Origin of the sequence: Flavonifractor sp. AGMB03687 (assembly GCF_017811815.1) — a bacterium.
Lineage (GTDB): Bacteria > Bacillota > Clostridia > Oscillospirales > Oscillospiraceae > Flavonifractor.
In genome coordinates this window covers 1-85,310 of record NZ_JADKZI010000009.1, presented here as the reverse complement: position 1 = coordinate 85,310, position 85,310 = coordinate 1, and the positions used below count along the sequence as shown (strand labels likewise).

The following is an 85,310-nucleotide window of genomic DNA, read 5'->3' as shown; positions in this document are numbered from 1 at the left end:
CTCCACCTGGTATGAGGCTGGCGCTGTGTGGGCTATCGCCGAGGGCGTGTCCGACGGCACCAACCTGGAGGCCAACCTGACCCGTGAGCAGCTGGTCACCATGCTGTGGCGTTACGCCGGCAGCCCTGTGGTGGAAGGTGATCTGGCGGACTACCCCGACAGCGCCTCTGTCAGCGACTGGGCGGTGAACGCCATGATCTGGGCCGTGGAGAACGGCGTCATCACCGGCAACGGCGCCGGCGCTCTGAATCCCCAGGGCACCGCCACCCGCGCCGAGGTTGCCACCATTCTCATGCGGTTTATCGAGAACTAAATCCCATTGTCCCAGGGGCCTGATCCAGGCCTGCCATTGCCGCGCCGGTACTGCTACCGGCGCGGCAATTTGCTTCGGACGGAAAGGTGTGCGGTTCCGTTTTCTTGACACTTTAGGCGCGGATGGGGTAATATAATACCGTATGCGCACATTTCGCGCCGACTTCTTCGGAGGTCGGCAGTTTTACGATATGAGGAGAGGCCCATGGCAAGAAGTTCTTCCCCCAAAAGTTACGGCAATGACTCCATTTCCTCCCTGAAGGGGGCGGATCGGGTCCGCAAGCGCCCGGCCGTCATCTTCGGCTCCGACGGGCTGGAGGGCTGCGAGCACGCGGTGTTTGAGATCCTGTCCAACGCCATCGACGAGGCCCGGGAGGGCCACGGCAACCTCATCACCGTCACCCGGTATGAGGACAAGTCCATCGAGGTGGAGGACTTCGGCCGGGGCTGCCCGGTGGACTGGAACGAGAAGGAGCAGAAGTACAACTGGGAGCTGGTATTCTGCGAGCTGTACGCCGGCGGCAAGTACAACAACAACTCCGGCGACAACTACGAGTACTCCCTGGGCCTCAACGGTCTGGGCTCCTGCGCCACCCAGTATGCCAGCCGCTACTTTGACGCGGTGATCCACCGGGACGGCTTTGAGTACACCCTTCACTTTGAGAAGGGCGAGAATGTGGGCGGCCTGAAGAAGGAGCCTTACACCGGCAAGAAGACCGGCTCCAAGTTCCGCTGGCTGCCCGACCTGGACGTGTTCACCGACATCGACATCCCGGTGGAGTACTACCTGGACGTGCTCAAGCGGCAGGCGGTGGTCAACGCCGGCATCACCTTCCGATTCCGCAACCAGGTGGGGGGCAAGTTTGAGACCACCGACTTCAAGTACGAAAACGGCATCGAGGACTATGTGAAGGAGCTGGCGGGGGACAATCCCCTGACCCAGCCGGTGTTCTGGCAGACCGAGCGGAAGGGCCGGGACCGGGCGGACAAGGACGAGTACAAGGTAAAGCTGTCGGTCTCCTTCTGCTTCTCCAACACGGTGCAGGTCATTGAGTACTACCACAACTCCTCCTGGCTGGAGCACGGCGGCTCCCCGGAGAAGGCGGTGAAGTCCGCCTTCGTCAACGGCATCGACGCCTATTTGAAGGCCCAGGGCAAGTACCAGAAGAACGAGAGCAAGCTGACCTGGGCCGACGTGGAGGACTGCCTGGTGCTGGTGAGCAACAACTTCTCCACCCAGACCTCCTACGAGAACCAGACCAAGAAGGCCATCACCAACAAGTTTGTCCAGGAGGCCATGACCGAGTTCCTCCGCTCCCAGCTGGAGGTCTACTTCATCGAAAACCCCTTCGACGCCGCCAAGATCGCCGAGCAGGTGCTCATCAACAAGCGTTCCCGGGAGAACGCCGAGCGCACCCGGCTGAACATCAAGAAGAAGCTGTCCGGCAACGTGGATATCTCCAACCGGGTGCAGAAGTTTGTGGACTGCCGCACCAAGGATACTACCCGCCGGGAGCTCTATATCGTGGAGGGCGACTCGGCTCTGGGCAGCGTCAAGCTGAGCCGGGACGCGGAGTTCCAGGGCATCATGCCCGTCCGGGGCAAGATTTTGAACTGTCTCAAGGCCGACTACGCCAAGATCTTCAAAAGCGAGATCATCACCGATCTTCTGAAGGTGCTGGGCTGCGGCGTGGAGGTCCACGACAAGCACGCCAAGGACCTGGCCGCCTTCGACCTCATGAACCTGCGGTGGAACAAGATCGTCATCTGTACCGATGCCGATGTGGACGGCTTCCAGATCCGTACCCTGATCCTCACCATGCTCTACCGCCTCACCCCCACCCTGATTCAGCGGGGCTATGTGTATATCGCGGAATCCCCCCTGTACGAGATCAACTATAAGGAAAAGACCTGGTTTGCCTACTCCGACGCCGAGAAGAATGAAATTGTCAACGGCGAGCTGGCGGGCAAGAAGTGCTCCATCAACCGCTCCAAAGGTCTGGGCGAGAACGAGCCCGACATGATGTGGCTCACCACCATGAACCCGGAGACCCGGCGGCTCATCAAGGTCATGCCCGAGGATGTGGAGAACACCGCCCGGGTCTTCGACCTGCTGCTGGGAGACAACCTCCAGGGCCGCAAGGACCACATTGCGGAAAATGGATATAAATATTTAGAGCTGGCGGATATCTCGTAAGAAGTGCCTGCTGGGTGGGACACCGGCCTTTCTTTGCACCACTGGGAGGTGAACCCCATACAATATTTGTCCGCTTTTACGATTTTAGAAATGCTGTGCGTCAATTTGTATATCAGCCACATCTGCTTGGAACGCAAGGCCTCTGCCAAAATCGTGGTACCCGTCATGGCGGGGTTCACTTTGCTGCTGGTGGGGATCAGTTCTGTCACCCTTGCTGCGCTGCCGGGATACGGAGAGGGCTTTTTTGTGTTTCTCGGCTTCTTCTACCTGATTCCGCTGTTTTTCCTCTACCGGTACGGCATCAAGACCACCCTGTCGGTGATGTGTCTGTCCTGGTCCTACACCATGCTGATCTACCTCTTCTCCAAATATCTGGGCCAGTTCTTTCCGGAAGCTGCGGAGATGATCGCCATGCTGATCATCCAGACGGTGGTGTATCTGCTGACTCTGCGATTTTTTCTGCGGCTGCTGCACGAAAGACTGCTCTATGTCATCGTCCATGACCAGCCCAATAAGGGCAATATGTTCTTTTGCCTCAGCGCATCCACCTGTGCGGTGACCTTTTGCGCAAACTGGGTGCTGCTGAAAGAGGATTCTCTGGCGGCAAAGCTGGCCCTGATCTGCACATTGGCGGTCAATACCACCCTGATGTACCAGGCTCTCTACGGCCTGACCCATGCCCGGCGGCACGCGGTCCAAACCAAACAGGAATCGCTCACCGATGCGCTGACCGGCCTGAACAACCGCAGGGCCTTTTTTGAACAGGCGGAGCTGCTGGTGAGCGGAGGACGCCCCTTTGCCATCGCCTTTATCGACCTGGACCGCTTCAAATCCATCAACGATACCTACGGCCATGTGGCCGGAGACGACTATCTCCGACGGTTTGCCCGGGCGTTTACCGGGCAGTTCTCCCACCAGGGCACCCTTTACCGCATCGCGGGGGATGAATTTGTCTTTTTGTGGGAAGGAGAGCCGGGCGCCGAGGCCATGCTGGAGGAGATCCGGGGCTTCTCCGTTCCTTCCGCCAATTCAGCGGTCCCCTTCCTGGGCTTCAGCTGCGGCGCTGCCGCTTTCCCTGCCGACGCCGGGGCGCTGGATGAGCTGCTTGGCGTGGCGGACAGCCGGATGTACCGGGCCAAAACAGACAGCCGGGCTGCGAAAAACACCGTTTAGACGAACAAAGGATTGATACCATGGCTAAGAAAAGAACCCCCGAGGAGGGGGCGAAAAAGGTCAATAACCCCAACGTGATGGGCCTGCGGCCCGAGGTGCTGGAGCAGCCCATCACCGAGACCCTGGAGCTCAACTACATGCCCTACGCCATGAGCGTCATCGTCTCCCGGGCCATCCCGGAGATCGACGGCTTCAAGCCCTCCCACCGCAAGCTGCTGTACACCATGTACCAGATGCATCTGCTGGGGGGCAACCGCACCAAGAGCGCCAACGTGGTGGGCCAGACCATGAAGCTCAACCCCCACGGCGACGCCGCCATCTACGACACCATGGTGCGTCTTTCCCGGGGCTACGGCGCTCTGCTCCACCCCCTGGTGGACTCCAAGGGCAACTTCGGTAAGGTGTACTCCCGGGACATGGCCTGGGCCGCCAGCCGTTACACCGAGGTGCGGCTGGACCCCATCTGCGCCGAGCTCTTCCGGGACATCGACCAGGACACGGTGGACTTTGTAGATAACTACGACGGCTCCATGAAGGAGCCCACCCTGCTGCCCACCACCTTCCCCAACGTACTGGTGAGCGCCAACCAGGGCATCGCCGTGGGCATGGCCTCCAACCTGTGCGGCTTCAACCTGGGAGAGGTGTGTGACGCCACGGCGGCCTTCCTCAAGAACCCCAACGTCAACCTGATGGAGTATCTGAAGGCCCCCGACTTCCCCACCGGCGGCGAGCTGCTGTACGACGAGGCCGCCTTAAAGCAGATTTACGACACCGGCCGCGGCTCCTTCCAGGTGCGGGCCCGGTGGCGCTACCTCAAGAGCGAGAACCTCATCGAGGTGTACGAGATCCCCTACACCACCACGGTGGAGGCCATCATGGACAAGGTGGCCGAGCTCATCAAGGCGGGCAAGATCAAAGAGATCGCCGACATGCGGGATGAGACCGACCTGAACGGCCTGAAAATCACCATCGATCTCAAGCGTGGCACCGACCCGGACAAGCTGATGGCCAAGCTGTTCAAGTCCACCACCCTCCAGGACGCCTGCTCCTGCAACTTCAACATCCTCATCGCTGGTATGCCCCGGGTCATGGGCGTGGGCGCCATTCTGGAGGAGTGGACCGCCTGGCGGATGGACGGCGTGCGCCGCCGCACCTACCACGTGATGAAGAAGAAGCAGGAGAAGCTCCACCTGCTGAAGGGCCTGAAAAAGATCCTGCTGGACATCGACCGGGCCATCAAGATCATCCGGGAGACCGAAGAGGACGCCGAGGTGGTGCCCAACCTGATGATCGGCTTCGGCATCGACAACATCCAGGCGGAATATGTAGCCGACATCAAGCTTCGCAACATCAACAAGGAATACATCCTCAAGCGCATTGAGGAGGTGGCCGGACTGGAGGAGGAGATCGCCGACCTCCAGGACATCGTCAACAACCCCGGCCGCATCAAGAAGATCATTTCCCAGGAACTCTCGGCGGTGAAGAAGAAGTTTGCCGCCCCTCGGCGCACCGAGATCATCTACGACTATCAGGCCGCCGGCGCTCTGGAGGAGGAGGACGAGACCCCCGACTACGCCGTCCACGTCTTCTGCTCCAAGGAGGGCTACTTCAAGAAGATCACCCCCCAGTCCCTCCGCATGAGCAGCGAGCAGAAGTACAAGGAGGGGGACGGCCCCTACCTGTACTGGGAGGGCAGCAACCGGGACATGCTGCTGGTGTTCACCGACAAGCAGCAGTGCTACAAGGCCCCCCTCAGCGAGTTCGACGACGCCAAGGCCAGCGTGCTGGGCGACTTTTTGCCCACCAAGCTGGGCATGGACCCCGGCGAGAGCTTCGTGTGGGCTTGCCTCACCAGCGACTACTCCGGCCATATCCTCTTCTTCTTTGAGAACGGCAAGGTGGCCCGGGTGGAGGTGGCCGCCTACCAGACCCAGACCAAGCGGAAGAAGCTCACCGGCGCCTACTCCGACAAGTCTCCCCTGGCCGCCGCCCTCCACATCAAGGAGGACCTGGAGGTGGCCGTCACCTCCACCGAGGGCCGCTGCCTGGTGTTCCACACCGCCGCCCTCACCCCCAAGACCACCCGCTCCACCCAGGGCGTCAACGTCATGACCCTCAAGCCCAAGTGGAAGGTGGAGAGCGCCCGCCCCCTGGCGGACACCACCATCGTCAACGCCGCCCGGTACCGGGCACGGTCCCTGCCGGTGGCAGGCGCCCTGCTGAAGGAGGAGGACCGGGGCGAAGAACAGATCAGCCTGCTGTGATTCTGCGAGAGAAATGAGGAATTATCCTTGAAACACACTGTAAGCTATTACGTGAAGAGCTATGCCATCATCACGCTGGGTTCCCTGCTCTATGCCTTGGCCTATAACATCTTCTACGCCCCCAACCTGGTGGCCATGGGCGGCCTCACCGGCCTGGGCCAGGTGCTCAACGCCATCATCCCCGTCCTGCCGGTGGGCACCACCGTCTTTGTGATGAACGTCCCCCTGTTCTTCCTGGGCTGGAAGTATATCGGCGGCCACCTGCTGGTGTCCTCCCTGTACGCCATGACCTTCAGCTCCTTTGCCATCGACGTGATGAACATGATCTACCAGTTCCCGCCCATGGATACCATGCTGGCCTCCATCTTCGGCGGAGCCCTGCTGGGTCTGGGCATCGGCCTGGTGTTCTCCAAGGGCGCCACCACCGGCGGTACCGACCTCATCGCCCGGCTGCTCAAGCTGAAGTTTGCCTGGCTGCCCATGGGCACCCTGGTGCTCATCCCCGACTTCATCGTCATCGCCCTGGCCGCCATGGCCTTTGGCAAGGTGGAGACCGCCCTGTACGGCATTGTGTCCCTCTATATCACCACCAAGGTGATGGACACCGTGCTCTACGGCCTGGACAGCTCCAAGGTGGCCTATATCATCAGTGACCGCTGCAAGGAGATCACCGACGCGGTGATTGCCATGGACCGGGGCGCCACCATCCTCCACGGCGAGGGCGCCTACTCCGGCGACGAGAAGAAGGTGCTGATGGTGGCCTTCAAGCAGAAGGAGATCGTGCCCCTGAAGGAGAAGGTCAACGAGATCGATCCCCGGGCCTTCCTCATCGTGTGCGACGCCCACGACGTACTGGGCGAGGGCTTCCGCACCTACAACAAGAACGACATCTGATCGCCTCCACAGAGAAAGGATGGTTTCTATGACGGATTTCACCAAGGTAAAGGCCAATCTGGAGAAGCGCGGCTATGCGGTCACCTGCTTTGCCACCGCGGCGGAGGCCGTGGACTATCTGGACGGCAAGCTGGACGGCAAGACCATCGGTGTGGGCGGCTCGGTGAGCATCCGGGAGATGGGGCTCTTTGACCCGCTCAAGACCCACAACACCGTGGTTTCCCACTGGGAGGGCAGCCGCAAGGAGGATGCCGCCTTTACCCAGGTCTACCTGTCCTCGGTGAACGGCCTGGCGGAGACCGGTGAGATCGTCAACATCGACGGGGTGGGCAACCGCATTGCCTCTACCGTCTTCGGCCATGAGGAGGTCTACTTCGTGGTGGGCCGCAACAAGCTGGCCCCCGACTATGACGGGGCGGTATGGCGGGCCCGCAACGTGGCCTCCCCCAAGAACGCCATCCGCCTCCAGCGGAAGACCCCCTGCGCCGTCAAGGGGGACAAGTGCTACGACTGCAGCAGTCCCGAGCGGCTGTGCCGGGGCATGCTGGTGCTGTGGGAGGCCTCCAGCGGCATCGGCCGCACCGAGATCGTACTGGTGGACGAGGACCTGGGCTTTTAAGAGAAAGGAGGGGCAGCCTGTGAACAAGCGGATACCGGCCCTGGCGCTGTGCCTGAGCCTGCTTTTGTCGGGCTGCGTCTCTCTGAGCGGCTCCTCCTACACCGTGGTGGAGCCCCATACCGAGCAGCCGGTGCTGGGGGAGGACTCCTCCACCGTCAAGGCCAGCACCTACTCCGAACTAGTCAACGGCGTGCTCTTTTTCGTCACCCAGGGCATGGAGGAGGGAGTCATCCAGCTCACCGACTACAACGGCGACGTGGAGGAGGACCTGAACCGGGCCTGCCTGGAAGTGGCCAAGGACGACCCCCTGGGGGCCTACGCCGTGGACTTCATCAAGAACGACTACACCACCATCCTCACCACCTATGAGGCCACCATCACCATCTCCTACAAGCGCACCCTGGACCAGATCAGCTCCCTGGTGAACATCACCGGCACCAGCGCCATCCGGGAGGAGGCGGCCCAGGCTCTGTCCTCCTTTAAGACCGAGCTGGCCCTGCGGGTTGGCTACTTCACCGGCGACGCCGACACGGTGAAGGAACAGGTGCGTCAGGCCTATTACGACACCCCTGCCGCGGCTCTGGGCATGCCCGAGTGTACCGTCACCCTCTACCCGGAGACCGGCACCCAGCGCATCGTGGAGATCCTGCTGGACTATCCCCAGGAGTCCGCCGCCCTCAAGCGCCAGAGCCAGGAGCTTCAGGAGAAGGCGGAGACCATCCTCTCCCCCATCCGCTATCAGATCGAGACCCGCCGGCTGGACCTGCTGATGGAGGCCCTGCCCGGCGCGGTGAAGGTGAGCGCCCAGGGGGGCGCCACCGCCTGGGACGCCCTGGTGGGCAAGGGGGCCAACCACGAGGGTTTGGCCCTGGCCTTCCAGCTGCTGTGCGACGGCTTGCGGCTGGAGAGCGACATCGTGGAGGGCACCTTCCAGGGGGAACCCCGGTTCTTCAACCAGGTGGTGCGCAACGGAGCCACCGTGTGGGTGGATCTGAGCCGCAGCACCAACCGGACCTATACCGCCGCTCAGATGACCGAGATGGGCTATCAGTGGGAGGGCCAGGAGGCCTGAAAAGAAAAAATAAAAAAATCGAAAATTACCCTTGACATTAGCGGCATGGATTGCTATAATGACATCCGTCGCTTGCAGGTGTAGCTCATCTGGTAGAGCGCCACCTTGCCAAGGTGGAGGTAGCGAGTTCGAGCCTCGTCACCTGCTCCAGAAAAAAGAAACAGCACTCCAAATGGAGTGCTGTTTCTTTTTTCTCTTCTGCAAGAAAAGCAGGACATCCATGGATGTCCTGCTTTTTTTCTTATCCCAGGAAAAAGCGCACCGCCACGGCGGCCACCAGGAGCAGCACGCCTACCGACGCGGCGATGTCCGCGGCCAGCACCAGGTCCAGCCGGCGGCGGGGGGCCTCCTCTTCCGCCGGGGCGGGGCGTTCCATACGGGGCGCCTCCTCCGGGGTCTCCTCCAGGGCCCGGCGGCAGGCCTCAAAGTCCAGCACCTTCCCGGTGGTGCGCACCGGCTCCTTCCGCCGGGGCAGAACGGTATAGCACACCGTCTCCTGGCCTACGCAGGCCTTCTGATCCATCTCACACCCGCTGATGGTCACCCGTCTGGCGTCCAGATTGATAAACATGGTCTCCATACCGCTGTCCCTCCTGTTGTTCCGGCGTTTGACCCCAGTATAGCGGGTCCATTGTCCCATAAAACGTACTATCCAAGGATCAGGTTGTCCTTCTGACGGAGCAGAGGGGCAAAAAGTTCCCGGTTATTGTTCTAGAACTTTCGTTCGAGTTGAGTATACAACATATGTTCGAGAAAAGCAAGCGGAATTTTTTCTTTTTCATGGAAACCTTTTGGTTTTCCCTTCGTCTAACCGAGTAGGAAGATTTGTGCAAAGGAGGAAACCCTATGAAACGGACTGCGCGCGCCCTGCTGGCGGCGGTGCTGGCGGTGGCTCTGGCCCTGCCTGCGGCGGCTGCCGATCCCACGGACCAACGGATGACCCAGGTGACCCAGGCGGTGAAGGAGCAGCTGAACATCGGAGACTCCTACACCAAATTCTACGGCGACCTCACAGAAAACGAGTTTAACACGTACTGGACCCTGAACTGGGAGAAGGAGGGGGAGACCCTCCGGGTGGAGGCCGGTGAGGACGGCACCATCTACTCCTACGACCTGCGGCGGGAGGAGAGCTACGCCTACCCCACGGACAGCGACAGCACCACCGCCTTCCCCACCCTGAGCCGGGCGGAGGCCCTGCCCTATGCCCAGGCCTTTGCCGACCAGGTGCTCCACGCCCCGGAGAGCGTCAAGCTGACGGCCCAGGAGGAGAATGGCCAGGTGGGGGCCAGAACCTACGGCTTCCAGGCTCAGCTGCTGCTCTACGGCCTGCCCTCCCCCATCGGCGTGTGGGTGGAGGTGGACACCCGGGACGGTACCGTGGTGGGCTACCAGCGGGACGACCTGTACCAGACCTATCTGAACGAGCCCATCGACCCCGCCCCCTATGGCGACATGGCGGACAAGGCCTCCTCCCTGCTGAAGGGCACCTTGAAGCTGAAGCTGGAATATGTGCCCGATGAGAGCGATCCCGGCCGGGCGGTGCTGCGCTATGTGCCGGTGTACGGCGACAACTACTATGTGGACGCCGCCACCGGGGAGCTGGTCAACCTGACCCAGCTGTATCAGGAGCTGGAGAAGGGCGAAGGGGACAACGCGGCTTCCGGCGGCGCTGAGAGCGGGGACGGCAGCAACTCCCTCACCGACGTGGAGCAGGAGGGCATTGCCCAGATGGCCGGGGTGTGGTCCAAGGAGGACCTGGACAAGAAGGCCCGCACCTTTGCCGCGCTGAAGCTGGATAGCTGGACCCTGTACAGCTGCTCCTATCAGCTGAACCGGGAGAGCGGCGAAGTAAAAGCCACCCTGCGCTACACCCGGGACCAGGAGGGAAGCTCCAGCCGCACCATCACCCTGGACGGCAAGACCGGGGCCCTGCTGAGCGCCTCGGGCTACGCCTGGACGGAGGAGGATTATACCCCCGCTGTCAGCCAGCAGACCGCCCAGAAGACGGCGGAGGATTTCCTGGCATCCCTGTGGGGGGAGCAGTGGAAGTGCTGTGCCCTGTATGAGAGCACCCCCGCCGGGGAGGGCGATCGGGTCCACGTCTTCACCTTCGCCCAGAAGGTCAACGGCTACTTCTACCCCACCAACTCCATTACCGTGGGGGTGGACAGCGCCGACGGCACCATCCTGCGGCTGTCCCGCAGCTTTGACAGCGCCCCTACCTTTGACGACCCCGCCGGGGTGATTACGGAGCAGGCCGCTCTGGACGCCTGGTTTGCCACCTATACGGTGACCCCTGGCTACACCGCCGTGCCCCGTCGACTGGACCGCTACGGCAGCCAGTATCAGGACCTCATCGCCCGGGGCTACACCTACCTGATGGGCCTGGAGCTGGGCTGCACCCTGGAGCGGGATCAGTCCCTGCTGGGTATCGACGCCAAGACCGGCCAGCCCGTGAAGCCGGTGAGCACCCATACCGACCGGCCCACCTACTCCGATCTGGCGGGCAGCTGGGGCAAGACCCAGGCCGAGACCCTGGCCTCCTACGGCATCGGCTGGCTGGGCGGCAAGCTGGAGCCGGGCAAGGAACTGACCCAGCTGGACCTGATGGCCCTGATGGTGAGTACCCGGGGCTATCTGGCCGACCTGAGCCAGGAGGACGCCGCTGACCAGGTGTATGACCAGGCGGTGTCCATGGGCCTCATCACCCGCAGCCAGCGGCAGGACGACAAGCCGGTGACCCGGGCCGAGCTGACAAAGGTGCTGCTGGACTGGGGTGGCTACGGCAATGCCGCTGTTATCCCCGGCATCTTCCAGTGTACCTTTACCGACCGGGGAGACATCCCGGAGGGGTACTACGGCTACGCCGCCATCGCCCAGGGCCTGGGCATGGTCCAGGGGGACGCCGCGGGCCGCTTCCTCCCCAACCGCACCGCCACCCGGCTGGAGGCGGTGGTCATGCTCTATCAGCTGATGGACCGATAACATGGTTGAAAACCTGCCCCCGCGCAAGCTGCGCGGGGGCAGGTTTTTCTTGCGCGGCGGGGTCCGGTCTGGTATACTGAACCAAAAAGTTTTTTCGAGAGGGGACCTGCCGCTGTGGAGAGGAAGAATATCACGCTGATCGGAATGCCGGGCTCGGGCAAGAGCACCGTGGGGGTGCTGCTGGCCAAGACTCTGGGCTATCGCTTTCTGGACGCCGATCTGCTCATCCAGCAGCGGGAGGGCGCGCTCCTCCAGGACATCCTGGACCAGAGGGGCGTGGAGGGCTTCCTGGACGTGGAGGAGGCCGTCATCCGGGACCTGGACTGCACCGGTACCGTCATTGCCCCCGGCGGCAGCGCCGTTTGCCGGGAGGAGGCCGCCCGCCATCTGAAGGACCTGGGGCTGGTGGTGTACCTCCACGTGCCCCTGGAGGAGCTGGAGCGGCGCATCCGCAACATCACTACCCGGGGTATTGCCATGGAGCCCGGACAGACACTGGCCGACGTGTACGCTGTCCGGGAGCCTCTCTACCGCAAGTACGCCGACCTGACGGTGGACGTGACCGGGGGCAACACCCTGGAGCAGACGGTGGCGGCTGTGGTGGCCCGGCTGGGCTGACCGCCCCTTGTATTTTTCTGAAATAATGATATACTATAGGATAGCGAAATATCACGGATGAAATGCCCGCCGGCTGGCCGGCGGGCTTCGTCGTGTTTTTTCTGCCTCCGCGCGGCAGGATTATTTTTGGTGCCCCCGGCGCGGAAGGGGCATGTAAGACGAAAGGAACGAACCGCATGACATTCCAGGACCTCGGCCTGAACGCGCCCATCCTGAAGGCGCTGGCCGAACAGGGGTATGAACGCCCCTCCCCCATTCAGGAAAAAGCCATTCCCCCCGCTCTGGCGGGCCGGGATGTACTGGGCTGCGCCCAGACCGGCACCGGCAAGACCTGTGCCTTTGCCGCCCCCATCCTCCAGCGGCTCAGCGGCCGCAAGGGAAAGGGTATCCGTGCCCTCATCCTCACCCCCACCCGGGAGCTGGCCCTCCAGATCCAGGAGAACATCGTGGCCTACAGCCGCCACCTGCCCATCCGCTCCGCCGTCATCTTCGGCGGCGTAGGCCAGAACCCCCAGGTGGAGCAGCTGAAGAAGGGCGTGGACATCCTGGTGGCCACCCCCGGCCGCCTGGGCGACCTGTACAACCAGAAGTTCGTGGACCTGTCCAAGCTGGAGGTCTTCGTGCTGGATGAGGCCGACCGGATGCTGGACATGGGCTTTATCCACGACGTGCGCCGTATCCTGGGCTGGCTGCCCAAGAAGAAGCAGACTCTCTTCTTCTCCGCCACCATGCCCCCGGAGGTCCAGGGGCTGGTGGACTCCCTGCTGGTGGACCCGGTGAAAGTGGCGGTAAACCCTGTCTCCTCTCCGGTGGAGGTCATTGACCAGCGGCTGTACTATGTGGACCGGGGCAACAAGACCAAGCTGCTGGCCACCCTGATCCTGGAGCCCGACGTGAAGAACGCCCTGGTGTTCACCCGCACCAAGCACGGCGCCAACAAGGTGGCCGGGGACCTGGTGAAGGCGGGTATTGCCGCCGCCGCCATCCACGGCAACAAGAGCCAGACCGCCCGGCAGCAGGCCCTGGCCGACTTCAAGAGCGGCAAGGTCACCGCCCTGGTGGCTACCGACATCGCCGCCCGTGGCCTGGACATCGAGGAGCTGAGCCACGTCTTCAACTACAACCTGCCCGACGTGCCCGAGACCTACGTCCACCGCATCGGCCGTACCGGCCGGGCGGGCCACGGCGGTACCGCCATCTCCTTCTGCGACATCAACGAGAAACAGGAGCTGAAGGACATCCAGAAGCTGCTGGGCAAGGACATCCCGGTGGTGGAGGACCATCCCTGGCCCATGGAGGTCTTTGAGCCCCTGCCCAAGGACAAGAAGGGCCGTACTGTCAACCCGGAGGATGCCGAGGCCCGGGCGGCCGCCAAGGAACGCCGCCGCCAGCGGGACGCCGCCAACAAGGCCGCTGCCGCCGAGAAGAAGGCCAAGGCTGCCCAGAAGGCAGCGGAGCAGCCCGCACCCGCCCAGCCCGAAAAGAAGAAGCCCCGCCGGGGGGTGCGCAACAGCGCCACTCTGGAGGAGGCTCTGGTAGCCACCGCTCCCGCCCATCCCTCCGCCCTCGAGCCCGCCTTTGGCGATTTCCACCGGCCCGATCCGCTGGCCAGTGATATCATCATGGACGCCACCGCCCGGCTGCTGGCCCCCCGGAAGCTGCCCCGGCAGCCCGAGAAGCCCCGCCGGAAGGACAAGGGGGAGCAGCCCCCCAAGGAGGCCAAGCAGAGCCGCAAGGGCAAGCAGGCCTCCCAGGAGAAAGCGCCTAAGAAGGAGAAGCAGCCTTCTCAGGAGAAGGCCCCCAAGAAGGAGCGCAAGCCCCAGGAGAAGCAGGCTCAGCCCGCCGCTCCTGCCCCCAAGAGCGGGCGCAAAAAGCGGGGCGGCCGGGGCCGGTCGGGCCGTCCGCCGGAGATCATTCTGCGCACCAACGGCCAGAAGGATTCCACCGAGCAGCCCAGCCTGATGAAGCCCTACTACCTCAGCGACGACTAACCTCATACAAGCAGCCCAAAGGGCGCGCCGCAGCCGCGGCGCGCCCTTTTTTGGTACACTTGCTGGTATGGTGAAAATGAACAAAATTTTTTTGTTAAAGAAATAACAAAGAGAAAGCTTTAAGAAATTTTGACGAAAAACATCGTTAAGTAAATAACATAGAGAGAATATGAAAAAATAAACGAATATTTCATCCTGAAAAAATTGCAGACAAAAAACTAAACTTATAATTTTAAACTTGCAATCACCGGGTATTTGAAGTATGATTCAGATAACATCGGGAAAATTGTCCCAAGGGACAAGAGATGCGGAAAGGCGGTGAATGTATGTCTCTGGAAGCGATCAAGCAGGTGACCGAGGCAGAGCAGCTCCACAAGCAGCGCAAGGCGGAAGCCCAGGCAGAGGCCAAGCGCACCGTGGCGGAGGCCGAGCGGGCAGGAAAGGCCCGGCTGGCGGAAGCCCGAGCGCAGGCGGAGGCCCAGGCCCGCGAGTTCATGAAGGCGGCCGAGGAAACGGCGGCCAAGCATGCGGCCGAGGTAAACGCTCAGACCCAGAAAACCTGCGATGCCTTGCGTGCCAAGGCGGAGGGCCGCCTGGCCGACGCCGCTGCCAGCATCGTGAGAAGGGTAGTGAAGAACTGATGTCCATTGTGAAAATGAAGCGGCTGCGGCTCATCGGCATGCGGGACCAGCGTGAGTCCCTGCTGCGGCTGCTTCAGCATTTGGGCTGTGTGGAGATTGACGAGCCGGGGGACCGCTCAGGGGACCCCGACTGGGCCAGTCTGACGCGGCCGGACACCGGTGCGCTGAACGAGGCCAGGGATGCCCGTACCAGCGTGGAGAACGCCCTCAAAACGCTGAAAAAGTACGGACCCAAGCAGAAGGGCGGGCTCCTCACCCCAAGACCGGTGATCACCGAGGGAGAGCTCTTCGACGACGGGGCCTACCGGACCGGCCTGGCGGATGCCGGGCAGCTGGTGGCTCTGGAGCGTAAGATCTCCACCCTCTATGCCGAGCAAAACAAGCTGAGAACCCAAAAGCTGGCGCTGGCTCCCTGGCTGGCGCTGGATATCCCCCTGGAGACGGCCTCCACCCCCGAGGTGGCGGTGCAGTTCGGTACGGTGGCCGCGTCCACCGATCTGGACGCTATGGAAGGTGCTCTGGGGGCGGTCACCGACCTGTATGAACTCATGCGGGCGGGGGCCGACAACGAACTGAAGTATCTGGTGTTCCTCTGTCACCGCAGTGCCGAGGAGGGGTGCCAGGAGGTGCTGAAGGAGTATGGCTTCTCCCGCTCCGCCCTGCGGGGCTGGACGGGCACCGCGGCGGAGAACGACCGGCAGCTGGATCAGAAGCTGACCGAGGCCGCCAAGGAACTGGAGGCCACCATCGCCCAGGTGGGCGAGTACGCCGCCAAAAAGGGCGCCCTGGAGCAGTGCCTGGACCGGGCCGATCAGGAGATCGCCCGGGAGGAGGCCCGCTGCCGCCTGCTGGACAGCAGCACCGCCTTCTTCCTGGAGGGCTGGGTGCCCGTACCCGACGAGAAAAAGCTGCTGGAGCAGCTGGGGAAGTATGACTGCTGCTGGGAGACCCAGGACCCGGCGCCGGAGGACTACCCGGTGGTGCCGGTGAAGCTGAAGAACAACAAGTTCACCGAGCCCCTCACCACCATCACTGAAATGTACTCCTTGCCCGCCTACGACGGCGTGGACCCCAACGGCCTGATGGCCCCCTTCTATATCTTCTTCTTCGGGTTCATGTTCGCCGATCTGGGCTACGGCCTGATCCTGGCGGGGGCCTGTGCCTTCATCAACTGGAAGGTGCGCCCTAAGGGCGGCTTCGGACAGCTGATCCGGCTGATGATCATGTGCGGTATCTCTTCCGCCGTCATTGGTTTCTTCACCGGCGGCTTCTTCTCCGACTTCCTGTATCAGTTCACCAACATGCTGGGCCTGCCCCAGCCGGTGATCCCCTTCCTGTCGGTGCCCGACGGGGTGACCGGCGTGCCCGGTCCCCTGCTCAACGTCATGGGCGACCCCATGACCGTGCTGGTCTTCGCACTGGCGGTGGGCTTCGTACAGATCATCGTGGGTATGATCGTGAAGTTCTGGATGCTCTGCCGGGACGGCCAGGTGGTGGATGCTATCCTGGACATCGGTACCTGGTGGGTCATCTTCATCGGCATCGGCCTCTTCGCCGCCGGTATCGGCAACGTGGCGGGCTACCCGGTGGTGCTCATCATCGGCTGCCTGATGCTGCTGGGCCAGGGCCGCTCCGCCAAGGGCTTTGGCAAGGTGACCGCCATCATCGGCGCGGTGTACAACGGCGTGACGGGCTACTTTGGAGACATCCTCTCCTACTCCCGTCTGATGGTCATGATGCTGGCCGGTTCTGTTATCGGCCAGGTGTTCAACATTCTGGGCGCCATGCCCGGCGGCGGTCTGCCCCCGGCCATCGGCATCCCCATCTTCTTCGTGATCTTCATCATCGGCCACGCCTTCAACATCGGCCTGAACGTGATCGGCACCTACGTCCACACATCCCGTCTGCAATACCTGGAATTCTTCAAGCAGTTCTATAAAGAGGGCGGACGCCCCTGGCGGCCCCTGAATATTGCGACAAAGTATGTCGACATTAAGGAGGAACAGTAACATGACATTCGGTGAATTTCTGACCCAATACGCTGGCGCGTTCTTTGGTTTTCTGGGCGCCGCTCTGGCTGCAGGCCTGGCCTGCGTTGGTTCCGCAAAGGGTACCGGCCTGGCCGGTGAGGCCGGCGCCGGTCTGCTGGCCGAGGACCCCTCTCAGTTCTCCAAGTGTATGATCCTTCAGGTTATCCCCGGCACCCAGGGCCTGTACGGCCTGGTTATCGGCTTCCTGGCCCTGATGAAGATGGGCCTGTTCAGCGGCACCGTGGGCGAGCTCACCATTGCCCAGGGCCTCATCGTTCTGGCCGCCTGCCTGCCCATGGCTCTCGGCGGCCTGCTCTCCGGTATCGCCCAGGGCCGCGTGGCCGCCGCCTCCGTGGGCATCGTGGCCAAGAACCCCAACGACTGGTCCAAGGGCATGGTGCTGTGTATCATCGTTGAGTTCTACGCCATCCTGTCCCTGCTCATCTCCTTCCTGATGATCATGTTCGGCTTCTAAGCAAGAGGTAGACTATGGACGGAATTGAAAAAATCACCGGGCGCATCGCGGCTGACGCGGGGCGGGAGATCGACGACATCAACGCCGAAGCCCGCCGCCAGGCCGACGAGATCACCGCGCGGTACGAGGCCCAGGCCAAGCGGGAGAGCGAGGAGATCCTCTCCCGGGGCCGCCGCAACGCCGACGAGCGCGTGGAGCGGCTGGCCAGCGTGGCCCAGCTGGACGCCCGCAAGCTGGAGCTGGCCGCCAAGCAGGAGATGCTGTCCAAGGCCTACGACCTGGCCCTGGAGCAGCTGGTGAACCTGCCCGACAAGGAGTACGTGGACCTGCTGGCCGACCTGGCGGTACGTGCCTCCTCCACCGGCCGGGAGGCGGTCATCTTCTCCCAGAAGGACCGCGCCCGCTACGGCAAGGCGGTGGTCACCCGGGCCAACGAGCGCCTGAAGGACGGACACCTGACCATGTCCGAGCAGTCCCGCCCCATCAAGGGGGGCCTCATCCTCAGCGACGGGGACGTGGAGGTCAACTGCACCTTTGAGACTCTGGTGCGCCTCCAGCGGGGCGAAATGGACCGCGAGGTGGCCAAGGTGCTCTTTGACTGATGCGCTCCTTGCAAGTAAGGAGGCAACATTTTGGCTAAGATCAAAGATACCGACTATCTGACCATATCCGCCCGCATCCGGGCCATGGAGAACCGTCTCCTGACCCGGGAGCGGATGGAGCGGATGCTGGACGCCCGCACCGACGACGAGGCCGTGAAGGTCCTCTCCGAGTGCGGCTACGGCGAAATGCCCGCCCTCACCCACGCCGCGCTGGACGAGATGCTTTCCGCCGCCCGGGGGGCTCTGTATAAGGAGCTCAAGGGCGCGGTGCCCGACAAGCGGCTGGTGGACGTGTTCCAGATGAAGTACGACTACCACAACGCCAAGACCCTCATCAAGGCGGCCGCCGTAGGGGCTGAGCCCGACCGGCTGCTGATGGAGGGCGGCCGCTGGACCGCCGCCCAGATCAAGGAGGCCTACCAGCGGGACAACCTGCGGGACTTTACCGATCCCTTCCGGCAGGCCATCGTTCAGGCCCGTGAGCTGCTCAACGGCGGCGGGGACCCCCAGTTGGCCGACTTCGTGCTGGACCAGGCCTACTTCGCCGAGATGAGCGACACCGCCAAGGCGGTGGGCAGTCCCTTCCTGGAGGGGTACGTCCGCCTGCTCATTGACGCCACCAACCTGCGTTCTGCCGTCCGGTGCGCCCGCATGGGCAAGGGCTCCGATTTCCTCAGCCAGGTGCTGCTGCCCGGCGGCAGCGTGGAGGTACACACCCTCACCTCCGGCAAGGGCAGCGATCTGGCCGCCCTGTTCCGGGCGGGCCCCCTCAGCGAGGCGGCCGCCGCCGGCGCCGCCCTCACCTCCCCCGGCAGCGGGGAGCTCACCGCCTTTGAGCGCCTGTGCGACAACGCGGTGATGGGCTATCTGGCCCAGGCCCGCCGCATCCCCTTCGGGGAGCAGGCGGTGATCGGCTACCTGTACGCCAGGGAGACCGAGTTTACCGCCATCCGCACCATTCTGTCCGGCCGCATGGCGGGGCTGGACGGGGATACCATCCGGGAAAGGCTGCGTGAAGCCTATGTCTAAGTATCGCATCGCAGTGCTGGGAGACAAGGACAGCGTCCTGGGCTTCAAGGCTCTTGGGCTGGACGTGTTCCCGGCTGAAACGGTGGAGGAGGCCAAGCAGATCCTCCACAAGCTGGCCAAGGAGAATTACGCGGTGATCTACCTGACCGAGCAGTACGCCGCCGATATGACGGCGGAGGTGGCCCGGTACAAGGATGAGCTCACCCCGGCCATTATCCTGATCCCCGGCAAGGACGGCTCTCTGGGCATCGGCATGGCCAACGTCAAGAGCGCCGTGGAACGGGCCGTGGGCGCGGACATCCTTTGACCTTCCAGGGGGGGACGATGTCCCCCCTAGATACGAAGGCGGTTCCCGAGGAAACCGCCTTCGATACCCCCCTCACCCGCGCCCGCGCGGGTGGCTGCCCGCCGGTGGCGGAGCAGGCAGGGGTGTGCTCCGCAGGCGCATGTCCTGCTGCGCACGAATTTTGATCTTCTTTCCGGCGTCATGCGCCGGAAACTCTGCGAGGCAAGTAGGGGCGGCATTTATGGCCGCCCGCACCCCCGGCCGAGCCCAGCGCAAGCGGGTCGGACGGGGAGGAGGAGGCGCAACGGAACGAGTGAGCGTTCCCATTTACGGGGACGCGAAGGATGTGCAGTTTGCGCCGACGAGAAAGAAGGTTGAGCTATTTGAGCGGAAAAATCGTCAAAGTCTCCGGTCCCCTGGTGGTGGCCACCGGACTGACCGACGCCAACATGGCCGACGTGGTCCGCGTGGGCGAGCAGCGCCTCATTGGTGAGATCCTCACCATGAACGGCGACTCCGCCTCCATCCAGGTCTATGAGGAGACCTCCGGCCTGGGCCCCGGCGCCGTGGTGGAGACCACCGGTGCCCCCATGTCCGTGGAGCTGGGCCCCGGCATCATTGAGAACATCTACGACGGCATCCAGCGCCCCCTGGAGGGCATCATGAAGGTGGCGGGCTCCAACAACCTGCCCCGCGGCGTGGAGGTCCCCGCCCTGGACCGGGAGAAGAAGTGGCAGTTCAACGCCACCGTCCAGCCCGGCGCCAAGGTCATCGGCGGCGACGTCATCGGCACCGTCCAGGAGACCAGCGTGGTGCTCCACAAGATCATGATTCCCCCCAAGATGAGCGGCACCATCCAGTCCATCCAGTCCGGCGAGTTCACCGTGCTGGATACCGTGGCCGTGCTGGTGGATGACCAGGGCGAGAAGCACAATCTCACCATGGTGCAGAAGTGGCCCGTTCGTGTGGGCCGCCCCTACAAGCATAAGTATCCCCCCAAGACCCCGCTGCTGTCCGGTCAGCGTATCGTGGACGCCATGTTCCCTGTGGCCAAGGGCGGTACCGCCGCCATCCCCGGCCCCTTCGGCTCCGGCAAGACCGTCATGCAGCACCAGCTGGCCAAGTGGTCCGACGTGGACATCGTGGTCTACATCGGCTGCGGTGAGCGCGGCAACGAGATGACCGACGTTCTGCGGGAGTTCCCCGAGCTGGTGGACCCCCGTACCGGCGAGTCCCTGATGAAGCGTACCGTCCTCATCGCCAACACCTCCGATATGCCGGTGGCCGCCCGTGAGGCCTCCATCTACACCGGCATCACCATCGCCGAGTACTTCCGGGACATGGGCTACCATGTGGCCGTTATCGCCGACTCCACCTCCCGCTGGGCCGAGGCTCTGCGTGAGATGTCCGGCCGTCTGGAAGAGATGCCCGGTGAGGAAGGCTACCCCGCCTACCTGTCCTCCCGTCTGGCCCAGTTCTACGAGCGGGCCGGCATGGTGGAGTGCATTGGCTCCGACGCCGACCGCCGGGGCTCCCTGACCGCCGTGGGCGCCGTTTCCCCGCCCGGCGGCGACCTGTCCGAGCCCGTGTCCCAGGCCACCATGCGGATCGTCAAGGTGTTCTGGGCCCTGGACGCCTCCCTGGCCTACCGCCGTCACTTCCCCGCCATCAACTGGCTGAACTCCTACTCCCTGTACCTGGACTCCCTGAAGCCCTGGTACGACGAGCACCTGGGTCCCCAGTTCATGGTCAACCGCGACAAGTCCATGTCCATTCTCCAGGAGGAGGCCAGCCTGAACGAGATCGTGCAGCTGGTTGGTAAGGACTCCCTGTCCGCCGGCGACCAGCTGACTCTGGAGACCGCCAAGATGCTGCGCGAGGACTTCCTGCAGCAGAACGGCTTTATGGAAGTGGACTGGTATTCCAGCTACGAGCGCCAGGACAAGATGATCCAGATGATTCTGGACTACGACAAGCTGTGCCGGGCCGCCATCGAGAAGGGCGCCCCTGTGGCAGAGCTGTTTACCATTCCGTTCCGGGAAAAGATGGGCCGCGCCAAGAGCGTGCCCGACGACCAGTTCAAAGAGGTCTACGCCCAGATGGCCCGGGAAATGGAAGAGGAGATCGAGGCTATTGCCGCCAAGGGAGGTGCTGAGGAATGATCCGTGAATATCGTACCATTCAGGAGATCAACGGCCCCCTGATGGTGGTCCGCAAGGTCTCCGGCGTCACCTACGACGAGCTGGCCGAGATCGAGCTGTCCGACGGCTCCATCCGCCGCTGTAAGGTGCTGGAGGTCAACGGCGACAACGCGGTGGTGCAGCTCTTCGAGTCCTCCGCCGGCATCAACCTGGCCCAGTCCAAGGTCCGCTTCCTGGGTCACCCCCTGCAGCTCCCCGTGTCCGGCGATATGCTGGGCCGGGTGTTCAACGGCATGGGCCGTCCCATCGACGGCGGCCCCGACATCATGGCCGAGGAGTACCGTGACATCAACGGCCTGCCCATGAACCCCGCCGCCCGTGACTACCCCAACGAGTTTATCCAGACCGGCATCTCCACCATCGACGGTCTGAATACCCTGGTCCGCGGCCAGAAGCTGCCCATCTTCTCCGGCTCCGGTCTGCCCCACGCTGCCCTGGCCGCCCAGATCGCCCGTCAGGCCAAGGTGCTGGGCGACGACGCCGGCAACTTCGCCGTGGTCTTTGCCGCCATCGGTATCACCTTCGAGGAGTCCGACTTCTTCGTCCAGGAGTTCCGCCGCACCGGCGCCATCGACCGTACCGTGCTCTTCACCAACCTGGCCAACGACCCCGCCGTCGAGCGTATCGCCACCCCCCGTATGGCCCTCACCGCCGCGGAGTACCTGGCCTTTGAGAAGGATATGCACGTGCTGGTCATCCTGACCGACATCACCAACTACGCCGAGGCCCTCCGTGAGGTGTCCGCGGCCAAGAAGGAGGTCCCCGGCCGCCGCGGCTACCCCGGCTACCTGTACACCGACCTGGCCACCATGTACGAGCGCGCCGGCCGTCAGCTGGGCAAGAAGGGCTCCATCACCATGATCCCCATTCTGACCATGCCCGAGGACGACAAGACCCACCCCATTCCCGACCTGACCGGCTATATCACCGAGGGCCAGATCATCCTGTCCCGCGAGCTGTACCGCAAGGGTGTGAATCCCCCGGTGGACGTGCTGCCCTCCCTGTCCCGTCTGAAGGATAAGGGCGTAGGCCCCGGCAAGACCCGTGAGGACCATGCCGGCACCATGAACCAGCTGTTCGCCGCCTACTCCACCGGTAAGGAGAACAAGGAGCTCATGAGCATCCTGGGCGAGGCCGCCCTCTCTCCCACCGACCTGCAGTACGCCAAGTTTGCTGACGAGTTTGAGAAGCGCTATGTCTCCCAGGGCACCGATGAGAACCGCTCCATCATCGAGACCCTGGACCTGGGCTGGGATCTGCTGAGCCTGCTGCCCAAGGCGGAGCTGAAGCGCATCAAGCCGGAGTATATCGAGAAATACCTCCCGAAAAAGGAGGGATAAGGTATGCCCGCGATCAATGTGAACCCCACCCGGCAGGAGCTGACCCGGCTGAAGACCCGGCTCAAGACCTCCATCCGGGGCCACAAGCTGCTGAAGGATAAGCGGGATGAGCTGATGAAGCAGTTCATGGACGTGGTGCGGGAGAACCGGGCTCTTCGGAAGAAGGTGGAGGACGGCCTCATGCGGGCCCACGGCTCCTTCACCGTAGCCTCCGCCCTCATGTCCTCCGAGATGCTGGAGCAGTCTCTCCTGTACCCCAAGCAGAGCGTGGAGCTGGATATGACCTTCCAGAACATCATGAGCGTCAACGTGCCCGTTTACGAGTTCCGGACCAAGAGCGACGACGCCGGGGAGATCTATCCCTACGGCTTCGCCAACACCTCCGGCGAACTGGACGGCGCGGTGGACGCCCTGTCCGGGGTGTTTCAGGATATGCTGAAGCTGGCCGAGATCGAAAAGACCTCCCAGCTGCTGGCGGAGGAGATCGAAAAGACCCGCCGCCGGGTCAACGCCCTGGAATACGTCAAAATCCCTCAGATGGAAGAGGCCATCAAGTATATCACCATGAAATTGGACGAGAATGAGCGCTCCAACACCATCCGTCTGATGAAGGTAAAGGACATGCTCCTCAAGGAAGCCATCGAGGAGCGGAGAGACGAAGACGCTAGAGCCGTAAGGACTTTCGGGTCTTCGGGTGAAGCGCCCCAGCAGGTTTAAGGGCGGTTTTACCGTAATTTTACCGCTTTTACGATGGGACGAAATGTGAAAAGCTGGTACTGTTTGGGATACCCCGAACAGTACCAGCTTTTTTGTTGTGCCTTTGGTGCTGCTCCAAAATGATAAGGGGGAGTATTTGAAACAACGATTCAAAAGGGTGTTCCAAAAGTTCCAAATAAGTTTTTGGGACGCTCGATTGCTCAATCAAGTTGTCCGCTCTGAAAGGTATGGCTTTTGGAGCGGTGCTTTATGGGACAATTTTTGGGTTTTGTTTCATTTACAAATCTAGTTGATTGGAGTGACAACAATATGAAAGTGGGATATGTGCGTATCTCAACAAAGGAGCAGAACACCGCCCGTCAGGATGTACTTATGGAGAAATTAGGGGTTGAGCGCGTCTTTACGGACAAGTTAAGCGGTAAGGACACCCAGCGCCCAGAGTTACAGAAGATGATGGACTTTGTGCGTGAGGGGGATGTAGTAGTCGTGGAGAGCTTTTCCCGCTTTGCGAGAAATACCCGTGATCTGCTGGATTTGACAGCGGCATTGGAGAAAAAAGGGGTAAGGTTTGTTAGTCAAAAGGAGGATATTGACACAAAAGGTGCAACAGGGAAACTCATGCTGACCATCTTTGGCGCTTTGGCTCAGTTTGAGAGAGAAACAATCTTGGAGCGGCAGGCTGAGGGGATTGCCATAGCCAAAGAGGAAGGGCGTATGAGTGGCAGACCTAAGAAAGCGGAAAGTACCTTTGAATCGGTTTATTGGGAGTGGAAAGCCGGGAAGATCAGCGCCGCCAAGGGAGCCAAAAAACTGGGGATTGCCCGGTCTACCTGGTATCGGAAAGTAAGGGAGCTGGAGAAAGAGGGCATAGACGGCGGGGCAATCATCGAGCTGGGTTAACCCCTCCCATCTCACCAATCCATAGGTACATATTCCGGCTATTTCGTCAGCAGTCAAGAGGGCTGTGTCAGCGTTATAGTTTAGTTGTGGTTGAGAGATAGAACTTGACCGATAACTAATTTAAGGAGTGTGTACTATGGATAAGAAGTTCATCATTAACCGGGTTGACCTGGGGCAGAGAGTGACTGGGTATGAGGTCTTTAATCCCGGTGTGAATGGCGGTGAGGTTCTGGGTATGACCGCCAAGCAGTTGAGTGAGGCGGTCAAGTCCTGTGAAGTGCTGGGTATGGTGCTGGATGGCAACGGGGCTTTGCAGCTGGACGAGGCCAAGGGGTTCCGGGCCATCATGGTCAAGACAGGCGTGGGGACTCTGACCAGCACCGACCCGGCAGCGGTGGCAAATCTGATGTACACGGTGTACCGCCGGGACGGTGAGAACTACAAGGTAATTTCCTCCCGGTTTGGCCGTCAGACCTTCTGCGCCGACAAGATCAAGGCGCTGCTTGACCTGGGAGCTATCAATGGTGTGGTGCTGGACGGTGACACCATCAAGTGTGCCTGGGAGTGGGAGGAAATGCCCCAGGGCAAGACAGTGAAAAAATAAGGAAACAGTAAGCGGGTCACCCGGTCAGGGTGGCCCGCTCAGTTTAAAAGGGAGGTGAAGCAGATGTGCCATATTGCAGAGCTGGTGATTGGGGGTTGTGTACTGATTGCCATGACCACCCTGGGAGTGGTGGCGATCCTGGGGGTTCTGGGAGTGCTGGAGAGGACTTTTGGGGTGCTGGGGGGTATGTGGTATGCAGAGGAGGAAAAGGGGGTGAAACAAGCCCCAGAGGGTGAGGAAAAGATGTAAGGGGTCCTTTGGAGCGGCAGGGCCAAGCAGTGTGCAAAAAATGGGGATACTCTGCTGCTCCCAGCATTTTTTAATAATATTGGGGGTGAGATGAATAAGGGCAAATAAGGGCAATTTCACTTTTGACTTGTGAAAAAAAGGTGATACAGTCACGGCCACATGGTCGAATAAATGCGGGAGACAGTGGGGCGGTTTCGACTTGATTACCAAATTTACCAAAAATTCGAGATAAACGAGACATTAGGTATCGTGTAGAACAGTGAACGCTAATTTTTAGCTTCATAGCAAGCAACGACTTTAATTAACGGCACACGATACACTGATTAGGTAAAGATGGAGCGCCGTAAGTGGGGCAGAAAGAAATCGACCTGTTTCGCCAAAAGGCAAAGACTTACTATTAGGGAGGTGAAACTAAGTATAATACGGTGAACGACTCTTAAGAAATGGCAGGGAGAGCGTAGATAAAACCGGTGAAGTCTTAAAATGCTGGTGAGAAATGTTGGGTTTGTCCGGTAAGACAACTAATTTTTCCTACTCGTCAATAATAGAAGCAGAAATAGGCATGGATTTTTCAGATGGAATGACAGTTTCTCCAAAGAAAATAGGCATAAAGAAAGAACCTCAACATTTGGGGAAACGCAAAACATACTATACTTCCTCAGGACATCTTCGCTCAACAGCTGCTTGGATGAAAAATTTCCCTGCCTCAAAAAGTGCTTAATAGATATACACAATAGCACCTCATCCATGGTGGATATATGTATGGATCGACTTGAAGTATAAAAATGGACATTTACTTTTAAGATCGATTGCTCTACTTGCATTTTATATCCACATGGTTTAGAATGAGGTTACGAGGCAAAAAAATAGTGCGGCAGGGATAGAGGGCGGCAACCCTCTATCCCCTGTACAGGTGTCGTGACCACCATGCACAACTGCGTCAGCAGTACCACATCCACAGTATAATGCAATCTTGTTGAATTAGCAAGGTGCGTTATACGAGTTGTGTAAAGCACATAGCAAGATCATTTCGTGCGTGCATGGGTATCTTTGTACCTGTGTGCGCTCTTTTTGTCTCGGCGGCAGAAGCTCAAGGGGAGACAGGCTGGCTCTGTCCCCCTTGGGTGGAAGCTGTTGAGAGTCAATAAAAAAGCCGTCACTGTGACGGCACAGGAGGAAACCGTAATGAAAAAGGCGATCATATATGGTATGTCCCTGGCACTGATTTTATCCATGACAGCCTGTGGTGGTTCCAATGAAAACGCCGCTGATAAGAGCCAGGAAACCAGCACCCCCGAAGTCTCCCAGTCCATGGAGAGCAGTACCCCCACCCCAGAGCAGACCACCCAAACCGCACCCGAAACCACCCCCACCCCGGAGAGCGTTTCCACTCCTGCCCGGGATGATACCACGGAACAGGAGCAGCTTTTCACCGATTGTAGCGAGACCATGTATGCAACCACCACAGTCAATGTACGTTCCAGTTATAGCACCAACAGCGATAAGTTAGGTAGCTTAACCAAGGCTCAATCTGTTACTCGTACAGGCATTGGTACTGGAGCTGCAGCAGGATGGAGTCGGATAGAGTTTAATGGTAAGGTAGCGTATGTATCTAGTGACTATCTCAGTGCTACCAAGCCACAAGTCAGTGTAAGTAAACCGAGTACTGGTAATAGTAGTTCTGGCAGCACTCAGACAAGTAAGCCCAGCAGCAAGCCCAGCACAGGTGGTAATAGTGGTAGTTCCTCAGGTTCTTCTGGTGGTCAAACCAGCAAGCCAAGCACCTCAACAGGCGGAAGCATATCTAGCGGAGGTAGTGATCAGGTAGGTCAACCACCAGCTAGTGGCGGTTTAGGCGGTCTTATAAACGCTGATCCTCAGGGAAATCCTGATTCTTTTCAGAACTTAGAGTCTGAGGGTAACGCAGGTATCAATATTGAGTAATAAATACTGAAAGTTGGAGGTGATAAATATGAGGACAGCCTTAAAGTCTAGATTATTGGCTTTTTTATTAGCTATTGTAACAATAATGTCATTATTAAGTACAACTGCAAGCGCTGTTGATTATGTAGACGTTTGGCAATCAGCAGGTGGATCTGGTGCAAATAATGCTTCTGTTACTTCAGGAGGAGTTTGGGCACCAAGATACCAAGGATTTAGAATAGCTATATTAGACTATGCAGGAAAGCCAGCATTTACATTCAATGGGAAAGATTACTTAGATTTGTTATTTTCTTACCCATATAATTGTAGCTACTATGGATTAGAGAATAAGACTGATGGTTATAGAAAAGCTAGTATATATAGATCTGACTGGGAGTCTAAATGTTACGCAATCACTATAAGCGATTTATATTCTGGAATTAATTCTGGACAATTAAGTTTTAAAACTAATGGAGATGTTTCTATTACAGCCTCAAATTTAAAGAACATACCCTATCATTTGGATAGGCAAAATGGATATTGGTATAAGCAGGGTACTAAGGTTAAAGAAAAAATGTATGGTATATCAGATGATAAGATAGATATAAATGCAGCTCTATTTGCCATTTTAAATCTTAGAGCTAATGGGGTAGGATACTTTTGGAAACCTAAGAGTGACATTTTTGTTGGTCAACCTTATTCAAGTGCAGAGCTTAATGCTTTAGCAAATAATCAAACAACTCCAATGGACCTTATGGGCTCTAGGAAGTTAGTAGTATCAGTAGAGCCAATAATATGGAACCAGTTAAGAATAAGTAAATCACAATTCAGCAGATATTCAGTTTACGGAACTCAAACAGATATAGGGTTCATATGTAAAAAGTTGATTGAGTGGGGAACTGACTTTGCTGGGTCAGATGGTGGTGGAAAGAATGGTGGTTACGACTGGTCTCTATTCGGTAAAGTAGGTCGTAAAGCAATGGTCTTAACTAAAGGCATAAGAATACACTATTATCATAATGGAACTGAAGATATTCAACAAACTTGGGTTATAGACCCACCAGTAGATAACGGAAAAGCAGTTGACAATGACACTGTTGCTGCTATGCAGCCTGGATGGTCACTTCATCTTTACCAATTAAGAGGTAGTGACGACCAAACTCATACTTATGATAGTCATAATTATCCGATAACTGATCCTAACCCTCATGGAGATAACCCAAACTACAAAGAACACCCAGCACCTGATCCTAGTAAGGACCCATGTACTTCAACAACAGTAGAGAAGAATAAAGATAAACTACATTATAGAATAGTAAAGGTATATGACCAGGAAGTACTGTATGCATCTATTGATGAAAATGGAGAACTCACTCTTACTAAGGGTACTGAGCACGTATCCACTCATGTAAGAGAGCAAACACTTCCAAAGATAGAAGTACAAGATGAAATGCCAGAGTACAGAATGGTTGAGTGGAAATACACTTATGACCAATATGTCCCAGTAACAGAGGGTGGAACAGAGAGTACAAAGTGGGAAGATGAGCCAATAGCAGGCAGGACAGTTGTTAATAGTGATATAGCCGCTTGATATACTCCATTTGCAGATGGAGTATATTTTTTTTGTTAGGAGTGAGATGAACATGATAAACAACCTGTACGTGGTTCAGCGGGGGCAGCAGTATGCCATATTCACGCCTCAGGGCATACAGATCGGTCTTCTGTTCTTGGGACAGGATGGCCAGTACGCCAAGGACGTGGCGGCTCTTGGCCCGATCACCAAGGCACTGGCAAAGCGTTGGGGTGTGAATCCAAAGGATTAAAAACACATCCGACCAGGGGAGCAGCGTATCATGCTGCTCCCCTACTTTTTATACTTTTTCAAGCACTTTTTCCCATACGTGAGTTAGGCTAGTTGTAATGATGTATTTGACCTATTTTATAAATTTGCTGTTTGAGTTGCTGGAAAAGCAAGAACGGGCAGAGGGCTAGTTGAGATTGAGAAAGATACACGCACTATCAAATACGAGGATGGGTTGATGGTTTATCTAGGATGTTTCAATAAAAAATGACACAAGAGATGATACAGACAAGAATAAATCTTATTGTTTGAAGGTATTTGTAAGAAAAATATCTAGGTCAAGACGAAAAAGAGGAAGTAGAGAATTTTTCCTTGTGAGAGTAGGTAAAATGGATGGATTTTTAAAATGGAAGGATTAAGTGGGAGAAGTTAGAAAAAATAAGAGCCCTACATGAAATAGGCTAGTTGAGAATGTGGGCGGGAAATGTTCCAAATGTTCCAAGTGCCTGAAATGACACAGATTGCAGCGTTGCGTGTGATACTTTTGTCAGCCAAGTTGTTTTAGATGTTTATATGGTCCGTTGCTCTCCTTGTTGATTGTGTGCCCTATATTCGCTATAATAGCCATATCAATCATGGAAGAGGCAGTTAGGAGGCGGAACGGGTGGCAAATGAAACAGTGGGAGCCGTGTCAGAACTGAACGAACAGAAAAAGCAGTTTAACCGCCGTGTCAATTACTTTATTATGCGGTATATGTGGCAGGTAATACATGGGCGGAGCCGTGGTGACGGCGATACCATTTATAATGCGTTCAATACAAGTCGGGAACGATATACCCGTATCATAAATACGGGTGTTGTGCGGTATGGCAGAAATGAATTAGCGGACTTACAACAGATAACAGGTTTGAGGAAAGAGATATTTACCGGAGAAGAACGCTTTATCTGTCCGTATAAAGGAGAAAACGGAGAGGTTCATATTACAGAGCAGGACTGGAAGGACTGGGACAAGGAGCGAAAGGAAGGACAAGAGAAAGTCGTACAAAAAAAGATATGTGAGTGTCTTAAGAAAGTCAGTAGAACAAATATAGAAAACAGAGAATTTTACCGATTGTGCTTTTACCTTAAAAACATGGAGCCGGCACCATCAAAAACCTCACCGGAAACATTGCGTCACATAATGACAGAAATCAATCAACTGTCTTTTTCACTGTTGGATGGCTGCCAGGTTGGCCAGCTTCAAAAATTGCAGAAGCTGTTAAAAGAAAAAAATGCACTTATTTCAAGTATGATAGTTTACAAGAACGCAAGGGATAAAGAACGGCAAAAATAATTTTAGAGCCATGTGCTTCATAGTGAAGTATGTGGCTCTTTTTGTATGTGTGGTGTAACGAGAATAAAAAGGGAGGATGTACATCAAAAAACCATTAGTATTACATATATGATGAAAACAATAACATTGTATATCGTAAAAATGCGTATAATTCTAAGGAAAATATCATTGTGATATGATATGCATGTAAAGAGGACAGGGCACCAAGCCCCAGAGGAAAGGCGCGCACCTTGAGAACAGAATAGTGATGCCCTAATAGGGACATTGGGATTTTAAGGGAGCAGTATATCTCTTTACATTGATCTTTCCTTATACTGCTGAACATTTAAGGGGGTGATATATACAAAATAGGAGTAGTGGAACATATTTACTGAAAATACATGGGAGAATATCCCTTTTCACATAGGAGGGCTTTATGGATAAGGTAATGTTCAGAAAAGTGGAGGAATTGCCTTTGGTGCTGACACCAGCAGAGATATCTGGGTTACTGGGGATTTCCAGGAACACGGCATATGAGTTGCTTCATAGCAAGGATTTTCCTGCGTTCCGCATTGGAAAACAGTACCGGGTGAGTCGGGAGCGGTTTGTGGCCTGGCTCAATGGAGAAGCGGCTTAACAAAAGATGATGGAGGTTTATAGATATGACACGCATGACAGAAGTTGTGGAGCGGTTCATGGCGGCTGGTACAATGGCGGAGGTTTATAAGGTTGCTGACGGTCCTGTGGTGGTTGGGGCATGGAGCCGGGATGTGGGAACAATGGAGCGGCGTCTAAAGCTGGCTCTGGTGTACCCGGATGGGGAAATCAGCCCCGTCCGGGAATACGCCAAGCGGAAGCTGACAGAGGCAAAGGCACTAAATGATTTGGCTGACCTGGACGGAATAGCGCCAAAGATGGTGAATGAAATTTATGAGGCAGTGATGAAGCAACACCGCAACCTTCCCGTACAGGAGGACAGAAATGGACAGTGTTCTATCATGCAGGCATATCGTGCCTTGTGTGAGTATGTGTGGGAGTATGAGGAACCTGGCAAGGTGTTTATCCGTGACGGCTATGGGAATATCCTTGCCAGCTATCTCCCCAATGTACTGAAACGGTTGGAGTTGGGATATAGCCGCCTGGAACTTGAGAAAAATTTGAAATCGTGGAACTTACTTCGGGTCAACAATGGGACAGGGCATCCCTACACCTACAAAATCAACACCGGGAGCGCAAATAACTGGTTTCTATCCTTTCGACTTCCTGAGAAAAGTGAGGTGGCAGCATGAGCCTGGAGGCAAGCGTCCAAATCTTTTCCTATGTTGGCAGCAAGGCGAGGATGGCGGGAGTTCTCTCCCGCCTTATCCCCGGCCACTGCACAACCTACGCCGAGCTGTATTGCGGCAGCGGAGCTTTGGCGTTGAATAGCCGAAAATTTGAAGTCAAAATCCTCAATGACCTCAATCCCAACATGGCGAACTTCTGGCGGATGGCAACAGATACGGAGAGTCGAGGGGAACTGCTAAAACAGATACAGAAGACCAGCTGTAGCTGGGGAGCATTTGAAGCGGCCAAGCAACGGCAGACGGCATATGGCTCTAAGCGGGAGGACAGGCTTCAATGGGCGGTTGATACATTCATTCTAAACCGTCAGTCTTTCAATGCGGATGGAAGAGCATGGGTCTACAAGGACAGAGAAGCATATGAAAATCTGCTTAAACACTCGTTAAAGCTATCGCTGGCATTTAGGGCGCTGGATAGTCAGGTATTCCGAGTCTATAACGACAATGCCCTTGCGGTGATGGACAAAGAACATTTGCTGGGTGACTCCAATGCGTTTATCTTTCTTGACCCGCCCTATTTGGAGGGATTGCGGTGTGATGGAAAGCTATATCAAGTAGATATGCCTGATGTGCGTGACCACATCAACCTACTAAAGAAGATTCGTGACGCACAAGCCAAGATTGTTCTATCTGGTTACTGGTCAGGCAGGGACGATGGGACAGATCTGTACGACTACTACCTTTTGCCCTACGGCTGGCACCGACATCTGCTTGGCACATATACCAAGAGCTGTGAAGTGGGCGAGAAGAAGTCGGAGGGGGCAGAGTGGATCTGGTGTAACTACAATCTAAAGGAGGAAGCACTTGGTGGAATTGCGTTCCTAGACTCTTACTGTGATGAAGAAAAAAGTCCTTGCCTTATGGAGTGGCTGGCGTTACAATCCGACAACCGAGCGGGGATAGTTTAAGTGAAGTACATACAGACAGAGTGGGGTGCTGGTATTCGGCACCCCGCCAAACTTAAAGGAGGAATCGATAATGGCAAAGCGAGCAAACGGTGAGGGTAGCATCAGAAAGCGCAAGGACGGGAAGTGGTTGGTAACTTTCCCCACTGGGCTTTATAAGGAGAATGGCAAGAGGGAATACTTGTACTTCTACTTTAACTCCCAGGCGGAAGCTGTGGAGAAGATGCGGCAGTTACAGAATGAGAAAGCGGTGGGAGTGTGCCGCTCCAAGGCAGCCATTAAAACGGGAGATTGGATTCATACTTGGATTGAGAAGTACAAAGCCCCCCATTTGGCACCGTCTACGCTGACCAGCTACCGAAACAACTTTCGTGTCCATATCAGGCCGTATGTGGGAGAGATTGCACTAAAGGATTTGACCACCTATCATATCCAGAAAATGCTAGATAACGGAAATTTTAGATTCTCTCTCTTTATCAAAGTACGTAATGTCATTCATGGAGCGCTGGAGCAGGCGGTAGAGTTGGGGATGATACCCAAGAACCCCTGTAAGGGCGTGGCGTATCCGAAGGATGATAGAAAAGATGTGTGGGCACTAACCAAGGAGGAGCAGCAGAGGCTGATTGCGGCGCTGGATGGGGAGTATTACCGGACAATGTTGCTGACCTATCTATATACGGGTATGCGTGCTGGGGAGGGTATTCCGCTTCAATGGAAAGATATTGATTTGAATAAGCGTACGATTCGGGTCAATAAGAAGGCCATCTTGCACCATGACTACGCAACCCACAGCGGCAAGCAAGAGATACAAAACTTCTGCAAAACCGAATCGAGCAAGCGAACGATAGTCATCACGGCGGGGTTGGTTGCTATTTTAGCGGAGCATAAGGAAGAAATGAAAAAGCGTGCGGCGGCGCTGGGGCTGGAATGGTCAGAGGATAGTCTTGTATTCTGGAACACCAGAAACAAAATTGTCCAGTATGGCAATTTAAAAGAGAGCCTGAACAAGATTTACCGAAAGGCAGGCATTGAGGATGCGACTATGCACACACTTCGCCACACCTACGCCACCCGCTGTTTTGAAGCTGGGGTGGATATTAAAGCGATCTCGGAGCAGCTAGGTCACGCCAACGTCAAGACTACCTACAATATCTATGTCCACCTCTTGGAAGATACCAAGGTGAAGGAGATTGATAAACTGTCTGAGATTGATAAGTTTATTGCGTCGGAAGATACAACAGAGAGCGCCGTTGTCATTCCGTTCCCGGAGAGTGGAAAAGCAGTTTAATGGATGGAGGCCCGGTAGCTGTGGGGAGCGGCTACCGGGCTTTTACCGTATTTCTACCGCTTCTAGGTTGGGAGTAGGTGGGAGGCCTTGGGAGTGGATGGGAGGCCAGGGGAGAGAAAACCTTGATAAATGGGGCTGTTTGGGATTGATTAGCACTAGCTAAACCGCTGGCTCCATATAGGTGAAGGATATGCTTTTGAAGGAAGCCATCGAGGAGAAGCGGGAGGCCGACGCCCGCGCCATGGAAGCCTTTGCCGGCAAACAGGAAGAGGTATGATACAAAAAAGACGGCCCGAACTTCGGGCCGTCTTTTTCTGCCTTTAAGGCCTTTTCCAAAATTGAACCTTTCAGAAAGGAAAACGTAAGAAAGGACCGATTTGCCTCTTGCCCTTTTTGAAAGGGGTATAAGGGATTATTTTAAACGAAAAAGTAACGAATACTTGCAAATTGTGTCGGATATAGGGATGTTTTTGTTCTAAATGTGCGGGGGATATTTAGGGGACAGGCGGGGGTGCCACCTTTGACAGAATGCACTTTTTGGCGTATAATCACGGACTATCTGCTGATGATTTAGGAGAAACGCCTATGCATATCAAAGAAATCCTACGAAAGGACCGCCTGTGGCAGGCAGCGTTCCTGCTGCTTACCCCCTTCACTGCCGTGTGGCTCATGCAGCTGGCCTACGGGACCAACCCCTTTGCCATGGCCTTGCCCGTTCAGCTGGCCAACGCCCTGTGTGTGGCCCTGCTGTTCTGGGTGCTGTGCGCCCTGTTGGGGCGGATCGCCCCCTGCACCATCGCCGTCCATATCGCCGCCGGAGCCTGGGGTGCGGCAAACTTTTATGTAAACTCCTTCCGGGGCACCCCCGTCCAGCCCTGGGACTTCTCCGCCCTGGCCACCGCCGCCGATGTGGCGGGCAACTACCACCTGTTCCTCACCTGGCAGATCGGTCTGGCCATTGCCCTGGCCGCGGCCCTGGTGGTCTTTCTCCACCCCAAGCGGCGCAAGGCCCGGCTGCGGATTACCGGCCGGAAGGGGATCCCCCTGCGGCTGGCCTGTCTGGCGGCGGGTCTGGCCTGTCTCCTCTTCTTGCTGCCCACCGAGAAGCTGGGTAAGCTGGGGGTCAAGACCGACGTGTGGGACCCCACGGGAGCCTACCGGCAGTGGGGCTGTCTGGCGGTGTTTCTGCGCAACACCGAGTTTCTGGAGGTAGAGGTGCCAGAGAACTACTCCCCCGAGACAGTGGACGAGATCCTGGACCAGACCGAACCGGCCCAGCCCGCTGAGGTGTCGGTGAAGAAGCCCAACATCATTGCCATCATGAATGAATCTTGGGCAGATTTTGAAAGTTACGGCAACCTTTCGCTCAGTGAGAGCGTCATAGACTATGTCCAGTCTCTGGACAACGCCATCTTCGGCCACGCCTACACCTCGGTGTTCGGCGCCGGCACCAGCGCCAGCGAGTTCGAGTTCCTCACCGGCAACTCCATGGCCTTCCTGCCCTCGGGCAGCATCCCCTACCAGCAGTACGTGCTGGGTCCCACCGCCTCCCTGGCCTCCATCCTGAAGGCCCAGGGATACGACACCCTGGCCTTCCACCCCGGCGAGCGCAATTCCTGGCAGCGGGACCGGGCCTACCCCCACCTGGGCTTTGACGCCTTCAAGTGCGGGGAGGACATGAACGTGCCCCAGACCATGGAGCACGGCTACGTGGGCGACCAGTCGGACTTTGAGCAGGTCATCTGGGAGTTTGAGCACAAGGAGGAGGGCAAGCCTCTCTTCCTGTTCAACGTCACCATCCAGAGCCACGGCAGCTACACCGACCCCAATTATCCGGCGGAGGTCACCCTCACCGACGAGCCGGGCAAGTACCCCATGGCGGAGCAGTACCTCACCCTGGCCAACAAGACGGATGAGGCCTTCCGAACCCTGGTGGAGTACTTCCAGAACCAGGACGAGCCCACCATCATCCTTATGTTCGGCGACCATCAGCCCTCGGTGGAGCAGGGCTTCCTGGACAAGGCCTACGGGGTGACCCAGGACCAGATGACCATGGCGCAGTATATGGGCAAGTACCAGGTGCCCTATGTGATCTGGGCCAACTACCCCCTGCCGGAGGAGGGCCCGGAGGTGACCAGCCTGAACTTCCTGAGCCTCTACCTGCTGCGGTACGCCGGGATCCCCTTCACCGGGTATCAGGATTACCTGTGGCAGCTCCAGCAGACCCTGCCCGCCCTGACCTTCGTGGGCTACGTGGATGCCGACGGCGAGGCCCACAGCCACCTGGAGACCAACGACTACACCGGTCTGATCCAGGAGTACCAATGTGTGCAATACAACAACCTCTTCGGGGGAAAGGAGCGGCGCAGCGCAGCCTTTGATCCCTGAATCGCAAAAAAAGTGCGCGCTGTAGGAAGCAGTGCGCACTTTTTGGGTTTATCCGTTGAGGTTCCAGGCGAAGTGCTCCAGGTCCTCCTCCAGGATGAGCTCCCGTTTGCTGTCCGCCGCCGTGATGGGGCGGATGGGACGGCAGGGGTTGCCGAAGGCCAGCCAGCCGGCGGGGATGTCCTTGGTGACCACACTGCCCGCGCCGATCACCGCCCCGTCCCCGATGGTGACGCCGTCCAGCACCACCACGTTGCAGGCCAGCCACACCCCGTTGCCGATGTGGATTTCCCGGGCAAACTCCGCCATGGTGGTGCGGCCCTCGTTGTCCAGGCCGGTACGCTCCTGGGCGGGAAGAGGATGGTTGGTGGCCATGAGGGACACGTTGGGGCCGAAGCACACGTTGTCCCCGATGTAGATGCGGGCATCGTCCATCACCATCAGGTTGAAGTTGGCGAAAAAGTTCTCCCCGATGAAGGTGTGACAGCCGTAGTTGAACTGGACCGGGCCCTGGAAGTAGCACACCTTGCCCACGCCCCCCAGGATGTTCCGCAGCACGTCGGCCCGGGCGGGGTCGTATTCGTCCATGGCATTGTACGTCCGGCAGGCCTCATGGGCGATGTGCTTGAGATCCTTCAGCTCCTGCCGCCGGGGGTCGAACATCTTCCCGGCAAAAATCTTTTCTTCCTCCGTCATGATTCACTCACCTGATTTGTCTCAAGGTTGGCTGCCCCCGGCAGGGCGCAGTTGCGGAAGGCGCTTTTCACCAGCCGGATGCAGTCGTCCAGCAGCTGATCCAGATCGGAAAAAACCGTCTGGGCCAGTTTGTTGTAGTAGGTATTGAGCAGGCCGTTGAGAAATACGATGATGGAGAAGGCAGCCACGTCCCGGGACATGGGGAAAGCATAGCCCTTCTCCCGCAGGTAGCCCTCCATCACCTCCCGGGTGAGGTTGAAGACCTCCATCCCCGCCTCGTACTTCCGCCGGGCCACCGCCTCCATGGGGGTGCCCACGTAGTCGGCCTGCATGGGGATCTGCTTGAGGGCCATCACCTCATAGAAGGTGGGGTGGGCCCAGGCAAACTCCAGATAGGTGTGGAGGAAGGTGTCAAAGCGGGCTTCCCCGCCGTTGACGCCGTCCATGGCCTGGCGGAGGGCGTCGCACAGCTGCCGGTAGCCCTCGGTGACCACCGACAGGTAGACCTCATCCTTGTTGACAAAATAGAGGTAGATCTTGGTGGCCGAGGCGCCGATCTTCTGCCCCAGCCTGCGCATGGTGAGACCCTCGTAGCCGTCGGCCGCCAGGATGTCCAGAGCGGCCTCCAGGATGCGGGCCTTCTCGGCGGATTTCTCCGCAGGCGTCTTCTCTCTGGGCGGCATGAGACCACCTCTCTTTCCTTGTTTTTCTTCGCCTTATATTGTAATGCGTACGGAACAAAGCTGGATACCTTGAAAGCACCAGCTTTCAAGGTGAGTTGGCTTTGTTCAAGCGCAAAGTTTGGACAAAATCGTCCAAACCTTGCGCCTTCCGTTGGTGCGACACACCAACGGAAATACGCATTGCAACAATGGCTACATTCCATAAAACGGCCGCTTTAAACCGTTTTATGGAATGCGCGGCTACCGCCGCACGAATAAACCGCATCGCGGTTTATTCGGTAGACATTATTGTACCAAATCCGATTTTTACAATCAATACTTGCCTTTTTTGCGGGGCCGGAATATTTGCGCGAAAGGTATGGATATCCCGCGGGAAATGTGATAAGCTGTAAACCGGTGTCAACCGGAATCATCGGATTTTCAGGCGCGAAGAGAGGAGGTCTCCCCGTTGAAGCTGGACTACAACGAACTGCTGGAAATGGTCAGTGAAATGGGCTTCCGGCTCATGTTCAGCGGCGCGGAGATCTACCGGGTGGAGGAGTCCATCAGCCGCCTGCTCCAGGCCTACGGGGCCGAGCGGGGGGAGGTCTTTGCCATCCCCAACTGCATCATCGTCAGCCTCACTTCTCCCATGGGGGAGCCCATGACCCAGATCCGCCGGATGCCCAACCACGGCACCGATATCTACCTGCTGGAGCGGTACAACGATCTGTGCCGCCGGCTGTGCCGGGAGACCCCGCCCTTTGAGGTGGCCCTGGACAGCATGCGGGAGATCGAGCGCACCCACAAGGTCTATTCCCTACCCACCCAGCTGGCAGCCCACTTTCTGGGCTGCGGCATGTTCTCCCTGTTTTACGGAGGCTCGGTGTGGGACGGCCTGTGCGGTGGCCTATGCGGCATGGTGATCTGCCTGTGCCTGGCCCTCACCTCCAAGCTGGGTGCCAACCTGTTCTTCAAGACCATCGCCGGCGCGGCGGCCTCCGCTTTTGTGGCCCTGGCCCTCACCGCCGTAGGGGTGGGTCAGAACTCGGACAGCATCATCATCGGCGCCCTGATGGCCCTGGTGCCCGGCATCGCCTTTACCAACGCCATGCGGGACATTATGGCCGGCGACATGGTGGCGGGCATCAGCAAGGCCGCTGAGGCTTTGCTCATCGGAGCGGCCATCGCCCTGGGCACCGCTCTGGCCCTGGGTCTGATCCGGCCGCTGATGGGAGGCTGACATGGATACCTTTACCTATTATCTGCCCTGTTTCTACGCCTTCTTCGCCTGCATCGGCTTTTCCCTGCTCTTCAACATCCACGGCGCTGCCGGTATGCTCATCTGCGCCGGCGGCGGCGGTCTGGGGTGGCTGGTCTATCTGATCACCGCGCCCCTGGTCCACAGCGACATCATCCAGGCCTTTTTCGCCGCCCTGGCCATTTCCGCCTGGTCGGAGATCATGGCCCGGCTGCGCAAGTGCCCGGTGACCAGCTACCTACTGGTGGCCCTCTTCCCCCTGGTGCCCGGCGGCGGTATCTACTACACCATGGAGCACGCCATGAGCGGGGAGACCTCCCTCTTCCTGGAGTCCCTGCTCCATACCCTGGGTATGGCGGGCGCTCTGGCGGTGGGCGTGCTGATGGTGTCCTCCCTGGCCCGTCTCATCACCACCTATCAAAACCGCCGCCATGGCCGGATCGGAGGAACCCACCCATGAATCGCTATGACTTTGTCCTCTTTGACGCGGACAATACCCTGTTTGACTTTGACCGGGCCGAGCACGAGGCTCTGGCCCTGGCCCTGAAGGAGTTCTCCATCCCCTGCACCCCGGAGACCGAGGCCCTCTACGTGTCCATCAACAGCGGCCTGTGGGCCATGCTGGACCAGGGGGTGGCCACCCGGGAGTGGCTGGTGGTGGAGCGCTTTGCCCGCCTCACTGCCGCCCTGGGGGTGGAAGCCGACCCCGCCGCCCTCAACCGCACCTACCTGGACCGGCTGGGGGAGCAGCCCTTCCTGCTGCCCGGCGCGGAGGAGGTGTGCCGGGTGCTGGGCGAGCACTGCACCCTGGCCATCCTCACCAACGGCGTGGCCCGGGCCCAGCGGGGCCGCTTTGAGCGCTCCGCCCTGGCGGGCCTCATCCCTCACCTCTTCATCTCGGAGGAGGTGGGCGCCTCCAAGCCCAGCCCCGACTTCTTCCGCCCGGTGCTGACCGCCCTGGGCATCACCGATCCCCGCCGTGCCCTGATGGTGGGGGATAACCTGACCACCGACATCGGCGGCGCCGCCGCCGTGGGGCTGGATACCGCCTGGTACCACCCCGCTGCACCATCTTCATCCCATCCCAATCCGGCCCCCACCTGGGAGATCAGCCGCCTGGAGGAGCTCATTCCCCTGGTGCTGGAGGCCCCTGAACAATGACATAAATGAGGTGCATCCAGCTTGTCCCGCTCTCTGTATCATAAAATCTCCGAGGAGCCTCCACCCCAGCCCCGCCGCCGGCGGCTGCCTGTGATTCTGGCGGCTGTTGTGGTGGCTGCCGTTTTAGTGACCGTCCCGGTGCTGAACCGTTCCCTCGCGGAGGGAGCCGACCCCGTTCCTACCGCCACGGTGTCCCCCAGCCCCACCCCGGAACCCACGCCTACCCCCACCCCTGCCTTTGACTTTTCCCAGCCGGTGCCCCACGGGGTGTCGGTGGATATGGACTACTTTTCCGACGCCCTGTTTATCGGCGACTCCCGCACCCAGGGACTGAGGCTGTACAGCGGCATCAAGGGCGCCACCTTCTACGACTACACCGGCCTGAGCATCTTCGGGGTGAACAACCCCGGCCTGGTAACGGTGGACGGCCAGTCCTACTCCATTGTGGAGGCCCTGCAGAAGGGACCCCAGTTTGGAAAAGTGTACATCGCCTTCGGCATGAATGAGCTGGGCTACTACAACACGGAAAACTACCTGGCTACCTTCGGCAAGTTCCTGGACCAGGTGAAGGAAGCCCAGCCCAACGCCGTGGTCTATCTGCAAAACCTGGCCCCGGTGGACGAGGCCAAGTGCGCCAAGTACGGCCAGGCCTCCTGCATCACCAATGCCCGGGTGGCCGTATTCAATGAGCTGTTCGCCCAGCTGGCCCGGGAGCACCGGGTCTGCCTGGTGGATGTATACAGCGCCCTGTCCGACGAGAACGACGGCCTGCCCAGTGAGGCCACGTCGGACGGCATCCATTTTCAGCGTCCCTGGTATGAAACATGGCTGGCCTGTCTGATGAGCCATACGGTGGACCCGGAGGCCTATCGGGCGGGACAGACCGCGATGGAAGGAGATAGAGAATCATGAAAAACCTGCTGACCCGTCTGGTACCCGGAGTTCTGGCCCTGTGCCTGTGTCTGTCCGCCTGCGGCGGCGGAGGCGAGACCGCCGCCAAGAACTACGATCCCGCCGCCACTGCCCAGGCCCTGCTGGACTCCAGAGCCTTCACCGATACCCTGGACACCCTGGACAAGGACACCGCCGCCGCCATGTACGGCATTGACGCTTCCACCATCACCGACAGCGCCGTGTACACCTCCCTGTCCATGGGCGCCGAGGAGATCGCCGTGCTCACCCTCACCGACGAGGCTGCCGCCAAGACCGCCAAGGAGGCCCTGGACAAGCGGGTGAGCGACCAGATCGAAGCCCTGAAGAGCTACATGCCCGCCGAGGTGGACAAGCTCAATCACGCCATCGTGGAGCAGTCCGGCAACACCGCCCTGCTGGTGGTGGCCGCCGACGCCGCCGCCGCCCAGAAGGTGCTGGACGGCCTGAACTGAATCGGTCCCCCCACAAAAAACGCCGGGTATTTCCCGGCGTTTTTTCTGCAAAAATAAATCCTGCGCCTTCAACTTTTCGCGCCGTGCTGCCGTCTAAGAATCAGAACGCTGCAACTGACAGCCGGATTCAGATTAAAAGAACGAGGTGTCTCCTGTGTCTCAGTCTTATCATCCCAAACGTGTGAAAAAGCGGGGGAAAGGCCCCGGCGTGACCCTGCCCCTGCTGGTGGCCGCCGCCGTGGTGTGTGTGTGTCTGCTGCTCATCCCCTCCGCGGGCAAGAGTGCGCCCCCTGCCGCCGACGTGACCCCCAATACCGTCCCCACGGCCAGCCCCTCTGCCCCCGTGGTGGAGAGCGCCCCTCAGTCTACCCCGACTTCCACGCCCGAGCCTGAGGCCACGCCTACCACCACCCCTGAGGCGGGCAATACCCAGACGACGGCCTTCTCCTTCACCCAGCCGGTGCCCCAGTCCGACCCGGTGGACATGGACTACTTCTCCGATGCCCTGTTCATCGGCGACTCCCGCACCGACGGCCTGCAGATCTACAGCGGTATCAAGGGCGCCACCTTCTACTGCTACAAGGGTTTGAACATCTTTGACATGAGCAAGCGCCAGGTGGTGGAGATGAACGGCGGCAAGTACACCGTGGTGGAGGCCCTGCAGAGAGGCCCCCAGTACAAGAAGATCTACATCTCTCTGGGCATCAACGAGCTGGGCTATCCCGGCACCGACAGCTTCTACAAGGCCTTCAAGTCCTTCCTGGAGGAGGTCAAGGCCGCCCAGCCCGACGCCATCATCTATCTGCAGAACCTGGTGCCCGTCAACCCGGAGATCTGCGCCCAGAAGAATCAGCCCTCCTACGTGAACAACGACCGGGTGGCCGACTTCAACAGCGTGTTCCCCAAGCTGGCGGAGGAGTGCCAGGTGGCGCTGGTGGACGTGAAGAGCGCCCTCAGCGATGCAAACGGCATCCTGCCCGCCGAGGCCACCGTGGACGGCGTCCACTATACCAAGGCCTGGTATCAGAAGTGGCTGGAATATCTCATGTGCCACACCGTCACCCCTGAGGCCTATCAGGCGGCCCAGACGGCAGCCCAGTAAAAAGGAGCGTACCCCGGCTTTGGACAGCAACATCCGGCAGCAGCTGAGCGAGTATATCGTGTCCCACCAGGAGGATTTCTACCGCCTGGCGTACAGCTATGTCAAAAATCGGGACGCTGCCCTGGATGTGGTGCAGGAGAGCATTGTCCGGGCCCTGTCCAAATCCGATTCCCTCCGTCAGCCGGAGTACATGAAGACCTGGTTTTACCGCATCCTGCTCAACGAGAGCATGAACCACTACCGGCGGGGCAAGCGGCTGGTGTCGCTGGAGGACTCCACCACCGATGCTCCCGCCCCTGCCAGCGACCCGGCGGAACGGCTGGACCTGTACGCCGCCATCGACCGCCTGGGTCCCAAGGAGCAGGCCATCATCCGCCTGCGCTTCTTTGAGGACATGAAGCTGGAAGAGATCGCCCGGGTCACCGGGACCAATCTGAACACCGTGAAATCCCGCCTGTACAAGAGTCTGCGCAGGCTGCGGGAGCTCACGGGGGAGGAGGTTGCAACATGAAGGACCTATGGGAGCAGGCCCGGCAGCAATACCGGGAGACCCAGCCGCCGGAGGAACTGAACTTTGCCGTGGCCTCCGCCCTGCGGGCGGGAGAGCGTAAGAGAGCCCACCGGCGGAACGTGCGGCGGAGCCTGTCCGCCGGACTGGCCGCCTGCGCCTGCTTTGTGCTGCTGGTGAACGCCAGCCCCACCTTTGCCCAGGCCGTGTCCGAGGTGCCCGTGCTGGGAGACCTGGCCCGGGTGTTCACCGTCACCCAGTATACCGTGGAGGACCGGGACCACCTCATTGACGTGCGTCTGCCCGCCCTGGATCTGGCGGGCGACACCGACCTGGAGCAGCGGGTGAACACTGAGATCTCCACCCGCCTTGACCAGATCCTCCAGGAGGCGGAGGACCGGGCCCGGGAGACCAAGGAGGCCTATGTGGAGACCGGCGGCGACCCCGACGATTTCATGCCTATCGTCATCAGCGTGGATTATGAGATCAAGTGCCAGACCGAGCAGTACCTCTCCTTCGTCATCACCAAGACCGAGACCCTGGCCAGCGCCTATACCGAGCATTACGCCTACAACATCGACCTGACGGCCGGCCGGGAGGTCACCCTGAAGGACCTGCTGGGTCCCGACTACAAGGAGAGTGCCAACGCCGCCATCTCTGAGGAGATCGCCCGCCGCAGCCAGGACCCGGACAACGTCTTTTTCCTCCAGGGGGAGGGCGGCTTCGAGTCCATCTCCGACGATCAGACCTTCTACCTGGACGCCGACAAGAATGTGGTGGTCCTCTTTGAGAAGTATGAGATCGCCCCCGGCTATATGGGGGTGCAGGAGTTTGCCATTCCCCTGCCGGAGCAGGCATCCTGACCGAACGAAAAAAGCCCGGGTGAACCGCATGCGGTTCACCCGGGCTTTTTCATGTTCGTTTACAGCAGGGAATTGAACAGGCTGCTGAAGGAGGAGCCCACCAGGCTGGGCAGCAGACCGCGGCCCACCAGCAGCAGGGCCAGGATGAGGGTAACGGCCACCACGCCCAGATAGACCAGCCAGCTTTTGCCCGACTCCATCTCGGGGACAAGGGCCCGGAAGGAGTCCACCCCCAGCGCCACCCACAGAATGAGGGACAGGAAGAAGAGCCAGGCGCCCAGGTTGATGGAGATGAGGAAGCACACGAAGGAGGCCAGCATCACGATGGAGACGAACACCGAGTGGCTGCCGCACACCATGACCACGTCCTGGAAGGTGCAGGTGGATTTGAGCAGCTTGGCGCCCCCGAAGAGCAGCCCCAGGAACAGGGCGATGCAGATGGCGCCGCCCACCAGACCGCCCACAAACCACAGCTGGAAGGGGATGTTCAGGTAGCCGTAGCTCATGGCGCTCAGCTTGGCGCAGGGGCCGAAGGCCATCAGGATGCAGGCCACCAGCTGGATGCCAAGCAGGATCAGAGGGGTGACCAGGTCCTTCTTGGCCAGGGTGTCCCGGGTGGCCTGGACCGGGGAACGGAAGTAGGCCTTCAGAAAGCCCACCAGCCCGCCCAGTGCCGCGCTGGCCGGGGAGGGCTGTCCGGCAGTGGAGGCGGTGCCGCTCATGCTGGCGCCGCAGTTACTGCAGAACGCGGAGCCGTCGGGCATTTCTTTTCCGCACTTGGGACAATACATACACAACACTCCTTACCTTGGGCGGCGCGGCGGGTGCACCGCAGAGATAGGCCCCGGCAGGCGCCGGTTTAAGAAAAGTATAGCATGCGACAGAAGAAAAGTAAATCTGCGGACGGAAAACAGGGCCTGGGAGGGCCTGATCTCCGGTGGGATTGCCTATTGCCGGGGGCCGGTGTGCCGTGCTATAGTTATGAAAGAGACAAACCCGGCAGACCAATGGAGCTGACCGGGTCAAAGGCGCGCCGCCCGCCGCATGGCGGCACCCGCGGGGCAGGATGGAGGACATTCCATCCGCGGGAAGTTTTAAGGGAGGTACATATGGGGAAGGTATTTCGCTGTTATGTGGAAAAGAAGCCGGGCTTCGACGTGGAGGCCGGACACCTGCTGGGTGAACTGAAGGGTACCCTGGGACTCAGCGGGCTTACCGGCGTGCGGGTCATTCGCCGCTACGACGTGGAGGGTGTGGAGCAGAGCGCCTATGAGGCCGCCCGCACCACCATCCTGTCCGAGCCTCAGGTGGATCAGCTGTGGGATGAGACCATGCCGGAGACCGAGGGCGCCCTGCTGGCGGTGGAGGCCCTGCCGGGCCAGTACGACCAGCGGGCCGACTCCTGCGCCCAGTGCATTCAGATGCTCACCGGCGGCGAGCGGCCCACCGTCCGCTCCGCCACTGTCTATGTGCTGGCCGGCGCTCTGTCCGAGACCGATCTGGACAAGGCCAAGGGCTACCTCATCAACCCGGTGGAGAGCCGAGAGGCTCTGCTGGACAAGCCCGAGACCCTGATCCAGCAGTACCCCGAGCCCGCTGACGTGGCGGTGCTGGAGGGCTTCACCACCCTGGATCAGGCGGGCCTGGAGAGCCTGCTCAACCAGTACGGCCTGGCTATGGACCTGGCGGACCTGACCTTCCTCCAGGCCTATTTCCGGGATGAGGAGAAGCGGGATCCCACCCTCACCGAGGTGCGGGTGGTGGACACCTACTGGTCCGATCACTGCCGCCACACCACCTTCTCCACCCACCTGGACAGCGTGGAGATCACCGACCCCGCCGTCAAGGCGGCCTACGACCGCTACCTGGCCGCCCGTGTGGAGGTGTACGGCGAGGAGAAGGCCGCCAAGCGGCCCCAGACCCTCATGGACATCGCCACCATCGGCGCCAAGACCCTGAAGAAGCGGGGCCTGCTGCCCGAGCTGGACCAGAGCGAGGAGATCAACGCCTGCTCCATCCACGTGCCCGCTCAGGTGGACGGCAAGGAGCAGGACTGGCTGCTCATGTTCAAGAACGAGACCCACAACCACCCCACCGAGATTGAGCCCTTCGGCGGCGCTGCCACCTGTATCGGCGGCTGCATCCGGGATCCCCTGTCCGGCCGCGTGTATGTCCACCAGGCCATGCGCCTCACCGGCTGCGGCGATCCCCGGGTGCCGGTGAGCGAGACCCTGGAAGGCAAGCTGCCCCAGCGCAAGATCGCCCAGACTGCCGCCGCCGGCTACTCCTCCTACGGCAACCAGATCGGCTTGGCCACCGGCCACGTGGCCGAGCTCTACCACGAGGGCTACATCGCCAAGCACCTGGAGTGCGGCGCGGTGGTGGGCGCCGCCCCCGCCGATCATGTCCGCCGTGAGACCCCCGCCCCCGGCGACGTGGTCATCCTGCTGGGCGGCCGCACCGGCCGCGACGGCATCGGCGGCGCCACCGGCTCCTCCAAGAGCCACAACCTGGCCTCCCTGGACACCATGGCCTCCGAGGTCCAGAAGGGCAACGCCCCCGAGGAGCGCAAGCTCCAGCGGCTCTTCCGCAACCCCAACGTGACCCGCCTCATCAAGCGGTGCAACGACTTCGGCGCCGGCGGCGTATCCGTGGCCATCGGCGAGCTGGCCGACGGCCTGTCCATCGACCTGGACGCCGTCCGCAAGAAGTACGACGGCCTGGACGGCACCGAGCTGGCCATCTCCGAGTCCCAGGAGCGTATGGCCGTGGTGGTGGCCCCCGAGGATGCCCAGACCCTGATGAATTGTGCCGCCATTGAAAACCTGGAGGCCTACCAGGTGGCCACCGTTACCGAGTCCCCCCGCATGGTCATGACCTGGCGGGGCCAGACCGTGGCCAACCTGTCCCGTGCCTTCCTGAACACCAACGGCGCGGTGAAACACGCCTCCGTCCAGGTGGACGAGAAGGCCCACGCCCCCCAGAGCGACAAGAAGTTCCGCACCCTGCGGGAGATGGCTGCCAGCCTGAAGTCCGCCTCCCGCCGGGGCCTCACCGAGCGGTTTGACGGCTCCATCGGCGCGGGCAGCGTGCTCATGCCCTTCGGCGGCAAGACCCAGCGCACTCCCGCCCAGGCCATGGCCGCCCTCTTCCCCGTGGAGCCCAACCAGGAGACCGACCAGGCCTCCGTCATGGCCTGGGGCTGCGACCCCGACCAGCTGTCCGCCGATCCCTACGCCGGCGCCCACAGCGCGGTGTACACCTCCGTGGCCAAGCTGGTGGCGGCGGGCGCAAACTATGAGAAGGCCTACCTGACCCTCCAGGAGTTCTTTGAGAAGCTGCGTACCGAGCCTCAGCGCTGGGGCAAGCCCTTCGCCGCCCTGCTGGGCGCCCTGGATGCCCAGCTGGAGCTGGGAGCCGCCGCCATCGGCGGCAAGGACTCCATGTCCGGCTCCTTCCTGGACCTGGACGTGCCCCCCACCCTCATCTCCTTCGCCATCGCCCCGGTGAAGGCCCAGGAGGTTCTCTCCCCCGAGTTCAAGACCGCGGGCAAGCCGGTGTACCTCTTCGCCTCTGAGGACAGCAAGAGCGCCTGGAAGACCCTGTACGCCCTCCATCAGGCGGGCAAGGTGGAGGCGGCCTGGGCCGTAGAGAACGGCCTGGGCGAGGCTGTCATGAACATGGCCTTCGGCAACACCATCGGCTTTGCCAGCGTGGAGAACAGCCTGGACTGGGATGCCCCCATGCCAGGTGCCATCGTGGCCCAGCTCACCGAGGAATGCGAGGGCGGCCAGCTCATCGGCCACACCACCGCCGAGGCTGTCATCAGCGTCAACGGCGACTCCGCCTCCATCGACGAGCTGCTCTCCCTCAACGAGAGCGTGCTGGAGGACGTGTACCCCACCAAGGCGGGCAAGGCCGCCCCGGTGGAGGCTATTTCCTGGGACAAGCGTTCTCCCGCCGTGTGCAAGTCCAAGATCGCCCGGCCCCGGGTGGTCATCCCCGTGTTCCCCGGCACCAACTGCGAGTATGACTCCGTCCGGGCCTGCCTGCGGGCGGGCATGGACGCCGAGACGGTGAACATCCGCAACCTGACTGCCGACGATCTCCTCCAGTCCACTGTGGAGCTGGAGGGCGCCATCCGCAAGGCTCAGATCGTCTTTATCCCCGGCGGCTTCTCCGGCGGCGACGAGCCCGACGGCTCCGCCAAGTTCATCTGCTCCTTCTTCCGCAATCCCGCCATCACCGACGCGGTCCATGACCTGCTGAAGAACCGGGACGGCCTGATGCTGGGCATCTGCAACGGCTTCCAGGCCCTGGTCAAGCTGGGCCTGGTGCCCTACGGCGAGATCCGGGACATGGATGAGAACTGTCCCACCCTGACCTACAACCTCATCGGCCGCCACCAGAGCCGGTACGTCACCACCCGGGTGGCCTCCGTCAACTCCCCCTGGATGCTCAAGTCCAACGTGGGCGACCTCCACGCCATCCCCATCTCCCACGGCGAGGGCCGCTTCGTGGCGCCCCAGAGCGTGCTGGATCAGCTCATCGCGGGCGGCCAGGTGGCTACCCAGTACGTGGACCAGAGCGGCGTGCCCTCCATGGACATCGACGTCAACCCCAACGGCTCCCTGTGCGCCATTGAGGGTATCTTCTCCCCCGACGGCCGGGTCTTTGGCAAGATGGGCCACTCCGAGCGGCGGGGCGATCACGTTGCCCTCAACATCCCCGGCAACAAGTATCAGCCCCTGTTGGAGAGCGGCGCCGAGTACTTCAAGTAAAAACAGCAAAAAGCAGCCCCCCGCCAGCGCGGGGGGCTGCTTCTGTTTGGTCGGTTACAGGGGCTGTGCGGTCAGGTCCTTCCCGCTGCCGGTCACAGCGTAGAAGGCGTACTCCCCCTCCTTTAGGGTGGAGACGGCCAGAGCGGCGCGTACTGCTTCCAGGTCCTCCGGCTTGAACCGGACGGCAATGCCGCAGCCCAGGGAGATCTCCCGTAACACCGGCATAACCTGGACGGGAGCCACCTCCTTGAGCACCTTCTGGGCATAAATGGCTCCATAGGTGGAGGTAAAGGTGATGACGCCGTAGTCCATCAGAGGGAGATCACCTTGCCCGCTTTCTGCATCCGGGTGACGATGTCGTACATGTTGCTGACGGTGCCCACCTTCAGCTGCTCGGCAATGCCATAGAAGTTGAGGCAGGTGCCGCACACCAGAATCTCCGTCCCGGCGTCGCTGAGGGCCTTCAGGTGGTCTACTACCTGCTCATCCAGGGTGGGCAGCTTGACTCCGGCGTTCATAAAGAGCACCGCCCCCGGCTTGTCCTCCCCCTGGGCCAGGGTGTAGAAGAACATGCGCATCAGGTTGGTACCCAGCTCCCGGTCCCCGTCGCCGATGATGTCCCGGCCCACGAAGACCACCCAGTCCCCTCCGGCGGCGGGCAGGGGGGAGTTGACGGCCTCCTCACAGGCAGAGCAGCCTTCCCCCTTGGCAAAGTCCAGAGCGAAGGTGTTGTTGTCCTCCCGGACGGAGACGGTAAAGCCCTGGTTGCCCGCCAGGCGCTTCAGATTTTCCACGGCGGTGGGGTTGTCCACCAGCACGGTAAAGGCGGTGTGTCCCTGGGTCATGGCCTGCTTGGCCAGGATCACCGGGGTGGGACAGGGCTTGCCCTTGGCGTCCACAATATGTGCCATTTTGTTGTCCTCCTGCTGTTTTTTCTCATTATACCCCCGGTTTGCTTCCGCCGCAAGAGGTGGAAAACTGGGTGGAAAATGTGAAAAATTCTTTAAAAATCCCAGCAATGGCCCCCCTTGCGCTTTTTCGGCGGGAGAAGTTGTGCTATACTGTAGGGACCGGGGGCCTGCCCAGGCTCCCATATTTCTTATGTTTCTGATGCGAAAGGAGGTGGGCGGTATGGAGCTGATCACCAGCTGGCTGGCGGAAAACGAGGTGCTGTGCGCCTGGTTTACCTCCATCGTGCGCTTTGTGTTTCCCGTGCTGGCCCTGCTCATCCTCATCCGCACCATCCGCTCCCTGCTGACGGTGCCCTGCCTGCCCGAGGTGTGGGCCTACCTCACCCTGCCCAACGGGGCCAACGAGCCCCTGACCCACTGGGAGAATATTCTGGGCCGGGGCAGCAGCTGCGACGTGGTGCTCAACTACCCGGTGGTGTCCCGGCAGCACGCTGCCCTCATCCGCAATGAGGACGACACCTGGACGGCCTACGACTTAAACTCCAAGGGTGGCGTCACTGTCAACGGCAAGCCGGTCCACGACGCCACCCCCGTGCAGTACGGCGACGTGCTGGCAGTGGGCGGGGTGGAGACCGTGCTCCTCCCCCTCTCCCCCGAGGAGAAGGCCAAGCGGCGGAACAGCCGCCGCCGGTCCCGCCCGGTGTCCCCCTGGCTGGGCCTGGTGCTGCTTACCATATTCCAGGTGCTCACCGCCATCCAGCTCATCATCAGCGAGAGCCCCGGGGCCTCCCCCATGATCCCCTTCACCTTCCTGTGCTTTACCGGCGTCATGTGGCTCTACTTCCTGGTGCTGCGTGCCACCCGGCGGGTGGGCTTTGAGATGGAGACCATCGCCTTCTTCCTGTCCACCCTGTCCCTGTCGGTGACCTGCTCCTCCAACACGGCGGCCCTCTTCAAGCAGTTCCTCTGTGTGGTGCTGGGGCTCATCCTCTTCCTCATCCTGGGCGTCTTTCTCCGGGATCTGGACCGGGCCAAGAAGATCCGCTGGCTCATGGCGGGGGCGGCCATCGGCTTCCTCAGCTTGACGGTGGTGCTCTACAAGCTGGGCCTGGCCGACCCCAAGTACGGCGCGGCCAACTGGATCTCCATCGGCGGCATCAGCGTGCAGCCCTCGGAGATCGCCAAAATCTGCTACATTTTTGCCGGAGCTGCCACTCTGGAGCGGCTCTTCCGCAAGCGGAACCTGGGCCTGTTCATCGTGCTCACCGGCGTGTGCCTGGCCTGCCTGGCCTACATGAGCGACTTCGGTACCGCCGCCATCTTCTTCATCACCTTCCTGGTCATCGCCTACCTCCGCTCCGGCGACTGGGCCACCCTGGCCCTCATCTGCGGCGGCGGCGTGTTCGCGGTGCTCACCATGCTGTCGGTGAAGCCCTATATCATGAGCCGCTTCGCTACCTGGGGCCACGCCTGGGAGAACGCCTCGGTGGGCAGCGGCTACCAGCAGACCCGCACCATGTCGGCCGCTGCCTCCGGCGGCCTGGTGGGCGTAGGCCCCGGCGAGGGCTGGCTCCACAACGTGGGCGCGGGCGACACCGACCTGGTGTTCGGTATGCTGTGCGAGGAGTGGGGCCTCATCATCGCGGTGCTGGCCATCCTGTCCATCGTCACCCTGGCGGTGTTCGCCGTCCGGGCCTGCCGGGCGGGGCGGTCCTCCTTCTACATCATCGCCGCCTGCGCCGCCACCTCCATGATGGTGTTCCAGACCTGCCTCAACGTGTTCGGCGCGGTGGATATTCTGCCCCTTACCGGCGTCACCTTCCCCTTTGTGTCCAACGGCGGTACCGCCATGATCGCCTCCTGGGGCCTGTTGGCCTACCTGAAGGCCACCGACACCCGCCAGAACGCCAGCTTTGCCATCCGCCTGCCCTCCCGGAAGGAGGACCGGCAGAACGCTCAGCTGTCCATGAAACGCACCGACCAGTGGGAGGACCGATATGAAGAAGATTGAAAAACGGGCGGTCCTCTGCCTGCTGCTGGCCGCTGCTCTGGTGCTGGGGCTGGGGTTCTACGTGGTGCGCTATGTGCTCTACGGCAACCGCTGGGCCTCCTTCGCCGCCAACCGCCACCTGTACAACAGCCAGGGCCAGCTCTCGGTGGGCCGGGTGCTGGACCGGGACGGGGACGTGCTGAGCTGGGCGGACGAGGACGGCAGCCGCCACTACTACGAGAATGAGACCGTCCGCAAGGCTACCCTCCACGCCGTGGGGGATGCCCAAGGCAAAATCGGCACCGGCGCCCTCACCGCCTTTGCCGACAAGCTGTCCGGCTTCAACCTGATCACCGGGGCCTACTCCCCCCTGGGCAACGGCAACGACCTCTACCTCACCCTGGATGCCCGGCTCAACTACATCGCCTATCAGGCCCTGGGGGGCCGTAAGGGCGCGGTGGGTGTGTACAACTATGAGACAGGTGAGATCCTGTGCATGGTGTCCTCCCCCACCTACGACCCCCTGAATCCGCCGGAGGACGTGGAGGACAACCCGGCTTATGACGGTGTGTACCTCAACCGCTTCCTGTCGGGCACCTTCCCGCCGGGCTCGGTGTTCAAGACGGTGACCCTCACCGCCGCCATTGAGAACATCCCCGACCTTTTTGACCGGACCTGGACCTGTACCGGCTCCACCGACGTGGGAGGCGAGGCCATCACCTGCCCCCACGCCCACGGCACCATGGACATCTACGGGGCCCTGGCCAACTCCTGCAACGGGGTGTTCGGTCAGCTGGCCGCCGAGCTGGGACCGGAGGTCATGCAGAGCTATACCGAGAAGGCGGGGCTCACCTCCTCCTACAAGGTCAGCGGCCTTACCTCCGCCGCCGGACGGTTCGACTTCTCCGGCACCACCGGCCAGCTGGCCTGGGCCGGTGTGGGCCAGTACAATGACCTGGCCAACCCCTGCGCCATCATGGTGTACATGGGTGCCATCGCCCAGGGCGGCCAGGCCGCTGTCCCCAAGCTGATTCAGAAGGTGGAAAACCCACTGGGGATCCCCTCTCTACCCCAGATGACCAAGAAGACGGGCACCCTCATTGAGTCCTCCACCGCCGCCACCCTGGCGGACATCATGTCCCGCAACGTCATTGACGCCTACGGCGCCAACCGCTTCCCCAACATGGACATCTGCGCCAAGAGCGGCACCGCCGAGGTGGGCGGCGGCAACGCCCCCCACGCCTGGTTTGCCGGATTCCTCCGCAACGAGGACGCTCCCTACGCCTTTGTGGTGATGGTGGAGAACGGCGGCTCGGGCGCCGACGTGGCCGGTTCGGTGGCCGCCAAGGTGCTGGACGCCTTAGTAAACGGATACTGAGTGACAAAACCCGGAGCGATTTCTCGCTCCGGGTTTTCCACATCATGTATGAATAATGTGTAAAACCTCGGGGAAAGCTATTGACTTTCCAGAGAAAAAATCTATGATTTATTTAGCATAGAAAACATTATTCGGACTTCGGAGGAATTGACCATGCAAGAGATTAAAGACGACGGGAAGACCCCAAGCCCGCCGAAAAAACCGCTGATCTTCTACTACGCCATCGCTCTGGTGGCGCTGATGCTCCTCAACGTCTTCTTCTTCCCCTCGGTGCTGGAGCGGCAGGTGGTTGAGGTGCCCTACAGCCAGTTCCTGTCCATGGTGGATGCCGACCGGGTCACCGAGGTGGCCCTGGACGAGGACAGCCGGGAGATCGTGTTCATCGGCACCGACGAGTCGGGCCGGGAAGGCTACTACAAGACGGGCATCTGGCCGGACGACGGCCAGCGGCTGCTGAACCAGCTGCGGGAGGACCCGGACATCGTGTTCACTGCCGAGATCCCCACCCAGGCCAACCCCATCCTGGCTGCCCTGATCAGCTGGGTGCTGCCCATTTTTCTCTTTATCCTCATTGGCCAGCTGCTCTCCCGCTTCATGATGAAGCGCATGGGCAATAACCTGCCCGGCGGCATGGGCAACGCCATGACCTTCGGCAAGGCCAACGCCAAGATCTACGTGGAGGAGGCCTCCACCGGTGTGTCCTTTGCCGACGTGGCGGGCCAGGACGAGGCTAAGGAGTCCCTGATGGAGGTGGTGGACTTCCTCCATGAGCCGGACAAGTACGCCGCCATCGGCGCCAAGCTGCCCAAGGGCGTGCTGCTGGTGGGCCCTCCCGGTACCGGTAAGACCCTGCTGGCCAAGGCGGTAGCCGGTGAGGCCAAGGTGCCCTTCTTCTCCATCTCCGGCTCGGAATTTGTGGAGATGTTCGTGGGCATGGGCGCCGCCAAGGTGCGGGACCTGTTCAAGCAGGCGGGAGAAAAGGCCCCCTGCATCGTGTTTATCGACGAGATCGACGCCATCGGCAAGAAGCGTGACACCGGCGGCTACGGCGGCAACGACGAGCGGGAGCAGACCCTCAACCAGCTGCTGGCCGAGATGGACGGCTTCGACTCCAGCAAGGGCGTGGTGCTGCTGGCGGCCACCAACCGTCCGGAGAGCCTGGACCCCGCCCTCATGCGGCCCGGCCGGTTTGACCGGCGGGTGCCGGTGGAGCTGCCCGACCTCCAGGGCCGTGTGGCTATTCTGAAGGTCCACGGCAAGCACGTCCACATCGACGCTGACGTGGATTGGAACGCCATCGCCCGGGCCACCGCCGGCGCCTCCGGCGCCGAGCTTGCCAACATCGTCAACGAGGCTGCCCTCCGGGCGGTGCGGCAGGGCCGCAAGACGGTGACCCAGGCCGACCTGGAGGAGAGCGTGGAGACCGTCATCGCCGGCGCCCAGCGGAAGAACGCCGTCATCTCCCCCCAGGAGAAGAAGCTGGTGTCCTTCCATGAGGTGGGCCACGCCCTGGTGGCCGCCCTCCAGACCAACTCCGCCCCGGTGACCAAGATCACCATCGTTCCCCGCACTTCGGGGGCTCTGGGCTACACCATGCAGGTGGACGAGGGCCAGCGCAACCTCATGAGCCGGGCCGAGCTCATCAATAAGATCGCCACCCTCACCGGCGGCCGGGCCGCCGAGGAGCTCATCTTCGGCGCGGACAACGTGACTACCGGCGCCTCCAACGACATCGAGCAGGCCACCAAGCTGGCCCGGGCCATGATTACCCGGTACGGCATGACGGAGCAGTTCGACATGGTGGCCCTGGAGACGGTACAGAACCAGTACCTGGGGGGCGACACCTCCCTGGCCTGCTCCGCCGAGACGGCGGCCGAGATCGACAAGCAGGTGGTGGCAACCGTGAAGGAGGCCCACCAGAAGGCCCTGGCTTTGCTGCGGGACCACGAGGAGCAGCTGCGCAACCTGGCGGCCTACCTGCTGGAGAAGGAGACCATCACCGGCGAGGAGTTCATGAAGCTGCTGGCCCAGGGATAAATCGCAATACCAACAAAAAATCCCCGCTGCGATTGCAGCGGGGATTTTTTATGCGTTCTGGAATTACTTAATGGGCTCGCCGGCCTCTTTCTTGGCCTTGATCTCCTTGAGGGCGTCGCGGTAGGACAGGTTGACACGGCCCTTCTCGTCGATATCGGTGACCTTGACCCAGATCATATCGCCGATGTTGACCACGTCCTCCACCTTCTCCACGCGGCGGTCAGCCAGCTTGGAGATGTGGACCATGCCGTCCTTGCCGGGAGCCAGCTCCACGAAGGCGCCGAACTGCAGGATGCGGACCACCTTGCCGTAGTACAGGGCGCCCACCTCGGGCACGAACACGATGGTCTCGATGGTCTTCTTGGCGGCGTCGCAGGAGGCCTTGTCGGTACCGGCAATGTAGATGGTGCCGTCGTCCTCGATGTCGATCTTGGCGCCGGTGTCGGCACAGATCTTCTGGATGACCTTGCCGCCGGAGCCGATGACCTCGCGGATCTTGTCCACGTCGATCTTCATCTTCACCATCTTGGGAGCGGTGTCGGCCACGTCGGCACGGGGCTTGTCGATGCAGGGCAGCATGATCTCGTCCAGGATGGCGTAACGGGCGTCCTTGGTGATGGCCAGAGCTTCCTTGATGATCTCGTGGGACAGGCCGTCGTTCTTGATGTCCATCTGGATGGCGGTGATACCGGCCTTGGTGCCGGCCACCTTGAAGTCCATCTCGCCGTGGAAGTCCTCCACGCCCTGGATGTCGATGAAGGTGGTGAAGCCGCCGTCATCGTCCTGGATCAGGCCGCAGGAGATGCCGGCCACGGGGGCGGAGATGGGCACGCCGGCATCCATCAGGGCCAGAGTGGAGCCGCAGATGGAGCCCTGAGAGGTGGAGCCGTTGGAGCTCAGGACCTCGGACACCACGCGGATGGCGTAGGGGAACTCCTCCACAGGGGGAATAACGGGCTCCAGAGCACGCTCAGCCAGAGCGCCGTGGCCCTTCTCACGCCGGTTGGTGGAGCGGGCGGCACGGGCCTCGCCGGTGGAGTAGGCGGGGAAGTTGTAGTGGTGCATGTACCGCTTCTCTTCTTCCTCCCAGATGGTATCCAGCTTCTGGGCGGCGGAGAGGGTGTTCAGGGTGCAGATGGAGAGCACCTGAGTCTGACCGCGGGTGAACAGGCCGGAGCCGTGGACGCGGGGCAGCACGCCAACCTCGGCGGCCAGGGGACGGATCTCGTTCTTGGCACGGCCGTCCACGCGGTGGCCCTCCAGCAGCCAGGCCTTGACGATCTTCTTCTGGAACTTGTAGGTGATCTCCTCCAGGTACTTGTCCATCTCGGGATAGTCCTCCAGGAAGAGCTCATGCCAGTGCTCGATGAGGGCGTTCCAACGCTCCTCGCGGACGTTCTTGTCGTCGGTGTCCATGGCGGCCTTGGCCTCGTCCATGGTGGCCTCCACGATCTTGTCGAACAGCTCCTGGTCGAAGTCAGCGTGGTCGTAGGTCATCTTCTCGCGGCCGATCTCAGCCACGATCTCGTTGATGAAGGCCACCTGGCTCTTGATCTCCTCGTGGGCCTTGACGATGGCGTCGTACATGATGTCGTCGGGCAGCTCCTTGGCGCCGGCCTCGATCATGATGACCTTCTTATCGGTGGCGGCCACGGTCAGGTCCAGCTGGGAGTTGTGCTTCTGCTCGTTGGTGGGGTTCATGACGATCTGGCCGTCCACATAGCCCACCTCCAGGCAGCCGATGGGGCCGGCCCAGGGGATGCAGGAGTAAGCCAGGCAGGCGGACACGCCGATCATGGCGGTCACCTCGGGGGAGCAGTCACGATCCACGCTCATGACAGTGGCGGTCACCACCACGTCGTTGCGGAAATCGTAGGGGAACAGAGGACGGATGGAGCGGTCGATGACGCGGGAAGCCAGAACGGCGGGCAGAGAGGGCTGGCCCTCACGGCGCATGAAGGAGCCGGGGATGCGGCCCACAGCGTACAGCTTCTCCTCAAAGTCCACGCTCAGGGGGAAGAAGTCCACGCCGTCCCGGGGACGAGGGGACACAGTGACGGCCACCAGCACGGTGGTCTCGCCGTAGGTCACCATGGCGGAAGCGGTGGCCAGCTCAGCCACCTTGCCCACGTCGATGGTCAGGGGACGGCCGGCGACCTCAGTCTTGTACACCTTGCGGTTGGTAAATTCCTTGTGCTTGATGATGGTTGACATGCAGGTTGTTCCTCCTTTTCGTTGGTGTTTCCCACACATCAGAGCCAGGCTCTTTTTAGCACTTGAACCCACGTCCGGCCCTCCGGGCCCAGGTTCAACTGCTAAAAAGCGTGCTCTGACGGATGGGAAGAAGGGGTGGCACGGAGGTCCGCGCCACCCCTATTCAGTCTGTTATTACTTACGGATACCCAGCTTGGCAATGATGGCACGATAGCGCTCGATGTCCTTGCTCATCAGGTAGTCCAGCATCTTACGACGCTTACCGACCATCTTCAGCAGGCCGCGGCGGCTGTGGTTGTCGTGCTTGTGCACCTTCAGGTGCTCGGTCAGCTCCTGGATGCGAGCGGTCAGAATGGCGATCTGCACCTCGGGAGAACCAGTGTCAGTGGGGTGAGTGCGGTTGGCTTCGATAACAGCGGTCTTTTCGTCCTTACGGATCATGGTTGAGTTCCACCTTTCAAACAATGTGCCCGCGGGCTGCGTGACCGGCCGGTGTAAGCCGGGAGACGAAGTCCGGGGTAAAGATAGCGTCTGTTTACAGACCAGGATATTCTACCATAGTCTGGCCCTGTTGTAAAGGATTCATTCGCAAAAAACAGGGCATTTTTTTGCACTTTTGGGGGAAAAGAAGGGCATGCCCGTCAGCGGAGGGAGAGCTCCTCCGGCTTGGTCAGCCACTTGCCGAATTTATAGTAGAGCAGCAGAGCCACCGAGGTGGTGGTCCAGGTGATGGGGTAGCTGGCCTCCACCATGACGATGGTGTGGTGCTGGGGCACCACCAGGAAGAGCCACAGCAGACGCAGGCCGCACACGCCGAACACCGAGATGAGCATGGGCACCAGGGACTTGCCCGCGCCCCGGATGGCGCCGGGGAGCAGCTCCACCAGAATATAGGTGATGTAGCAGGGGGCCAGGAAGACCACCATTTCCACGCCGATCTCCAGCACGTCGGGGTCGGGGGTGAAGATAGTCAGAATGGGCCGGGCGAAGATCACCAGGACGGCGCTCATGGCCAGGGTGATGGCGGCGCTCATGGCGATGGAGATGCGCACGCTCTTTTTCAGCCGGTCATACTTCCCCGCGCCGTAGTTCTGTCCGGCGAAGGTGGTGAGGGCCTGGGACAGGGCGGTAATGGTCATCCAGAACAGGATGTCCATCTTGCCGTAGGCCGTCCAGGCGGCCACCGCGTCGGTATCAAAGGAGTTGATGGACGACTGAATGACGATGTTGGAGGCGGAATACATCACCGACTGCAGGGCGGTGGGCAGTCCCACCTTCATGATGGCGGAGAGGGGCTGGCGGTGGAGCTTCAGTTCCGAGGGGAAGAGCTGGAAGGGGGTGCCCTCGGAGCGCATCAGGGAGATGACTACCAGCACCGCCGACAGCACCTGGGAGGACACGGTGGCAATGGCCACGCCCAGCACCCCCAGGGGGATGACCACCACCAGCAGCAGGTCCAGCACGATGTTGCACAGGGAGGCGGCAATGAGGAAGTAGAGGGGGCGGCGGGAGTCGCCCACAGCACGGAGCACGCCGGTGCCCATGTTGTAGATCACGTTGGGGATCATGCCCAGGAAGTACACCCGCTGATAGAGGATGGCCCCGGGCAGGGCGTCGGCGGTGGTGTCCATGGCACGGAGGGCCCAGGGGGTGAGGATGAAGCCCACCACCATGAAGATGGCGCCGATGATCACCGACAGGGTCATGGCGGTGTGGACGCTCTTGTGGACGTCCTCCCCCATGCGGGCGCCGTAACGCTGGGCGATGACCACCACCGCACCGGCGGCCAGGCCGGTAAAGATACCCACCGTCAGGTTGACGATGACGCCGGTGGAGCCTACGGCGGCCAGGGCCACCTTGCCCACGAACCGGCCCACCACCACCGTGTCCACGGTGTTATACAGCTGTTGGAAGAAGGTGCCGAACCACAGGGGGAAGAAGAGAGCCAGAAGCTGCTTCCAGATGGAGCCCTGGGTAATATCGCCCACCGGCCGGGCCAGACGCATGACAGATCCCTCCAAAAAGTAAACTAACGCGGTCAATGCCGCAAGAGGATTGTACACGGTTTGCGGACAAAAGGCAAGGGGGCGGCAAAGCCGCCCCTGGGAAACCGGTTGGATGCACAGGACCCGGGTTACCACTGCCTGCGGTCGTTGTCCTGAATGCTATAAAATTCGCGCTTGTTCTGATACATCCGCTGATCGGCCTCCTCCACCTGCTGGCTGCTGGCTGATGCTGCATGGGGCGGCCCGCCAGGAGACCCCTACGGAGTGGCTGATGTGCTCGGCCTCCATGCCGTCCTCCACGGCGCGGACGGCGGCCAGGAAGTCGGCCTCATCCAGGGTATCGTCGATGACCAGAAACTCGTCGCCGCCGATGCGGTAGGCCTTGCCGTCAAACACCGACCGGAGCTGGCGGGCAGCCCGGCAGATCAGGGTGTCTCCGGCACTGTGGCCCCGGTGGTCGTTGACCTGCTTCAGCCCGTTCAGATCAAAGCAGGCCACGCCCAGATGGGGGCTGTCGCTCCAGTCCCGGGCCAGAACCTCGTTAAACTTGTTGCGGTTATACAGCCCGGTGAGGGAATCCTCATAGCTCATGCGCTGGAGCAGGGCGGTCTGGGCGGCCAGCTGCTCTTGCAGGTACAGATAGGACGCCCGGGCCATGGCGGTGGGGAAGCCGATATCCTCCTCCACCATCTCGCTGTAAGGGTTGGAGATATGGATATGGCAGCAGAAGGGGGCGCCGTCTACCCAGCGGTATATGGTGGTGATGCGCTGATGGACCCGGAGACTGATCTGGGTGGAGGCGTCGGTGGCGATCCACATGCGTCCGGTACACAGACAAACCTCCGGCCCCAGAGGGATAGCCTGATATTCCTCTCCGGAAATATGGCACTTGGGGACCTGGCCCTGGAACTGCCGGAAAATCCCGGCTACCGTTTCCCGGCCGGCGGCGTACTCCTGCTCGCCGGCTCCCAGCCAGATAATATCCTCGCTCATCTGGGCGATCACCGCATCCACGTCATTTTCACAGTAGTAGCGGTGTACCATGGTGCGGGTCCGTTCAATGGCCGTTTGAATGTGCTGCTCATACATAGGCGCGCTCCACCTTTCCTGTGTATCTCTGAAACGGAAGGGGCTTGCTGTATGTGCCGGACCTACCTGCCCGGATGAGGTACCGGGGACTTAGGGCGTTTCCGGTCCGAACACCTTGGATTTGTAGTAGGACTCCGCGTTGTACAGGGCGGCCACCGGGTTGTGGCCCAGCACCCGGTCCTTGGCCACCAGGGTGGTGACCAGAGCGTCGGAGTATTTATAGAACATGCTGTCGTGGCCCACGCACAGGCCCACCACGATGTTGAGCTGGGTGCCTGCGGCGTTAAGCATCTTGGCCTGGAAGATGGGATTGCAGGCGTTGGCCCCCACGGCGTTGCAGGACTCCGGGATGCCCAGATCCACCTTCTTCACCATGCCCGCCTTGCAGCCCATGCCGAAGACCTCAAAGCCATGGGAGCGGAGGATGCGGGCCAGAATGCGGGACTCATGGAGCAGGCCCACGCAGGTGGCAATGCCGATCTTGTGAAAGCCCAGCTTCTTGGCAAACTCCACGATCTCCTGGACCCGGGTGTACTGGCAATAGTGTTCACACTCCACCTCGGCGGCCGCCACCATGGCGGCGTGGTTGTCCGGCTCCTGGTAGCAGGCCACCGCCTCCTCCAGCACCTCCTGCTCCAGACTCTTGGACAGGCAGAAGGGCGGAAAGGCGTCGGAGTGGTTCAGATCGTTACAGGCAGCGGAGCCGCAGTCGATGCAGCTGCGGCCACAGGTGTTCTCTTCCATAAAAAACCTTCTTCTTGGACAGACTCTGTACTTTCCTGTGCAAGTTCAACAGGAAAGGGATTATACGATATAGTCTATTATATATGCTTTGCTGTGGTAAAGCAAGGGCCCGGCGGTCCGGAGAAGATAGAAAAATCCCCCTGCCGGAGCAGGGGGATTGCTTTGTTTAGTGGTCCGTCCGGATAAGTCGGGCGGCGGTCTCAACATGCTGTTCATTGTCCAAACTAATATTCATATCTTCCTCGATGATAGGCAACCGGAACTTGATGGATTTCAGCCACTGGCCATTGGGCTGACGCTCCGGGTAAATCTGAATTTCAGAGATCAGTTCCTCAATCAACTGCCGTTTCTCTCTGTCGTTCATCTTTCCATAGAGTTGATCGAAGTAGATCAGGACCTTGTAGATATTATCGCCGGTCAGCTTTTCTGCCTCAATGGCCTGTTTCTTGACTCTGGCTGCAATCAGCAGGGATTCTAATTCTTCAATTTTATCATACATCCCATAGAGCCGATCATCAAGGTCTGATTTCCGCCTGCTGTAATGCCGGTCGTCTGGGTCAAGAGAGTCGATTTCTTCAATCAGCTTGGATTTGGTGGAATAAGCCTGACGAAGCTGCTTTTCATAGTTGCTGATTTCCTGCTCAATCGCCGTGGTATCGACTTTCATGTTGATCTTTTCCTGCATCATCGCCGCAAATTTGGGATTGCTGACCAGCTTACAGATTACCTCCGCTACAGCATCGTCCAGCAGCTCTTTCCGAATTTGCTTCTTGTAATCGCATTTATGCCCACGGGTCATAGAGCGATGTTTGCAGCCATAGTAGTAGAAATCCTTGTATTTGCTGCCGTCCGCTTTCCGTTTCACGCACTTATTACCATACATTCCAACACCGCATACGGGACACTTTACAATGCCGGACAACAGGTGAGTGCATTCGTTTTTCCCTTTGTTGACGTGTTCATACCGTTTGGCTTGAGCAGCCAACTTGACCTGTGCTGCCTGCCATACATCCTCCGGGATAATGGCCTCATGCAGACCATCCACCAACAAAAAGTTTTCTTGTTCTACCAAACGGTACTCGTTTCTGGTTCCATGCACCTTTTCGGTTTTTCGCCTGCCATAGGCAATCTTGCCGCAGTAAACCGGATTTTTCAGAATCATGCGGATCAGACGGGCATCAAAAAGAGGATTTTTCCCGTTCTGGCGTTGGACTTTGCTAATCCCATGATTTTCAAGATATTTTGCGATCCCATTTGCGCCGGAATCGGTTGTAACATACTGCTCATAGATGGTGCGAATCGCCGGAGCTTCCTCCTCGTTGATTTGCAGCTTGCCATCCACCAGTTTATAGCCGTAGGGGGCAAAGCCGCCATTCCACTTGCCCTCTCTGGCCTTTTGGATACGACCTTCCATGGTTTGGACACGGATGTTTTCACGCTCAATTTCTGCCACTGCCGATAGGACGGAGATCATCAGCTTTCCTGCATCTTTGGAGGAATCAATACCATCCTCCACGCAGATCAGGTTGACACCAAAATCCTGCATGACCTGTAAGGTGGAAAGGACATCCGCCGCATTTCTACCAAAACGGGACAGCTTGAATACTAGAACAAAGGAAACGCCGTCCTTGCCGGTTTTAATGTCCTCCATCATCTGGTTAAACTGCGTACGGCCTTCAATCGATTTACCGGATTTTCCCGCATCCTCATATTCGTGAGCAATTTCATAATCATTGAATTCTGCAAAGGCTTTCATGCGGGATTTCTGGGCATCCAGCGAGTAGCCGTCAATCTGCATAGCGGTAGACACTCGCGTATAGGTATAAACTTTTATCTTTTCTTTCGCCATGGTCCTTCCTCGCTTATACTGTTCAACAATTCCTTATGTATTTTCCAAGGGAAGCATTTCTTCCCTTGGAAAATTTGTTTGGACACTTATCTCACGATTATTGTATCATGCTGCTTTTGGCGTTTCAATGTTTTCTTTGCCAATATTTTTATCTGTGATGTGGTTTGTGATTTTATCCTCGGGAAACACCGGATCAGGCAAAGAATCTAAGTCCAGCTCTCCAGCATATTTTTCAATCATATCTGCCAGCAAAACGGCAAGGCCGTTCCACTCATCTATCATAGGCATTTATCCTCCGTCTGTCCGGTTTGTGCATGTACTCCGCCAGCACTTCTTTCGGGATACGATCCAGTACAGCCACAGCATCCTCATAATCCCGTTGCAGTTTGGCATCGGCCAGCTGCTTCAAAGTGCTTTCTTGGGTCGCTTTCTCTAGGGATTGCTCCAGCTGAGCGTTCTCCTGTTTCAACTTTTTGTTCTCCACGGTGGTTTCCGTAAATGCCACCTGATACTTCTTCATAGTGCTGTGCATCTGCTCCACCGCAGGGATATACTGATCCAGCAGAGCCGCAATTTCGGCAGCTCTGCTTTTTGCGTTAAAGGCTCCAATACCGGCCAGCAGTTCCTCCAGTTTGGCCTTTTGCTTGGTCAGGCGGGTCATCTCTTTGAACACTCTGGGCGGAATGTGGTCACGTCTGGTCTGGCTGGCGCTTTCCCCACGTTCCAGATCCGGGTATTTGAGTACCATGTGTTCCCAGAACTTGTCCTGCCACTGGGTCAGCTTTTTCTTGTTTCCCACGATCTCCTTGGCACTGAGCCTGCCATCCGCAGTCAGCGGGACAAAAGAAAGGTGCATATGGGGCGTTTTCTCGTCCATATGCACCACAGCAGATATGATTGTTTTGGGGTCTTGGTTTTGCTGGAGAAAGGTCAGCGCCTCTTGAAAATAGGCTCTGATCTCAGATTTCTTCTTTCTCCGAAAGAACTCCGGTGTGGCAGTTACCAGAACTTCCACTACCCGAACACTATCTGAACGGGTACGGCAACCGGCTTCTTTGATCTGCCGCTCCGCCTCCGCACGATATTTTCGTTCCGGCTCAATCAGATGGAAATTATACTTGCTCCTGCTAATGTCCACATCGGGGTTGCTGACATATTTCTCTTTGGTTCGCTCGTTGTGGGCTTCAATGTTCCCGATCTCCGGCCCTTTGTACTTGGCAAAGCGGAGAATGGCATACTGCGGTTTGCTCATACTCTGTCCCTCCGTTTCTGCCAGATCAGGTCATAGCCCAGCACGTCGGCCAGCTCCACGACCTCCTTGTAGCGAATAGATTCCCGCTGGAGCTTGGCCGACAGGTTGGAAACACTGTCCGACCAGCCGTATTCCTCATGGAGCAAGTCCACTACCTTTTGCATGGTGTATCCCGCCCGGACAATCTGCGCCTTAATCTCGTTGCGTACCGTCATCATCAATAATCCTCCTAAATTTACTTGATAAAAAAGCGAAGCCGGTACGCCCTCTGGCATAACCGCTTCGCTGTGTCGTGAAAAATTCTCTTGTTACCAAATCCGTTCAGAATTGCCGGTGTAATGTCCTGTCCATAGGTCGCACCTTCCGACTTTTCCGTTCCGTGTGACTTGGCTCGAAACCGTGCATTTTCCCATGATTCCATGCACCCGGTTCACTGGGGCGAGAAGCACGGTTTCGCAAAATGATTTCTTCCAACCGTCAAATACTTTTCGATTCCCACTTGCCTTGATTTAGCATGGGGATTTGACCGGTGATTCTGACTGCCATAGCCGCCGAATTGCTATAAAAGGGAGAACAAGGATCAATCAAAGCGTACGTACGTACACGGTTCAGCGCAGCCATTCCTCCGGCACATCTTCCGGTACGTACGTACGCATCGAATCACCAGAAAACACTGATATATGATTTCTCACCAATACTTCAATCCCCAGAAATCCACGCACCCGCCGTCCGGCGGCATTGGTCACATTATTGCAGTATTCCAGATTGTAGCGGCTCTGGCAGGCAATTAGGGCTTCGCTGAAGCTGCGGGGTTTCAGGGCGGGCAGGTTGTTCTCGGTACAGTAAATCTGATACGCCTCATACAGTTCTTTAGAGCTGGCGGACATATCGGATTTCAGGCGAACATATCCGTCAGAATCCAGAAAATCATAGACATTGTTATTGTCCCGTTTGACTGCCTCCCGGTTTTCTCTGGTACGGTCACTTTCGGTAAACTTGAAGTTGTTGGCGGCCAGCCGCTGCAATCCCTCAAAAGCCCACAGCAGGATACCCTCCACCTCGGCTTTCATCTTCTCGGCAAGGTCAGGATCATCCACACGGCCAGCCGGTTTTTCTTTCGTGGTCAGCACCAGCTGGCGGCGGTAAAAGCCGTCGCTCCGGTCAAACAGCGCCTGTAAATCTCCGTTGGAGAAGGCCAGCAGCCGGGCGCACATCCATCCCTGATAGCTCTGCTTGCCCTTGCGCTCCAAATCCATCTTGCCCTGGGCGGTCACGATGGATTTCACATAGTTGGTTTGGCGCAGGGCCTCCATCCGCATATCGTCATCTACGCACAGGAGGATATGTTCCAAATCGGCACGGGCAAAACGGTTCTCGGATATTTTCCCGATGCTGCCGTCCTTCATGCTGGAACCGAACAAAGCTCCCAGCACAGCGCCGATCTGGCTCTTGCCCTCGCCACCGTTGCCCTTAATAACCATCATCCGCTGACCCTTGTTGCTGGGAATCAGACAATAGCCGATGTATTCCTGCAAGGTAGGAATGTCCTCCGAATAGAGAAGGCCATCCAGAAATTGCAGCCAAAGGACAGGCTGTGGAGCGTTGAGGTTGTATGCTACAGGAAGGCGGTTTCGGACAATTTCAGGTTTTCCCTCCACAAACCTCCCGTCCAGAAAAAGTGTGCCGTTAGAAAGATGAATCCGGTCCGGTTCCGGGGGAAAATCCTCCACCAGCGCCGCCAATTTCATCAGCTCCATAATGTTGCTGATTTTGCGGGGGATATTGCTGACCGCACAGCATTTCAGCTTCTCAAAAATTTCTCCCCGCAGGGGCAGTTCATCGGTTACACGGCCTTCGGGCGTAAAAAAAGCCCCGTTTGTAAAGATGATCTTGTGTGTCTGCAAGAACTCCTCACAAAACAGGGCTTCGTTAATGCTTTTTCCATCAAACCAAACGGGCATCCCATCAGGCTGCTTGTTTTTCTTCATAGCTCGACTCCTCCTTTCTCAGTCTTTCCAGCCGTTCCTCTAACCGGGCTATCAGGCCATCCTTGTTCAGCATTTCTACGATTTTCACCCGCTGCTCCAGCTCAGCGACAATGAGCAAATCTGCCAGATACTCCACATAGTCCAGCATCTGGCAGGCTTCCACAAACCGGTCATCCAGAACATCTTCCGGTGTCTTGGGAGTGTATTGCACCTTCCAGCTTTCCAGAAGATGCAGATAATCGCACAATACCCGCAGGCAACGCACTTCCTCCTGACGGTATGCTCTCAGCAGGGGACGTTCCGGTTTGGGCAGGGCGATTGCTGCTGGTGGCTTGTCCGGGTCAATCCCGAAGTCATGAGCCAGCTTTTTAGCCGCCTCGTAGCTGCTCAGATCAAATAACCTCGCCACAAGGTCGATCACGTCGCCGGTAGCTCCACAGCCGAAGCAGTAAAAATACCGTTCGTTCAGCTTCATGCTGGGATGCCGGTCATCGTGAAATGGACAACAGACCATGCTATTTCGACTGCCTTGAAGCCCATAGTGTTCAGCAGCTTGTCTTACGGTAACTGCTGCCTTTACAGTCGTAAAAATATCCATCTCATGTTCCTCCTTCATCTTTGTACAGGTTTCTCCTGTCACCTCAATGTACGGAGAAAAAGGGCATGGCTCAAAAAATCCGTCAGTCTTGCAAGAAAATAAAATACCGCCTCCAAAACTTGCAGAATTGCAAGATAGAAGGCGGCTGAATTCTCAAAATATGGATTGAGATTGTTCCTGTTATGGAATATAATAGAAAATAGAATTGCAAACAACGAGGGCTGGTTATGAAATATCTTTCTACGTTTGAAATCGCAGAGAAATGGGGGATTTCTCCCCGACGGGTCGGCATCCTCTGCAACCAGGACCGGATTCCCGGCGCACAAAGAGCAGGAAGCCGCTGGATCATCCCGGAGGATGCAGAAAAACCAACCGATGCCCGCATTAAAAGCGGGAAATACAGAAAAGAAACGAGGTGATCTGCCTATGGGACAGGAATATCTCCCCAGCAATACCCCGCAGCAGAGATTACAGGATTTGATGAAGGAATATAAAATCACGCAGGCAGAGCTTGCGTCTAAAATCGGCGTTGCGGAAAGCTCCATCAGCCGTTTTCTGAATGGAACAAAGAATAAACTGACCACCGAGCAGATCATCCGTATTGCCCGGATTTTTAATGCATCCTCGGACTTTCTGCTCTGTCTGACCAATGTGCCGGACAAGAAGAATTATGATATCTCTGAGCTGGGCCTTTCTGCCGAAGCAGCACGCAATCTCTATACGGGACGGGTGAACCCAGAAGTGGTGAGCCGCCTGCTGGAAAACCGCCGCTTTGCCCAGCTGACCAGTATGATCGCCCTGTATTTTGACGAAACGATGGCCTCCGGCTTTGCGGCGCAGAACCAAATCCTGCAATCGTTAAGTTCCATGCTGTTGATGACTGGCAAAGAACAGCCGGACATCCGGAAAGCAACTCAACAGGCGGCTCAGGCGGTCTCTCTGAACAAGATACCGGTTTTTCAAGCCGATCTGACCAATATTCAAAATCAATTTATGGCAGTTCTTCGGGAGATCAAAAAGGAAATGACTTCCGGGGAAGGGATTTCCCAGAACATGACAAAAAAGCTTACCGAGCAGATGTTCTCAGAACTGACCAAGGGACAAGACCTTCATCATCCATCGGTTTCCCCGGAGCAGCTTGCCGCCATGGTCGTGCAGCCCATATCCCAGATGGGGCTGGCAGAGGATGAATCACTGGCAGAATTAAAGCAGGCACTGCTTCACATGATGGAGAGTATGCAGCCAAAACAACGCGATGAAAACGATGACCAATGAGCGGCTTTGCACGCTGGCACAGCGAGGGGATACACAGGCGCAGGAGCAACTGATACAGAACAATCTGGGATATATCCGAAAAACTGCAAATGAACTGTATATCAGCGTGGGCCTTGGGAACAGTGAGCTGGGTATCGACCACGATGACCTGATCCAAGAGGGGAGTATCGGCTTACTTCGGGCAATCTCCCTGTATGATCCCGGCAAAAAAATAAAGTTCCTGACCTATGCGGGGCCTGCCATCCGCAACGCCATGATGGATTTGATTTCGGCTGCTTTTGCGGTCTTTGAACAGCGGATGCAGTCTGACAAAGACGGTATCCCCATGGAGAGAATCAATCTGGATGATTTGCTTCCCGGTGAACATTCCGTGCAGCGTTCCGACCTGATTGCTGACCCCTATGCGTCGGAGCCGGATAAGATTATGGAGGAAGCGGAAAACCGGAAAGAACTCTATGAAGGGTTGCGGCGCATATCAGAACGGGAGCGGGTTTATCTGCTGTACCGTTTTGGCTTTGAGGATGACATGGAGCATCCTCTGGTGGGAACTGCTCTGCACTTTCATCTCAGCGAGAGCCGTGCAAGGTCAACGGAGGCGTTGGCGCTGGATAATCTCTGGCTGGAACTGCCATGGTGGTATTAGTGCGTTTCGCTGCGGCGGGACAAGGGCTTTGATATACCTCTGCTTCCTTTTCCGGGCAGGCGGATTCTGCCCGCTGTGCAAATCTTGATTTCGTCCGTGGCCGCACAAAATCCGCCTGTCCTACTGTCGCCGAAAAGTGCCTGTCAACCGCTATCTGCCCGTACAACAGATGGCGAAGCCAGCCCCTTTCCAGCGTCAGCCGGAAGCAAAGGTATAACACACTAGACTTTCCTACGGAAAATCGTGTGCCAACAGGGATGCTGCTCGCCCCTATTGGAAACCCAGAGCCAAGGGGATTTTCCCCTTTGGATACCCTATTATTTTTGGCAGCAATGATACTCTAACCGTCAAAACGGGTTAGTTTAATCGCCGTCAAAAATATATAATCAGAAATTTTTTCTATGAATTAGCTTTTTCAGATTTACCCATAAGCAGTAGCGAAAAATACAAATCAAGAAAGAAATTGTGTAAGGGGGGAGTGCATGTGGCTTCATTAACGCATGTCTGCATGTGGTCGGATAACGGTTGGAAGCGGATTACGGCAGAACAAGCAGCCAAATTGCATCCAGGCGGAACAGTATCTGCTCACAGCGGTTTGTTTATGTGCGAACTATGTGGACAATACGTCTCTCTTACTGATGGAGCGGTCCAAACTCGCCACTTCAGACACAGCGCCTATGAAAAAAGCAAAAACTGCCCTGAACGTATATTGGGAGCTGGTTACTCAATTTCTTATGGTTCTCAGGAACATGATTTACCAATCCGCATCACAGGTGTGTCCGCAGCTTCGTTCAGATTTGAAATTGGCTTGATTCGCGCCCCAATTAGTTCTCTCACCAAAGATTTTTGTATAGAAATCAAGCCGAAAGGAGTATCGACTACACCTAATGTGTTTACAAAAGAACGGCTGAATTACGAAGGTATTACATATCTCCCCATTGGTGAAAGGCCATTTGAAAAATACACTCTCAATTTTAAAAATGGAATTGATAAACTGCGCGAATTCTGGCCAGCTGAAATTACCGGAATTGATCCAGAAGGAACCTTGTTTGAAAAGTCTTCTGGCAAGAAGCTCACATACGATGCTGATGTTGAGATTGAGAAAGAATACTATTTGCTAAAACGCGGCTATTTCTATAGGAGATCTTATAGTAGCATACGGATTCAAGAAATTGTCCAGAAACAGTTTGGTTGGGAATCCTGGACGCTTTACATAGTTTCTGCATCCGCATTTAGTGAAGAAGCTGCCCGATTCTTTCTTGATTTTCACTGCCGCCTGACAGAACACCCGGTTTCTTTGCAGCCGGTGTGGCCATTGTTTGTAGAAGGAAATTATATAGTAAAGCATAGTCAAGATAATATGTATATGCTTGTCGAAGGTAATGTAGCTACCGTCAAAACATTTCCTTCCGCAGCGGTCTGCCAGCTAAATCATAATGTCTCTTATCCCAAACTATATGAAGTCCACTGCTCAAGTAGGCAACAGTTGATATCAGCAGGACGTACTCAAGCCTTACAATATACTTACTTTTGGAAAGAACCTCTCAATGGAGTTGGATCATCTCCTGCAATCTTAGTAACCGATCTTTCTGGTTCTGAGATTGAATCTGGTGAAAGTAATACGCTGCCACACCATAAAACACTGCTCTTCAAATCAACATTTGATGGCGAACTCATAATCTCTAACAATCGTGTTGTAGATAAGCGAAAAATAGTTGCAGACAGACAGCTTGAATTGAATGGGCTATCCTACGGTGTAAGCGTTCAACTTGTCATCGGCCTTGATGTTGTCTGGGAAATCAACTTCAAAAAGCGACAGGTTAGCATCACAGACAATGAAGTCGAAATCCTGAAGCGAATTCGTAACGCATCGGGGATATTTATTCCCGCTCCTCATTCTTTGCGAAATATTTTAGCAGGTATGAGTCGTTATCCGCAGATATGTCAATGGATACGGGAATGTATCAGAGAAGGTACTATCAATGAGCAATCCTACAGGAGATTGCAGGATGCCTATCGCAGTATAAGTACAAATAAACAGGGAGATAAATTATGAACTACATCGGACTTCTTACCAAAGAAGAAAAATCAACCCTCTGCGAGATCATTACAGGTAAAGAGTTCAAAGAACTCTTCAAGAGAAACGAACAAGAATTTTCAAAAATCCAAAAAGGGTTCAGAGCCAAATCGTTGACAGAGCAACATGCGCTGTTAATTGCTATAACCCATATTGATAACCCCTTCATCGCAATGTGGGTTAATATGCGGGTAGAACACTGGCTGAAGGAAATTGAAGAAAATATAGCTAAACTTGAGGGAGAAGGCTTCTCTCATGGTGCCGCCTTAGCGACAACTATGCTTGACTCTTTCTTTGTCAATAATGTCGAGTTATATTTTAAGCTGACAGGAAACCCTTTGGATACGGACACATGCTCTAATCTTTTCGAGAGAATGGAAGATATTAAATCTGAGCGTGCAAGAAATACCGAAACATCCACTCAAATCCAGGCCATGAAAGAAGAAAATCAACGCCTGTCAAATCAAGTTGAGGAAGCCCAACATAGCATTACTGCCATAAAAACTGAGTGTGAAGAGAAAATTCAGAAAATTGAACAGGATAAAAATCAATTAGCGTCTTTGCTGGCTGAGGCACAGGCAAAGATTTCCGAATTGCAGACTGCTCCTAGTGCCTTTGCGAGCGATGATGCAGATTATCTTGCACAGTTTGATGATACAGATGCCTCCATTTTGCCTTCCGACAATGCAGATGAAATTGTTTCTCTGTGCAGTGTGGTTTCGGACTATAATGGTCAGAAATGGCTTATACGATATGCCGATTTGAACAATAACGGGCACTATTACATTTTCCACAGAAACGAAGATATCCCGCCGTACTTTACAAATAGAGATAAAATCTTCTATAAGGATGGCCCTTCTAAAGATGGGTTCTATGGTGTCTGGACTTGGTCTGCGGTTCCGAACGAAAATGATCCTTCCAAGGATTATATACTGTCCCGATACAATACAGAGTTAGATGCCATTGAACTTGTGACCTTTACACAGGCAACAAGCCTTGATGAGCTGGTTAGTCTTCTGAAAGAGGGAATCAATTACCAGCCCCACAGCCGAAGAGTCATGTTCTCTATTTGTACATCCAAAGGACAGCATACGGGTATCCTTTGTACTGCCAAAGAACTCAATACTGTTAACGAAAAAACAAATATTTCTAAAGATTGCATTGTAGTGCCGGTATATGAGTTCACTAATGCTGACGTTATACATCTGGACAATGGATTATCATTCTATGGAAACGCATTTGCTGGGCTTCCAAGCAAACTATATCATTTGAAAAGTCCACTTGATATTGTAAAAGATATCGTAATGTCTTCAATTTCCTGGGCTACATATAAAATGAGAGATGTAACTCGAGCTCAGTATAAGACCTTTAAGGACTTTATTGATGCAATTCCAGTTGATGACATCACGTGTAAAATTGGGGCCGCATGCCGCTGCTCCGATCCCGCTGCAAAAGAACTGCTGGATGAATTTCTAAGCATAGTCTGGCAATATGTCGATGGAGATAGCTTAGAAGACGAAATAATCCGCTCGGCTCTTTCTGCCAACACCGAACTTCAAGAAAAAGCGAAAGAACTTATTCGCCAGGACTGGGAAAAAGAGAATGAAAGACTCTTGACTGAAGCCCAACAAAAACTCGATCTACTTCATGAGGAGTTAATATCTGCTGCTGAGGATCTAGACAAAGCACAAGAAGCATTCAGCAAAACCAAAGTAGAAGATGAGCGTCTTTCTGGTATCATAGCTGAAAAAGAAAAACTGGCGGATGGTGTCGAAAAAGCAATTGCTGAACGAATCCAAAAAGCTCGTGAAAATGCGGCGGATTTTATTGCAAGTATGGCATTTGTTGGGGGACAACCAGTGCAGATTGTTGGAACAACAACTCCCACCTCAGTCGATGCTGCGTCTGAACTTGATATGGCTGTATATCGCACATTCCCTGAATTTGAACATCTTGATGAACTTGAAGCACATCACTCTTGGGCGGATGTTATCAACACAGCAGTATTTGAACTTGCAGAGGCAGGTGTTGCTGAACAATACAGAAGTGGCCTCGCTGCGTTTCTTTGTGCTGCTTATATTGAAAAACAGCCACTTTTACTTGTTGGTCCCAATGCAATTGATATTGCCCAAGCATTTTGCGCAGCTGTAACTGCTCATAAACATGGCGAACTCTATTGTGAAGGCGGTTGTGTTCGCCAAGCGATTGAGAAAATTGGGGCTGATGGTGAAGACATCGTAATAATTAACAACCTTCTTGCAGGTAGTTGGATGAATCGGCTTCCAGAAATACTTTTCCAAAAAGATATTTTTTATATAGCTACCCATCCATATGCAGAAGACGTTCAGGTTGAACCCAAAAGCCTGTATAGCTTCACGTTGCCACTGTTTACGGAGTTTTTGGTGGATAAAAAAGCTACTGGCAAATACTATGGCGGTTACTTCTCTGACGATTTCAAACCCTACTTGGCGGGGAAAGGCGCACGCAAAGAATTAACCATCCTTTCAAAATTGGGGCTGAGCTCGTTAGTTAGAAGCAAAATCAACAGTCTTATGGCTACCATACACAACATTTATCCCTCTACTACAACAGATGACGATTTTTTGTTTTTTATTTTTCCGATTTCCTATGCTTCAATGGCGATAAATGAACTTGCAGCGGCAATTGCAGATCCGCAGAAGAGCATCGAAATTTCTGCTAACCTCAAGCGTGATCTCCAGCATGTGTTAGGAGAAAACTGATGGATAAGTATAACGGACTTCTCTCAAAAGTATCACGACAATATCATATTCTTAGAGGAAACCAGGAAACAGCGGATGAGTGGAAAACGCGTCTTGTTTATAGCATTTGCGGCATGATGGCGTATGCTTCCCTCTGGGACGATACAGAGGAATCCATCTCTATTGGGCACCTGAGAAGAAGAATCCGCAGCATACTTGGCAGTTATAAGTCGTTGTATCCGGAACTTTTGGGAACCTTACCGCAAAATTCTGAAGAACTTGAAGAGGAGATCACAAATCAATTCTTAAGTGCAGGAGTAGTTTATCACCGCCCGAATCGAATAGTAGCATCAAAAAAACATGAAGAACACTTTGGTGGAGTTCTATTTCAAAGAGGTATTGCTTTGGATAATATCTCCTGTGTGTCTGGCATTGGATTCTATTCAAAGCAGGATGGCGGAACAAACCTCAATAATATAAAAACAATGTTTGGCCTCGAGCAAGAAAATTTACAAACATTGTGGCAAGCTACACTCTCTGCTGCTTCCTGGAAATCGAAGCCATCGTTTGAATTTGGCACAGAGTATCTTCGTCTGAAACCTCCTTTTTCCCGTGGGTATTGGGTAAATGAGCCAGACAAAACTGGTACAATTTCAATTCTTCGAACCGGAATGAAAGGTTCTCAGCTATATTATCTTTATCGCTATGTTGACGCTGTACTAGAAGTCAGTCCTCTTCCTCAGTGGCAGGTAGAAAATTATAGCTACAGAGCACTTGCATGTGCCTGTCTGTCGAACTATGGAACATTACCGCCGATAGAGTACTTTGAGGACGGAGTATTGGTTCACATCCGTATGAATTATTTGCTTCCGCCACGCGAACTGGAATTCTTAAAGTGCTATAGTTGGCCTGAGATATGTACAGCACTTCCATGTAATTTCAGACGGAAGCTCTCCGTAGAAGTTTTTGCAGCCATTAAAAATATTCTATCTGATGAGGGATATGAATTCAAAGGAGGGATAGCCTGATGCCAAATGGAGCTAATTCTGTCCATAAACAGTTGAGAACAGAACTAGAAAATTATATTAAGTCGCAGTATTTCGGAAAGTCCCCGATTCTGCTTTCGGCCCTAAACAATCATATTGATGATGAAGGATTGCTTTACCAAAGACCTTTTATTGAATCCTCTCCGGCATATGTTACAGTACAAAACGGTATTGAAACAGCATCCCTTGAGAATTGGATGAAAGAGTATTTCTTGCAGTTGGCAAAGGCTGGTATAGGAGTATTTCCTTCTCCGTTTGCTCACCAGATATCGGCGCTTGAAGCGGCAACTAAAGGAGAAAACTTGTTTGTTTCGACTGGTACTGGTTCCGGTAAAACTGAGTGCTTTATGTGGCCTCTCCTTGCAAAGATGGCAGCCGAAGCAAGGAATTCCAAGGAATCGTGGGCGAAACGAGGAGTTCGCACAATTATTATGTACCCAATGAACGCCTTGGTTTCAGACCAAGTTAGCCGCCTTAGAAGAATGATCGGAGATCCTGACAACAAGTTTATCAAAATCTTCCGGAATACCTGTGGTACTGGGGCGCGTCGTCCTCAGTTTGGAATGTATACTGGCCGAACCCCATATCCTGGAGTTCAACCCTCCACTGAACAGGACAGAAAACTGGAAAAAACTTTAGCAAGAATGTCTTTCCCACAAAGCGATTCTGAAAAAGAATTTTTCAATCACCTTCTCAAAGAGGGAAAGATACCTGCAAAGGCGGATATGAATCAGTTCCTTCAAGGGCTGCATGAGAGTAAACATATTCCAAACGATGATGATGCAGAGCTGATCACACGATTTGAAATGCAGCAATTCTGCCCGGATATTCTCATTACAAACTATTCTATGTTGGAATACATGCTATTGCGTCCCAGAGAACAAAAAATCTGGAATGATACACACGAATGGCTGGCTTCAGACAGTGAGAATAAATTATTGTTTGTTATAGATGAAGCTCATATGTACCGTGGTTCATCCGGCGGTGAAGTGGCATTATTGATTCGCAGACTGTTCCATAAACTCGGTATCAGCCGTGATCGTGTGCAATTTATACTCACTACTGCAAGTATGCCCAACAAAGACCAACAAGACGTTGATTCCGTAATGAAGTTTGCAAATGAACTTACCGCTTCCGACACAGCAACACGGTTCTGTTACTTGACGGGTGAGAGAGAAGTGATCGACGGGCAGTTGAAATATGATATTCCCGCCAAGCTCCTCTTAAACTCAGATCCTGGTCAGTTTGAAGACAGGGATGAAGTGAAACTTTCTGCGCTTTTGTCATTCTGGAGACAATTAGACGGATTTGATTCTGGTATTACATCCTTGGAATCAGTATACAACTGGATGTACGAAAATCTTGTCTATTACCGTCCGTTCCATGAGCTTATTAAGAATTGTCGCGGAAATGCAGTATCACTTGGAGAACTTTCTTCTGGTATCTTCCCGGAGCTCAATCCAGAGGATGCGCTCAAGGCGGTTAGTGTCCTTTTAGCAATTGCACCGCTTGCAAAAAACGCTAAAGGTTCTGTCCTTTTCCCTGCACGTATGCACATGCTCTTCAAAGGTATTTCGGGGGTATATGCCTGTACCAACACCAATTGTAGTTGCTCTCACTCGGAAGGCGGACTCACTTTAGGAGAAATCTACTTATCGGATGGTAATTTGATTTGTCCACATTGTGGTAGTGTTGTATACGAACTTTATAATGATCGACGTTGTGGTGCGCTGTTCTTCAAAGGTTATGTTCTTGAAGATGACTCGGGGCTTCATGGAAATGTATATCTGTGGCATTATCCCGGTCAGTTAATGGATCGCAGGATGAAAGAAATACATCTGTTCATCCCAACTGACGATTTTGAGCTTCCTGCAAAGCAGGGTAAAAATGCTATTCGCCCCTGCTATCTTGATGTTAAAAGCGGATTTATTAACTTCACAGATGACTCATCCGCTGGAAAACCTTGGATTAGAAAGCTGTACTATTGCAACTACTCTGCAAAAGGCAGACCGCAGATTATTACATTCCCCACTTGTCCGCATTGCAGGCATCAGCTTTCTACATCACAACTCACTTCGTTTAACACTCGAGGCAATCAATCTTTCTTCAACCTGATCAAAGCGCAGTTCCAACTGCAACCTGCTGTGCCAGGAAAGGATAATGATCCGGATCGGTTTCCTAACGAGGGACGTAAAGTCTTGCTGTTTTCAGACAGTCGTCAGCGAGCAGCAAAGCTAGCTCGAGATATGTCAGAGGCTTCGGACATATCTGCTGCAAGGCAATTATTTGCAATCGCCATCAAAACGATGGAAGAACAAACGGTTGAGCAGTCAATAAATTCGCTGTATGATTATTTTTGCCTTGTCGCTGGTCAGCATCATGTACAAATTTTTCATGGGCCTGAACGGATAAAATTTGCCGAAGATTGTACCGCTGCACTGAATAACTACAATCGCTGTATAAAACGAGGGCGAGAGTATGCCCCAAGATTCACGATTGCAAACGCTCCTGTTCAGATGCAGGAATATCTCTTGCGGTTGTTTGCTGGTGGCTATAACACCTTGTATGACTCGGCCACAAGCTGGATTGAACCTACAGACCAGGCTCTTTTTGATGCTGTAGATGCACTCGAAGAGAACAATGTGACGGTTACTGATGAGGAGTTTATTGACTTTTTTAATGCGTGGATACTATCAATTTGCGATATGTCTACAGCTATCGGCCATACAATTAGTGACACAATTCGGTTGAAAGTCCGCCCCAATTACGGTGGCTACGGGCTTGATAAGGATTGGGGATTCTCAAAAACTATCCGCGAGATCATGGAATGGCATGACGGGAACGAAACTGAGATGGCGTGGAAACGAGTGTTAAAGGAAGAATTTCTTGATTCGGCGCAGCCTGATAATGGGAAATTATATATTGATCTCTCTAGAGTAAAACCACGTTTTGATACTTCTCATGTATGGTACAAATGTGAACAATGCTCTGAATTGACTCCTTTTACGCTGAAAGGTAAATGTCCAAGCTGCGGATCTTCTCATATCCATGAAATGAAATCTGGTGAATACGAGGCACTTGGTTTCTGGAGAAAGCCGGTAGCTGATGCGCTTCAAGGTGAGCCGATTCATGTAATTGACACCGAGGAACATACTGCGCAGCTCTCACATAAAGACCAACGTGATGATCTTTGGAGTAAAACCGAACAATATGAATTGCGCTTCCAAGATTTAATCCAAGATGGTGAAACACCTGTTGATATCCTTAGCAGCACAACCACCATGGAAGTAGGTATTGATATTGGCTCCCTGGTCGCGGTCGGCTTGCGCAATATTCCGCCCATGCGTGAAAATTACCAGCAGCGAGCTGGTCGTGCTGGCCGACGTGGATCTAGTTTGTCTACCATTGTTACTTTCTGTGAAGATGGTCCACATGATACCTTGTACTTCAATGATCCAATTCCTATGTTCCGCGGAGACCCTCGCAAGCCTTGGATTGATATAAGAAGTGAAAAGCTCCTCCAACGTCATCTAGCTATGGTTATTCTCCAAGAATTTCTTTCGGAAAACCACATGAGCCTTGATACAGTTACAGCAGCCGTTTTCCTAAACGACTTTCTTGACAACTTTAAGAGTTATCTTGCTTCTTATAATGCAAATAAAGACAAGCTCCTTCTACCAGTCGGAATACCATTTCACTATTCAGTGTTTGAGGATGAGCTGAAAAAATCTTTCGATACACTGAAAGAAAAATGTCAGACACACCCCGAACTTTTTGGAGTAGAAGAAGGAGCTAAGGAAGGTGAGGCGAAGATTCTTCTAGATGCTCTCTATGAAGAAGGAATCATCCCAACATATTCTTTCCCAAAGAATGTCGTAAGTACTTACATACCAGATACATCCGGAAAGATTCTTTATGAGGTTGATCGTGGCCTGGATGTAGCTATTGGCGAATATGCCCCTGGTAGAGCAATTGTTGTTGATAAACAAACCTATCAGATTGGTGGATTCTACTATCCCGGAAGCGAGCGTCGCCATGGTCAATCGCTGACTCCGGCACGTGCTTATACAGAAGACCCAAATTATGTGAAGGAGATAATCTCTTGTCCTGAGTGTGGTTGGTTCGGCTTGAGGGAAGAGAAAACCAAACGTTGCCCGTTTTGTGGGAATAGTGATCTGAAGATTACCCGTGAAATGATGCGCCCCTGGGGGTTTGCGCCAAGAAACGCTGAATCCATACCAGACGTTCAGCTGTCAGAAGAATACACTGCTGTACAGCAGCCTCTTTATTCAACTCTACCCGAGGCTGAAGAAATGAAACTTGCCCCAGGCTGTAAAAACATACGGATCGCTTCACGAACAAACCAACGCATTATCATGCTGAACAAAGGAACAGATGACAAGGGTTTTATGGTCTGCAAGGACTGTGGAGCTGCTATGCCTGGTGATGACATTTCTGTTCTAAACGATATTAACAGACCGTACAAGTCGAAGTATACTCGAGGTAAATGCCGCCACAGCAACTATTTTAATGTGAATCTTGGCTATGACTTTATAACTGATATGTTAGTTCTCGAATTCACAATTGACGATAGGATCATTGATGTCAGAAGAAACGACAATCCATGGCTTAATCGAGCTGCGCAATCCCTAGCTGAAGCGCTGCGACTTGTGGCAAGCAAAAAGCTTGATGTTGAATTTACCGAACTTGTTACTGGTTATCGTCTTAGAACTGGTCCTGAAGCCTCTTATGTTGATATTTATCTTTATGACAGCCTGTCAAGTGGCGCCGGGTATGCTGTCAGCGTAGCTGATGCGATTGCTGAATTGCTCGCCGATATGAAGGAACTTTTAAGTTCTTGCAATTGCGGATCTGCGTGCTCCAAATGTCTAAAGCATTACAGGAATCAATATGTACATGGTATGCTTGATCGTTTTGCTGCGCTTCAACTTCTTGAATGGGGTGTTGATGGGATAAATGCGCTGCCAATCAAGCCAGAGACACAGATAGAGATGATAATGCCTTTGGTAAATATCCTTAAGCAATCTGGTTGCGAGATTACTTCTGATGGTGAAATCATTGCAACTGGACGAAGAAATACAAAAAGGGTTGTTGTATACCCCGCAATGTGGGTTGAACCGCAAGCTACCGGTACCATTTTTGTAAGTGACGCTTATATCAAGTACGCTAAGCCGTATGCCGTACAAAAGATTCTTGACAGCATTCAATAAAATAGGCTGATTACATGCCAAAATAATAAGCGCAGCTCACCAATTATTATTGATTGGTGGGCTGCGCTATATTTTTTCTTGGAGTAAAGGGTAATTGTGTCTACATCTCAAATCATTTGAAAATGCTTTAGTGCATCCATAATTGCCGCTTCTTTTTCCGGCGGACACTGTGGCACTTTCGCGTCTTCTTTCTTTGACAGATTATAATTCTGTCCCACATCTAGCCCGCACTTCCGCTTGACCTGGGAGATATACAGGCTGGACACCTTCAGACCGTGCTTTTCCAACACATAGGCTTTGATCTCATCATAGGTGGCCTTGCTCTCCGCAGCGGTCAAATCCAGTTCGTCCAGATTCAACTCCACCTCGATATGCTGCTTGGCATTGAGTTTGGACAAAAGCACTACCGTCTCCACATGGACGGTGCGGGGGAAGAGGTCCACGACGGTGGCGGTGTCCAGCTGATAGCCCAGGGCGGCGAACCGCTTCACGTCCCGGCCCAGGGTGGCCGGATCGCAGGACACGTACACCACTCGGCTGGGAGCCATCTGGGCGATGGTGGCCACCACGTCCTCCGCCAGACCCTTCCGGGGCGGGTCCACGCAGATCACGTCGGGGCGCACCCCCTCCCGGTCCAGCTGCCGGGCGGCCTCGCCGGCGTCGGCGCACAGGAACCGGGCGTTGGTGATGCCGCTGCGGCGGGCGTTTTGGATGGCGTCATCCACCGCCTGGGGCACCACCTCGGCGCCCCACACCATGCGAGCCTTCCGGGCCATCACCAGGGAAATGGTGCCGATGCCGCAGTACAGGTCCAGCACGGTCTCCTTGCCGGTGAGCCCGGCCAGCTCCACCGCCTTGCCGTAGAGTACCTCGGTCTGGTCGGGGTTGACCTGGTAGAAGGAGGGGACGGACAGGCGGAAGTCGGAGCCGCACAGGGTGTCGGACAGAAAATCCTGGCCCCACAGGGTGCGGTAGGAGTCCCCCAGGATCACGTTGGAGTGGCTTTTGTTCACCCCCAGCACGATGCCCACCAGTCCCGGCTCGACGGCGCGGAGGGCGTGGACCAGCTCGGTCTCCCGGGGTACCCCTACCCCGTTAACCAGCAGGCAGCACAGGCTCTCCCCCCGGCGGTTGGTGCGCACATACACGTGGCGTACCAGGCCCGAGCGGGCCTTCTCGTTGTAGGCGGGGATGGAATATTCCATCATCCAGTCCTTCACCGCTCCCCGGAGGCGGGAGGCCGCCTCGCTCTGGAGCAGGCAGTCCTTTACGTCCACCACCTTGTGGGTGCGGGCCTGATAGAAGCCGATGCGGGGGCCGGGAGCGGCGGGGAACTGGGCCTTGTTGCGGTAGCGGTCAGGCCGGGCGGCACCCAGGATCTCGGTAACATGGATGTCCGCGCCTCCCAGACGACGGAGGCAGTCCTCCACCCGGGTGCGCTTAGCCTCCAGCTCCTCGGCGTAGGTGATGTGCCGGAAGGCGCAGCCGCCGCACCGGTCGTAGTAGGGGCAGTCGGGGGGGATTCGGGCGGGAGAGGGCTCGGTGATCTCCTTCACCACGCCCCACAGGGCGGAGCGGCCCACGTGGGTGAGCCGCACCTGGCACAGCTCGCCCCGGACGCCGCCTTGGACGAACACCACCATGCCGTCCAGACGGGCCACGCCGGCGCCGTCGCTGCTGTAGCCCTCGATGCGCAGGGGATACGTATGACCTTCCAGCGGTTTACTGGGCTGCATACATGCTCACGTCCTTCAGTGTGTCATAAGGGAGGGTGACCTCCACGGGGGAGTGGAGGTTGTTCAGGGTGTTGCCCTGGATCCAGAAGGTATAGCCCTCGGAGGACAGGCAGAACTGCTCCGGCTGATAAGCGGCGGACACCTGGGCCCAGGTATAGCCGCCGGCGGAGATCTCCGAGGAGGCCAGGAAGGCGTTCACCACCCGCTCACGTACGGCCTGAGCGTCGGTGAAGAAGTCGGTAAAGGTCAGCTTGATGCCGGTCTGGGGGTCGAAGTTCTCGGCCAGCTCAAACACGGTGGGATAGGCCGCCCCGCTGTTGATGTACCAGGTGCGGCGGATGCTGATGACCTGATCGGTGGAGAGGAGCACCTTGTAGCTCATCTCCTCGGTGACGGGAGTAAAGGAGAAGCCGGCGCTCTTGGACACGTCGTAGTCGGCAACCACCTGCTCGTAGTTCTCCTCGGCGCTCTCCATGCGGCTGGCGCCGTCCTCCTTATACCAATCGTTGATGACGGTGCCGGCGGGGCAGGCATCGGTGTTCTGCACCATAGGCAGGGTGTAGCGCACGCTCATGACCTGGGTGCCGTCACCGGCGGTGTAGGTCTGGGTAAAGACCTGCTCGCCCCACTCAGGCGGCTCGGCGGGGAGCGCGGGCGTAGGCGTAGGGGTAGGTTCCGGGGTGGGGGTAGCCGTGGGTGTGGCCGCAGCGGTGGGAGAGGGTGTAACCTCCGGAGCCGGTCCGCTGCAGGCGGCCAGAAAAACGGCCAGAACCAGGGCGATGGCCCCGGTCAGAATGGTCTGCTTTCTCATGGTAACCTCCATATGTGCTGTGGGCGGACAGGCCGCCCGGGGTATGGGATGATTCCAACATTTTAACACCGGTACCCCCCTGGAGTAAATGGTAAAAGCCATTTTGTAAGCATTTGAAACTATTTGGCCCATCAGGCCGCGCCGCTGAGCACGGCGGCCAGCACCCCCATGCAGGGCAGGGTGAGAATGGACAACAGGGTGGTGAAGGTGACCAGCTGGGCGCTGGTGGCCACGTCCTGATTGTAGCGCTGGGCGAACATGGCGGTGATGCTGGCGGTGGGTACGGCTACCAGCAGCACCAGAGTGCAGTACAGGTCGGGCTCGGGGTGGATGGGATAGAGCACCAGAGCGGTGAGCAGGGGCATGGCGATGAGCTTCAGCAGGGCGGCGGCCAGGATGGAGCGGTTGCGGAATACCGCCTTCCAGTCGGCGGAGGCCATCTGGGCGCCAATGATGACCATGGCCAGAGGGGTGTTCATGCTGCCCAGGAAGCTGACGGCGTTGCCCACCATGGGGGGCAGGGTGATGCCGCACAGGAAGAGGACCATGGCGGTGATGGTGCCGATGATGCCGGGGTTGAGGACGGCCTGCTTCAGGGAGACCTGCTTGCGGCCGCCCATGAGCACCACGCCCTGGCTCCAGTTGTAAATGTTGAATATGATCAGGTTGATGACGCCGTACACCATGGCGTGGTCCCCCAGCACCATCTGCACCAGGGGCAGACCCATGAAGCCCACGTTGCCGTACAGCACGCCGAAGCGGAGGGCCTTGCCGGTGGCAGGGGGCTGCCGCCGGAACAGGGGCATGGACAGCAGGCAGTAGAGCAGATAGAGGACGGCCACCAACAGAGAGGTGTAGCCCATGGCCCCCAGCAGGGCGGGGGTGCGCTCGATCTGCAGGGAGTCTACCAGCATGCAGGGGAGCACCGCGTTGAGCAGCAGGTTGGTCAGCTGGGGGATGGATGCCGGGGTCAGCTTGCCCAGCTTGGCCAGAACGAAGCCCACTGCCATCATGATAAACATCGTCCCCACCTGGGAGGACACCATCAACAGATATTGGACCATAACAAACAATTCCTTCTTTTCCCTCAATGAAAATCCGCTCCATTCTATCACCAAACCCGGGCGGAAGCAAGCCGACACAACGGTTTTGGACAAAAAGAGGGAGAGATACTGGGTGGGAGATCAGCCCAAAAGCGATGATTGACAGCAGGGATGACAGGGAGTATGATGGTGTCAAATCCATACAGAAAGCGAGGTGCTTCATGATGAGAAATAGCAGAGAGAATCGGACATCTGAATATCTTGTGAAGGCCTCGGTTGCAGGATAATCGTTTTTAACAGATTTCGTTTGCCGTGGTTCATCAACCACGGCTTTTTTGCGTTTTGATGCAATCGTCTGTTCTTCCATAGATATTCATACAAAATCGACTGTCAATCCAGTCAGGACAATTTATGGAGGAATTTATGATTCAACTCAGAAAAATTACAGAAGAAAACTTTATCGACGCATTTCAGCTGAAACTGGCGCCCGGACAGGAGCGTTTTGTCTCCCATCCCATCCGCAGTCTTGCACAGGCCTATGTCTACCGGGAGCAATGCCAGCCGTTTGGCATTTATGCAGGGGATACCATGGTTGGCTATGTCATGGTGATTTATGATTACGATATCCCTGAATATGATATCTGGCATATGATGGTGGATGAAGCGTACCAGGGACGGGGCTATGGCGGCGCTGCATTGGACCAGGTACTTGACTTTATCCGGGCGAAACCTTTTGGCACCTCCAACCGGGTGACCCTGACCTGCAACAAAGAGAATGTGGGGGCACTGCATTTGTATCAAAGCAAAGGCTTTACAGAGACCGGAGCAGCAGACGAAGATGAAATCGAGCTGACGCTCCATTTATCGGAGGGATAACCAAGCAAGCCAACAGCGGCCCTCATCCGTTTCGGGCAAAACAAGACCGGCAGCCTGTGAAGCAGGCTGCCGGTCTTGTTCATTGATACTTTTTGCCCACCCGGTAGAAGGGGATGAACAATCCGCCCAGGGTGAGGACCAGAATCACCCACAGCTGGACCATCTCCCACAGGGTGGGGCAGAGCAGCCCCAGAACCAGGGACAGCAGGGGCAGCCCGGCCATAATGGCGCAGGACCACACCCGGCCCGCCGTGACGATGTGGGGCCAGTTGCGATTATTAAAGGTGAGGCCGGGCATATTCATGCGGAAGGGTCCGTCCAACACCATGCTGATGGCCCGCTGGTCGTAGATCTCCGGCAGGGTGAGCCGGGTGAAGAAGCAGAACCAGGCCCCGAAGATGGCCCCCAGCAGGACAGGGGTCGGCAGCACCTCTGGGAGGCCCGTCCAGGTCCAGTTGGCCCACAGCCCCAGCAGACCGATCATCAGGGACAGGCTGTACCACAGGGGCCAGCGCCCCTTCTCTTTCCAGGCCCGCTTGGGCTTGCCCCCGGCGTAGCGGATGGCGGTCTTGACCACATCCTCCACCGCCTCCGGCTCCATGGGCTTCTCCTGCCGCTGGCAGAGGAGCAGCTCGGTCACCGTTACCCCCAGCAGCTCGGCCAGGGGGATGAGCAGGGCGGTGTCCGGGATGCTGGCCCCCGTCTCCCACTTGCTCACCGCCTTGTCGGTGATGTGGAGCCGGGCGGCCAGCTCCTTCTGGGTATAGCCCCTCTCCTTCCGGAGCTGGGCCACAAAGGCCCCAAAGGCGCGCTTGTCCATGTCGTACACAGGGATCACCTCTCCCCTTCAGCATAGCCCATGGGCGGGAATTTGGCAACCGAACGGTGGTAGAGTGTACGGATTTACCGTTATTAAAAAAGCGGCCGCCCGAAGGCGACCGCTTTTTATGCTTGGATTTAGTTCTCGATAAACCGCATGAGGATGGTGGCAACCTCGGCACGGGTAGCGGTGCCCTGGGGATTCAGCGCGCCCGCGCCGTTGCCGGTGATGACGCCCTCACCGGTGGCCCAGATCATGGCGTTCAACGCCCAGTCGCTGACAGCCGCGCCGTCGGGATAACCGGACAGGTCGCTCTCCACCACGGGGCTGCCGGCGTAGCGCCACAGCATGGTGACCAGCTGCTCACGGGTCAGGTTGGCCTCCAGGTTGGTGCCGTCGGA

At 56.9% G+C, this 85,310-nt stretch carries 74 protein-coding genes and 1 tRNA gene; 53 read left to right on the top strand and 22 right to left on the bottom strand.

Going from position 1 to position 85,310, the window contains the following annotated elements; genetic code table 11:
- The 8 genes from J9789_RS15320 to J9789_RS15285 all read left to right on the top strand — a co-directional run.
- Positions 1-313: S-layer homology domain-containing protein (locus tag J9789_RS15320; RefSeq protein ID WP_209346557.1), on the top strand; the 313-nt coding region annotated here is incomplete at its 5' end.
- A 204-nt stretch (positions 314-517) separates the two neighbouring features.
- On the top strand, positions 518-2,509 hold the full coding sequence (locus J9789_RS15315) for a toprim domain-containing protein (protein WP_209346556.1): 1,992 nt from the start codon (positions 518-520) through the stop codon (positions 2,507-2,509).
- A 66-nt stretch (positions 2,510-2,575) separates the two neighbouring features.
- On the top strand, positions 2,576-3,682 hold the full coding sequence (locus tag J9789_RS15310) for a GGDEF domain-containing protein (protein WP_209346555.1): 1,107 nt from the start codon (positions 2,576-2,578) through the stop codon (positions 3,680-3,682).
- 20 nt (positions 3,683-3,702) lie between these two features.
- Complete coding sequence (locus tag J9789_RS15305; RefSeq protein WP_209346554.1) at positions 3,703-5,946, top strand: DNA topoisomerase (ATP-hydrolyzing) subunit A; 2,244 nt, start codon at positions 3,703-3,705, stop codon at positions 5,944-5,946.
- Between the two features lie 27 nt (positions 5,947-5,973).
- The gene (locus J9789_RS15300; protein ID WP_209346553.1) at positions 5,974-6,840 is read left to right on the top strand and encodes a YitT family protein; all 867 of its coding nucleotides are present in this window, start codon (positions 5,974-5,976) and stop codon (positions 6,838-6,840) included.
- Between the two features lie 28 nt (positions 6,841-6,868).
- Positions 6,869-7,459 carry a lactate utilization protein gene (locus tag J9789_RS15295; RefSeq protein WP_209346552.1) on the top strand — a complete coding sequence of 197 codons (591 nt, stop codon included), beginning with the start codon at positions 6,869-6,871 and terminating at the stop codon, positions 7,457-7,459.
- A 19-nt stretch (positions 7,460-7,478) separates the two neighbouring features.
- On the top strand, positions 7,479-8,531 hold the full coding sequence (locus J9789_RS15290) for a hypothetical protein (protein ID WP_348633707.1): 1,053 nt from the start codon (positions 7,479-7,481) through the stop codon (positions 8,529-8,531).
- 74 nt (positions 8,532-8,605) lie between these two features.
- Positions 8,606-8,681: transfer RNA gene (locus tag J9789_RS15285), tRNA-Gly, on the top strand.
- A gap of 91 nt (positions 8,682-8,772) precedes the next feature.
- Here the strand turns inward: J9789_RS15285 and J9789_RS15280 are convergent.
- Entirely contained in the window at positions 8,773-9,111 is a 339-nt protein-coding gene (locus tag J9789_RS15280) for a hypothetical protein (protein WP_209346551.1), read from the bottom strand.
- A gap of 266 nt (positions 9,112-9,377) precedes the next feature.
- On the opposite strand from J9789_RS15280, the gene J9789_RS15275 reads away from it, so the two are divergent.
- The 25 genes from J9789_RS15275 to J9789_RS15155 all read left to right on the top strand — a co-directional run bounded on the left by J9789_RS15275 (position 9,378) and on the right by J9789_RS15155 (position 36,159).
- The gene (locus J9789_RS15275) at positions 9,378-11,516 is read left to right on the top strand and encodes an S-layer homology domain-containing protein (RefSeq protein ID WP_209346550.1); all 2,139 of its coding nucleotides are present in this window, start codon (positions 9,378-9,380) and stop codon (positions 11,514-11,516) included.
- Positions 11,517-11,630: 114 nt separating this feature from the next.
- The gene (locus tag J9789_RS15270; protein WP_348633706.1) at positions 11,631-12,134 is read left to right on the top strand and encodes a shikimate kinase; all 504 of its coding nucleotides are present in this window, start codon (positions 11,631-11,633) and stop codon (positions 12,132-12,134) included.
- 176 nt (positions 12,135-12,310) lie between these two features.
- Positions 12,311-14,125, top strand: a complete 1,815-nt coding sequence (locus tag J9789_RS15265) for a DEAD/DEAH box helicase (protein WP_209346549.1) — start codon at positions 12,311-12,313, stop codon at positions 14,123-14,125.
- 326 nt (positions 14,126-14,451) lie between these two features.
- The gene (locus J9789_RS15260; protein WP_245185321.1) at positions 14,452-14,766 is read left to right on the top strand and encodes a hypothetical protein; all 315 of its coding nucleotides are present in this window, start codon (positions 14,452-14,454) and stop codon (positions 14,764-14,766) included.
- On the top strand, positions 14,766-16,775 hold the full coding sequence (locus tag J9789_RS15255) for a V-type ATP synthase subunit I (protein ID WP_209346548.1): 2,010 nt from the start codon (positions 14,766-14,768) through the stop codon (positions 16,773-16,775). Before J9789_RS15260 ends, J9789_RS15255 begins: the two co-directional genes overlap by 1 nt.
- A 1-nt stretch (position 16,776) precedes the next feature.
- Positions 16,777-17,271: a V-type ATP synthase subunit K gene (locus J9789_RS15250; RefSeq protein ID WP_209346547.1), complete on the top strand. Its 495-nt coding sequence runs from the start codon at positions 16,777-16,779 to the stop codon at positions 17,269-17,271.
- A 14-nt stretch (positions 17,272-17,285) separates the two neighbouring features.
- Positions 17,286-17,873, top strand: coding sequence for a V-type ATP synthase subunit E family protein (locus tag J9789_RS15245; protein ID WP_209346546.1), 588 nt, complete (start codon positions 17,286-17,288; stop codon positions 17,871-17,873).
- A gap of 30 nt (positions 17,874-17,903) precedes the next feature.
- Entirely contained in the window at positions 17,904-18,902 is a 999-nt protein-coding gene (locus tag J9789_RS15240; protein WP_209346545.1) for a V-type ATPase subunit, read from the top strand.
- A complete protein-coding gene (locus J9789_RS15235; protein ID WP_209346544.1) occupies positions 18,895-19,209 on the top strand; it encodes a V-type ATP synthase subunit F in 315 nt (104 codons plus the stop codon). The genes J9789_RS15240 and J9789_RS15235 overlap by 8 nt, the downstream gene beginning before the upstream one ends.
- Positions 19,210-19,571: 362 nt before the next feature.
- Positions 19,572-21,350 (top strand): V-type ATP synthase subunit A, encoded by a 1,779-nt coding sequence (locus J9789_RS15230; RefSeq protein ID WP_245185320.1) that lies wholly within the window; start codon positions 19,572-19,574, stop codon positions 21,348-21,350.
- Positions 21,347-22,729, top strand: coding sequence for a V-type ATP synthase subunit B (locus tag J9789_RS15225; RefSeq protein ID WP_209346542.1), 1,383 nt, complete (start codon positions 21,347-21,349; stop codon positions 22,727-22,729). The genes J9789_RS15230 and J9789_RS15225 overlap by 4 nt, the downstream gene beginning before the upstream one ends.
- 3 nt (positions 22,730-22,732) lie before the next feature.
- Positions 22,733-23,446: a V-type ATP synthase subunit D gene (locus J9789_RS15220; RefSeq protein WP_209346541.1), complete on the top strand. Its 714-nt coding sequence runs from the start codon at positions 22,733-22,735 to the stop codon at positions 23,444-23,446.
- A gap of 249 nt (positions 23,447-23,695) precedes the next feature.
- Entirely contained in the window at positions 23,696-24,346 is a 651-nt protein-coding gene (locus J9789_RS15215) for a recombinase family protein (RefSeq protein ID WP_348633705.1), read from the top strand.
- A 136-nt stretch (positions 24,347-24,482) separates the two neighbouring features.
- Positions 24,483-24,950, top strand: a complete 468-nt coding sequence (locus J9789_RS15210; RefSeq protein ID WP_209346540.1) for a hypothetical protein — start codon at positions 24,483-24,485, stop codon at positions 24,948-24,950.
- 63 nt (positions 24,951-25,013) lie between these two features.
- The gene (locus tag J9789_RS15205; protein ID WP_087187185.1) at positions 25,014-25,199 is read left to right on the top strand and encodes a hypothetical protein; all 186 of its coding nucleotides are present in this window, start codon (positions 25,014-25,016) and stop codon (positions 25,197-25,199) included.
- A 562-nt stretch (positions 25,200-25,761) separates the two neighbouring features.
- Complete coding sequence (locus tag J9789_RS15200) at positions 25,762-25,920, top strand: hypothetical protein (protein WP_209346539.1); 159 nt, start codon at positions 25,762-25,764, stop codon at positions 25,918-25,920.
- A 464-nt stretch (positions 25,921-26,384) separates the two neighbouring features.
- Positions 26,385-27,143 carry an SH3 domain-containing protein gene (locus J9789_RS15195; RefSeq protein ID WP_209346538.1) on the top strand — a complete coding sequence of 253 codons (759 nt, stop codon included), beginning with the start codon at positions 26,385-26,387 and terminating at the stop codon, positions 27,141-27,143.
- Between the two features lie 28 nt (positions 27,144-27,171).
- Positions 27,172-28,713 carry a hypothetical protein gene (locus J9789_RS15190; protein ID WP_209346537.1) on the top strand — a complete coding sequence of 514 codons (1,542 nt, stop codon included), beginning with the start codon at positions 27,172-27,174 and terminating at the stop codon, positions 28,711-28,713.
- 52 nt (positions 28,714-28,765) lie between these two features.
- Positions 28,766-28,945 (top strand): hypothetical protein, encoded by a 180-nt coding sequence (locus J9789_RS15185; protein ID WP_087329184.1) that lies wholly within the window; start codon positions 28,766-28,768, stop codon positions 28,943-28,945.
- A 642-nt stretch (positions 28,946-29,587) separates the two neighbouring features.
- Positions 29,588-30,256 (top strand): hypothetical protein, encoded by a 669-nt coding sequence (locus J9789_RS15180; RefSeq protein WP_209346536.1) that lies wholly within the window; start codon positions 29,588-29,590, stop codon positions 30,254-30,256.
- Between the two features lie 415 nt (positions 30,257-30,671).
- On the top strand, positions 30,672-30,872 hold the full coding sequence (locus J9789_RS15175) for a helix-turn-helix domain-containing protein (protein ID WP_209346535.1): 201 nt from the start codon (positions 30,672-30,674) through the stop codon (positions 30,870-30,872).
- A gap of 25 nt (positions 30,873-30,897) precedes the next feature.
- A complete protein-coding gene (locus J9789_RS15170; protein ID WP_209346534.1) occupies positions 30,898-31,524 on the top strand; it encodes a hypothetical protein in 627 nt (208 codons plus the stop codon).
- Positions 31,521-32,486: a DNA adenine methylase gene (locus tag J9789_RS15165; RefSeq protein ID WP_209346533.1), complete on the top strand. Its 966-nt coding sequence runs from the start codon at positions 31,521-31,523 to the stop codon at positions 32,484-32,486. Before J9789_RS15170 ends, J9789_RS15165 begins: the two co-directional genes overlap by 4 nt.
- A gap of 70 nt (positions 32,487-32,556) precedes the next feature.
- Positions 32,557-33,771, top strand: coding sequence for a site-specific integrase (locus J9789_RS15160; protein ID WP_209346532.1), 1,215 nt, complete (start codon positions 32,557-32,559; stop codon positions 33,769-33,771).
- A gap of 585 nt (positions 33,772-34,356) precedes the next feature.
- Complete coding sequence (locus tag J9789_RS15155) at positions 34,357-36,159, top strand: LTA synthase family protein (protein ID WP_209346531.1); 1,803 nt, start codon at positions 34,357-34,359, stop codon at positions 36,157-36,159.
- A 48-nt stretch (positions 36,160-36,207) separates the two neighbouring features.
- Here the strand turns inward: J9789_RS15155 and J9789_RS15150 are convergent, their stop codons facing one another.
- The gene (locus J9789_RS15150; protein WP_209346530.1) at positions 36,208-36,852 is read right to left on the bottom strand and encodes a sugar O-acetyltransferase; all 645 of its coding nucleotides are present in this window, start codon (positions 36,850-36,852) and stop codon (positions 36,208-36,210) included.
- Complete coding sequence (locus tag J9789_RS15145) at positions 36,849-37,535, bottom strand: TetR/AcrR family transcriptional regulator (protein WP_209346529.1); 687 nt, start codon at positions 37,533-37,535, stop codon at positions 36,849-36,851. Before J9789_RS15145 ends, J9789_RS15150 begins: the two co-directional genes overlap by 4 nt.
- 448 nt (positions 37,536-37,983) lie before the next feature.
- Between J9789_RS15145 and J9789_RS15140 the strand changes: the two genes are divergently transcribed.
- The 8 genes from J9789_RS15140 to J9789_RS15105 all read left to right on the top strand — a co-directional run bounded on the left by J9789_RS15140 (position 37,984) and on the right by J9789_RS15105 (position 43,794).
- Complete coding sequence (locus tag J9789_RS15140; protein WP_209346528.1) at positions 37,984-38,757, top strand: threonine/serine exporter family protein; 774 nt, start codon at positions 37,984-37,986, stop codon at positions 38,755-38,757.
- 1 nt (position 38,758) lies between these two features.
- Positions 38,759-39,235: a threonine/serine exporter family protein gene (locus tag J9789_RS15135; protein WP_209346527.1), complete on the top strand. Its 477-nt coding sequence runs from the start codon at positions 38,759-38,761 to the stop codon at positions 39,233-39,235.
- A complete protein-coding gene (locus tag J9789_RS15130) occupies positions 39,232-39,936 on the top strand; it encodes a YjjG family noncanonical pyrimidine nucleotidase (RefSeq protein ID WP_209346526.1) in 705 nt (234 codons plus the stop codon). The genes J9789_RS15135 and J9789_RS15130 overlap by 4 nt, the downstream gene beginning before the upstream one ends.
- A 21-nt stretch (positions 39,937-39,957) precedes the next feature.
- A complete protein-coding gene (locus tag J9789_RS15125) occupies positions 39,958-40,848 on the top strand; it encodes a GDSL-type esterase/lipase family protein (protein WP_209346525.1) in 891 nt (296 codons plus the stop codon).
- On the top strand, positions 40,845-41,321 hold the full coding sequence (locus tag J9789_RS15120; protein ID WP_209346524.1) for a DUF4358 domain-containing protein: 477 nt from the start codon (positions 40,845-40,847) through the stop codon (positions 41,319-41,321). Before J9789_RS15125 ends, J9789_RS15120 begins: the two co-directional genes overlap by 4 nt.
- A 154-nt stretch (positions 41,322-41,475) precedes the next feature.
- On the top strand, positions 41,476-42,423 hold the full coding sequence (locus tag J9789_RS15115; RefSeq protein WP_209346523.1) for a GDSL-type esterase/lipase family protein: 948 nt from the start codon (positions 41,476-41,478) through the stop codon (positions 42,421-42,423).
- A gap of 19 nt (positions 42,424-42,442) precedes the next feature.
- A complete protein-coding gene (locus J9789_RS15110) occupies positions 42,443-42,934 on the top strand; it encodes a sigma-70 family RNA polymerase sigma factor (protein ID WP_209346522.1) in 492 nt (163 codons plus the stop codon).
- Positions 42,931-43,794, top strand: a complete 864-nt coding sequence (locus J9789_RS15105) for an anti-sigma-V factor rsiV (RefSeq protein ID WP_209346521.1) — start codon at positions 42,931-42,933, stop codon at positions 43,792-43,794. The genes J9789_RS15110 and J9789_RS15105 overlap by 4 nt, the downstream gene beginning before the upstream one ends.
- Positions 43,795-43,853: 59 nt before the next feature.
- Here the strand turns inward: J9789_RS15105 and J9789_RS15100 are convergent, their stop codons facing one another.
- The gene (locus tag J9789_RS15100) at positions 43,854-44,585 is read right to left on the bottom strand and encodes a zinc ribbon domain-containing protein (protein WP_209346520.1); all 732 of its coding nucleotides are present in this window, start codon (positions 44,583-44,585) and stop codon (positions 43,854-43,856) included.
- A gap of 318 nt (positions 44,586-44,903) precedes the next feature.
- Here J9789_RS15100 and J9789_RS15095 point away from each other — a divergent pair, with 318 nt between their 5' ends.
- Positions 44,904-48,575: a phosphoribosylformylglycinamidine synthase gene (locus J9789_RS15095; protein WP_209346519.1), complete on the top strand. Its 3,672-nt coding sequence runs from the start codon at positions 44,904-44,906 to the stop codon at positions 48,573-48,575.
- 54 nt (positions 48,576-48,629) lie between these two features.
- Here the strand turns inward: J9789_RS15095 and J9789_RS15090 are convergent, their stop codons facing one another.
- Both J9789_RS15090 and yedF read right to left on the bottom strand, forming a co-directional pair.
- Positions 48,630-48,887 (bottom strand): DUF3343 domain-containing protein, encoded by a 258-nt coding sequence (locus J9789_RS15090; protein WP_209346518.1) that lies wholly within the window; start codon positions 48,885-48,887, stop codon positions 48,630-48,632.
- Positions 48,887-49,486 carry a sulfurtransferase-like selenium metabolism protein YedF gene (gene yedF, locus J9789_RS15085; RefSeq protein ID WP_209346517.1) on the bottom strand — a complete coding sequence of 200 codons (600 nt, stop codon included), beginning with the start codon at positions 49,484-49,486 and terminating at the stop codon, positions 48,887-48,889. Before yedF ends, J9789_RS15090 begins: the two co-directional genes overlap by 1 nt.
- A gap of 220 nt (positions 49,487-49,706) precedes the next feature.
- Here yedF and J9789_RS15080 point away from each other — a divergent pair, with 220 nt between their 5' ends.
- The 3 genes from J9789_RS15080 to ftsH all read left to right on the top strand — a co-directional run bounded on the left by J9789_RS15080 (position 49,707) and on the right by ftsH (position 54,891).
- On the top strand, positions 49,707-51,497 hold the full coding sequence (locus J9789_RS15080) for an FtsW/RodA/SpoVE family cell cycle protein (protein WP_209346516.1): 1,791 nt from the start codon (positions 49,707-49,709) through the stop codon (positions 51,495-51,497).
- On the top strand, positions 51,484-52,854 hold the full coding sequence (locus J9789_RS15075) for a penicillin-binding transpeptidase domain-containing protein (RefSeq protein WP_209346515.1): 1,371 nt from the start codon (positions 51,484-51,486) through the stop codon (positions 52,852-52,854). The genes J9789_RS15080 and J9789_RS15075 overlap by 14 nt, the downstream gene beginning before the upstream one ends.
- Positions 52,855-53,007: 153 nt before the next feature.
- On the top strand, positions 53,008-54,891 hold the full coding sequence (ftsH, locus tag J9789_RS15070) for an ATP-dependent zinc metalloprotease FtsH (protein WP_209346514.1): 1,884 nt from the start codon (positions 53,008-53,010) through the stop codon (positions 54,889-54,891).
- Between the two features lie 63 nt (positions 54,892-54,954).
- Here ftsH and J9789_RS15065 read toward each other — a convergent pair whose 3' ends face one another.
- The 11 genes from J9789_RS15065 to J9789_RS15015 all read right to left on the bottom strand — a co-directional run bounded on the left by J9789_RS15065 (position 54,955) and on the right by J9789_RS15015 (position 66,631).
- A complete protein-coding gene (locus J9789_RS15065; RefSeq protein WP_209346513.1) occupies positions 54,955-57,105 on the bottom strand; it encodes a polyribonucleotide nucleotidyltransferase in 2,151 nt (716 codons plus the stop codon).
- Positions 57,106-57,279: 174 nt separating this feature from the next.
- The gene (gene rpsO, locus J9789_RS15060) at positions 57,280-57,546 is read right to left on the bottom strand and encodes a 30S ribosomal protein S15 (protein WP_209346512.1); all 267 of its coding nucleotides are present in this window, start codon (positions 57,544-57,546) and stop codon (positions 57,280-57,282) included.
- A 200-nt stretch (positions 57,547-57,746) separates the two neighbouring features.
- Positions 57,747-59,111 (bottom strand): MATE family efflux transporter, encoded by a 1,365-nt coding sequence (locus J9789_RS15055; protein ID WP_209346511.1) that lies wholly within the window; start codon positions 59,109-59,111, stop codon positions 57,747-57,749.
- 159 nt (positions 59,112-59,270) lie between these two features.
- The gene (locus J9789_RS15050) at positions 59,271-60,200 is read right to left on the bottom strand and encodes a GGDEF domain-containing protein (RefSeq protein ID WP_209346510.1); all 930 of its coding nucleotides are present in this window, start codon (positions 60,198-60,200) and stop codon (positions 59,271-59,273) included.
- A 90-nt stretch (positions 60,201-60,290) separates the two neighbouring features.
- Positions 60,291-60,944 carry a DUF1847 domain-containing protein gene (locus J9789_RS15045; protein WP_209346509.1) on the bottom strand — a complete coding sequence of 218 codons (654 nt, stop codon included), beginning with the start codon at positions 60,942-60,944 and terminating at the stop codon, positions 60,291-60,293.
- A 166-nt stretch (positions 60,945-61,110) separates the two neighbouring features.
- Positions 61,111-62,793 carry a recombinase family protein gene (locus J9789_RS15040; RefSeq protein WP_209346508.1) on the bottom strand — a complete coding sequence of 561 codons (1,683 nt, stop codon included), beginning with the start codon at positions 62,791-62,793 and terminating at the stop codon, positions 61,111-61,113.
- A gap of 105 nt (positions 62,794-62,898) precedes the next feature.
- Positions 62,899-63,075, bottom strand: coding sequence for a hypothetical protein (locus tag J9789_RS15035; RefSeq protein WP_209346507.1), 177 nt, complete (start codon positions 63,073-63,075; stop codon positions 62,899-62,901).
- Positions 63,065-64,045 carry a MobV family relaxase gene (gene mobV / locus J9789_RS15030; protein ID WP_209346506.1) on the bottom strand — a complete coding sequence of 327 codons (981 nt, stop codon included), beginning with the start codon at positions 64,043-64,045 and terminating at the stop codon, positions 63,065-63,067. Before mobV ends, J9789_RS15035 begins: the two co-directional genes overlap by 11 nt.
- A complete protein-coding gene (locus tag J9789_RS15025; RefSeq protein ID WP_209346505.1) occupies positions 64,042-64,263 on the bottom strand; it encodes an LLM class flavin-dependent oxidoreductase in 222 nt (73 codons plus the stop codon). The genes mobV and J9789_RS15025 overlap by 4 nt, the downstream gene beginning before the upstream one ends.
- Positions 64,264-64,653: 390 nt before the next feature.
- The gene (locus J9789_RS15020) at positions 64,654-66,033 is read right to left on the bottom strand and encodes a phage/plasmid primase, P4 family (RefSeq protein ID WP_209346504.1); all 1,380 of its coding nucleotides are present in this window, start codon (positions 66,031-66,033) and stop codon (positions 64,654-64,656) included.
- Positions 66,011-66,631 carry a CHC2 zinc finger domain-containing protein gene (locus J9789_RS15015; RefSeq protein WP_209346503.1) on the bottom strand — a complete coding sequence of 207 codons (621 nt, stop codon included), beginning with the start codon at positions 66,629-66,631 and terminating at the stop codon, positions 66,011-66,013. The genes J9789_RS15020 and J9789_RS15015 overlap by 23 nt, the downstream gene beginning before the upstream one ends.
- Before the next feature lie 227 nt (positions 66,632-66,858).
- On the opposite strand from J9789_RS15015, the gene J9789_RS15010 reads away from it, so the two are divergent.
- The 7 genes from J9789_RS15010 (at position 66,859) to J9789_RS14980 (ending at position 79,623) form a co-directional block, all read left to right on the top strand.
- Positions 66,859-67,050, top strand: coding sequence for a helix-turn-helix domain-containing protein (locus tag J9789_RS15010; RefSeq protein ID WP_071433712.1), 192 nt, complete (start codon positions 66,859-66,861; stop codon positions 67,048-67,050).
- Between the two features lie 7 nt (positions 67,051-67,057).
- Positions 67,058-67,906, top strand: a complete 849-nt coding sequence (locus J9789_RS15005) for a helix-turn-helix transcriptional regulator (RefSeq protein WP_209346502.1) — start codon at positions 67,058-67,060, stop codon at positions 67,904-67,906.
- Positions 67,896-68,549 carry a sigma-70 family RNA polymerase sigma factor gene (locus J9789_RS15000; protein ID WP_245185319.1) on the top strand — a complete coding sequence of 218 codons (654 nt, stop codon included), beginning with the start codon at positions 67,896-67,898 and terminating at the stop codon, positions 68,547-68,549. The genes J9789_RS15005 and J9789_RS15000 overlap by 11 nt, the downstream gene beginning before the upstream one ends.
- Before the next feature lie 484 nt (positions 68,550-69,033).
- On the top strand, positions 69,034-70,605 hold the full coding sequence (locus tag J9789_RS14995; RefSeq protein ID WP_209346500.1) for a hypothetical protein: 1,572 nt from the start codon (positions 69,034-69,036) through the stop codon (positions 70,603-70,605).
- Positions 70,602-73,367, top strand: a complete 2,766-nt coding sequence (locus tag J9789_RS14990) for a hypothetical protein (protein WP_209346499.1) — start codon at positions 70,602-70,604, stop codon at positions 73,365-73,367. The genes J9789_RS14995 and J9789_RS14990 overlap by 4 nt, the downstream gene beginning before the upstream one ends.
- Positions 73,367-74,374 carry a hypothetical protein gene (locus J9789_RS14985; RefSeq protein ID WP_209346498.1) on the top strand — a complete coding sequence of 336 codons (1,008 nt, stop codon included), beginning with the start codon at positions 73,367-73,369 and terminating at the stop codon, positions 74,372-74,374. The genes J9789_RS14990 and J9789_RS14985 overlap by 1 nt, the downstream gene beginning before the upstream one ends.
- On the top strand, positions 74,374-79,623 hold the full coding sequence (locus tag J9789_RS14980; RefSeq protein ID WP_209346497.1) for a DEAD/DEAH box helicase: 5,250 nt from the start codon (positions 74,374-74,376) through the stop codon (positions 79,621-79,623). The genes J9789_RS14985 and J9789_RS14980 overlap by 1 nt, the downstream gene beginning before the upstream one ends.
- A 107-nt stretch (positions 79,624-79,730) precedes the next feature.
- On the opposite strand, the gene rlmD is transcribed toward J9789_RS14980, so the two are convergent.
- The 3 genes from rlmD to J9789_RS14965 form a co-directional block, all read right to left on the bottom strand.
- Entirely contained in the window at positions 79,731-81,359 is a 1,629-nt protein-coding gene (rlmD, locus tag J9789_RS14975) for a 23S rRNA (uracil(1939)-C(5))-methyltransferase RlmD (protein ID WP_209346496.1), read from the bottom strand.
- Complete coding sequence (locus J9789_RS14970; RefSeq protein ID WP_209346495.1) at positions 81,346-82,170, bottom strand: hypothetical protein; 825 nt, start codon at positions 82,168-82,170, stop codon at positions 81,346-81,348. Before J9789_RS14970 ends, rlmD begins: the two co-directional genes overlap by 14 nt.
- Before the next feature lie 131 nt (positions 82,171-82,301).
- The gene (locus tag J9789_RS14965) at positions 82,302-83,234 is read right to left on the bottom strand and encodes an AEC family transporter (RefSeq protein ID WP_209346494.1); all 933 of its coding nucleotides are present in this window, start codon (positions 83,232-83,234) and stop codon (positions 82,302-82,304) included.
- Positions 83,235-83,636: 402 nt separating this feature from the next.
- Between J9789_RS14965 and J9789_RS14960 the strand changes: the two genes are divergently transcribed.
- Positions 83,637-84,089 carry a GNAT family N-acetyltransferase gene (locus J9789_RS14960; RefSeq protein ID WP_209346493.1) on the top strand — a complete coding sequence of 151 codons (453 nt, stop codon included), beginning with the start codon at positions 83,637-83,639 and terminating at the stop codon, positions 84,087-84,089.
- 79 nt (positions 84,090-84,168) lie between these two features.
- Here the strand turns inward: J9789_RS14960 and J9789_RS14955 are convergent, their stop codons facing one another.
- Entirely contained in the window at positions 84,169-84,909 is a 741-nt protein-coding gene (locus J9789_RS14955) for a helix-turn-helix transcriptional regulator (protein WP_245185322.1), read from the bottom strand.
- 137 nt (positions 84,910-85,046) lie between these two features.
- The coding region (locus J9789_RS14950) for an S-layer homology domain-containing protein (protein WP_209346491.1) at positions 85,047-85,310 on the bottom strand (264 nt) is incomplete at its 5' end.

Bases quoted from the DNA above. Each gene is read 5' to 3' on its own strand.
- J9789_RS15315 (WP_209346556.1), top strand. From the start codon at position 518: ATGGCAAGAAGTTCTTCCCCCAAAAGTTACGGCAATGACTCCATTTCC.
- J9789_RS15305 (WP_209346554.1), top strand. From the start codon at position 3,703: ATGGCTAAGAAAAGAACCCCCGAGGAGGGGGCGAAAAAGGTCAATAAC.
- J9789_RS15295 (WP_209346552.1), top strand. From the start codon at position 6,869: ATGACGGATTTCACCAAGGTAAAGGCCAATCTGGAGAAGCGCGGCTAT.
- J9789_RS15280 (WP_209346551.1), bottom strand. From the start codon at position 9,111: ATGGAGACCATGTTTATCAATCTGGACGCCAGACGGGTGACCATCAGC.
- J9789_RS15275 (WP_209346550.1), top strand. From the start codon at position 9,378: ATGAAACGGACTGCGCGCGCCCTGCTGGCGGCGGTGCTGGCGGTGGCT.
- J9789_RS15265 (WP_209346549.1), top strand. From the start codon at position 12,311: ATGACATTCCAGGACCTCGGCCTGAACGCGCCCATCCTGAAGGCGCTG.
- J9789_RS15260 (WP_245185321.1), top strand. From the start codon at position 14,452: ATGTCTCTGGAAGCGATCAAGCAGGTGACCGAGGCAGAGCAGCTCCAC.
- J9789_RS15255 (WP_209346548.1), top strand. From the start codon at position 14,766: ATGTCCATTGTGAAAATGAAGCGGCTGCGGCTCATCGGCATGCGGGAC.
- J9789_RS15250 (WP_209346547.1), top strand. From the start codon at position 16,777: ATGACATTCGGTGAATTTCTGACCCAATACGCTGGCGCGTTCTTTGGT.
- J9789_RS15245 (WP_209346546.1), top strand. From the start codon at position 17,286: ATGGACGGAATTGAAAAAATCACCGGGCGCATCGCGGCTGACGCGGGG.
- J9789_RS15235 (WP_209346544.1), top strand. From the start codon at position 18,895: ATGTCTAAGTATCGCATCGCAGTGCTGGGAGACAAGGACAGCGTCCTG.
- J9789_RS15225 (WP_209346542.1), top strand. From the start codon at position 21,347: ATGATCCGTGAATATCGTACCATTCAGGAGATCAACGGCCCCCTGATG.
- J9789_RS15220 (WP_209346541.1), top strand. From the start codon at position 22,733: ATGCCCGCGATCAATGTGAACCCCACCCGGCAGGAGCTGACCCGGCTG.
- J9789_RS15215 (WP_348633705.1), top strand. From the start codon at position 23,696: ATGGGACAATTTTTGGGTTTTGTTTCATTTACAAATCTAGTTGATTGG.
- J9789_RS15210 (WP_209346540.1), top strand. From the start codon at position 24,483: ATGGATAAGAAGTTCATCATTAACCGGGTTGACCTGGGGCAGAGAGTG.
- J9789_RS15205 (WP_087187185.1), top strand. From the start codon at position 25,014: ATGTGCCATATTGCAGAGCTGGTGATTGGGGGTTGTGTACTGATTGCC.
- J9789_RS15200 (WP_209346539.1), top strand. From the start codon at position 25,762: ATGGATTTTTCAGATGGAATGACAGTTTCTCCAAAGAAAATAGGCATA.
- J9789_RS15195 (WP_209346538.1), top strand. From the start codon at position 26,385: ATGAAAAAGGCGATCATATATGGTATGTCCCTGGCACTGATTTTATCC.
- J9789_RS15190 (WP_209346537.1), top strand. From the start codon at position 27,172: ATGAGGACAGCCTTAAAGTCTAGATTATTGGCTTTTTTATTAGCTATT.
- J9789_RS15185 (WP_087329184.1), top strand. From the start codon at position 28,766: ATGATAAACAACCTGTACGTGGTTCAGCGGGGGCAGCAGTATGCCATA.
- J9789_RS15175 (WP_209346535.1), top strand. From the start codon at position 30,672: ATGGATAAGGTAATGTTCAGAAAAGTGGAGGAATTGCCTTTGGTGCTG.
- J9789_RS15170 (WP_209346534.1), top strand. From the start codon at position 30,898: ATGACACGCATGACAGAAGTTGTGGAGCGGTTCATGGCGGCTGGTACA.
- J9789_RS15165 (WP_209346533.1), top strand. From the start codon at position 31,521: ATGAGCCTGGAGGCAAGCGTCCAAATCTTTTCCTATGTTGGCAGCAAG.
- J9789_RS15160 (WP_209346532.1), top strand. From the start codon at position 32,557: ATGGCAAAGCGAGCAAACGGTGAGGGTAGCATCAGAAAGCGCAAGGAC.
- J9789_RS15155 (WP_209346531.1), top strand. From the start codon at position 34,357: ATGCATATCAAAGAAATCCTACGAAAGGACCGCCTGTGGCAGGCAGCG.
- J9789_RS15150 (WP_209346530.1), bottom strand. From the start codon at position 36,852: ATGACGGAGGAAGAAAAGATTTTTGCCGGGAAGATGTTCGACCCCCGG.
- J9789_RS15145 (WP_209346529.1), bottom strand. From the start codon at position 37,535: ATGCCGCCCAGAGAGAAGACGCCTGCGGAGAAATCCGCCGAGAAGGCC.
- J9789_RS15135 (WP_209346527.1), top strand. From the start codon at position 38,759: ATGGATACCTTTACCTATTATCTGCCCTGTTTCTACGCCTTCTTCGCC.
- J9789_RS15130 (WP_209346526.1), top strand. From the start codon at position 39,232: ATGAATCGCTATGACTTTGTCCTCTTTGACGCGGACAATACCCTGTTT.
- J9789_RS15120 (WP_209346524.1), top strand. From the start codon at position 40,845: ATGAAAAACCTGCTGACCCGTCTGGTACCCGGAGTTCTGGCCCTGTGC.
- J9789_RS15105 (WP_209346521.1), top strand. From the start codon at position 42,931: ATGAAGGACCTATGGGAGCAGGCCCGGCAGCAATACCGGGAGACCCAG.
- J9789_RS15100 (WP_209346520.1), bottom strand. From the start codon at position 44,585: ATGTATTGTCCCAAGTGCGGAAAAGAAATGCCCGACGGCTCCGCGTTC.
- J9789_RS15095 (WP_209346519.1), top strand. From the start codon at position 44,904: ATGGGGAAGGTATTTCGCTGTTATGTGGAAAAGAAGCCGGGCTTCGAC.
- J9789_RS15090 (WP_209346518.1), bottom strand. From the start codon at position 48,887: ATGGACTACGGCGTCATCACCTTTACCTCCACCTATGGAGCCATTTAT.
- yedF (WP_209346517.1), bottom strand. From the start codon at position 49,486: ATGGCACATATTGTGGACGCCAAGGGCAAGCCCTGTCCCACCCCGGTG.
- J9789_RS15080 (WP_209346516.1), top strand. From the start codon at position 49,707: ATGGAGCTGATCACCAGCTGGCTGGCGGAAAACGAGGTGCTGTGCGCC.
- J9789_RS15075 (WP_209346515.1), top strand. From the start codon at position 51,484: ATGAAGAAGATTGAAAAACGGGCGGTCCTCTGCCTGCTGCTGGCCGCT.
- ftsH (WP_209346514.1), top strand. From the start codon at position 53,008: ATGCAAGAGATTAAAGACGACGGGAAGACCCCAAGCCCGCCGAAAAAA.
- J9789_RS15065 (WP_209346513.1), bottom strand. From the start codon at position 57,105: ATGTCAACCATCATCAAGCACAAGGAATTTACCAACCGCAAGGTGTAC.
- rpsO (WP_209346512.1), bottom strand. From the start codon at position 57,546: ATGATCCGTAAGGACGAAAAGACCGCTGTTATCGAAGCCAACCGCACT.
- J9789_RS15055 (WP_209346511.1), bottom strand. From the start codon at position 59,111: ATGCGTCTGGCCCGGCCGGTGGGCGATATTACCCAGGGCTCCATCTGG.
- J9789_RS15050 (WP_209346510.1), bottom strand. From the start codon at position 60,200: ATGTATGAGCAGCACATTCAAACGGCCATTGAACGGACCCGCACCATG.
- J9789_RS15045 (WP_209346509.1), bottom strand. From the start codon at position 60,944: ATGGAAGAGAACACCTGTGGCCGCAGCTGCATCGACTGCGGCTCCGCT.
- J9789_RS15040 (WP_209346508.1), bottom strand. From the start codon at position 62,793: ATGGCGAAAGAAAAGATAAAAGTTTATACCTATACGCGAGTGTCTACC.
- J9789_RS15035 (WP_209346507.1), bottom strand. From the start codon at position 63,075: ATGATAGATGAGTGGAACGGCCTTGCCGTTTTGCTGGCAGATATGATT.
- mobV (WP_209346506.1), bottom strand. From the start codon at position 64,045: ATGAGCAAACCGCAGTATGCCATTCTCCGCTTTGCCAAGTACAAAGGG.
- J9789_RS15025 (WP_209346505.1), bottom strand. From the start codon at position 64,263: ATGATGACGGTACGCAACGAGATTAAGGCGCAGATTGTCCGGGCGGGA.
- J9789_RS15020 (WP_209346504.1), bottom strand. From the start codon at position 66,033: ATGAAGAAAAACAAGCAGCCTGATGGGATGCCCGTTTGGTTTGATGGA.
- J9789_RS15015 (WP_209346503.1), bottom strand. From the start codon at position 66,631: ATGGATATTTTTACGACTGTAAAGGCAGCAGTTACCGTAAGACAAGCT.
- J9789_RS15010 (WP_071433712.1), top strand. From the start codon at position 66,859: ATGAAATATCTTTCTACGTTTGAAATCGCAGAGAAATGGGGGATTTCT.
- J9789_RS15005 (WP_209346502.1), top strand. From the start codon at position 67,058: ATGGGACAGGAATATCTCCCCAGCAATACCCCGCAGCAGAGATTACAG.
- J9789_RS15000 (WP_245185319.1), top strand. From the start codon at position 67,896: ATGACCAATGAGCGGCTTTGCACGCTGGCACAGCGAGGGGATACACAG.
- J9789_RS14990 (WP_209346499.1), top strand. From the start codon at position 70,602: ATGAACTACATCGGACTTCTTACCAAAGAAGAAAAATCAACCCTCTGC.
- J9789_RS14985 (WP_209346498.1), top strand. From the start codon at position 73,367: ATGGATAAGTATAACGGACTTCTCTCAAAAGTATCACGACAATATCAT.
- J9789_RS14980 (WP_209346497.1), top strand. From the start codon at position 74,374: ATGCCAAATGGAGCTAATTCTGTCCATAAACAGTTGAGAACAGAACTA.
- rlmD (WP_209346496.1), bottom strand. From the start codon at position 81,359: ATGCAGCCCAGTAAACCGCTGGAAGGTCATACGTATCCCCTGCGCATC.
- J9789_RS14970 (WP_209346495.1), bottom strand. From the start codon at position 82,170: ATGAGAAAGCAGACCATTCTGACCGGGGCCATCGCCCTGGTTCTGGCC.
- J9789_RS14965 (WP_209346494.1), bottom strand. From the start codon at position 83,234: ATGGTCCAATATCTGTTGATGGTGTCCTCCCAGGTGGGGACGATGTTT.
- J9789_RS14960 (WP_209346493.1), top strand. From the start codon at position 83,637: ATGATTCAACTCAGAAAAATTACAGAAGAAAACTTTATCGACGCATTT.
- J9789_RS14955 (WP_245185322.1), bottom strand. From the start codon at position 84,909: ATGGACAAGCGCGCCTTTGGGGCCTTTGTGGCCCAGCTCCGGAAGGAG.